Origin of the sequence: Prauserella cavernicola (assembly GCF_016595675.1) — a bacterium.
Lineage (GTDB): Bacteria > Actinomycetota > Actinomycetes > Mycobacteriales > Pseudonocardiaceae > Prauserella_A > Prauserella_A cavernicola.
Genome location: NZ_JAENJH010000003.1, coordinates 566102 through 677541 on the forward strand (window position 1 = coordinate 566102; position 111440 = coordinate 677541).

Annotated in this window: 115 protein-coding genes and 1 tRNA gene (2 of these 116 running past the window's edge); 72 read left to right on the forward strand and 44 right to left on the reverse strand. The window is 70.1% G+C overall.

The genetic code is table 11. The annotated features are described in order from the left end of the window. The 4 genes from JHE00_RS16015 to JHE00_RS16030 all read left to right on the forward strand — a co-directional run. A protein-coding gene (locus tag JHE00_RS16015) for a F0F1 ATP synthase subunit gamma (RefSeq protein WP_200318849.1) crosses the window boundary here: on the forward strand, window positions 1-101 show its 3' portion. Its footprint begins 835 nt before the window's first position; 101 of the gene's 936 nt are visible here — the last part of the coding sequence; its start codon lies beyond the left edge, outside the window; it ends in the stop codon at window positions 99-101. A 3-nt stretch (window positions 102-104) separates the two neighbouring features. Beyond that, on the forward strand, window positions 105-1529 hold the full coding sequence (atpD, locus tag JHE00_RS16020) for a F0F1 ATP synthase subunit beta (protein WP_200318850.1): 1425 nt from the start codon (window positions 105-107) through the stop codon (window positions 1527-1529). A gap of 120 nt (window positions 1530-1649) precedes the next feature. Continuing rightward, complete coding sequence (locus JHE00_RS16025) at window positions 1650-2015, forward strand: F0F1 ATP synthase subunit epsilon (RefSeq protein ID WP_200318851.1); 366 nt, start codon at window positions 1650-1652, stop codon at window positions 2013-2015. A 25-nt stretch (window positions 2016-2040) separates the two neighbouring features. Then, entirely contained in the window at window positions 2041-2475 is a 435-nt protein-coding gene (locus JHE00_RS16030) for a DUF2550 domain-containing protein (protein ID WP_200318852.1), read from the forward strand. A gap of 22 nt (window positions 2476-2497) precedes the next feature. Here JHE00_RS16030 and JHE00_RS16035 read toward each other — a convergent pair whose 3' ends face one another. Continuing rightward, entirely contained in the window at window positions 2498-3073 is a 576-nt protein-coding gene (locus JHE00_RS16035; RefSeq protein WP_200318853.1) for a cob(I)yrinic acid a,c-diamide adenosyltransferase, read from the reverse strand. A gap of 161 nt (window positions 3074-3234) precedes the next feature. On the opposite strand from JHE00_RS16035, the gene murA reads away from it, so the two are divergent. Beyond that, window positions 3235-4509, forward strand: coding sequence for a UDP-N-acetylglucosamine 1-carboxyvinyltransferase (gene murA, locus JHE00_RS16040; protein ID WP_200318854.1), 1275 nt, complete (start codon window positions 3235-3237; stop codon window positions 4507-4509). A 3-nt stretch (window positions 4510-4512) separates the two neighbouring features. On the opposite strand, the gene JHE00_RS16045 is transcribed toward murA, so the two are convergent. Beyond that, complete coding sequence (locus JHE00_RS16045) at window positions 4513-5136, reverse strand: LysE family translocator (RefSeq protein ID WP_200318855.1); 624 nt, start codon at window positions 5134-5136, stop codon at window positions 4513-4515. Between the two features lie 60 nt (window positions 5137-5196). On the opposite strand from JHE00_RS16045, the gene JHE00_RS16050 reads away from it, so the two are divergent. From JHE00_RS16050 to JHE00_RS16095, 10 genes are all read left to right on the forward strand, one after another. Then, a complete protein-coding gene (locus JHE00_RS16050) occupies window positions 5197-7314 on the forward strand; it encodes an ethylmalonyl-CoA mutase (RefSeq protein WP_268958309.1) in 2118 nt (705 codons plus the stop codon). 186 nt (window positions 7315-7500) lie between these two features. Beyond that, window positions 7501-8394, forward strand: a complete 894-nt coding sequence (ehuB, locus tag JHE00_RS16055) for an ectoine/hydroxyectoine ABC transporter substrate-binding protein EhuB (RefSeq protein ID WP_200318857.1) — start codon at window positions 7501-7503, stop codon at window positions 8392-8394. Between the two features lie 13 nt (window positions 8395-8407). Beyond that, window positions 8408-9121, forward strand: a complete 714-nt coding sequence (gene ehuC / locus JHE00_RS16060) for an ectoine/hydroxyectoine ABC transporter permease subunit EhuC (RefSeq protein ID WP_200318858.1) — start codon at window positions 8408-8410, stop codon at window positions 9119-9121. Beyond that, window positions 9121-9777, forward strand: coding sequence for an ectoine/hydroxyectoine ABC transporter permease subunit EhuD (gene ehuD / locus JHE00_RS16065; RefSeq protein WP_200318859.1), 657 nt, complete (start codon window positions 9121-9123; stop codon window positions 9775-9777). The genes ehuC (JHE00_RS16060) and ehuD (JHE00_RS16065) overlap by 1 nt, the downstream gene beginning before the upstream one ends. Window positions 9778-9796: 19 nt before the next feature. Beyond that, window positions 9797-10564 carry an ectoine/hydroxyectoine ABC transporter ATP-binding protein EhuA gene (ehuA, locus tag JHE00_RS16070; RefSeq protein ID WP_200319334.1) on the forward strand — a complete coding sequence of 256 codons (768 nt, stop codon included), beginning with the start codon at window positions 9797-9799 and terminating at the stop codon, window positions 10562-10564. 208 nt (window positions 10565-10772) lie between these two features. Then, complete coding sequence (gene ehuB, locus JHE00_RS16075) at window positions 10773-11690, forward strand: ectoine/hydroxyectoine ABC transporter substrate-binding protein EhuB (protein ID WP_307831961.1); 918 nt, start codon at window positions 10773-10775, stop codon at window positions 11688-11690. 25 nt (window positions 11691-11715) lie between these two features. Then, entirely contained in the window at window positions 11716-12387 is a 672-nt protein-coding gene (gene ehuC / locus JHE00_RS16080; RefSeq protein ID WP_230424183.1) for an ectoine/hydroxyectoine ABC transporter permease subunit EhuC, read from the forward strand. Then, window positions 12384-13043: an ectoine/hydroxyectoine ABC transporter permease subunit EhuD gene (gene ehuD / locus JHE00_RS16085; protein WP_200318861.1), complete on the forward strand. Its 660-nt coding sequence runs from the start codon at window positions 12384-12386 to the stop codon at window positions 13041-13043. The genes ehuC (JHE00_RS16080) and ehuD (JHE00_RS16085) overlap by 4 nt, the downstream gene beginning before the upstream one ends. Window positions 13044-13062: 19 nt before the next feature. Next, the gene (ehuA, locus tag JHE00_RS16090; protein ID WP_230424187.1) at window positions 13063-13848 is read left to right on the forward strand and encodes an ectoine/hydroxyectoine ABC transporter ATP-binding protein EhuA; all 786 of its coding nucleotides are present in this window, start codon (window positions 13063-13065) and stop codon (window positions 13846-13848) included. Window positions 13849-13870: 22 nt separating this feature from the next. After that, a complete protein-coding gene (locus JHE00_RS16095) occupies window positions 13871-14644 on the forward strand; it encodes an enoyl-CoA hydratase-related protein (protein ID WP_200318862.1) in 774 nt (257 codons plus the stop codon). 72 nt (window positions 14645-14716) lie between these two features. Here JHE00_RS16095 and JHE00_RS16100 read toward each other — a convergent pair whose 3' ends face one another. Next, complete coding sequence (locus JHE00_RS16100; RefSeq protein ID WP_200318863.1) at window positions 14717-15259, reverse strand: NUDIX domain-containing protein; 543 nt, start codon at window positions 15257-15259, stop codon at window positions 14717-14719. A 35-nt stretch (window positions 15260-15294) separates the two neighbouring features. Between JHE00_RS16100 and nucS the strand changes: the two genes are divergently transcribed. From nucS to dhaM, 7 genes are all read left to right on the forward strand, one after another. After that, entirely contained in the window at window positions 15295-15954 is a 660-nt protein-coding gene (gene nucS, locus JHE00_RS16105) for an endonuclease NucS (RefSeq protein WP_200318864.1), read from the forward strand. A 155-nt stretch (window positions 15955-16109) separates the two neighbouring features. Then, window positions 16110-17810: a sodium:solute symporter family protein gene (locus JHE00_RS16110; protein WP_200318865.1), complete on the forward strand. Its 1701-nt coding sequence runs from the start codon at window positions 16110-16112 to the stop codon at window positions 17808-17810. A 12-nt stretch (window positions 17811-17822) separates the two neighbouring features. Next, entirely contained in the window at window positions 17823-18110 is a 288-nt protein-coding gene (locus JHE00_RS16115) for a hypothetical protein (RefSeq protein ID WP_200318866.1), read from the forward strand. 50 nt (window positions 18111-18160) lie between these two features. Further along, window positions 18161-19144, forward strand: coding sequence for a hypothetical protein (locus tag JHE00_RS16120; protein WP_200318867.1), 984 nt, complete (start codon window positions 18161-18163; stop codon window positions 19142-19144). A gap of 82 nt (window positions 19145-19226) precedes the next feature. After that, window positions 19227-20228: a dihydroxyacetone kinase subunit DhaK gene (dhaK, locus tag JHE00_RS16125; protein WP_200318868.1), complete on the forward strand. Its 1002-nt coding sequence runs from the start codon at window positions 19227-19229 to the stop codon at window positions 20226-20228. Next, window positions 20228-20851 (forward strand): dihydroxyacetone kinase subunit DhaL, encoded by a 624-nt coding sequence (gene dhaL / locus JHE00_RS16130; protein WP_200318869.1) that lies wholly within the window; start codon window positions 20228-20230, stop codon window positions 20849-20851. Before dhaK ends, dhaL begins: the two co-directional genes overlap by 1 nt. Then, a complete protein-coding gene (gene dhaM / locus JHE00_RS16135; protein WP_200318870.1) occupies window positions 20848-21522 on the forward strand; it encodes a dihydroxyacetone kinase phosphoryl donor subunit DhaM in 675 nt (224 codons plus the stop codon). Before dhaL ends, dhaM begins: the two co-directional genes overlap by 4 nt. 18 nt (window positions 21523-21540) lie before the next feature. On the opposite strand, the gene JHE00_RS16140 is transcribed toward dhaM, so the two are convergent. Continuing rightward, window positions 21541-21756, reverse strand: a complete 216-nt coding sequence (locus JHE00_RS16140) for an FmdB family zinc ribbon protein (protein WP_200318871.1) — start codon at window positions 21754-21756, stop codon at window positions 21541-21543. A gap of 45 nt (window positions 21757-21801) precedes the next feature. On the opposite strand from JHE00_RS16140, the gene JHE00_RS16145 reads away from it, so the two are divergent. Together JHE00_RS16145 and JHE00_RS16150 are read left to right on the forward strand one after the other, a co-directional pair. Then, on the forward strand, window positions 21802-22935 hold the full coding sequence (locus JHE00_RS16145; protein ID WP_200318872.1) for an alkaline phosphatase family protein: 1134 nt from the start codon (window positions 21802-21804) through the stop codon (window positions 22933-22935). Between the two features lie 475 nt (window positions 22936-23410). After that, window positions 23411-23698, forward strand: a complete 288-nt coding sequence (locus JHE00_RS16150) for an Rv1322 family protein (RefSeq protein WP_200318873.1) — start codon at window positions 23411-23413, stop codon at window positions 23696-23698. An 81-nt stretch (window positions 23699-23779) separates the two neighbouring features. Here JHE00_RS16150 and JHE00_RS16155 read toward each other — a convergent pair whose 3' ends face one another. Further along, window positions 23780-24292, reverse strand: a complete 513-nt coding sequence (locus JHE00_RS16155) for a GNAT family N-acetyltransferase (protein ID WP_200318874.1) — start codon at window positions 24290-24292, stop codon at window positions 23780-23782. Between the two features lie 38 nt (window positions 24293-24330). Between JHE00_RS16155 and JHE00_RS16160 the strand changes: the two genes are divergently transcribed. After that, window positions 24331-25089: an alpha/beta fold hydrolase gene (locus tag JHE00_RS16160; RefSeq protein WP_200318875.1), complete on the forward strand. Its 759-nt coding sequence runs from the start codon at window positions 24331-24333 to the stop codon at window positions 25087-25089. Here JHE00_RS16160 and JHE00_RS16165 read toward each other — a convergent pair. Then, window positions 25077-25922, reverse strand: a complete 846-nt coding sequence (locus tag JHE00_RS16165) for a phosphotransferase family protein (RefSeq protein WP_307831962.1) — start codon at window positions 25920-25922, stop codon at window positions 25077-25079. The genes JHE00_RS16160 and JHE00_RS16165 overlap by 13 nt on opposite strands. Before the next feature lie 124 nt (window positions 25923-26046). On the opposite strand from JHE00_RS16165, the gene ctaD reads away from it, so the two are divergent. From ctaD to JHE00_RS16180, 3 genes are read left to right on the forward strand one after another with little or no spacing between them, the layout of a single operon-like run. Further along, window positions 26047-27831, forward strand: a complete 1785-nt coding sequence (gene ctaD, locus JHE00_RS16170; protein WP_200318876.1) for an aa3-type cytochrome oxidase subunit I — start codon at window positions 26047-26049, stop codon at window positions 27829-27831. Next, entirely contained in the window at window positions 27828-29057 is a 1230-nt protein-coding gene (serB, locus tag JHE00_RS16175; protein WP_200318877.1) for a phosphoserine phosphatase SerB, read from the forward strand. The genes ctaD and serB overlap by 4 nt, the downstream gene beginning before the upstream one ends. Then, entirely contained in the window at window positions 29054-29812 is a 759-nt protein-coding gene (locus JHE00_RS16180) for a peptidyl-tRNA hydrolase (protein WP_200318878.1), read from the forward strand. Before serB ends, JHE00_RS16180 begins: the two co-directional genes overlap by 4 nt. A gap of 4 nt (window positions 29813-29816) precedes the next feature. Here the strand turns inward: JHE00_RS16180 and JHE00_RS16185 are convergent, their stop codons facing one another. Together JHE00_RS16185 and JHE00_RS16190 are read right to left on the reverse strand one after the other, a co-directional pair. Next, window positions 29817-30194, reverse strand: coding sequence for a hypothetical protein (locus tag JHE00_RS16185; RefSeq protein WP_372440455.1), 378 nt, complete (start codon window positions 30192-30194; stop codon window positions 29817-29819). Between the two features lie 23 nt (window positions 30195-30217). Continuing rightward, on the reverse strand, window positions 30218-32269 hold the full coding sequence (locus tag JHE00_RS16190) for an ATP-dependent DNA helicase (RefSeq protein WP_200318879.1): 2052 nt from the start codon (window positions 32267-32269) through the stop codon (window positions 30218-30220). A 199-nt stretch (window positions 32270-32468) separates the two neighbouring features. Here JHE00_RS16190 and JHE00_RS16195 point away from each other — a divergent pair, with 199 nt between their 5' ends. Continuing rightward, window positions 32469-33119: a choice-of-anchor P family protein gene (locus JHE00_RS16195; RefSeq protein ID WP_230424189.1), complete on the forward strand. Its 651-nt coding sequence runs from the start codon at window positions 32469-32471 to the stop codon at window positions 33117-33119. Window positions 33120-33126: 7 nt separating this feature from the next. Here the strand turns inward: JHE00_RS16195 and JHE00_RS16200 are convergent, their stop codons facing one another. The 3 genes from JHE00_RS16200 to JHE00_RS16210 are packed head-to-tail and all read right to left on the reverse strand — an operon-like array spanning window position 33127 to window position 35936. After that, entirely contained in the window at window positions 33127-34062 is a 936-nt protein-coding gene (locus JHE00_RS16200) for a sugar kinase (protein ID WP_200318880.1), read from the reverse strand. Continuing rightward, complete coding sequence (locus JHE00_RS16205) at window positions 34059-34631, reverse strand: nicotinamidase (RefSeq protein ID WP_200318881.1); 573 nt, start codon at window positions 34629-34631, stop codon at window positions 34059-34061. The genes JHE00_RS16200 and JHE00_RS16205 overlap by 4 nt, the downstream gene beginning before the upstream one ends. 12 nt (window positions 34632-34643) lie before the next feature. After that, window positions 34644-35936, reverse strand: coding sequence for a nicotinate phosphoribosyltransferase (locus JHE00_RS16210; RefSeq protein ID WP_200318882.1), 1293 nt, complete (start codon window positions 35934-35936; stop codon window positions 34644-34646). Window positions 35937-36008: 72 nt separating this feature from the next. On the opposite strand from JHE00_RS16210, the gene clpS reads away from it, so the two are divergent. From clpS to JHE00_RS16240, 6 genes are all read left to right on the forward strand, one after another. Then, complete coding sequence (clpS, locus tag JHE00_RS16215; RefSeq protein WP_200318883.1) at window positions 36009-36293, forward strand: ATP-dependent Clp protease adapter ClpS; 285 nt, start codon at window positions 36009-36011, stop codon at window positions 36291-36293. Beyond that, window positions 36290-36847 carry a DUF2017 domain-containing protein gene (locus JHE00_RS16220; RefSeq protein ID WP_200318884.1) on the forward strand — a complete coding sequence of 186 codons (558 nt, stop codon included), beginning with the start codon at window positions 36290-36292 and terminating at the stop codon, window positions 36845-36847. The genes clpS and JHE00_RS16220 overlap by 4 nt, the downstream gene beginning before the upstream one ends. Next, a complete protein-coding gene (locus JHE00_RS16225; protein ID WP_307831963.1) occupies window positions 36844-37857 on the forward strand; it encodes a P1 family peptidase in 1014 nt (337 codons plus the stop codon). The genes JHE00_RS16220 and JHE00_RS16225 overlap by 4 nt, the downstream gene beginning before the upstream one ends. A 544-nt stretch (window positions 37858-38401) precedes the next feature. Next, window positions 38402-38866: a M67 family metallopeptidase gene (locus JHE00_RS16230; protein ID WP_200318886.1), complete on the forward strand. Its 465-nt coding sequence runs from the start codon at window positions 38402-38404 to the stop codon at window positions 38864-38866. A 68-nt stretch (window positions 38867-38934) separates the two neighbouring features. Next, window positions 38935-39213 (forward strand): MoaD/ThiS family protein, encoded by a 279-nt coding sequence (locus JHE00_RS16235; protein WP_200318887.1) that lies wholly within the window; start codon window positions 38935-38937, stop codon window positions 39211-39213. Window positions 39214-39215: 2 nt separating this feature from the next. After that, window positions 39216-40166 (forward strand): PLP-dependent cysteine synthase family protein, encoded by a 951-nt coding sequence (locus JHE00_RS16240; protein WP_200318888.1) that lies wholly within the window; start codon window positions 39216-39218, stop codon window positions 40164-40166. Here JHE00_RS16240 and JHE00_RS16245 read toward each other — a convergent pair. Then, on the reverse strand, window positions 40151-41005 hold the full coding sequence (locus JHE00_RS16245) for an arylamine N-acetyltransferase family protein (protein ID WP_200318889.1): 855 nt from the start codon (window positions 41003-41005) through the stop codon (window positions 40151-40153). The genes JHE00_RS16240 and JHE00_RS16245 overlap by 16 nt on opposite strands. Before the next feature lie 295 nt (window positions 41006-41300). Here JHE00_RS16245 and JHE00_RS16250 point away from each other — a divergent pair, with 295 nt between their 5' ends. From JHE00_RS16250 to JHE00_RS16260, 3 genes are read left to right on the forward strand one after another with little or no spacing between them, the layout of a single operon-like run. Beyond that, on the forward strand, window positions 41301-41954 hold the full coding sequence (locus JHE00_RS16250) for a rhomboid family intramembrane serine protease (RefSeq protein WP_200319346.1): 654 nt from the start codon (window positions 41301-41303) through the stop codon (window positions 41952-41954). Further along, a complete protein-coding gene (murI, locus tag JHE00_RS16255) occupies window positions 41951-42742 on the forward strand; it encodes a glutamate racemase (RefSeq protein WP_200318890.1) in 792 nt (263 codons plus the stop codon). The genes JHE00_RS16250 and murI overlap by 4 nt, the downstream gene beginning before the upstream one ends. 40 nt (window positions 42743-42782) lie before the next feature. Beyond that, window positions 42783-43553, forward strand: coding sequence for an MBL fold metallo-hydrolase (locus JHE00_RS16260; RefSeq protein ID WP_200318891.1), 771 nt, complete (start codon window positions 42783-42785; stop codon window positions 43551-43553). On the opposite strand, the gene JHE00_RS16265 is transcribed toward JHE00_RS16260, so the two are convergent. Beyond that, window positions 43541-44377, reverse strand: coding sequence for a hypothetical protein (locus JHE00_RS16265; RefSeq protein ID WP_200318892.1), 837 nt, complete (start codon window positions 44375-44377; stop codon window positions 43541-43543). The two genes, JHE00_RS16260 and JHE00_RS16265, sit on opposite strands and share 13 nt — an antisense overlap. Before the next feature lie 32 nt (window positions 44378-44409). Here JHE00_RS16265 and rph point away from each other — a divergent pair, with 32 nt between their 5' ends. Continuing rightward, window positions 44410-45189, forward strand: coding sequence for a ribonuclease PH (gene rph / locus JHE00_RS16270; RefSeq protein ID WP_200318893.1), 780 nt, complete (start codon window positions 44410-44412; stop codon window positions 45187-45189). Further along, window positions 45186-45797 carry an RdgB/HAM1 family non-canonical purine NTP pyrophosphatase gene (rdgB, locus tag JHE00_RS16275; RefSeq protein WP_200318894.1) on the forward strand — a complete coding sequence of 204 codons (612 nt, stop codon included), beginning with the start codon at window positions 45186-45188 and terminating at the stop codon, window positions 45795-45797. Before rph ends, rdgB begins: the two co-directional genes overlap by 4 nt. 14 nt (window positions 45798-45811) lie before the next feature. Here rdgB and bcp read toward each other — a convergent pair whose 3' ends face one another. From bcp to JHE00_RS16290, 3 genes are all read right to left on the reverse strand, one after another. Next, window positions 45812-46291 (reverse strand): thioredoxin-dependent thiol peroxidase, encoded by a 480-nt coding sequence (gene bcp / locus JHE00_RS16280; protein WP_200318895.1) that lies wholly within the window; start codon window positions 46289-46291, stop codon window positions 45812-45814. A 30-nt stretch (window positions 46292-46321) separates the two neighbouring features. Next, window positions 46322-46858 carry a hypothetical protein gene (locus JHE00_RS16285; protein ID WP_200318896.1) on the reverse strand — a complete coding sequence of 179 codons (537 nt, stop codon included), beginning with the start codon at window positions 46856-46858 and terminating at the stop codon, window positions 46322-46324. A gap of 200 nt (window positions 46859-47058) precedes the next feature. Continuing rightward, window positions 47059-47241, reverse strand: a complete 183-nt coding sequence (locus JHE00_RS16290; protein ID WP_200318897.1) for a hypothetical protein — start codon at window positions 47239-47241, stop codon at window positions 47059-47061. Between the two features lie 260 nt (window positions 47242-47501). Between JHE00_RS16290 and JHE00_RS16295 the strand changes: the two genes are divergently transcribed. Beyond that, window positions 47502-48764, forward strand: a complete 1263-nt coding sequence (locus tag JHE00_RS16295; protein ID WP_200318898.1) for an ABC transporter substrate-binding protein — start codon at window positions 47502-47504, stop codon at window positions 48762-48764. Window positions 48765-48855: 91 nt separating this feature from the next. Here JHE00_RS16295 and JHE00_RS16300 read toward each other — a convergent pair whose 3' ends face one another. The 4 genes from JHE00_RS16300 to JHE00_RS16315 are packed head-to-tail and all read right to left on the reverse strand — an operon-like array spanning window position 48856 to window position 52383. Further along, window positions 48856-49596 (reverse strand): ABC transporter ATP-binding protein, encoded by a 741-nt coding sequence (locus JHE00_RS16300; RefSeq protein WP_200318899.1) that lies wholly within the window; start codon window positions 49594-49596, stop codon window positions 48856-48858. Continuing rightward, the gene (locus JHE00_RS16305) at window positions 49589-50428 is read right to left on the reverse strand and encodes an ABC transporter ATP-binding protein (protein WP_200318900.1); all 840 of its coding nucleotides are present in this window, start codon (window positions 50426-50428) and stop codon (window positions 49589-49591) included. Before JHE00_RS16305 ends, JHE00_RS16300 begins: the two co-directional genes overlap by 8 nt. After that, the gene (locus JHE00_RS16310; RefSeq protein ID WP_200318901.1) at window positions 50418-51410 is read right to left on the reverse strand and encodes a branched-chain amino acid ABC transporter permease; all 993 of its coding nucleotides are present in this window, start codon (window positions 51408-51410) and stop codon (window positions 50418-50420) included. The genes JHE00_RS16305 and JHE00_RS16310 overlap by 11 nt, the downstream gene beginning before the upstream one ends. Window positions 51411-51420: 10 nt before the next feature. Next, window positions 51421-52383 carry a branched-chain amino acid ABC transporter permease gene (locus tag JHE00_RS16315; RefSeq protein ID WP_200318902.1) on the reverse strand — a complete coding sequence of 321 codons (963 nt, stop codon included), beginning with the start codon at window positions 52381-52383 and terminating at the stop codon, window positions 51421-51423. Between the two features lie 169 nt (window positions 52384-52552). Between JHE00_RS16315 and JHE00_RS16320 the strand changes: the two genes are divergently transcribed. Together JHE00_RS16320 and JHE00_RS16325 are read left to right on the forward strand one after the other, a co-directional pair. Continuing rightward, entirely contained in the window at window positions 52553-52804 is a 252-nt protein-coding gene (locus tag JHE00_RS16320; RefSeq protein ID WP_200318903.1) for a hypothetical protein, read from the forward strand. Between the two features lie 35 nt (window positions 52805-52839). After that, entirely contained in the window at window positions 52840-53352 is a 513-nt protein-coding gene (locus tag JHE00_RS16325; protein ID WP_200318904.1) for a cupin domain-containing protein, read from the forward strand. A 1-nt stretch (window position 53353) separates the two neighbouring features. On the opposite strand, the gene JHE00_RS16330 is transcribed toward JHE00_RS16325, so the two are convergent. Further along, window positions 53354-54127, reverse strand: coding sequence for a TetR/AcrR family transcriptional regulator (locus JHE00_RS16330; RefSeq protein WP_200318905.1), 774 nt, complete (start codon window positions 54125-54127; stop codon window positions 53354-53356). A 69-nt stretch (window positions 54128-54196) separates the two neighbouring features. Here JHE00_RS16330 and JHE00_RS16335 point away from each other — a divergent pair, with 69 nt between their 5' ends. Together JHE00_RS16335 and JHE00_RS16340 are read left to right on the forward strand one after the other, a co-directional pair. Continuing rightward, window positions 54197-55156, forward strand: coding sequence for an ATP-binding cassette domain-containing protein (locus tag JHE00_RS16335; protein ID WP_200318906.1), 960 nt, complete (start codon window positions 54197-54199; stop codon window positions 55154-55156). Further along, window positions 55153-55980: an ABC transporter permease gene (locus JHE00_RS16340; protein WP_200318907.1), complete on the forward strand. Its 828-nt coding sequence runs from the start codon at window positions 55153-55155 to the stop codon at window positions 55978-55980. The genes JHE00_RS16335 and JHE00_RS16340 overlap by 4 nt, the downstream gene beginning before the upstream one ends. Here JHE00_RS16340 and JHE00_RS16345 read toward each other — a convergent pair. The 4 genes from JHE00_RS16345 to JHE00_RS16360 form a co-directional block, all read right to left on the reverse strand. Then, window positions 55959-56639, reverse strand: coding sequence for a GAF domain-containing protein (locus JHE00_RS16345; protein ID WP_200318908.1), 681 nt, complete (start codon window positions 56637-56639; stop codon window positions 55959-55961). The two genes, JHE00_RS16340 and JHE00_RS16345, sit on opposite strands and share 22 nt — an antisense overlap. Before the next feature lie 39 nt (window positions 56640-56678). Further along, window positions 56679-57041, reverse strand: a complete 363-nt coding sequence (locus JHE00_RS16350; protein ID WP_200318909.1) for a hypothetical protein — start codon at window positions 57039-57041, stop codon at window positions 56679-56681. Continuing rightward, window positions 57038-57208 (reverse strand): hypothetical protein, encoded by a 171-nt coding sequence (locus tag JHE00_RS16355; RefSeq protein WP_200318910.1) that lies wholly within the window; start codon window positions 57206-57208, stop codon window positions 57038-57040. Before JHE00_RS16355 ends, JHE00_RS16350 begins: the two co-directional genes overlap by 4 nt. A gap of 167 nt (window positions 57209-57375) precedes the next feature. Beyond that, window positions 57376-57449, reverse strand: a tRNA-Leu gene (locus JHE00_RS16360). 114 nt (window positions 57450-57563) lie between these two features. Between JHE00_RS16360 and JHE00_RS16365 the strand changes: the two genes are divergently transcribed. Continuing rightward, window positions 57564-57785, forward strand: coding sequence for a DUF3618 domain-containing protein (locus JHE00_RS16365; protein ID WP_200318911.1), 222 nt, complete (start codon window positions 57564-57566; stop codon window positions 57783-57785). A 1-nt stretch (window position 57786) separates the two neighbouring features. Here the strand turns inward: JHE00_RS16365 and JHE00_RS16370 are convergent, their stop codons facing one another. Both JHE00_RS16370 and JHE00_RS16375 read right to left on the reverse strand, forming a co-directional pair. Continuing rightward, on the reverse strand, window positions 57787-58344 hold the full coding sequence (locus tag JHE00_RS16370; RefSeq protein ID WP_230424467.1) for a hypothetical protein: 558 nt from the start codon (window positions 58342-58344) through the stop codon (window positions 57787-57789). A gap of 236 nt (window positions 58345-58580) precedes the next feature. Further along, window positions 58581-59159, reverse strand: a complete 579-nt coding sequence (locus tag JHE00_RS16375) for a TetR/AcrR family transcriptional regulator (protein WP_200319348.1) — start codon at window positions 59157-59159, stop codon at window positions 58581-58583. Between the two features lie 117 nt (window positions 59160-59276). On the opposite strand from JHE00_RS16375, the gene JHE00_RS16380 reads away from it, so the two are divergent. Continuing rightward, window positions 59277-60746 (forward strand): flavin-containing monooxygenase, encoded by a 1470-nt coding sequence (locus tag JHE00_RS16380; RefSeq protein ID WP_200318912.1) that lies wholly within the window; start codon window positions 59277-59279, stop codon window positions 60744-60746. A gap of 45 nt (window positions 60747-60791) precedes the next feature. Here JHE00_RS16380 and JHE00_RS16385 read toward each other — a convergent pair whose 3' ends face one another. The 5 genes from JHE00_RS16385 to JHE00_RS16405 form a co-directional block, all read right to left on the reverse strand. Next, complete coding sequence (locus JHE00_RS16385; RefSeq protein WP_200318913.1) at window positions 60792-61268, reverse strand: helix-turn-helix transcriptional regulator; 477 nt, start codon at window positions 61266-61268, stop codon at window positions 60792-60794. 187 nt (window positions 61269-61455) lie between these two features. Further along, window positions 61456-63153, reverse strand: coding sequence for an LCP family protein (locus tag JHE00_RS16390; RefSeq protein ID WP_443678456.1), 1698 nt, complete (start codon window positions 63151-63153; stop codon window positions 61456-61458). Window positions 63154-63279: 126 nt separating this feature from the next. Continuing rightward, on the reverse strand, window positions 63280-65457 hold the full coding sequence (locus JHE00_RS16395; protein WP_200318914.1) for a phospholipase A2: 2178 nt from the start codon (window positions 65455-65457) through the stop codon (window positions 63280-63282). 103 nt (window positions 65458-65560) lie between these two features. Then, window positions 65561-66751 carry a GGDEF domain-containing protein gene (locus JHE00_RS16400; RefSeq protein ID WP_200319352.1) on the reverse strand — a complete coding sequence of 397 codons (1191 nt, stop codon included), beginning with the start codon at window positions 66749-66751 and terminating at the stop codon, window positions 65561-65563. An 831-nt stretch (window positions 66752-67582) separates the two neighbouring features. Further along, on the reverse strand, window positions 67583-68758 hold the full coding sequence (locus tag JHE00_RS16405) for an MFS transporter (protein WP_200319354.1): 1176 nt from the start codon (window positions 68756-68758) through the stop codon (window positions 67583-67585). A 397-nt stretch (window positions 68759-69155) separates the two neighbouring features. Here JHE00_RS16405 and JHE00_RS16410 point away from each other — a divergent pair, with 397 nt between their 5' ends. Continuing rightward, the gene (locus tag JHE00_RS16410) at window positions 69156-70073 is read left to right on the forward strand and encodes an SDR family NAD(P)-dependent oxidoreductase (protein ID WP_200318915.1); all 918 of its coding nucleotides are present in this window, start codon (window positions 69156-69158) and stop codon (window positions 70071-70073) included. 42 nt (window positions 70074-70115) lie between these two features. On the opposite strand, the gene JHE00_RS16415 is transcribed toward JHE00_RS16410, so the two are convergent. Then, a complete protein-coding gene (locus JHE00_RS16415) occupies window positions 70116-71951 on the reverse strand; it encodes an AMP-dependent synthetase/ligase (protein ID WP_200318916.1) in 1836 nt (611 codons plus the stop codon). Between the two features lie 268 nt (window positions 71952-72219). Here JHE00_RS16415 and JHE00_RS35880 point away from each other — a divergent pair, with 268 nt between their 5' ends. The 7 genes from JHE00_RS35880 to JHE00_RS16450 all read left to right on the forward strand — a co-directional run bounded on the left by JHE00_RS35880 (window position 72220) and on the right by JHE00_RS16450 (window position 77637). Beyond that, complete coding sequence (locus tag JHE00_RS35880; protein ID WP_200318917.1) at window positions 72220-72477, forward strand: hypothetical protein; 258 nt, start codon at window positions 72220-72222, stop codon at window positions 72475-72477. Window positions 72478-72563: 86 nt separating this feature from the next. After that, window positions 72564-73331, forward strand: a complete 768-nt coding sequence (locus tag JHE00_RS16425; protein WP_200319356.1) for an SDR family oxidoreductase — start codon at window positions 72564-72566, stop codon at window positions 73329-73331. After that, entirely contained in the window at window positions 73328-74239 is a 912-nt protein-coding gene (locus JHE00_RS16430) for an SDR family oxidoreductase (RefSeq protein ID WP_307831964.1), read from the forward strand. Before JHE00_RS16425 ends, JHE00_RS16430 begins: the two co-directional genes overlap by 4 nt. Beyond that, window positions 74239-74988, forward strand: a complete 750-nt coding sequence (locus JHE00_RS16435) for an enoyl-CoA hydratase family protein (RefSeq protein WP_200318918.1) — start codon at window positions 74239-74241, stop codon at window positions 74986-74988. Before JHE00_RS16430 ends, JHE00_RS16435 begins: the two co-directional genes overlap by 1 nt. Beyond that, window positions 74988-75851, forward strand: coding sequence for a CoA transferase subunit A (locus tag JHE00_RS16440; RefSeq protein WP_200318919.1), 864 nt, complete (start codon window positions 74988-74990; stop codon window positions 75849-75851). Before JHE00_RS16435 ends, JHE00_RS16440 begins: the two co-directional genes overlap by 1 nt. Further along, window positions 75848-76582, forward strand: coding sequence for a CoA-transferase subunit beta (locus JHE00_RS16445; protein ID WP_200318920.1), 735 nt, complete (start codon window positions 75848-75850; stop codon window positions 76580-76582). The genes JHE00_RS16440 and JHE00_RS16445 overlap by 4 nt, the downstream gene beginning before the upstream one ends. Beyond that, window positions 76582-77637 carry an NAD(P)H-dependent flavin oxidoreductase gene (locus JHE00_RS16450; protein ID WP_200319361.1) on the forward strand — a complete coding sequence of 352 codons (1056 nt, stop codon included), beginning with the start codon at window positions 76582-76584 and terminating at the stop codon, window positions 77635-77637. The genes JHE00_RS16445 and JHE00_RS16450 overlap by 1 nt, the downstream gene beginning before the upstream one ends. Before the next feature lie 402 nt (window positions 77638-78039). Here JHE00_RS16450 and JHE00_RS16455 read toward each other — a convergent pair whose 3' ends face one another. The 3 genes from JHE00_RS16455 to JHE00_RS16465 are packed head-to-tail and all read right to left on the reverse strand — an operon-like array spanning window position 78040 to window position 81112. Continuing rightward, a complete protein-coding gene (locus JHE00_RS16455; protein WP_200318921.1) occupies window positions 78040-79191 on the reverse strand; it encodes an acetyl-CoA C-acetyltransferase in 1152 nt (383 codons plus the stop codon). A gap of 8 nt (window positions 79192-79199) precedes the next feature. Further along, window positions 79200-79970, reverse strand: a complete 771-nt coding sequence (locus tag JHE00_RS16460) for an SDR family oxidoreductase (RefSeq protein ID WP_200318922.1) — start codon at window positions 79968-79970, stop codon at window positions 79200-79202. Further along, window positions 79967-81112, reverse strand: coding sequence for an acyl-CoA dehydrogenase family protein (locus tag JHE00_RS16465; RefSeq protein ID WP_200318923.1), 1146 nt, complete (start codon window positions 81110-81112; stop codon window positions 79967-79969). The genes JHE00_RS16460 and JHE00_RS16465 overlap by 4 nt, the downstream gene beginning before the upstream one ends. 72 nt (window positions 81113-81184) lie before the next feature. On the opposite strand from JHE00_RS16465, the gene JHE00_RS16470 reads away from it, so the two are divergent. Genes JHE00_RS16470 through JHE00_RS16495 form a run of 6 tightly spaced genes read left to right on the forward strand, consistent with a single transcriptional unit; the run spans window position 81185 to window position 87472 of the window. Continuing rightward, window positions 81185-82735, forward strand: coding sequence for a FadD3 family acyl-CoA ligase (locus JHE00_RS16470; RefSeq protein WP_200318924.1), 1551 nt, complete (start codon window positions 81185-81187; stop codon window positions 82733-82735). Then, window positions 82732-83574 carry an enoyl-CoA hydratase gene (locus JHE00_RS16475; protein WP_200318925.1) on the forward strand — a complete coding sequence of 281 codons (843 nt, stop codon included), beginning with the start codon at window positions 82732-82734 and terminating at the stop codon, window positions 83572-83574. The genes JHE00_RS16470 and JHE00_RS16475 overlap by 4 nt, the downstream gene beginning before the upstream one ends. Next, window positions 83574-84707: an acyl-CoA dehydrogenase family protein gene (locus tag JHE00_RS16480; protein WP_200318926.1), complete on the forward strand. Its 1134-nt coding sequence runs from the start codon at window positions 83574-83576 to the stop codon at window positions 84705-84707. Before JHE00_RS16475 ends, JHE00_RS16480 begins: the two co-directional genes overlap by 1 nt. Then, complete coding sequence (locus JHE00_RS16485; protein WP_200318927.1) at window positions 84704-85663, forward strand: acyl-CoA dehydrogenase family protein; 960 nt, start codon at window positions 84704-84706, stop codon at window positions 85661-85663. Before JHE00_RS16480 ends, JHE00_RS16485 begins: the two co-directional genes overlap by 4 nt. Then, window positions 85660-86751: an acyl-CoA dehydrogenase family protein gene (locus tag JHE00_RS16490; protein WP_200318928.1), complete on the forward strand. Its 1092-nt coding sequence runs from the start codon at window positions 85660-85662 to the stop codon at window positions 86749-86751. Before JHE00_RS16485 ends, JHE00_RS16490 begins: the two co-directional genes overlap by 4 nt. A 10-nt stretch (window positions 86752-86761) precedes the next feature. After that, the gene (locus JHE00_RS16495; RefSeq protein ID WP_200318929.1) at window positions 86762-87472 is read left to right on the forward strand and encodes a GAF and ANTAR domain-containing protein; all 711 of its coding nucleotides are present in this window, start codon (window positions 86762-86764) and stop codon (window positions 87470-87472) included. Here the strand turns inward: JHE00_RS16495 and JHE00_RS16500 are convergent. The 3 genes from JHE00_RS16500 to JHE00_RS16510 are packed head-to-tail and all read right to left on the reverse strand — an operon-like array spanning window position 87469 to window position 90397. Further along, complete coding sequence (locus JHE00_RS16500; protein ID WP_200318930.1) at window positions 87469-88272, reverse strand: ABC transporter ATP-binding protein; 804 nt, start codon at window positions 88270-88272, stop codon at window positions 87469-87471. The two genes, JHE00_RS16495 and JHE00_RS16500, sit on opposite strands and share 4 nt — an antisense overlap. Continuing rightward, entirely contained in the window at window positions 88269-89348 is a 1080-nt protein-coding gene (locus JHE00_RS16505; protein WP_200318931.1) for a FecCD family ABC transporter permease, read from the reverse strand. The genes JHE00_RS16500 and JHE00_RS16505 overlap by 4 nt, the downstream gene beginning before the upstream one ends. Then, window positions 89345-90397: a FecCD family ABC transporter permease gene (locus tag JHE00_RS16510; RefSeq protein ID WP_200318932.1), complete on the reverse strand. Its 1053-nt coding sequence runs from the start codon at window positions 90395-90397 to the stop codon at window positions 89345-89347. Before JHE00_RS16510 ends, JHE00_RS16505 begins: the two co-directional genes overlap by 4 nt. Window positions 90398-90494: 97 nt before the next feature. Here JHE00_RS16510 and JHE00_RS16515 point away from each other — a divergent pair, with 97 nt between their 5' ends. Then, window positions 90495-91496: an ABC transporter substrate-binding protein gene (locus JHE00_RS16515; protein WP_200318933.1), complete on the forward strand. Its 1002-nt coding sequence runs from the start codon at window positions 90495-90497 to the stop codon at window positions 91494-91496. 123 nt (window positions 91497-91619) lie between these two features. On the opposite strand, the gene JHE00_RS16520 is transcribed toward JHE00_RS16515, so the two are convergent. Continuing rightward, complete coding sequence (locus JHE00_RS16520) at window positions 91620-92453, reverse strand: aldo/keto reductase (RefSeq protein ID WP_200318934.1); 834 nt, start codon at window positions 92451-92453, stop codon at window positions 91620-91622. A 32-nt stretch (window positions 92454-92485) separates the two neighbouring features. Further along, the gene (locus JHE00_RS16525; protein ID WP_200318935.1) at window positions 92486-94240 is read right to left on the reverse strand and encodes a hypothetical protein; all 1755 of its coding nucleotides are present in this window, start codon (window positions 94238-94240) and stop codon (window positions 92486-92488) included. Window positions 94241-94582: 342 nt separating this feature from the next. Here JHE00_RS16525 and JHE00_RS16530 point away from each other — a divergent pair, with 342 nt between their 5' ends. From JHE00_RS16530 to JHE00_RS16545, 4 genes are all read left to right on the forward strand, one after another. Beyond that, on the forward strand, window positions 94583-96151 hold the full coding sequence (locus JHE00_RS16530) for a CHAD domain-containing protein (RefSeq protein ID WP_200318936.1): 1569 nt from the start codon (window positions 94583-94585) through the stop codon (window positions 96149-96151). Beyond that, on the forward strand, window positions 96148-96906 hold the full coding sequence (locus JHE00_RS16535) for a ParA family protein (RefSeq protein ID WP_200318937.1): 759 nt from the start codon (window positions 96148-96150) through the stop codon (window positions 96904-96906). Before JHE00_RS16530 ends, JHE00_RS16535 begins: the two co-directional genes overlap by 4 nt. Before the next feature lie 9 nt (window positions 96907-96915). After that, the gene (locus JHE00_RS16540) at window positions 96916-98268 is read left to right on the forward strand and encodes a protein kinase domain-containing protein (protein WP_200318938.1); all 1353 of its coding nucleotides are present in this window, start codon (window positions 96916-96918) and stop codon (window positions 98266-98268) included. Between the two features lie 122 nt (window positions 98269-98390). Further along, on the forward strand, window positions 98391-99239 hold the full coding sequence (locus JHE00_RS16545; RefSeq protein ID WP_200318939.1) for an SAM-dependent methyltransferase: 849 nt from the start codon (window positions 98391-98393) through the stop codon (window positions 99237-99239). A gap of 49 nt (window positions 99240-99288) precedes the next feature. On the opposite strand, the gene JHE00_RS16550 is transcribed toward JHE00_RS16545, so the two are convergent. Continuing rightward, window positions 99289-100044 carry an SDR family NAD(P)-dependent oxidoreductase gene (locus JHE00_RS16550; protein ID WP_200318940.1) on the reverse strand — a complete coding sequence of 252 codons (756 nt, stop codon included), beginning with the start codon at window positions 100042-100044 and terminating at the stop codon, window positions 99289-99291. Window positions 100045-100182: 138 nt separating this feature from the next. On the opposite strand from JHE00_RS16550, the gene JHE00_RS16555 reads away from it, so the two are divergent. From JHE00_RS16555 to JHE00_RS16565, 3 genes are all read left to right on the forward strand, one after another. After that, on the forward strand, window positions 100183-100656 hold the full coding sequence (locus JHE00_RS16555; RefSeq protein ID WP_200318941.1) for a GNAT family N-acetyltransferase: 474 nt from the start codon (window positions 100183-100185) through the stop codon (window positions 100654-100656). Between the two features lie 208 nt (window positions 100657-100864). Beyond that, window positions 100865-101302: a response regulator gene (locus tag JHE00_RS16560; RefSeq protein ID WP_200318942.1), complete on the forward strand. Its 438-nt coding sequence runs from the start codon at window positions 100865-100867 to the stop codon at window positions 101300-101302. A 30-nt stretch (window positions 101303-101332) separates the two neighbouring features. Beyond that, entirely contained in the window at window positions 101333-105778 is a 4446-nt protein-coding gene (locus JHE00_RS16565; protein ID WP_200318943.1) for a HAMP domain-containing protein, read from the forward strand. 69 nt (window positions 105779-105847) lie between these two features. Here the strand turns inward: JHE00_RS16565 and JHE00_RS16570 are convergent, their stop codons facing one another. Next, entirely contained in the window at window positions 105848-106948 is a 1101-nt protein-coding gene (locus JHE00_RS16570) for a nucleotide disphospho-sugar-binding domain-containing protein (RefSeq protein ID WP_200318944.1), read from the reverse strand. Window positions 106949-106994: 46 nt separating this feature from the next. After that, entirely contained in the window at window positions 106995-108812 is a 1818-nt protein-coding gene (locus JHE00_RS16575; protein WP_372440464.1) for a sigma-54-dependent Fis family transcriptional regulator, read from the reverse strand. A 151-nt stretch (window positions 108813-108963) separates the two neighbouring features. Between JHE00_RS16575 and JHE00_RS16580 the strand changes: the two genes are divergently transcribed. From JHE00_RS16580 to JHE00_RS16590, 3 genes are all read left to right on the forward strand, one after another. After that, a complete protein-coding gene (locus JHE00_RS16580; protein ID WP_200318945.1) occupies window positions 108964-109221 on the forward strand; it encodes a hypothetical protein in 258 nt (85 codons plus the stop codon). Window positions 109222-109317: 96 nt separating this feature from the next. Continuing rightward, window positions 109318-110970, forward strand: coding sequence for a ferritin family protein (locus tag JHE00_RS16585; protein ID WP_200318946.1), 1653 nt, complete (start codon window positions 109318-109320; stop codon window positions 110968-110970). A gap of 25 nt (window positions 110971-110995) precedes the next feature. Beyond that, window positions 110996-111440, forward strand: partial view of an NADH:ubiquinone reductase (Na(+)-transporting) subunit F gene (locus JHE00_RS16590; RefSeq protein ID WP_200318947.1) — the beginning only. 605 nt of this gene lie beyond the right edge of the window; 445 of the gene's 1050 nt are visible here — the first part of the coding sequence; the start codon lies at window positions 110996-110998; its stop codon lies off the right edge, out of view.

Here is a 111440-nt window from a genome sequence, read left to right on the forward strand (position 1 = left end):
CCCGGCTGGCGAACCAGGCCCGCCAGGCCCAGATCACCCAGGAGATCAGCGAAATCGTCGGTGGCGTTGATGCGCTCGCCGCTGTAGGAAGTGATGACTGAGCTATGACTAGCACTGAAACAGCCGTCAAGGGGCGCATCGTCTCCGTGACCGGGCCGGTCGTCGACGTGGAGTTCCCGCGCGGCCACATCCCGGAGCTCAACAACGCCCTCAAGGTCGACATCGGTTTCGAGGAGCTGCGCAAGACGGTGACCCTCGAGGTCGCCCAGCACCTCGGTGACAACCTGGTGCGGACGATCTCGCTGGCACCGCAGGACGGTCTCGTCCGTGGCGCCGAGGTCACCGACACCGGCTCCGCGATCTCCGTCCCGGTCGGCGACGGCGTCAAGGGCCACGTCTACAACGCGCTCGGCACCTGCCTCGACAAGCCGGGCCACGGCGACGACCTCGAGCGCTGGAGCATCCACCGCAACCCGCCGCCCTTCGACCAGCTCGAAGGTCGCACGCAGGTCCTGGAGACCGGCCTGAAGGTCATCGACCTGCTCACGCCGTACGTCCAGGGTGGAAAGATCGGCCTGTTCGGTGGTGCCGGTGTGGGCAAGACGGTGCTCATCAAGGAGATGATCACCCGCGTCGCCCAGAACTTCGGTGGTACCTCGGTGTTCGCCGGTGTCGGCGAGCGCACCCGTGAGGGCACCGACCTGTTCCTGGAGATGTCCGAGGACGGCGTCATCGACAACACCGCCCTGGTCTTCGGCCAGATGGACGAGCCGCCGGGCACTCGTATGCGCGTCGCCCTGTCCGCGCTGACCATGGCGGAGTACTTCCGCGATGTGCAGAACCAGGACGTGCTGCTGTTCATCGACAACATCTTCCGGTTCACCCAGGCCGGATCCGAGGTGTCGACCCTACTGGGCCGCATGCCTTCGGCCGTGGGTTACCAGCCGACGCTGGCCGACGAGATGGGCGTGCTGCAGGAGCGGATCACCTCGACCAAGGGCCGTTCGATCACCTCGATGCAGGCGATCTACGTGCCGGCGGACGACTACACCGACCCGGCTCCCGCGACCACGTTCGCGCACCTGGACGCCACCACCGAGCTTTCGCGGTCGGTGTTCCAGAAGGGCATCTTCCCCGCGGTGGACCCGCTGGCCTCCACCTCGACGATCCTCGACCCCGCGATCGTCGGCGACGAGCACTACCGCGTCGCCCAGGAGGTCATCCGGATCCTGCAGAAGTACAAGGAGCTGCAGGACATCATCGCGATTCTCGGTATGGACGAGCTCTCGGAAGAGGACAAGCTCACGGTGCAGCGTGCTCGCCGCATCGAGCGTTTCCTCTCCCAGAACATGCTGGTCGCCGAGGTCTTCACCGGTCAGCCCGGTTCGACCGTGCCGGTCGCCGAGACCGTCGAGGCGTTCGACAAGATCGCCAAGGGCGACTTCGACCACTACCCGGAGCAGGCGTTCCTGGGTATCGGCGGCCTCGACGACCTCGAGAAGAAGTACAAGGAAATCACCGGTAAGTGAGCCAAGCCGCGCGACGGGGCCGGTCCACTGTGGATGCGGCCCCGTCGTTCGCTTACTCACACCGTGGACTGACGGCGCGCCCACTACACTGGTGGGAAGCGCGATTCGAAGGAGACCTACGTGGCTGAGATGACCGTCGAGCTGGTGGCCGTCGAGCGTCGTCTGTGGTCCGGTACCGGCTCGTTCGTCGTCGCGCAGACGACCGAGGGTGAGATCGGTATTCTCCCCGGGCACGAGCCCGTGCTCGGCCAGCTGGTCGAGGGCGGCATCGTCAAGGTGACGACCACCGACGGCGACACCGTCACGGCCGCGGTGCACGGCGGCTTCCTGTCGGTCACGCACGACTCCGTGAGCGTTCTCGCGGAGTCCGCGGAACTCGGCGAGGAGATCGACGTCGAAGCGGCCAAGCAGGCGCTGACCGCCGAGGACGAGGCCGAGCGCACGAGAGCGGCTGGGCGGCTCCGAGCGGCCGGCCAGTCGGTCTAACGGCGACGACGAGCGGGAGCCGGCCATGGACATCGCGATTGTGGTCCTCGCCCTCCTGCTCGTGCTGCTCGTCGTGGCCGTGCTGTACGCATGGCGCTGGGTCCGGATGCGCAGGCAGGGTGGCGTCAGCGTCGCGTTGCGCTGGCAGCCCGACAAGCAACGCTCCGGCTGGCACCTCGGCATCGGCCGGTACCAGGGCGAGGAGTTCGTCTGGTACCGCGTGTGGAGCCTGCGCATCGCTCCCGACCGCGCCTTCCGCCGCGACGATCTCCAGATCGCCGACCGGCGAGAACCGATCGGTACCGAGTCCTACGCTGTTCCCTCCGGCTCGACCGTGCTGCGCTGTGAGTCGGGGCAGCAGGAGGCCATCGAGATCGCGATGGGCCCCGGCGCGCTGACCGGTTTCCTGTCCTGGCTCGAGTCGGCGCCTCCCGGCCACCGGGTTCCCCGGGCCAGCTGAGCCGGCCCGGGGCACGGCGAGCTCAGGAGCGGTCGCCGCCCGGCTTCCACAGCACGTCGCCGTCAGGGTTGGCGAGCCTGGCGAGGATGAACAGCAGGTCCGAGAGCCGGTTCAGGTACTTCACGGCCAGTGTGTTGGTCCGTTCCGCGTCGGCTTCCACGAGTGCCCAGCCCGCGCGCTCCGCGCGGCGCGCCACCGTGCGCGCCTGGTGCAGCAGCGCGGCCCCGGCCGTGCCACCGGGCAGGATGAACGACGTCAGCTTGCCGAGGCGCTCGTTGAACTCGTCGCACCAGCCCTCGAGCCGCTCCACGTAGGCCTCGGTGATGCGCAGCGGGGGATACGGCGGGTCGGGCACGATCGGCGCGCACAGGTCCGCTCCGACGTCGAAGAGGTCGTTCTGCACGGCGCGGAGCACGTCGGCGACCTCGTCGGCGAGACCGCCGAGCGCGATGGCGACTCCGAGTACCGAGTTCGTCTCGTCCACATCGGCGTAGGCGCCGAGCCGAGGGTCCGTTTTGGGCACCCGGGAGCCGTCGCCGAGCGCGGTGCTCCCCGAGTCGCCGACCTTGGTGTACACGCGATTGATCCGAACGGGCATGTCCGGAGTCTACGGCCGTGCGCGCCGGATTCCCTTGTCCGGAAGGGGCTTATCGCGTCCGGGCGCCCGGACGTTTCACCCGCGATCCGATTGTGATCGCTCTCAACGGTGGGTGTGCCCCACCGCGAGTGCGCCGGAAGCGGCAGGCATTATTGGCGTCCATGAGCGAGCACTTCGACGTGCATGGCGGCGCGCGGTTGGTCGGCGAGGTCGAGGTCGTCGGGGCCAAGAACAGCGTGCTCAAACTGATGGCGGCAGCACTGCTGGCGGAGGGCACCACCACTGTCACGAACTGCCCGCAGATCCTGGACGTCCCGCTGATGGCCGACGTCCTGCGCAGTGTCGGCTGTGACGTGGTCATCGACGGCGACACGGCGCACATCACGACGCCGTCCGAGCTGTCGCACCGGGCTGACTCCGCCGCGATGGGCAAGCTGCGGGCCTCGGTGTGTGTGCTGGGCCCACTGGTCGGCAGGCTGAAGAAGGCCGTCGTGGCGCTTCCCGGTGGTGACGCGATCGGTTCGCGGCCGCTGGACATGCACCAGAACGGTCTGCGCAAGCTCGGCGCCACCAGCACCATCGAGCACGGGTGTGTGGTCGCCGAGGCCGACGGGTTGCACGGCGCGCAGATCTGGCTGGACTTCCCGAGCGTCGGCGCGACCGAGAACATCCTGATGGCGGCCGTGCTGGCCGAGGGCACCACGGTGATCGACAACGCCGCCCGCGAGCCCGAGATCGTGGACATCTGCACGATGCTCGTCGAGATGGGCGCGAAGATCGAGGGCGCGGGCACCTCCACGCTGACCGTCGAGGGCGTCGAGTCGCTGCACCCGACCGAGCACCGCGTGATCGGTGACCGGATCGTGGGCGCGACGTGGGCGTTCGCCGCGGCCATGACCCGAGGCGACCTGACGGTGACCGGCGTGAACCCGCACCACCTCGAGTTGGTGCTGGAGAAGCTGCGCCTGGCCGGGGCGGACGTGACGACGTTCGATGGCAAGGGCTTCCGGATCGTGCAGCCGGAGCGGCCGCGCTCGGTGGACTTCGTGACGTTGCCGTACCCGGGCTTCGCGACGGACCTGCAGCCGTTCGCGGTGGCGTTGTCGACGGTGTCCGAGGGCACGTCGATGATCACCGAGAACGTCTACGAGGCGCGGTTCCGGTTCATCGAGGAGATGGTCCGCCTCGGAGCGGACGCGCGCACCGATGGGCACCACGCCGTGGTCAGGGGTGTCGAGAAGCTCTCCAGCGCTCCGGTGTGGGCCTCCGACATCCGGGCGGGGGCCGGGCTCGTACTGGCCGGCCTGTGCGCGGACGGGGTCACCGAGATCTGGGACGTCTTCCACATCGACCGCGGCTACCCGCACTTCGTCGAGAACCTGAACCGGCTCGGGGCCAGGATCGATCGCGTGGCCACCGAGCCTGAGCGGTCCTGAGCCTCAGCCGTCCGCGGCGAGGGCCGCGCCGAAGCCGACCAGCGTCGTTCCGGTGACGGCGTCGAGTGTGCGGCGCACCCTGCGGCGCGAGAGCCAGCCGCGGATCCGGTTGACGAAGAGCAGCAGGAGCAGCAGCCACAGACCGCCGAGCACGGCGACGGTGTAGGCGAGCAGCAGCGCGTCGAACGGCGTGCTGCTGACCGGGTCGAGGAACTGCGGCAGCACCGACAGGTACAGCGCGAGGACCTTGGGGTTGGTGACGTTGGACAGGAACCCCTCACGGAATCGGCGGAAGCCGCTGGAGCGTGCGCCGAGTTCGTCGAGCGTGCCGTAGTCGCCGCGCCAGGCGGCGCGGAAGGCCTGGAAACCGAGCCAGCAGAGGTAGGCGACCCCGAGCCAGCGCACGGTGTGGAACAGCGGTTGCGAGCGCACGATGACCGCTCCGAGGCCGAACGCGACGGCGGTGCCCTGCAGCAGGTTTCCCACGGCGATGCCGGTGGCCGCCAGCAGACCGCCCCGGAAGCCGCCCGCGAACGAGTTCTTGAGCGTCACGACCGTGTCCGGGCCCGGCGCGAGCACCACGATGATCACGAAAACCAGGTAGCTGCCGTACGCACTCCATGTCACGTGTCACCACGCTAACCGGGCCGCGACCTGGACGCTCGCGGATTTCCGTCACAGCGTCCGCTGGCACGGCGACGTGGCGCGTTACACGTCGCGGGGAGAGTTACCCCTGAGTACGCTGAGTCGTCAGCTGGCACGAGGAGGTGCGTCGCGGTGCCCTATCCGACCGACCGTGAGCGGGACAGGCCCTGGGTGATGCGCACCTACGCGGGACATTCCTCGGCCGCCGCGTCCAACGAGCTGTACCGGCGCAATCTCGCGAAGGGCCAGACCGGCCTCTCCGTGGCGTTCGACCTGCCGACCCAGACGGGCTACGACGCCGACCACGAGCTCGCCAGGGGCGAGGTCGGCAAGGTGGGCGTGCCGGTGGCGCACCTCGGCGACATGCGCAGGCTCTTCGACGGGATCCCGCTGGCCGGGGCCAACACCTCGATGACGATCAACGCGCCGGCGATGTGGCTGCTCGCGCTCTACGTCACGGTGGCGCAGGAGCAGGCGGAAGCCGAGGGAGTCGACCCGGTCGAGGCGCTGACCCGGCTCGCGGGCACGACCCAGAACGACGTCATCAAGGAGTACCTGTCGCGCGGGACCTACATCTTCCCGCCGGGGCCGAGCCTGCGGCTGACCACCGACGTGATCGCGTGGACCGTCAACAACGTCCCGAAGTGGAACCCGATCAACATCTGCAGCTACCACCTGCAGGAGGCGGGCGCGACGCCGACGCAGGAGGTCGCCTACGCGATCAGCACCGCGATCGCCGTCCTCGACGCCGTGCGCGACTCGGGCCAGGTCGCCGCCGAGGACATGGCCAGGGTCGTCGGCCGCATCTCGTTCTTCGTCAACGCGGGTGTGCGGTTCGTCGAGGAGCTGTGCAAGATGCGCGCGTTCGCCGCGCTGTGGGACGAGCTGACGCTGGAGCGCTACGGCGTCACCGACGACAAGGCCCGGCGGCTGCGTTACGGCGTGCAGGTGAACTCGCTCGGGCTCACCGAGGCCCAGCCCGAGAACAACGTCCAGCGCATCGTGCTGGAGATGCTCGCGGTGACGCTCTCGCGTGGTGCGCGGGCCAGGGCCGTCCAGCTGCCCGCCTGGAACGAGGCGCTGGGCCTGCCGAGGCCGTGGGACCAGCAGTGGGCGCTGCGGATGCAGCAGGTGCTCGCGTTCGAGACCGACCTGCTGGAGTACGACGACATCTTCGCGGGCTCGCACGTGATCGAATCCAAAGTGGAGGACATCGTCGCCGGGGCGCGCGAGGAGATCGCGCGGGTGCAGGACCTGGGCGGCGCGGTGGCGGCCGTCGAGAGCGGCTACCTCAAGTCCCAGCTCGTGACCTCGCTGGTGGAGTACCGGCGCAGGATCGAGTCCGGCGAGCGCGTGCTGGTGGGGGTCAACGCCTTCGACACGACGGAGCCGAGTCCGTTGCAGGCCGAGGGGGCCAAGGCGATCGAGACCGCCGACCCGGTGGCCGAGAAACAGGCCGTCGCCGCGCTCGAGAACTGGCGCGAGGCCCGCGACGACGACGCCGTCGCGGCGGCGCTGGCCACCCTGCGGGAGCGGGCGGGCACCACCGACAACCTGTTCGAGGCGACGCTCGCGTGCGCTCGCACTGGCGTGACCACCGGCGAGTGGGCGGGCGCGCTGCGCGAGGTGTTCGGCGAGTACCGGGCGCCCACCGGGGTGTCGGGGGCCGGCTCGCCGGGCGAGGGAGCCGACGAGATCGCGGCCGTGGCCGGGCGCGTGCGGGAGACGGGACGGGAACTCGGCGAGCGCCTGCGCATCCTGGTCGGCAAGCCCGGCCTCGACGGGCACTCCAACGGCGCCGAGCAGGTTGCGGTGCGGGCCCGCGACACCGGGTTCGAGGTGGTGTACCAGGGCATCCGGCTCACGCCCGCGCAGATCGTCGCCGCCGCGGTGCAGGAGGGCGTGCACGTGGTGGGCCTGTCCGTGCTGTCCGGCTCCCACCTCGAGGTGGTGCCCGAGGTCGTCGACGGGTTGCGCGCCGCTGGTGCGTCGGACGTCCCCGTGATCGTCGGCGGAATCATCCCCGACGAGGACGCGGTGTTGCTGCGTGAGCGCGGGATCGCCAGGGTCTTCACGCCCAAGGACTACGCGCTGACCGAGATCATGGGCGAAATCGTGACCGTCATCCGACAGGCGAGGGGACTGCCGGAGCAGCCTTGATCCTTTGCGAGGCGGCGAAACAGAGCTGTCGTCTCGTTCTGGTAACAGCCTGTTTCCAGAGGCTGGCGATGCTTTGACCCGGCTGGGTGACAAGCCTACTTTCGGTGACTATGCCCCTGTGCGCGAGCACGAGAACGGGCTCTGCGCGGGGATTGGCGACGAGGTCAATCGAAAAGAGGTGCCACCATGGCGCACAGCGAATGGACCCGTAGGCAGTTTCTGAGACGTTCGACGGTATTGGGCGCGGTCGCGATCGGCGGACCGACTCTGCTGTCCGCCTGTTCGAGCACGAGCAGTGGCGACACGCTGCAGACCGCCCAGGACTCCGGCACCATCCGCATCGGCATCGCCAACGAGCAGCCCTACGGCTTCGCCGACTCCTCAGGCGAGGTCACGGGTGAGGCCCCCCAGGTGGCCAAGGCCGCGTTCCGCGGCATGGGCATCGGCAACGTGCAGAACAGCGTGGTCACGTTCGACCAGCTGATCCCCGCGCTCAACGCGGGCCAGTACGACGTGGTGTCGGCGGGCATGTTCATCACGCCGGAACGGTGTCAGGCGGCGAGCTTCTCGACGCCCGACTACACCGCGCTCGCCGCACTGCTCGTCCCGAGGGGAAATCCCCAGCAGGTCAACGATTTCGCCGACATCGCGCAGAAGAACGTCAAGGTCGCCGTGCTCTCGGGCGCGGTCGAGAAGGGCTACGCGACCTCGGCCGGGGTGCCCGAGGGCAACATCACGACGCTGGACACACAGGACAGCATGCTCCGGTCGGTGATCGACGACCGCGTGTACTGCGCGGCGCTGACCGACATCTCGTTGAAGTGGCTCGTGAAGCAGAACCCCGACGCCCCGGTCGAGGTGACCGAGAGCTTCCAGCCGGAGCAGGACGGCCAACCCGTGATCTCAGCGGGCGGGTTCGTGTTCCGCTCGGACGACAACTCCCTGCGCGACGCCTTCGACCAGCAGCTGAAGCAGTTGCACGACAACGGTCAATGGCTCCGGCTCGCGGAGCCGTTCGGTTTCACCCAGGCCAACGTCCCGAAACCCAACGTCACCACACAGAGTCTCTGCGGCGCGTGACCCGGGAGGCGCCGTGTCCGACAACCTCGGCCGGATCATCTCCACCCTCCTCGAAGGAGTGCCGGTCACCATACAGGCGACGCTCGGCGGAATCGCCCTGACGATCGTGCTCGCGTTCGTCGCGGGACTCGCGCTGCTGTCGAAGTCGCGCACGGTCCGGTTCATCAGCCGGGTCTACGTCGAGGGCTTCCGCGGCACGTCCGAGGTCGTGCAGTTGTTCTGGCTCTACTTCGTGCTGCCGGCACTCGTGGGACTGCAGATAGTCCCGCTCTTCGCGGGCGTGCTCGTGCTCGGGCTCAACCACGGCGCCTACGGTGCCGAGATCGTGCGCGGTGCCGTGCAGTCGGTGCCCCGAGCGCAGTTCGAGGGGGCCGTGGCGCTCAGTCTCGGTCCCATGCAACGGATGACGAGGGTCATCCTGCCCCAGGCGGTGGTGGAAATGCTGCCACCGTTCAACAACCTCTTCATCCAGCTGTTGAAGAGCACCGCGTTGCTGTTCTTCATCTCGGCGCAGGAGATCACGCAGAAGGGTGAGGAGCTCCGGCCCGCGCTGCCGATGAACGACCTCACGGTGATCTACACCGTCGAACTCGTGCTGTACCTGTTGCTGGCGATCGCCATCACCGTGGGGATGCGTGCGCTCGAGCGGATGGGCGCACGCAGGCTCGGTCGCAGGCCCCCGCCCCGGCGCAAGACCTTCGCCGCGGCGGACGCGGGAGGTATCTGATGGACTGGGACTGGGGATATGCAGTCGATTCCTTGCCGCTGCTGGCCGAAGGCATGCTCGTCACCCTGGAACTGACCCTGGCGGGCTCCCTGCTGGCGTACCTCCTCGGCCTGGTGTTCGCCGTGATCCGCCAGCTGCGGATTCCCGGTCTGAGCCAGATCGTGTTCCTCATCGTGGAGTTCATCCGCAGCACCCCACTGCTGATCCAGGTCTTCGCGTTCTTCTACCTGCTGCAGCCCGCGATCGGCGTCAAGCTCTCGCCGTTCCTGACCGGCGTCATCGCGCTCGGGGTGCACTACGCGACCTACACGTCGGAGGTGTACCGGGCCGGAATCGACGCTGTTCCGAAAGGACAGTGGGAAGCGGCGACCGCGCTGAGCCTGCCGCGCGGTCGGGTGTGGACCGGAATCATCCTGCCGCAGGCCGTGCCACGCGTGTTGCCCGCGCTCGGCAACTACACGATCTCGATGTTCAAGGAGACCCCGCTGCTGCTGGCGATCGGTGTGGTGGACGTGCTGAACAGGGCCAAGGAGGCTGGCGCGGAAACATTTCGCGTTATCGAGCCCTACACGTTGGCCGGCGTGTTCTTCCTACTCGTGAGTTATCCGGCCTCGATTCTCGTCAGAAAGTTGGAGCGCCGTGTCGGAACCGTATAGCAGTCCCTCGGCGGACGTGATGATCCAGTTCGATCGGGTGGTCAAGAAATTCGGTGACCACGTGGTGCTTCGTGAACTCAATTTTTCTGTCAAACCCGGCGAGTTCGTGACCTTGATCGGTCCCAGTGGATCGGGCAAGACGACGATCCTTCGCTTGCTCATGACTCTGGAGCAAGTGGACGGTGGAACGATCCAGGTGTGCGGTGACTACCTCAGCCACATGCAACGCGGTGGCAGGTTCGTGCCAGCGGACGAGCGATACCTGCGCGCCAGGCGCAAACGGATCGGAATGGTCTTCCAGCAGTTCAACCTCTTCCCGAACATGAACGTTTTGCAGAACGTCACGGAGGCGCCCGTCCGCTCGCTCGGGCTGTCCAAAGCCGACGCGGCAGAACGCGCTCGTGACCTACTGGACATGGTAGGACTCTCTGACAAGGTCCAGGCCCATCCGATGCGGCTTTCCGGTGGTCAGCAGCAGCGTGTGGCCATCGCGAGGGCCCTGGCGATGCGGCCACAGGTGCTGCTGCTCGACGAGGTCACCTCCGCACTGGACCCCGAGCTGGTGGCCGGTGTGCTCTCGGTGCTCAAGGAGATCGCCCGCACGACCGACATCACGTTCCTGTGTGTGACGCACGAGATGCAGTTCGCCCGCGACGTCTCCGACCGCGTGATGATGTTCGACAAGGGCCAGGTGATCGAGGACGCCCCGCCCGAGCAGCTTTTCACCCAGCCCGCGCACGAGCGCACGCGGTCCTTTCTGCACGCCGTGATCGACCGCTCCGGCTGAGCGACGCAAGTTAACCTGACTGTTGCGAACCGCCGTCCTCGCACGTCGTCGCGTTGCGTTGTGGCCCGTGACCCCTTGTGTCGACTGGGAAATTCACTGTTCCGATTGCGCCCGATCAAGTGAATTGCCTAGGGTAGTCGGAATCAAAGTCCGCGTTGCTGTTCCTCGCCGCGGACATGGGGTATGGCGGAGGAGGAGCTGCAAGTACGTGAACAACTCCAGCCTGAGCAGGCGCGGTTTTATCCGCGGTGCTACCGGAGTGGGACTCGGTCTCGCGGTCGGTGGCGGCGCGTTGGCCAGCGGGTGCACCTCGATCAGTGTCGCGGCGGGAGGTGACGGAGGAGACCTGCTCGATCGGCTGCGAGCTTCCGGCACCGTCCGAATGGGTTTCGCGAACGAGCGTCCGTTCGGCTTCATCAACGCCGAGGGCAACCTGACCGGGGAAGCACCGGAGATCGGAAAGGCCGTGTTCCAGCGGCTCGGCGTCGATTCCTTCGAGCCGAAACTCGCCGACTTCAGCTCCCTCATTCCGGGGTTGAAGGCCGGCCTGTTCGACGTGATCGCCGCCGGTATGTACATCACTCCGGACCGTTGCGCCGAGATCGAGTTCACCAATCCCGACTACAACGCTCCCGCGGCACTGTTGCTGCGGCAGGGCAATCCACTTGGTCTGTCCGATCTGGACACCATCGTCAAGCAGCAGGCACGCATCGGCGTGCTCACCGGCTCGGTCGAACAGGGCTACGCGGCGGACCTCGGCATCCCGGCCGGGCGTACGGTCGTGTTCCCCGACCAGTCGTCCGGTATCGACGGCGTGCGCGCAGGCCGAGCCGACTGCCTGATGCTGACGCGGCTCTCGCTCGTGTCCGCGCTCGGTGAGCGGCCCGGTGCCGGGCTGGAGATCGGCGAGACATTCATCCCGACCGTCAACGGCGAGGAGCAGTACGGCGCCGGTGGCTTCGGATTCCGGAAGGGCGAGACCGGTATCGTCGACGCGTTCAACAACGAGCTCGCCGCCATGAAGGACAGCGGCGAGGTCCTGAAGCTCGTCAAGCCGTTCGGGTTCTCCCAGGACGAGATGACCGACCTGACCGCGCAGCAGCTCTGTACGGGCACCGCGGGCTGAGGGGGCGAGAATGTCATCGGGCTTGATGTCCTTCATCTGGGAGGGACTGGCCAACACCCTCCTGCTCACCGTCTTCGGTGCTCTGCTGGGGCTCGTCTTCGCGTTCATCGCGGGGCTAGGGCGCTCGAGCGAGCGCAAGTGGGTCCGCGGGATCGCGATGGTCTACACGGAGGTGTTCCGTGGATTCCCCTCGCTGGTCCTGCTGTTCGTACTGATCTTCATCATCCCGACGTTCGGCTTCCAGCTGAACCCGTTGATCGCCGGCATCCTGGCGCTCGCACTCAACATCGGTGCCTATGCGGCCGAGGTGGTGCGAGGTGCGGTCAAGGCCGTGCCTCCCGGCCAGCTCGAGGCCGCGATCGCGCTGAACTTCACGCCCGTGCAGCGACTGCGCAAGGTGATCCTGCCCCAGGCGGTCGTCGCGATGATCCCGCCGTTCACCAACAACCTGATCGAGCTGCTCAAAGCGACCTCACTCGTGTCGCTGGTCTACATCTCCGACTTCACGTTCGCCGCGCAGCTCATTCGCGCGTCGACGGGCGAGACCGCGCTGGTGTTCTTCGGACTGCTGGTCGGTTACGGCATCATCGCGCTGGTCTTCACGACGGCGATGAAGCTGCTCGAGCGCATGGCCGCCCGCTCGCTGGGCCGGACCGTGCCGTCGGGGCTGTTCGGGCGTAAGGAGGTCGCGGCGTGAATTTCGAGTGGAGCGGCGTGTGGGACGCGATGCCCACCATGCTCGACGGCTTGCTCGTCGCGCTCACCGCCACCGGCATCGGCTACGTGATCGCACTGGTGCTCGGCCTGGTCTTCGCGTTCATGCGGCGCAGCGAAAGCCGCTGGATCAGCATGCCCGTGGGCTTCCTGGTCGAGTTCATCCGTTCGACCCCGTTGCTCGTGCAGCTCTTTTTCTTCTTCTACGTGCTGCCGTTGATCGGGATCAGCGTCTCGCCGCTGGCGACCGGCGCGTTCGCGCTCGGCCTGCACTATGCGACCTACACCTCCGAGGTGTATCGCGCGGGCATCGACGGGGTTCCGCAGGGACAGTGGGAGGCGTCCACCGCGCTCAACCTGTCGACGCGGCGCACGTGGACCAACGTGATCCTGCCGCAGGCCATCCCGCGCGTGGTCCCCGCGCTCGGCAACTACGTCATCGCGATGTTCAAGGACACCCCGCAGCTACTGGCGATCACGGTGGTGGAGATGCTCGGCGGAGCCATCGCGATCGGCTCCGAGACCTTCCGGTACTCCGAACCGATCGCCGCTGCCGGACTGGTGTACCTCGTCGTCGCACTGCTGATGGCCTGGGTCGCTCGCATGGTCGAGCGCCGCTATGGCCAGGTCCGCGTCTGATTGCTAGAGAGGAACGACCTTGACCACCACCAATGGTGAGTTCATCACGTTCGACGGGGTGCACAAGAGCTTCGGCAAGAACGTGGTGCTCGACGACCTGCACTTCTCGGTCGGCGCGGGGGAGCGGGTCACGCTGATCGGGCCCAGTGGCTCCGGCAAGACCACGATCCTGCGGATGCTGATGACGCTGACCCGGCCCGACCGGGGCACGATCAGCGTCGACGGCGACTACCTGTACCACGAGAAGAGCGGCGACCAGCTCGTTCCTGCGAGCGAGGCGCACATCCGCAAGGTGCGCAGCCGGATCACGATGGTGTTCCAGCACTTCAACCTGTTCCCCAACATGAAGGTGCTGCGCAACGTCACCGAGGCGCCGATCCACGTGCTCGGCACGCCGAAGGACGAGGCGGAGGCCAAGGGCAAGGAACTGCTCGAGCTGGTCGGGCTCGGCGACAAGCTCAACGCCCACCCCTCGCAGCTCTCCGGTGGGCAGCAGCAGCGAGTGGCGATCGCGCGGGCGCTGGCCGTCGACCCCGACGTGCTGCTGCTCGACGAGGTCACCTCGGCGCTCGACCCCGAGATCGCGGCCGAGGTGCTGGACGTCCTGCGTGACATCGCGAAGTCCACGGACGTGACGATGCTGCTCGTCACCCACGCGATGAAGTTCGCTCGCGACGTCTCGCACCGGGTGCTGATGTTCAACGAGGGCAAGATCATCGAGGACGCCTCGCCGGAACAGCTGTTCAACGAACCCGAACACGATCGCACAAAGAGCTTCCTGCGCTCGGTCATCGACGAGTCCTGACGGGCGGCGTTACGGTCAGGAGATGGGCGAGTACGAACATCTCCTGACCAAGCGCGAGGGCGACACGGTCACGATCACGATGAACCGGGCGTCCCGGCGTAACTCTCTGTCCGAGGACCATCTCGTCGAACTCGTGACCGCGTTCGAAGAGGCGGGCTCGTCCGACGCGACCGGCATCGTGCTCGCGGGCGCGGGGCCGGTCTTCTCGGCGGGCCACGACTTCGGCGACGTGGCCGCCCGTGACCTCATGGGCGTGCGCGACCTGCTGCGCGTGTGCACCGATCTCATGCAGACGATGCACGCGGTGCCGCAGGTCGTGCTCGCGCGCGTGCACGGTCTCGCCACGGCGGCGGGATGCCAGCTCGTGGCGTCGTGCGACCTCGCGGTGGCCGCCGAGTCGGCCGGCTTCGCGCTGCCCGGCGGCAAGGGCGGCTGGTTCTGCCACACCCCCGCGGTGCCGGTGGCGCGCTCGGTGGGCCGCAAGCGGCTGATGGAGATGGCACTGACCGGCGACGTGGTGGATGCGGCCACGGCACTGGACTGGGGTCTGGTCAACCGGGTCGTGCCCGATGCCGAGCTCGATGACGCCGTCGCGGAGCTGCTCGGCCGCGCGACGCGGGGGAGCAGGGCGTCGAAGGCGATGGGCAAGCAGACGCTCTACGCCCAGCTCGACCGTCCGGAGGACGACGCGTACGCGATCGCGATCGAGGTGATGGCGAGCGCCTCGCAGCTGCCGGGAGCCCGTGAGGGCATGGCGGCGTTCCTGGAGAAGCGCAAGCCGGACTGGCGCGACTGAGCCCGGGCCAGCCGGATGCGGTGAAGGGCACCTTTACCGCATCCAACGCGGTAAAGGTGCCCTTCACCGCGGTCAGGCCCGGCGTTCGTGGAGGAGCAGGAGCGCGTAGGCGGCCAGCGACTGGGCGTCGGTGATCTCCCCGCTGCCGATTAGCTTCTCGAACTCGGCCCTGGAGAAGGACGCCATGCGCATGTCCTGTTCCTCGTGCTCACGCTCGTGCCTGCCCTCGCGCAGCTCGGTCGCGAGGTAGGCGGTGCCGCGCTGGCTCGACATACCCGCCGCGACGTCGAGCACGCCGAGCTCGATCATCGACCCGGCCTCGAGCCCGGTCTCCTCGCGCAGCTCGCGCGCGGCCAGCTCCAAGGGGTCGGTCTCGACCTGGCCCGGAGCGGTGCCCTGCGGGAACTCCCACCGGCGCAGGCCGAGCGGGTAGCGGAACTGTTCCACCAGGTGGAGACGGTCGCCGTCCAGGGGAATGATCAGGGCGTAGTGCGGTTTGTCGACCACGCCGTAGATGCCGTCGGAGCCGTCCGGCCTGCGGATGGCGTCCTCGCGAACGGTCATCCAGTCGTTGCGGTACACCTCGCGGCTCGACACGCGCTGTATGGGGTCCACGATCCCAGTCTGCCAAGTCCCTTAATCTCTCCCGGGTGCGCTTGGTAATCGCCCGGTGCCAGGTCGACTACGCCGGCCGGCTCACCGCCCACCTGCCCATGGCCACGCGGCTGCTGCTCGTCAAGTCCGACGGGTCCGTGTCGGTCCACTCCGACGACCGCGCCTACAAGCCGCTGAACTGGATGAGCCCGCCGTGCTGGCTCATCGAGGACGGCAACCTCTGGATCGTGGAGAACAAGGCGGGCGAGAAGCTCGTCATCACGATCGAGTCCGTGCTCGACGAGATGAAGCACGACCTCGGCGCAGAGCCGGGCCTGGTCAAGGACGGCGTCGAGTCGCACCTGCAGGAGCTGCTCGCCGAGCACATCACGACGCTGGGCGAGGGCTACTCGCTCGTGCGCCGCGAGTACCCGACCGCGATCGGGCCCGTCGACATCCTCGCGCGCGACGCGGGGGGAGCCGCCGTGGCCGTGGAGATCAAGCGGCGCGGCGAGATCGACGGGGTCGAGCAGCTGACGCGCTACCTCGAGCTGCTCAACCGCGACCCGCTGCTCGCTCCGGTGCAGGGCGTGTTCGCCGCGCAGCAGATCAAACCGCAGGCCCGTACGCTCGCCGAGGACCGGGGCATCCGCTGTCTCACGCTGGACTACGACGCACTGCGGGGCATCGAGTCCGACGAGTTCCGCCTGTTCTAGGTCTGCCCCGGCGCCAGCTCGGGGAGTCAAACAGTCACTAACCCATGCCGATTTGAGGTGTGGCATTCACTTGGGTGAAATCGTGCGGTAATGTGCGCGCGCAGGTTGATCCCTGATGAATCTTGTTGACTGATGTTGATTCCGGAGGTGGGCTGGTGACCGTCCTCGCCCAGGCGGATCTGCGGCTCGACGCGAACGCGATCGATTACTTACTCCTGGCGTTCTACTTCTTCGTAGTCCTCGGGATCGGCTACCTGGCTCGAAAGCAGGTGTCGACGAGCCTCGACTTCTTCCTCTCCGGCAGGTCACTGCCGGCGTGGGTCACCGGGCTCGCGTTCATCGCGGCCAACCTCGGTGCCATCGAGGTCATGGGTATGTCGGCCAACGGCGCCGAGTACGGCCTGCCGACCGCGCACTACTTCTGGATCGGCGCCGTACCCGCGATGCTGTTCCTCGGCATCGTGATGATGCCGTTCTACTACGGCTCGAAGGTGCGCAGCGTCCCCGAGTTCATGCTCCGACGCTTCGGCAAACCCGCGCACCTGGTGAACGGGATCAGCTTCGCGGCGGCCCAGATCCTCATCGCGGGCGCCAACCTCTTCCTGCTCGCGAGCGTCGTGAACCTGCTGCTCGGCTGGCCCATCTGGGTCTCGGTGATCCTCGCGGCCGTGATCGTGCTGTCGTACACGGCGCTCGGCGGCCTCTCCGCCGCGATCTACAACGAGGTGCTCCAGTTCTTCGTCATCGTGGCGGCGCTGCTGCCGCTGACGATCGTCGGCCTCTACAAGGTCGGCGGCTGGGACGGCCTCGTCGACAAGGTCGCCGGCGGCCCCGGCGGAGCCGAGCAGCTCAGCTCCTGGCCCGGTAACCAGCTGACCGGCTTCGGCGACAACTTCCTGTCGGTGCTCGGCCTCGTGTTCGGTCTCGGCTTCGTGCTGTCCTTCGGCTACTGGACGACGAACTTCGTCGAGGTGCAGCGCGCCATGGCGTCGAAGAGCATGTCCGCCGCGCGGCGCACCCCGATCATCGGTGCCTTCCCGAAGATCCTCATGCCCTTCATCGTGATCATCCCCGGCATGATCGCCGGCGTCACGGTCACCGAACTCCAGGGTGAGAACAAGGCCGCGCTGATGGCGGGCGACGGCGCGGAGAGCGGGGCGACGTTCAACGACGCACTGCTGTTGCTCATGCGAGATCTGTTGCCCAACGGCATGCTCGGCATCGCCATCGCCGGTCTGCTCGCCTCGTTCATGGCCGGTATGGCCGCGAACCTCAGCTCGTTCAACACGGTGTTCACGTACGACATCTGGCAGGCCTACATCAAGAAGGGCGAGTCGGACGAGTACTACCTGCGCACCGGCCGGACGGTGACGGCGATCGCGACCGTGCTCGCGATCGGCACCGCGTTCATCGCGTCCACCTACAGCAACCTGATGGACTACCTGCAGCAGCTGTTCTCGTTCTTCAACGCGCCGCTGTTCGCCACGTTCATCCTCGGTATGTTCTGGAAGCGGATGACGCCGACGGCCGGTTGGACCGGTCTCGTCAGCGGTACCCTCGCCGCGCTGGGCGTGTTCGCACTCGCCGAGACCGGGGTGTGGGACCTGCCCGGCCAGGGTGCCTCGTTCGTCGGCGCCGGTGCGGCGTTCGCGGTCGACATCGTCGTGAGTGTCGTGGTCACCTACATGACCCAGCCCAAGCCCGCGCCGCAGCTCGTGGGCCTGGTCTACTCGATGACGCCCAAGGAGCGGCTCAAGCATGCGACCACTGGCGACGACGCGGGCTGGTACCGCAGCCCCGGTCTGCTCGCCGGAATAGCCCTGGTCATCACCATCGTGCTGAACTTCATCTTCTAGGAGGCGTGGACCATGGCAGACGAGTCGCGCTCGCGCAGCGCTGGCGTATTCGACATCCGGCTGATCATCGCGCTGCTCATGGGTGTGTACGGCGCGGTGCTCACGGTGCTCGGCATCGGGTTCACCACCGACGAGGACATGGCCAAGTCCGCGGACATCAACATCAACCTGTGGGCGGGGCTGGCCATGCTCGTGTTCGCGGGTGTGTTCGTGCTGTGGGCGCAGCTGCGCCCGCTCACGGTCCCGGACAACGTCGAGTCGGACGCCACCGAGGAGGAGGCCGTGGAACCGGGGCACTAGAAACCCAGGTTCCGTGCACGCGGCATGTGCGCTCCGGCTAACGTGCACCCGTGGTGAATAGTGGCTCCCGCCGTGCGGCGTTCGTGGTCGGCATCGTCCTTCTCGGACTCGTCGGTGGTTGCGCGGGAGAGGACCTGTCCCGCTCCAACTACCAGCGGACGACCGTGACCGCCGAGGCGGGCAGCGGGCAGGTCCCGACCGGGCCGATCACCGATCCCACCGTGTCGCTCTCGGCCCTGCGGGCGGTGGACCCGTGCGCGCTGCTCTCCGACGACATCGTCGGCGCGCTCGGCACGGTGGCCGACGATCCGTACGAGTCGGAGTGGGGCTCGTGCAGCGTGGACGTCGAGGACGCGGGCGGCAAGACCATCGAGCTCGGGGTGGACCTCGGGGACTCGCCGATGAGTCCCGAGGCCACCGGCGTGATCGAGGACCTGCCACTGACCGAGACCAAGATCGACGACGTCACCTGCTACGTCACCGCGATCACCTCGACCGAGCCCGCGCTCGGCGTGACCGTGCAGGTCGGCTACCAGGGCGGCAACCCCTGCGACGTCGGGTTCACGACGCTGCAGAAGGTGGTCCAGTCGCTGCGCGCCGACCCGGTGACCTACGACGTGCCGGCGGGATCGCTGCTGGAGGCCGATCCGTGCGAGAGCGCCGACGAGGGCGCGCTGTCCTCCGCGCTCGGCGGTGAGGCCAGCCGCAGGCCGATGGGTCTGCACGAGTGCGACCTCCAGACTGACTCCGACCCGACGATCAGCGTGCGCTTCCGGGAGGGCTACGCGCCGGACACGAGCGACGGCGGGACCGAGGTCGACCTCGGCGGCGGGGTCAAGGGCATCCAGGAGAAGGGCACCACCGACATCGGCGAGTGCAGCGTCCGGTGGGTGCACCTCGCAGGCGAGGAGGACGCCAACGAGCTCGCCACGGTGAACTACTACGACTACACCGACGGGGCCGACAAGGACGTCGCCTGCGCGGGCGCGCTCGAGGTCGCCAAGAGCGTCGCGCCGAACCTGCCCGGCGCGTAGGTCTTTCGCCACTTGGCGGAAACGGACCCCGGACGGCTAGGTTGAACCTGCTACCCGCACATCGTTGTGGCTGGAGGTCCGCATGAAAAAGATCATCAACGATCCGGCGACCGTGGTCACCGAGTCACTCAGGGGACTCGAAGCGGCCCACTCCGACCTGCTCCGGGTCGGCTACGACCCCGACCACGTGGTGAGGGCCGACGCGCCGGTCGGCGGCAAGGTCGCGGTGATCTCCGGTGGTGGCTCGGGACACGAACCGCTGCACGGCGGGTTCGTCGGCACCGGCATGCTCCACGCCGCCGTTCCCGGCGCGGTGTTCACCTCCCCGACGCCCGACGGCGTACAGGCCGCGATCTCCGCGACCACCGGTGCCGCGGGCGCGCTGCTGATCGTCAAGAACTACACGGGCGACGTGCTCAACTTCGAGACCGCAGCCGAACTGGCCGCCGCGGAGGACCTCGACGTGCGCAGCGTCGTGATCGACGACGACGTCGCGGTGGCCGACTCCACGTTCACGGCCGGCAGGCGCGGTGTCGGGGGCACGGTGCTGCTCGAGAAGCTCACCGGCGCGGCCTCCGAGCGCGGCGACGGGCTCGACGCCGTGGAAGCGTTGGCGCGCAAGGTGATCGGTCAGGTCCGGTCCATCGGCGTCGCGCTGACGGCTCCCACCGTGCCGCACGTCGGGGAGCCCAGTTTTGAGCTGGCCGCCGACGAGATCGAGTTCGGCATCGGCATTCACGGTGAGCCGGGCCGCGAACGCGTCAAGGCCGAACCCGCGGACCAGCTCGTCGAGCGCCTGGTGGCCGCGGTGGTCGACGACCTGCCCTTCGCCGACGGTGACGAGGTGCTGCTGTTCACCAACTCGATGGGCGGGACCCCGCTGCTGGAGCTGTACCTCGCGCACGGCATCGCGGAGCGGGCGCTCGCCCAGCGGGGCATCCGCGTGACGCGCAGACTGGTGGGGCCGTACATCACGAGCCTCGAGATGCAGGGGATCAGCGTGACACTGTTGCGAATGGACGACGAGCTCACCGAACTCTGGGACGCTCCGGTGTGCACGCCCGCGTTGCGATGGGGGATGTGATGGGCTGCGGTGCAGCCGACGTCGCGAACCTGCTGCGGGCGGGTGCGGCCACCATCGCCGAGCACCGGGTCGAGCTGATCGACCTCGACCGGCCGATCGGCGACGCCGACCACGGCGAGAACCTCAACCGCGGCTTCGGCTTCGTGGTGTCCACGTTGGACACCGCGGTGCCGGAGACGCCGGGTGGGGTGCTCAAGCTCGCGGCGACGACACTGATCTCCAAGGTCGGCGGTGCGGCGGGTCCGTTGTACGGCACCGCGTTCCTGCGGGTGGCGACCACGCTCGGCGATCGGCCCGACCTGGATGCCTCGGCCGTGGTCGAGGCGCTGCGGGCGGCGCTCGCCGGAGTGGTGGCGCGCGGCAAGGCCGAGGTCGGCGACGCCACCATGGTCGACGCGCTGACTCCGGCCGTCGCCGCGGCCGAGGCCGCCGAGAACGACGGCATCGCCGCGCTCCTCTCGGCGGCCGCCGACGCCGCCGACCAGGGCGCCGAGTCCACCGAGCCGCTCATCGCGCGCAAGGGCAGGGCGTCCTATCTCGGCGAACGCAGCGTCGGGCACGTCGATCCCGGTGCGCGCTCCACGGCCCTGTTGTTGCGCGCCTTCGCCGAGGCGGCCCGATGAGGGTCGGTCTGGTGGTCGTGTCGCACAGTGCGCGCCTCGCGGAGGGCGTGGTCGAGCTGGCGGCACAGATGGCCCCCGACGTCACCGTGCTCGCGGCGGGTGGCCTGCCGGAGGGCGGGATCGGCACCGACTACGACTCGGTGGTCGCCGCCGTGCAGCGCGCGGACGCGGGCGCGGGAGTGGTGCTGCTCTACGACCTCGGCAGTGCACAGATGACCGCGGAGCTCGCCGTGGAGTCGCTGGCCGATCCCGGCGCCGCTGTGGTGGTGGACGCCCCGCTCGTGGAGGGTGCCGTGGCGGCCACGGTCGCCGCGCAGGGCGGCGCCGACCGCGCGGCGGTGGCCGAGGCGGCTGCCTCGGCCGGGGCGCCGCCGGGGACCGAGACCGCGGCGCAGGATGCCGGGGCGGCGCAGAGCACGACGCTGACGCTGCGCAACGACGTCGGCCTGCACGCCAGGCCCGCCGCACTGCTGGTGCGCAGCATCGCGGGACTCGACGCCGACGTGCGCATCCGGCTCGGCGAGGACGAGGCCGACGGGCACAGCGTGCTGGCGCTCATGTCGCTGGCCGCGCGCAAGGACGACACCATCGAGATCAGTGCGACGGGATCCCAGGCGGGGGAGGCCATCCGGCGCATCGAGGCGCTGGCCGAACGCGACTTCGACGAGTAGGGCGGGGCGGCCGCGTCGCTAGCCGCAGCACCCGCCGCCGCAGCAGCCACCGCCACCTCCGCCGCCCGCGGGCACGGGCGTGCTCGCCGATCCGGTGAGGGCCACCGTGGTGAGCAGCTTGACCGTGTTCGCGTGGCCGTCGGGGCAGCTCGCGGGCGCGCTCGACTCGCTCATCGGCCGGTTGAGCTCGAACGTCGAGGTGCATTCCCGGCAGCGGTAGGCGTAGGTCGGCATGTCGTCGATTATCGCCCTCCGCCTCGCGGGTGGGAAGCTGGACCGGTGGATCTTCCCGTCATCGACCACGACGTCGCGCACCTGAGCCAGGTCACCCCGTCGCTGCTCGCCGCGCTCGGCGTCCCGGAGTTCGCGGGCTCGCTGGGGCTGCCGGAGGTCTCGCGCGCGTGCGTGCTGCTCATCGACGGACTGGGCTGGGACCTGCTCGACGCCCACGCCTCCGACGCGCCCGTGCTCAGCGAGCTGCGCAGCAGGCCGCTGCGGGTCGGTTACCCGGCCACGACGGTCGCCGGGCTCGCCGCGATCGGCACGGGCGTGGCCTCCGGAGAACACGGCATGGCTGGCTACACCTTCGAACTGCCCGGCGTCGGCGTGCTCAACGCGCTGCGCTGGTGTCTGCACCCGGGCGGGGCCGACCTGCGCGAGGAGCTGCCGGCCGAGCGCGTGCAGCCGCTGCCGACGACGTTCGCCCGCGCCGAGGCCGACGGCGTCGACACGAGCGTGGTGTCGTCGGCGATGTACGCCGACACGGCGCTGACGCGAGCGGTGCTGCGCGGCGGTCGCTACGTCGGCGTGCACGCGCTCGGGGATCTCGCGGCGGCCACGCTCGACGCGCTGCGCCCGGCTCGGGCGTTCTGCTACGCCTACCACAGCGAACTCGACATGCTGGGTCATCTCCACGGCCCCGGCTCGCAGGCCTGGCGCATGCAGCTCGGCCAGGTCGACCGGCTCGTCGAGTCCATCGTGGACCGGTTGCCCCCGGACTCCGTGCTCGCCGTGGTCGCCGACCACGGCATGGTGCGGCTCGACGAGACCACCGTCGACCTCGACGCGGTGCCCGAGCTCGCCGACGGTGTCCGCGCGCTGGCGGGAGAGGCGAGAGCCCGGCACGTCCACACCGAGGACGGCGCGACACCGCACGTACTCGCAGCCTGGCGCGAGACGCTCGGAGACCGGGCGTGGGTCGTGGCGCGTGACGAGGCGATCGAGCACGGCTGGTTCGGCCCGCGCGTCGCCGACCACGTCCGCCCGCGCATCGGCGACGTCGTGGCCGCGGCCAGGGGCAACACGGGCTTGCTGCGGCGCACGGCCGAGCCCATGGAGTCGGGGCTGGTCGGGCACCACGGCTCGTTCACGAGCGCGGAGCAGCTCGTGCCGCTGGCACTGGCCTTCGGCTGACGCCGCTTTGCCCCGCTGCGGGCGCGGGTCGTGGCCGATGCCGCTTGACCGATGGCTGGCGTGGCTGTCGGGCGGCGTCCGGTTCGTGCCTTGGGTCGGATGGCGGCCGCTGTCTCCTGGCCTGCGCACGGTTGCGCGGGTGGTGGCCGATGCCGCATGACCGATGCCTGGCTTGGCTGCCGGGCGGTTCCGATCCGTTCCTTCTGCCGGATGGCGGACCCGCGCAAGGGGCGCGCGAATCGTGGCCGATGCCGAATGACGGGCGCCCTGCTCGGCTGTCGGGCGGCGTCCGGTTCGTGCCTTGCGTCGGATGGCGGCCGCTGTCGCCCGACCCACGCAAGGGGCGCGCCTGCTCGTCTGGCCCGGCCGACGCCGCCGGGCCCGCGAGTCACGCGCTCCCACGACCCGGGATCCGGGGCGACCGTGCCTTCGGCCGCTCCGCCGGAAATCGCGCGGCACCGTTACCGTGGCGCACATGCCCCGACGCAACCGCCAGCGGCGCGACCTGCCCGCGCTCGGCGCCTCCACCGGCTGGGCACAGGCGGAATCGGCGGACGACGGGGACTGGCTGGTGCGCACAGTCCCGGGATCGCAGGCCACCAAGACCTACCGGTGCCCCGGCTGCGACCACGAGATCCAGCCCGGTGTCGCGCACGTCGTGGCCTGGCCGGCCGACGAGACCGGATCGGTCGCCGACCGGCGGCACTGGCACCGCTCGTGCTGGCAGGCCAGGGCGAGGCGCAGACCGACCCGGCGCCACTGACGCACCCCGAACCGGGCGTCACCAGCACGCCACAGGCCGAGTGACCGGCCTGAGTTGTCCGGCTCCGGGCGATCCCCGCGCTCACAGCCGGTTGCGGTAGTACTTCGCGGGCACCCCCTCGTAGTCGTCCTCCTTGTACTGGGTGAAGCCGAGCTTGCGGGCGACCCGCTGCGCGGGCACGTTGCCGACGTTGGTGACGATCACGACCGGTAGCCGCGGCAGCGCGCGCTCGGCCCAGCCGACGACCGCCCCCGCCATCTCCGGCGCGTAGCCCTTCCCCCAGGAGTCCGGGTGGAACCGGTAGTACAGGTTCAGGACCTCCTCCCCTTCGAGGTCCTTCGTCTGCACTCCCCCGACGCCGACGATCCCGCCGGAGCGGGCCTCCACCACCGCCACGTAGCCGAAACCGTGTTCGAGCCAGTGCCGATCCCACAGCGTGATCAGGGCACGAGCGTGCTCCGGCGTGGCTGGCCATTGGTCGTGCGGGTGGGTGGCCGGGTCCGACTGGATGCGCACGATCGAGGGCAGGTCGGCATCGCCGAAGCGGCGCAGGATCAGCCGCTCCGTCCGGATCTCGCCCAGCTCGACAGCCATGCGCTGAAGGTAGCGGCACCCTCCGACAGAATTCGGTCATGGCTGATCTCCCACTCGTGCTGCTGCACGCCTTCCCCGTCGACGCCCGGATGTGGAACGCCGTCCGCGAGCCGTTGGCCGCGCGGACGCGCCTCATCACGCCCGACCAGCGAGGACTCGGCCGCACTCCCTTGCCGGACTCGGACCGCGAGCCCAGCCTCGACGACGCCGCCCGCGACGTGCTCGCGCTGCTGGACAGGCTCGGGCTGGAGCGGGTGATCCTCGGCGGCTGCTCGATGGGCGGCTACGTGAGCCTCGCCGTGCTGCGGGCCGCGCCGGAGCGGGTCGGCGGCCTCGTGCTCGTCGACACCAAGGCCACGGCCGACACCGACGAGGCGAGGGCCAACCGCCTGGCCGTCGCCGAGCGGGCCGAGACCGAGGGCACCTCGGGCTGGCTCGCCGACGCGATGCTGCCCAACCTCCTCGCCGAGCAGACGCGCTCGGACAAGCCCGAGGTGGGCGCCACGGTGCGGGAGCTGATCCAGGCGCAGCCGCCAGAGGGCGTGGCGTGGGCGCAACGGGCGATGGCGACGCGGCCGGACTCCACGGACGCGCTGCGTGAGGCCGACGTGCCGACCCTCGTGGTGGTGGGCGAGCACGACGCCCTCACTCCGCCCGCCGCGGCCCGTGAGCTGGCCGAGGACGCGCGGCAGAGCACGCTCGCCGTCCTGCCCGGCGTCGGGCACCTGACGCCGCTGGAGGCTCCTGAGGGCCTCGCCACGGCGATCCTCGACTGGCTGCCGGGTCAGTCCAGGTAATCCGCGAGCGCCTGCCTGGCCTCAGGAGCGACGCCGGGAAAGCGTCGGGCGAGCACGAACCGCCAGCACACGCCGAACAGCGTCCGCAGTTCGCCGCAGGGCGCCAGTTCGGCCGCGGGCGGTGCACCGGGGTACGCGGCGAGTGCCTCGGCCCCGTCGAGCCGGGACGTTCCGGCGAGCACGGCGAGGTCCCACGCGAGCGGTCCGCGCCAGGTGTCCTCGAAGTCGGTCCAGCGAGGCCCGTCTGCCGTGAGCAGCAGGTTGCCGGGGTGGGCGTCGCCGTGCAGCGGCTGCACCGGCCCCGGCGCCCTGCCCAGCGCCCCGTCGAGTGCGTCGAGGCGAACGCGCAGCTCCGGCAGCGCGGCTCCGAGCTCGTCGGTGAGCAGGCCGAACATGCGACGCAGTTCCCCGACGGGACCGTCGCCGGGCAGCTCGCCCGGGTAGCCGCGCAGGGCCTCGTGCAGCTCCGCCAGCGAGCCCGCGACCTCGGCCGGAGCGGCCGTGGACCCTGGATCGTGACGGACGTAACGCCAGAAAGTCACCGGCAGGCCGCTGACCAGGTGCGGGCCGGGTGGAGGGTCGTCACTCGGCGGAATCACCGGGGCTCCGAGGTCGTCGAGGAACCCGGCCAGACGCACGTCGCGCGCCAGCCAGTTCGCCGCGTCAGGGCGGGTCAGCAGGGTCGTCGCGGGCACCCTCGCGACCACGTGCCCCAGCCTCACCAGCACGTTCGATCGATCGGCGAGCACGACGGGCTCGGCCGAGGTCAGCCCGAACGCGCGGCCCGCACCGACCGCCGCCGCCACCCCTCGGGTGACATCCGGATCCCGCACGGGCCGATCTTTGCAGGCGGCTGGCAAGGCCGGAATGGCTCCGGGCTACGATCCACCTAGCCAATGTGGGTCCCCCGCCCATGGCGACAGCAAGGATCACGGGGTTCAAGTGCAGGAGGCAGGAGTGACGGCCGTAGCCCCCAAGCCGATCGCGACGCGTCCATACCCGGCGCAAGAGTCGGCGAAGGGTTCGTACCTGCTGCGGTTGTTCCGCACGACGGACCACAAGCAAATCGGCATCATGTACCTGGTCACGTCGTTCGCCTTCTTCATGGTCGGCGGCGCGATGGCGATGCTCATCCGTACCGAGCTCGCCAGGCCGGGACAGCAGTTCCTGTCCCAGGAGCAGTACAACCAGCTCTTCACCATGCACGGCACGGTGATGCTGCTGCTGTACGCGACCCCGATCCTGTTCGGATTCGCGAACTACATCCTCCCGCTGCAGATCGGCTCGCCCGACGTGGCGTTCCCGAGGCTGAACGCGTTCTCGTACTGGCTGTACCTGTTCGGCGGGCTCATCGTGATCTCCGGCTTCCTGACGCCGGGTGGCGCCGCCGACTTCGGCTGGTTCGCCTACACCCCGCTGTCGGACGCGATCCACTCACCGGGAGCCGGCGCCGACCTCTGGATCGCCGGACTGCTCGTCTCTGGTCTCGGCACCATTCTCGGTGCCGTCAACATGATCACGACGATCGTCTGCCTGCGTGCTCCCGGCATGACGATGTACCGCATGCCGATCTTCACCTGGAACATCCTGGTGACGAGCCTGCTGATCCTGCTGGCGTTCCCGATCCTGACCGCCGCGCTCTTCGGGCTGATGGCCGACCGGCATATCGGTGCGCACGTGTTCGACCCCGCGAACGGCGGGGTGATCCTGTGGCAGCACCTGTTCTGGTTCTTCGGCCATCCGGAGGTCTATATCGTCGCGCTGCCGTTCTTCGGCATCGTGTCGGAGATCTTCCCGGTGTTCAGCCGCAAGCCGATCTTCGGCTACAAGGGCCTGGTGTGGGCCACGCTCGGTATCGCCGCCCTGTCCGTCGCCGTGTGGGCGCACCACATGTACGCGACCGGCGCCGTGCTGCTGCCGTTCTTCGCCTTCATGACCTTCCTGATCGCGGTGCCGACCGGCGTCAAGTTCTTCAACTGGATCGGCACGATGTGGAAGGGGCAGCTGAGCTTCGAGACGCCGATGCTCTTCTCGCTCGGCTTCATCGTCACGTTCCTCTTCGGTGGTCTGACGGGTGTGCTCCTGGCGGCGCCCGCCATCGACTTCCACGTGTCGGACAGCTACTTCGTGGTGGCGCACTTCCACTACGTGCTCTACGGAACGATCGTGTTCGCGACGTTCGCCGGCATCTACTTCTGGTTCCCGAAGATGACCGGCCGGATGATGGACGAGCCGCTCGGCAAGCTCCACTTCTGGACCACGTTCATCGGGTTCCACGCCACGTTCCTCGTGCAGCACTGGCTCGGTGCGGAGGGCATGCCGCGGCGCTACGCGGACTACCTCGTCACCGACGGCTTCACGACGCTGAACATGATCTCCACGATCGGTGCCTACGTGCTCGGTGCCTCGACGCTGCCGTTCATCTGGAACGTCTTCAAGAGCTACCGCTACGGCGAGGTCGTGACGGTCGACGACCCGTGGGGCTACGGCAACTCGCTCGAGTGGGCAACGACCTGCCCGCCGCCGAGGCACAACTTCACCGAGCTGCCCCGGATCCGGTCCGAGCGGCCCGCGTTCGAGATGCACTATCCGCACATGGTCGAGCGGATGCACAACGAGGGCCACATCTCGTTCACGGGTAAGGCGATCGCGCACTCGGAAGCCAAGTCCGCACCGTCCCAGGTGCTGACCGAGGCGGCGATGCCGGGTAAGCACGACAAGGACAACGCGAGCGAACAGTGAGTGCGACCCCTGTCCTGATCACCGCGACGGGGCCGGACAAGCCTGGCGTCTCGTCGGTCCTGTTCGCCGCACTCACCAGACACGGCGTCGAGGTCCTCGACGTCGAGCAGGTGGTGATCAGAGGGCAGCTCGTACTGGGTGTGCTCGTGGGCGTCGAAAGCGACCCCGAGGCGCTGCAGGAGGCCGTCGAGCAGGCGATGGCGTCGGTCTCCATGCACGTCGAGGTCCGCATCGGCTCGGCGATCGGCACTGATCCGTTCGCGCAGGGACGGCGGGGCTCCACCCACGTCCTGGTGCTGCTGGGCCGTCCCGTCACGGCGCGGGCCTTCACCGAGTTCGCGGGCAGGCTCGCCGCCGTGAACGCGAACATCGACAGCATCCGCAGCATCGCCGACTACCCGGTGACCGGACTCGAGGTCCACGCGTCCGTCGGCAAGGACACCCTCGAGGCCGACGCGCAGCTGCGCGCGATCCTCGCCGACGTCGGCTCGCGCGGCGGGCTGGACGTCTCGATCGAGCGGGCCGGACTGTCGCGCAAGGCCAAGCGGCTCGTCGTGTTCGACGTGGACTCCACCCTGATCCAGGGTGAGGTGATCGAGATGCTCGCCGCCTACGTGGGCGTCGAGCCGCAGGTTCGCGAGATCACCGAGGCCGCCATGCGTGGCGAGCTGAACTTCACGGAGTCGCTCGAACGCAGGGTCGCGCTGCTCGAAGGGCTGCCGGAGGCCGTCCTCGACGAGGTCGCCGACTCCATCGAGCTCACTCCCGGCGCGCGGACCACGGTGCGCACGCTCAAGCGGCTCGGCTTCCGCTGCGGCGTCGTCTCCGGCGGGTTCCTCCGGATCATCGATCGCATCGTTGAGGACCTCGGCCTGGACTTCGCCGCCGCCAACGAACTCGAGATCGTGGACGGCAAGCTCACGGGCCGCGTCACCGGCGACATCATCGACCGGGAGGGCAAGGCCGTCGCCCTGCGCCGGTTCGCCTCGGGCTACGGGATCCCGATCGGGCAGTGCGTCGCCGTCGGCGACGGTGCCAACGACATCGACATGCTCTCGGCCGCGGGCATGGGCATCGCCTTCAACGCGAAGCCCGCGCTGCGCGAGGTCGCCGACGCCGCGCTGTCGTACCCCTACCTCGACGCCGTGCTGTTCATGCTCGGCGTGACGCGGGCGGAGGTGGAGGCGGCCGACGCCGCCGACGGTCTTCCGCTCGTCCGGCCGTGACCTCGATACTCGAGCCCCTCTCCGCGCGCTACGCGTCGTGGCTGGGGTTGCCGGCCGAACAGACCGCGGAGCCGGAAGCCGCTCCTGGTGAGGTTCGCGCGATGCCCGTGGTGCTCCGCATGGAGCGCGCCGAACCGCCCTCCCGCACCCCGCTGCTGGAAGCCGCCGCGAGTACCGCGCTGGCCGTGTGCCTCGACGAGCGCGCCGCCGAGGGCGGGCCGTGGCACGAGGCCGTGAGCGCGTGGGTCGGCGGCCACATCCGCAAGGTCGCCAGGAGGGCGAGGGGCGCGCACTGGCAGGCCGTGCAGGAGCTGCCGGGCGTCACGGTGACCGTGGACGGCGCACAGGTGCGGGCGCTGCTGCCCGGCCGCGTGGCCGACCTGCCCAAGGAAGTCTCGCGCCTGCAGATCTCGGGTAGCGACCTGCCCGCCGACGAACCGGGTGAACCCGCCGCCGGTGAGCCGGTGCTGGTGCTGAACCCCGGCATCACGATGACGGTCGGCAAGGCGGCCGCACAGGTCGGGCACGGCACGATGCTGCTGGCTTCCCTGCTGGGCAAGGAAGAACTCGACCGCTGGCAGGAGCTCGGCTACCGGTGCGCGGTGCGCACGGCGACCGAGGCGCAGTGGGCCGAGCTGTACCCGCACGACCCGAAGGCGGCCTGGCGTGACCGCGAGGTGATCGCGGTACGCGACGCGGGGTTCACGGAGATCGCACCCGGCACCGTGACGTTGCTCGCGCAGTGGCGAGCCTGACCCGTCACGCGACCTGGTTGTCGGCCTTCCAGACCACGTAGGCCTCGTCGGCATCGGTGGTCATCGCCTCGACGAACTTGTCGTGGTCGAAGCCGGGCAGGGTCTGCAGCCGCTCGATGAGCGCGTTGGCGGCCGGGTCACCGCTGGGCACGGCGGTGCCGGTGCCGTCGGCCGCGGCCAGCATCAGGAAGACGTCTTCCTTCCACGGGCCCTCCGGGATGACTCTGACCACCACGGCCGTCAACTCGGACCAGGTGACGGATTCCTCGGTGCCATCGGCCAGCTGCCTGCGCACGCCGGTGTCGTCCACGCTGACCGACCGGGAATGTGCGCTGGATGAGTCGGGGAACAAGACCTCTCCCTTGCCTCGGGTTCCGTTCACCGTAGCGCCTTCACTCCGGACGGTCAGGACTGGGCGGCGGCGTCGAGCCTGCGCAAGGCATCCCTGGCGACCTTCGGGTCCTGGGTCGGCCACAGCGGTGGCAGTGAGGCGCGCAGGAAGCCGCCGTAGCGCGCGGTGGCGAGCCGCGAGTCCAGCACGGCGACCACGCCCTTGTCCGACACGGACCGGTGCAGCCGTCCCGTGCCCTGCGCCAGCAGCAGCGCCGCGTGCGTGGCCGCCACCGTGAGGAATCCGTTGCCGCCACGGGCCTCGATGGCGCGCTGACGCGCCGACGACACCGGATCGTCGGGCCGGGGGAACGGCAGCCGGTCGATGATCACCAGCTGCAGCGCCGGCCCCGGAACGTCCACGCCCTGCCACAGCGAGAGCGTGCCGAACAGGCACGTGCGCTCGTCGTCGGCGAACTTGCCGACCAGCAGCGACGTCGAGTCGTCGCCCTGGCACAGGATCGGGTGCCGCACGCGGTCGCGCAGTTCCTCGGTGGCCTGCTTGGCCGCGCGCATCGACGAGAACAACCCGAGCGTCCGGCCTCCTGCCGCGTCGATCAGCTCGGCGATCTCGTCGAGCGTGCGCTCGGCGAGCCCGTCGCGCCCGGGCGGCGGCAGCTGCTTGGCGACGTAGAGGATGCCGTGCTTGCGGTAGTCGAACGGCGAGCCGACGTCCAGTCCGCTCCACCGTGGACCGTCGTTGTCGGCCGGCGCGGGCTTGTCCGTGGCGGTGCCCTCGCTCTTGACCGTCGGTTTGGGTGAGGGAGGCAGGCCCCACTGCCGCGCGAGCGTGTCGAACGCTCCGCCGAGCGCCAGCGTGGCCGAGGTCAGCACCGTGGTGCTGCGCTTGAACACCCGCTCCCGCAACAACCCGCCCACCGACAGCGGAGCGACGTGCAGCGCGGGAGGGCGGGGCGAGGACGAGTACTGGTTGTTGGAGAGCCAGACGACGTCGGGCCGGTGCGCCTGGTCCTCGTCGAACGCGTCGAGCAGGCGCACCGACGTGTCGTGCACCTCGTCGAGCAGGGACCGGGCGAGCTTGCGCGCGGTCGCCTCCTCCACGTCCTCCTTGCGTTCGGAGCCCAGCGCGGTGAGACACGCGTGCGCGGCGTCGCGGACCACGGTCACCGCGCCGCCCAGCGGCGTCGGCAACGTGTCCATCCGGCCCGAGGGCAGGTCGTCGAGCACCAGTGCGAGGCCGTCGCCCGCCTCCAGCAGCCGGTCGGCGATGTCGGCGTCGATGAGCCTGCCGCAGCGGCGCGTGGCCGCGGAGATCATCGACGTGGTGAGTTCCGAGGTGGCCACGGACGTGACGCGGTCGACCAGCTCGTGCGCCTCGTCGATGATCACGAGTTCGTGCTCGGGCAGGACCTGGTACTCCTGCAGCGCGTCGATGGCCAGCAGTGCGTGGTTGGTGACCACGACGTCCGCCCTGCCCGCCTCACCCCGCGCGCGCTCGGCGAAGCAGTCGGTGCCGACGGGACAGCGCGCGACGCCGAGGCACTCGCGCGCGGTGACCGACACCTGCCGCCACGCCTGTTCCATGACGCCGGGTACGAGTTCGTCGCGGTCGCCGGTCTCGGTGTCGGACGACCATTCGTGCAGGCGCTTGACCTCCCTGCCGATGCGGGAGACGGCGAACGGGTCGAACAGGCCCGCGTCCTCGGGCTCCTCCGGCGCGCCGGTGTGCACGCGGTGCAGGCACAGGTAGTTGCGCCTGCCCTTGAGGATCGCGAACGTGGGTTCCCTGCCGAGCGGCTTCTTCAGCGCCCTGGCGAGCCGGGGCAGGTCGCGGTCGACGAGCTGGCGCTGCAGCGCGATGGTGGCCGTGGAGACCACGACCGTCGCCTCGGTCTCCACCGCGTGCCGGATCGCGGGCACGAGGTAGGCCAATGACTTTCCGGTGCCGGTGCCCGCCTGCACGGCCAGGTGCTCACCCGTGCGGATGGACTTGTCGACGGCCTCCGCCATCTGAACCTGGCCCTCGCGCTCTGCTCCGCCCACGGCCTCGACGGCGTGGGCGAGGAGGTCGCGGACGCTGGGGAGGGTGGAAACGTCGCCGGGCACGAGAACAGACGTTACCGGTCCCCACCGTCAGGATCGGGCACGGTCGGCCCGGCGGGCCCGCGTCGTGCCGCGAACGGAGCCGTCGCGCCGGCCACCGTGGTCACACGTGCGGGTGGTGTCCCCGGACGAGGGTCACGAGAGCGGGTGAGGGCGCCGATGTCGAGGGCGGATCAGTCCGCGATCTCGGGAGGAACGGCGCATGGTGAAGATCAACAAGGCGGCGGTGGTGGCCGTGCTGGCGACCGGCGTGCTCGCGGTGCCCGCGCAGGCGAACGCACAGACCCTGTCCACCGCGTCGGCCTCGCTCGGAGCGGCCGACCTCGTGGTCGGAGGCGTTCCCGCGCAGGCGGAGCCCATCGCCGAGTGCGACGTGGCGGGCCCCACCGAGGCCAACACCCGCGGCGTCGACATCGGCAGCAAGACCGAGTTCGGCAGGGGCGCCAGCACCTGCGAACGCGGCGACGACGGCGTCTCCACGGCCAGGGCCGACGGCCAGCGGTTCGAGACCGACCTGCTCAAGCAGTTCGGCGGCCCCACGATCCGCGTCCGCTCGTTCTCTGCCGAGTGCAGCACCACCGAGAACGGCAGCAGCGGCTACGTCGAGCTCGGCGGTGTCTCCGGCTTCACGCTGCCCGAGAGCATCCCGCCGAACCACAGCATCCTGGTCCCCGGCAACGACGCGGGTGACCCGCCGCTGGCCGAGATCGTGCTCAACGAGCTCACCGCGCCCACCCCGCCCGACGGCAGCCTCACGACGAACGCCCTGCACCTCAAGCTGTTCCCGGAAGGCGGCCCTGCCAGCGGCGACCTCTACGTCGGCACGGCCAGCTGCGACCCCTACGGCGGCTGAACCGCGGTCAGCGCGGCCGGGGGAGCTGGGTCAGCTCCTCCCGGTCGGGCAGGCCCTCCCAGTCGCCCTCCACCGACAGCGCCAGCGCCCGGCATGCCGCCGCCGTGCGCACGCGCCGCTCCGGCGGCGCCTCGGTGAGGAAGTCCGCGAGGTAGCCGGCCACGAACGCGTCGTCCGCGCCGTCGGAGTCGATGGCGCGGATAGGGTAGGACGGGACGTCGTAGCGTGATCCGTGCAGCTCGGCGACCGCGCCTCGCGGCCCGAGCCGCACGACCACCTCCTCGGGACCCAGCGACGACAGGCTCGACGCCAATTCCTCCGGAGTTCCGTCGAACCCGAGCAGCCGGGCCTCGTCGTCGCGCGCGAACACGATGTCGGCCCTCGTCACCAGATCCAGCAGGGTCTCGCGCGCGTCCTGCGGCGACCACAGCGCCTGCCGGTAGCCGAGATCGAACGACACCGGAACGTCCTCGTCGTTGGCCACCTCGACCGCGGCCAGCACCGCCTTCGCCGCCGTGCCGGAGAGCGCGGGCGTGATGCCGGTCAGGTGCAGCACACCCGCCGCGGCGATCCGGTCCTCGCACACGTCCTCGGGGCACAACCGCGAACCCGCGCTGCCGTGCCGGTAGTAGGCCACGCGCGGAGAGTCCCGCGAGCGGAAGTCCTTGAGCGCCAGGCCTGTCGGCGCCTCGTGGTCGGTGACGGCCGCCGACGTGTCGACGCCCTCCTCGCGCAGACGAGCCAGCACGAGCGCACCCGGCTCGTCGGCGCCGACCCTGCCCGCCCAGGCGGCCTCGACGCCGAGCCTGGCCACCCCGATGGCGACCGTGGACTCCGAACCAGCGAGCCCGACGTCGACGGTGCTCGCGTGCCGCAGCTTGCCCTCGGCGGTGCCGAACGCGGCGAGCGTCTCGCCGAAGGTCAGCAGACCGGGCACCGTCACGAAGCGACCCGCGGGCTTCCGGCGATCTCGACGCCGGCGGCCTTCAGCTCGACGACAGCGTTATCCACTGTGGACTGTGAGACGCCCGCGGTGAGGTCGGCGAGCACCCTCACCGCGAAGCCCTCCTTCGCCGCGTCGAGCGCCGTCGCCCGCACACAGTGATCGGCCGCGATGCCCACGACCTCCACCGTGGCCACGGCCCGCTGCCGCAACCAGTCGGTCAGCAGCTCGCCGTGCTCGCTGCTGCCTTCGAAGCCGGAGTAGCCGTCGCTGTAGTGCCCCTTGGAGAACACCGCGGTGATCGGGCCGACGTCGAGGTGCGGGTGGAAGCCCGCGCCCGCCGTGCCCGCCACGCAGTGCCGGGGCCACGAACGCACGAAGTCGGGCTCGTCGCTGAAGTGCCCTCCGGGATCGATGTGGTAGTCCCTCGTGGCCACCACGTGCGCGTAGCCGTGCTCGCGCACGTGCCGCGAGATCGCCTCCGCCACGGCGGCGCCGCCGCTCACCGCGAGCGCGCCGCCCTCGCAGAAGTCGTTCTGCACGTCCACCACGATCAGCGCGGTCGTCATGCCGGTCTCCTCCTAGGTGAAGGTCGTCGGGATGGCCGGGTCGCCGCCGGAGAGCTTGAGTCCCTCCCACGGCAGGCTGACCAGCGCGCGCCGCAGCCGTTGCCTTCCGTCCTCAAGGGTGGGCAGATCGTCCACCGGTTGTCCAGCACGCATCAGTGGGACGATCAGCTCGCGGTCGTACTGGCCGGGCTCCGGCGCCCGCGTGGCCGGGTAGACGACCTCCTCCAGCGCCGTCCCCGTGGGCTTGTACCTGCGCAGCGCGGACTTGCGGCCCCCGCGGGAAGCCTTGTGCTCACTGCGTTTCGCCACCGGCTTGCCGTCGACCTCGACCAGCTTGTAGACCATTCCCGCCGTCGGGGCGCCCGAACCGGTCACCACCGACGTTCCCACCCCGTACGCGTCGACGGGCTCGGCGCGCAGCGCGGCGATGGCGTGCTCGTCGAGGTCGCCGGACACCACGATCCGGGTGTCCTTGGCTCCGAGTGAGTCCAGCTGTTCCCTCGCCTTGCGGGCGAGTACGCCCACGTCACCGGAGTCGATGCGGATGGCGCCGAGCTCCGAACCCGCCACCCGTACGGCGGTCTCGATGCCCGCGGTGATGTCGTAGGTGTCCACGAGCAACGTCGTGTCCACGCCCATCTTCTCGATCTGCGCGCGAAACGCCGCCTCTTCGGTGTCGTGCAGCAGCATGAACGCGTGCGCGACGGTGCCGCGCGTCGGAATCCCGTAGCGGCGCCCGGCCTCCAGGTTCGACGTCGTGGCGAAGCCGGCGAGGTACGCGGCGCGCGCGGCCGCGACGGCGGCCAGTTCGTGGGTGCGCCGCCCGCCCATCTCGATGATCGGCCTGCCGTGCGCCGCGCCCGACATCCGCGCCGCCGCCGAGGCCACGGCGCTGTCGTGGTTCAGGATCGACAGCGCGAGCGTCTCCAGCACCACGCACTCGGCGAACGAGCCGCGCACGGTGAGGATCGGCGAACCGGGGAAGTACAGCTCGCCCTCCGGGTAGCCGTCGACCTCGCCCGAGAACTCGTAGTCCGCGAGCCACGCGAGCGTGTCGTCATCCACCACCGCGGTGGCCTCCAACTGGGCGATCTCCGCGTCGGTGAACCGGAAGTCCGCGATCGCGTCGATGACCCTGGCCGTACCGGCGATGACGCCGTACCTGCGGCCGGAGGGGAGCCTGCGGGCGAAGACCTCGAACACGCAGTCCCGTTTGCCCGTGCCGTCGGCGAGGGCACTGCCCAGCATGGTCAGTTCGTAGTGGTCGGTCAGCAGCGCAGTGCTGGTGCCGGTCTGTTCGGCCATACGGGAAGACTATTCACCCGAACGGCCAGACCGGTGCCGCACCGCCCCTTCGAGGCGTGACAACATGGAGCCATGACCACGCCTGTCGAGGCCGAAGAGACACTCGGAGCTGACTCCGGTGCCGCGGGCAGACCGTGGCAGACCGTCGTCTGGAACGACCCCGTCAACCTGATGTCGTACGTGACGTACGTTTTCCAGAAGCTATTCGGGTACAGCAGGGATCACGCCACCAAGCTCATGCTCGACGTGCACCACAAGGGAAAAGCCACGGTGACCTCCGGCGCCAAGGAAAAGGTCGAGGGCGACGTCGCGAAGCTCCACGCGGCAGGCCTCTGGGCCACGATGGAGCAGCCGTGAGGGGCTGGCGCCGCAAGGGCGGCAAGGTGCTCGCCGGCTTCGAACAGCAGGAAGCCGCAGTGCTGCGCGGACTGGTCAGCCAGGTGGACGACATGCTGCGCGCCCGTGCGGAGGAGGCGCCGCAGGACGAGCTGGCCGAGCTCACCGGCATCAAGACGGGCCCGTCGGAGAGCCCGAACGACCCGGTGCTGTCGCGGCTGCTGCCCGACTTCCACAAGCTCGACCCCGACAACCCTTCGACGGAGGACCTCGACTCGGTCGCCGCGCTGCGCTCGCTGCACGAGCCCGAGGTGCTCGACGCCAAGGTCGGCGTCGCCGCGGTCGTCATGGACACCCTGCCGCCCGACGGCGGCGACATCCGGCTGACCTACGAACAGGCCGACGCCTGGCTCTCGGCGCTCAACGACGTCCGGCTCGCGCTGGGCACCGCGCTCGACATCAACGACGAGATGCCGGACGAGCTGCCCGAAGAGGACCCCAGGGCACCGCACCTCGGCGTCTACCACTGGCTGACGTGGGTGCAGGAGAGCCTCGTCCAGGCGCTCACCGAGTGAACCCCGGCGGCGCCATCACGGACGTGCCCGGCGTGCTCGTCGGGCACCACCAGCGCGTCGGCGACGGCTGGGCCACCGGCACCACGGTGGTACTGGCGCCCGACGAGGCCGTGGCCGCCGTCGACCAGCGGGGCGGCGCGCCCGGAACGCGCGAGACCAACCTGCTCGAACCCGAGAACCTCGTCCAGCGCGTCAACGCCGTGTGCCTGTCCGGCGGCAGCGCCTATGGCCTCGCGGCCGCCGACGGTGTCACTCGCTGGCTCGGTGAGCGTGGACGTGGCTTCCCGGTGGGTACCGAGCCGCACCAGGTCGTGCCGATCGTGCCCGGAGCGGTGATCTTCGACCTGCCGCGCGGCGACTGGGGCAACCGGCCCGACGCCTCGTTCGGCTACGCCGCGTGCGAGGCCGCCGCAGGTGGAGCCGTCGCGCAGGGCACCGTCGGAGCGGGGGCCGGCGCGCAGGTCGGCTCGCTCAAGGGCGGTGTCGGCACGGCGAGCGAGGTCGTCGACGGGTTCGTCGTCGGCGCGCTCGCGGTGGTGAACGCCTCCGGCGAGGCCGTGCGGCTGGACACGGGGGAGCCGTTCGCGGCGGACCACGAGACCGGCGGCGAGTTCGGCATCGCGCGCTGGCCGGGGCGGCCCGGTGACGTCGCTTCGGCGGCGAAGGACCTCAACACGACCATCGGTGTGGTCGCGGTGGACGCCGCGCTGTCGAAGGCGGAGTGCCGCAGGCTCGCGGTCGCGGGCCAGGACGGCCTGGCGCGGGCGGTGCGGCCTGCGCACACGATGTTCGACGGCGACACCGTGTTCGCGCTGGCCACGGGCAAGCGGGAGGTGCCGAGCGCGCCGGGGCGGATCGGCGAGGCAAGCCGCATGGTGGCGCTCGACGCGCTGTGCGCCGCGGCGGCGAGGGTCTTCGCCAGGGCGATGGTGCACGGCCTGCTCGCGGCGACCGCGGTCCCTGGCCTCCCGGCGTACCGGGACGTCTGGCCGGAAACCCACCCGGCCTGACGCGGCCGGGCCCCGCAAGCCCCGCGCCCCGGCCCGCGAGTCCCCCGCTCGGGCGTGCGAGTTGCCCGCTCGGGCGTGCGAGTTGCCCGCTCGGGCGTGCGAGTCCCCCGCTCAAGCTCGCGAGTCCCCCGCTCAAGCTCGCGAGTCCCCCGTTCAGTCGGGTGAGCCCCGCAGACCGGTGAGGCCGGTGACGCCGAAAGCCCCGCTCCGGCTCGCGTGTCGTGCACTGCCGACCGTGAGTCGTGCGCTCCGGCGCGTGGGTTGTGCGCTCCAGACCGCGAGTGGTGCAGTCAGCGGCACGGCAGGCGCCGGGCGCCGGGTGGCTGCGATCCGTCGACTCGGGTTGGAGCTGGCGCACGCGGTGCGCGACCTCCCGTCGCTTCAGCGCTTACCCAGCGGGCCATTCGACACCCGGAGCGGGGAACTCGTGGTCCCGGACGGGGGACTCGCGCGCAGGAGCGGGGGACTCGCGGGCTCTGGCGCCGGCTCTCGGGGTTGGCGTGGGGCGTCTCACGGTGTGAACGGCCGGGGCTCAGCCCGTAAGATGACGACCGTGCTTCGGATCCGCCGTGACCTCGTGGACGCGATCGTCGCGCACGCCCGCCGGGACCACCCCGACGAGGCGTGTGGCGTGATCGCCGGTCCCGACGACGGCAGCGACCGCCCCGAACGGTTCATCCCGATGGTGAACGCGGCTCGCTCGCCGACGTTCTACGAGTTCGACTCGGGCGACCTGCTCAAGCTGTACCGCGAGATGGACGCCAACGACGAGACACCCGTCGTGATCTATCACTCGCACACAGCGACCGAGGCGTACCCCTCGCGCACGGACATCAAGCTGGCCCAGGAGCCATTCGCGCACTACGTGCTCGTGTCCACCAGGGACGCCGACGAGCACGAGTTCCGTTCCTACCGCATCGTCGACGGGGTCGTCACGGAGGAGCCGGTCGAGGTCGTCGAGTCGTACATGTTCGCCAACACCGGTAGCGACGACTTACCCGACGCCTAGCTCACAGGCGGGAATTTCCCCGTCACCGTGAACGTCAGTCCTGTCATAACCACTTGCGGAGGTAACCCATGGCCGTGACCGTGTCCATCCCGACCATCCTGCGTACGCACACCGGCGGCGAGAAGTCCGTCGAGGCGTCCGGCAAGACGGTGCTCGAGCTGATCGACGACATCGAGGCCAAGCACGGCGGCCTGAAGGCTCGCCTGGTCAAGGACGAGAAGCTGCACCGTTTCGTCAACGTCTACGTCAACGACGAGGACGTGCGCTTCTCGGGCGGGCTCGAGGCCGAGGTCAAGGACGGCGACACCGTGACGATCCTTCCCGCGGTCGCCGGCGGCGCGCGCTGACCATGGCTCGTTACGAGTCACTGCTCGACGCGCTCGGCGGCACCCCGCTGGTGGGGTTGCCGAGGCTGTCCCCGTCGGACGACGTCCGGCTGTGGGCCAAGCTCGAGGACCGCAATCCCACCGGCTCGATCAAGGACCGGCCCGCGCTGGCCATGATCGAGGCCGCCGAGCGGGACGGGTTGCTGCGCCGGGGCTCCACCATCCTGGAGCCGACCTCGGGCAACACGGGAATCTCGCTGGCCATGGCCGCCAAGCTCAAGGGCTACGGTCTGGTCTGCGTGATGCCGGAGAACACGTCGGCGGAGCGCAAGCAGCTGCTGCAGGCCTACGGCGCGCGCATCGTGTACTCGCCCGCCGCGGGTGGCTCCAACGAGGCCGTTCGCCGCGCGAAGGAGCTGGCCAAGACCAACCCGGACTGGGTCATGCTCTACCAGTACGGCAACCCGGCCAACGCCGACGCGCACTACTCGGGCACCGGTCCTGAGCTGCTCAAGGACCTGCCGACCCTGACGCACTTCGTCGGCGGGCTTGGCACCACCGGCACGCTGGTGGGCGTCGGCCGGTACATGCGCGAGCACAAGCCGGACGTGCAGATCGTCGCGGCGGAGCCGCGCTACGGCGAGCTGGTCTACGGCCTGCGCAACCTCGACGAGGGGTTCGTGCCCGAGCTCTACGACCCCGACGTGCTGTCCGGCCGCTACTCGGTGGGCGCCTACGACGCGTTGCGACGCACGCGTGAGCTGCTGGAGAACGAGGGCATCTTCGCCGGGATCTCCACCGGCGCCGTGCTGCACGCGGCGATGGGCATCGCCGAGAAGGCGCTGGCCAAGGGCGAGAAGGCCGATGTCGCGTTCGTGGTCGCCGACGCCGGGTGGAAGTACCTCTCCACCGGCGCCTACAGCGGGTCGCTCGACGAGGCCGCCGAGCGACTCGACGGTCAGCTCTGGGCCTGAGCCGCCAGGTGTGCCTCGTGCTGGGCGACAACCGTTCGCCACAGCCGGGCGCGCTCCTCGGCGCTGAACCCCGCTGGCGAGATCCCGAAGAGGTCGGACACCGCCGACCACCACTCCCGTTCGGTCTCCAGCAGGGTCTTGCCCGGTTCGGGCACCCTGCTGAGCGTGAGCGCGCGCAGAATGTCGACGCCGCGCTTGTCCCGCCGCTGCATGGTGCAGGTCCGCACGAACCCTGATTCGGGTGAGGTGGACAGCTTCTCGTGGTTGTTCGCGAAGTCGCTCATCGCGGCGGGCTCCGGCGCGAAGTCCATGGTGACGAAGCTGCCCGTCGGGTCGTGGGCCATGCTCCAGCCGCCGGGCGCGATCTCGGAGGGCCGGAGTCCGTACTCGAAGGGCCCCTGCCGGTAGGTGCCCGCGCGCAGCGGCAGCGGCGCGTGCAGCCCGTCGCCGAGGCCGACGTCGACGAACCACGCCGTCTCGGGGTCGCCAGGCAGGCCCTCGACGGTCAGCGCGAGGTGGTTCAGCGAGATCTCCGGCGTGTCCTCGGCCGTCATCTGCGTGCCGCCGCGATGGAGGGTGACCTGGTAGCCGAGTGCCTGCAGCAGCGCGGAGAAGGCGCCGTTGAGGTGGAAGCAGTAGCCGCCCCTGCCGGAGATGATGCGGCGCGCCGACTCGGCGGGGTCGAGCGAGGTGACCCGGCCCAGCTGGATCTCCAGCGTCTCGTACGGCACGCACTCGACGTGTGCGATGTGCAGCCGGCGTAGCGCGCCCGCGCTGGGCGGCTCGGGGTCGAGGAAGCCAAGTCGGGAGAGGTAGGCGGACACGTCGAACTCGGTCACGAGCAGAACCTATCGGCTCCCGCGCCAGCCTCGCCGCAGCTTTTCACGCTGTGGGAGCGACGACGGCCTGTCGCCGGTGGCGCGGGAACACCGAGCAGGTGTCGCCGACATCGTCCGCTGCCGCTGTTCAGGGGCGTCCTACCCGCCAATCCGGCCGTGGACCGCGGTGGTGGCCGTCCGGACGAACCGGACATGCGCGCGGCTCGTCCGGGTGAGGCGGATCTCAGGGTTTTCCACCGAGGTCGCCCACGCGAATCGGACGTAGCCTGACAAGGTGAGCACGCAGCCGCAGCCCATGACTTCCGGACAGGGCACGCAGAAGAAGCCGGGCGCCCGCATCCTGCCGCCCAAGCCACTGGCGGCAGGCATCGTCGCGCTGTCGTTCACGGCGTTGCTGTATCTGGTCGAGCTGCTCGACGTGATACTGCCCGCCGACCTCGACGGTGGAGGGATCAGGGCGCGCTCGCTGTCCGGTCTCGACGGCGTCGCGTGGGCGCCGTTGCTGCACGACGGCTGGAGCCATCTGTTCGCCAACACGGTTCCGGTGCTCGTGTTCGCGTTCCTGGCGATGGCGGGCGGCATCGGGCAGTGGATCGCCGTGACGGCCACGATCTGGATCGTCGGCGGGCTCGGGGTGTGGCTCACGGCTCCGCCGAACGTCGTCACGGTGGGCGCGTCGGGTCTCGCGTTCGGCTGGCTCGCGTTCCTGCTGGTGCGAGGTCTGTTCAACCGCAGTTTCGGGCAGTTGGCCGTCGCCGCGGTGCTGTTGTTCGTCTGGGGCGGGATGTTGTGGGGCGTGCTGCCCGGCAACCCGGGAATCTCCTGGCAGGGACACCTCTTCGGTGCACTCGGCGGTGTGCTGGCCGCGTGGGTCGTCGCCAAGTCCGACCGCTCCCGCGCGGGCAAGTCGAAGGGGACGCAGGGACCCACAGGTACTCTCGGCGTGTGAGTCACGCCGAGGCCCCGATCGGGATCTTCGATTCCGGCGTCGGCGGGTTGACCGTCGCTCGCGCCATCGCCGACCAGCTGCCCGGCGAGAGCCTGCGCTACCTCGGAGACACCCGCCACGCCCCGTACGGCCCACTGCCCATCGCCCGAGCGCGTGAACTCGCGCTGGCCGCGCTGGACGGGCTCGTCGCCGACGGCGTCAAGGCGCTGGTGATCGCGTGCAACACGGCGTCGGCCGCGTGCCTGCGTGACGCGCGCGAGCGCTACGACATCCCGGTGATCGAGGTCGTGCTGCCCGCGGTGCGCAGGGCGGCCGCGGCCACGCACACCGGGCACATCGGACTGATCGGCACCGAGGGCACGGTGCGTTCGCGTGCCTACGACGACGCTTTCGCCGCGGCGAAGGGGATCCGGCTCTCGAGCGTGGCGTGCCCGCGTTTCGTCGACTTCGTCGAGCGCGGCGTCACCTCGGGCAGGCAGGTGCTCGGCCTCGCTCAGGGCTACCTCGCGCCGCTGGCCAGGGCCGATGTGGACACGCTGATCCTCGGCTGCACGCACTACCCGCTGCTCACCGGCGTCCTGCAGATCGTGATGGGTCCCGACGTGACACTGGTGTCGAGTGCGGAGGAGACGGCGAAGGACGTCGTGCGCGTGCTCACCGAGCTGGATCTGCTCGCGGAGCACGAACAGCCTCGCCACGAGTTCATCGCGACGGGCCCCGCTGAGCCGTTCGCGAAGCTGGCCGCCCGGTTCATGGGGTTTCGGCCGGGAGTGCTCGCCGCCACGTGACCCTGGGCGTGCCGCGTCCCCGCGTGGCAGGGTGGCGGTCGTGCGACTGACCATCCTGGGCTGTTCCGGCAGCATCCCCGGCCCGGACGCGGCCGCCTCGGGCTACCTGGTGGAGGCCGAGGGCTTCGTGCTCGGGCTGGAGCTCGGCAACGGCACGCTCGCGCGGATGCAGACGGTGCGCGACCCGTTCGAGCTCGGCGCTCTGGTCCTGTCACACCTGCACCCCGATCACTGCGCGGACTTCAGCGCGCTCACCGTGCTGCGCCGCTACCACCCGGCGCCGCCCCACGACGTCACCGCGCAGCGGCTCGCGGTCTACGCCCCGGTGGAGGCGCCCGCGAGGCTGGCCAACGCCTACGCCCCGCACGAACAGGAGCGCAGGAACACCGACCTCACCGACGTCTTCGACTTCCACCCCCTGTCCACCGCGCCGGTGCGCATCGGCCCGTTCGAGGTGACGGCGTTGCCGGTGGAGCACCCGACCACGGCGTTCGGCCTGCGGATCTCCCACGGTGGCACCACCCTCGCCTACACGGGCGACACCGGGCCGTGCGAGGCGCTCGGCGCGCTGGCCGCCGACGCCGACGTGCTGCTGTCGGAGGCGTCGTGGACCGACTCGCCCGACCGGCCGGTGGGCCTGCACCTGTCCGGCAGGCAGGCGGGTCGGCTGGCCGCCGGTGCCGGGGCGACGCGGCTGTTGCTCACCCACGTCGCGCCGTGGAGCGATGCCGCCGCGATCCTCGCCGAGGCCCGCGAGGAGTTCGCGGGGCCGGCCGAGCTCGTCGAGCAGGGCGCGACCTACGACGTGTGAGCCCTGGCCGCCGCCAGGTAGTCCGGCGCCAGGTGGATCGCGTAGGCGTGCAGCAGCAGGAGGCCGCTGACCGGCCCGCCCGCGAGGTCGAACTCGGCGAGATCGAGCGCCAGGTCGGCTCCCTTGCGGGCTGGCACCGGGTTGGTCACGTCGGTGAACCAGTCGACGAACGTGAGCTGCACCGTCTCGCCGGGCCGCACGCCGGGGGAGACCACGTCGAGCAGGGCGGGGCGCGTGCGCAACGCCCACCGGTAGAACTCGGAGTAGGCGAAGAAGCGCTGCTCCACGGCCGACGGCGCGATGCCGTTCACCTGCTCGGCCACGAACACGCCGTGATCGGTCGCCGCCTGTTCGGCCTCGCTCCACGCGCGGTCGTGGGCCGACCTGCTCTCGAGCTCGCCGTCGCGCAGCCGCTGCAGGTAGCTCGCCCACGACAGCGAGCCGGGGTTGCCGAAGGTGTCGGTGCCGCGGCCGGAGGCGATCGCGATCCCGCGCTCGATGCCCTCGAGGATGCCGGCGTCGACGTAGGACACCCACGTGCCGGAGGCGCCCATCTCGTGCGCGGCGAAGAAGGCGATGATCCCCTCGATGTTGCCCCACCTGGGCGCGTGGCCTCCGACGATGTCCGCCGCGGGCCCCTCCGACATCGCGCGCAGGAACTCCAGCCGATCGGGCATGGTCATGGCGTCGATCTCGGCGAGCGAACAGTCCAGTGTGGTCGCGCAGCCGAGCGGGTCACGGGACTGGGCGGAGGCCGAGGGAGCGGCCACGGACGTCAGCAGGGTCAGCACGAGGGCGACGGTGCCCACGACGGCGGCGCGCATGCGACGGCACGTTAGCACTAGGCTCTGCCCTCGTGGTGCGAAAAGACGGCAGGAACGACGACCAGCTCCGCGAGGTTCGGATCACCCGCGGTTTCCAGCAGTGGCCGGCAGGCTCGGTGCTCATCGAGTTCGGCGGCACCAGGGTGCTGTGCGCGGCCAGCGTCACCGAGGGTGTGCCGCGATGGCGGGCGGGCTCGGGTCTCGGCTGGGTCACCGCCGAGTACTCGATGCTGCCCTCAGCGACGCACACGCGCAGTGACCGCGAGTCCGTCAAGGGGCGGGTCGGCGGCCGCACCCACGAGATCAGCAGGCTCGTCGGCCGCTCGCTGCGTTCGTGCATCGACCTCTCGGCGCTGGGTGAGAACACGATCCAGCTCGACTGCGACGTGATCCAGGCCGACGGGGGCACCCGCACGGCCGCCATCACAGGCGCCTACGTGGCGCTGGCCGACGCCATCACCTGGCTCGGCGCGGCCGGCAGGCTCGCCGACCCCAAGCCGCTGTCGGCCGCCGTGTCGGCCGTGAGCGTCGGCGTGGTCGACGGCAGGGTGCGCCTCGACCTGCCCTACGAGGAGGACTCGCGCGCCGAGGTGGACATGAACGTCGTGGCCACCGACGTGGGCACGCTCATCGAGGTGCAGGGCACCGGTGAGGGGGCTACGTTCACACGGTCCACTCTGGACAAGATGATGGACCTCGCCCTCGGCGGTTGCGCCGAGCTGGCGCGCAAGCAGGCCGAGGCCCTCGCGGCGCCGTACCCGGGTGAACTGCCCGAGCCCACGCCCGGCAAGAAATCGAAGGGCTCCAAGTGAGCACGAGGCTCCTGCTCGCGACGCGCAACGGCAAGAAACTGGAGGAGCTCCGCCGGATTCTGCTCAAACGCGGACTCGGGGAGATCGAGGTGCTCGGCCTGTCCGATGTGGACGAGTTCCCCGAGGCGCCGGAGACGGCGGCGACGTTCGAGGAGAACGCGCTGGCCAAGGCTCACGACGCGGCCATGGCCACCGGCCTGCCCGCGGTGGCCGACGACTCCGGCCTCTCGGTCGACGCGCTGAACGGGATGCCCGGCGTGCTGTCGGCCCGCTGGGCGGGCGAGCACGGCGCCGACGAGGCGAACCTGCGGCTGGTGCTCGCGCAGCTGCGCGACACCCCCGACGAGCGCAGGGGCGCCGCGTTCGTGTGCGCCGCCGCGCTCGTGGTACCCGACCGCGAGGAGGCGGTGGTGCGCGGCGAGTGGCGCGGCACGATCATCCGCGAACCCCGTGGCGCCAACGGTTTCGGCTACGACCCGATCTTCGTGCCCGAGGGCGAGCAGCGGACGTCGGCGGAGCTGGCCCCGGCGGAGAAGGACTCCACCTCCCACCGGGGCCGCGCACTGCGCGCGCTACTGCCGCACGTGCGGAACCTGACTCAGGTCTGAGCCCGCGCGCCGGGTCACGAAGCCAGGTTCAGGTCCCTCATGAGCTTGGCGACGTGGCCCGTCGCGCGCACGTTGTAGAGCGCCTTGACGATCGTGCCCTCGGGGTCGATGACGAACGTCGAGCGGATGACTCCCTGCACGACGCGGCCGTAGTTCTTCTTCTCCCCGAACGCGCCCCACTCGGTGAGCACCGTCTTCTCGGGGTCCGACAGCAGCGGGAAGGTCAGCTCCTCATTGCCCACGAACGTGGCGAGCTTCTCCTGCTTGTCGGGGGAGACGCCGAGCACCTGGTAACCGGCGTCGTTCAGCTCGGCGAGGTTGTCCCTGAAGTCGCACGCCTGCTTGGTGCACCCCGGGGTGCTCGCGGCGGGGTAGAAGTACACGACGACCGACCTGCCCCGGAAGTCCGACAGCGAGACCTTGTTGCCCTCGCTGTCGGGGAGGGTGAAGTCAGGTGCCTGGTCGCCGGTGGCAAGCCGCTTCTGCTCGGTCATGGCGAAAGCGTATCCGGCGAGGCGGCTCACCTACACGGAGCCGCCGTACACGGCCCTGGTCGGTGTGGAGGTGTCGGGCCGCACGTTCAGGTGCACCGTCGAGGGCTGGTCGGGCACGACGAACGCGATCTGCAGCCGCACGATCTCGCCGGGCGGGATGTCGCGGTCGGCGTCGGCGATTCCGGTGTAACCCTGCGTCGGGTCCACCACCTGCTTGGTGGGCCGCTCGCTCGCGAGTGCGCTGACCGACAGGCTGGAGAGCCGGTAGGGCTGGCCGGTCTCGTTGTAGACCACGACCCCGAACGCGGCGGCGCGCCCGGCCCTGGGATAGGCCGAGTCGCTCGGCCGGAAGATTTTCGGCCCGGACACCGTCACCACGAGACCGGACTCGAAGCGGAAGTCGGTGCCGAAGCCGACGACGGACCGGTCGGCGTCCGACGCGTCCCTGCGCTCGATCACGGGCGCTGCGGAGGTGACCGGGTCCGAGTCGTGCCCCGCCGCGGGCGCGGCGCAGGAGGTTGCCACGAACAGTGCGCACAGGGCCAGCACGGGCCTCGGCTTTCGCACGACTGCCGCTCCTCCTGCTCCGATCGCGGTGGGCAATTACTCCGTTCGGCGGCGGTAGAACGCCGCCCAGATCCACTCTGACGATGAGCCGGGCCTGCTGCCACTGGGATCGCGGGGTTGAGGCGGAGCTGGTGTAAGGCCGTGTCCTGGCCGTGACCGATGCTGCACCGCCAGTGAGCGCGATCACGCTCAGCGCGGCCTCAGGCGGCCAGGGCGAAGAAGAGGATGAACATCGCGAGCCCGGCGAGCCAGGCCACCATCAGCCAGCCCCAGTCCCGCCACGGGTCGACGACGCGGTTGTCCTCGCCGGGGACGTAGACGCCGCGCATTTCGAACCAGTCGGCCCAGCGGCCGGGCCAGCGCAACGGGTTGCGCTCCGACATCCAGCCACCTCCGCCCGCGCTCGCGTCCCGTGTCCCGGGCGCTACTCCACGTATATCGTGCCTGACGAGACTGTCAAGGCGACATATCAATCGGACATTCATCGTTCACCGGACGATGCGCGGGGTTCTAGGCTTTTCTCGCTTCGCACTACGAGTCCGTATGACAACCAGGGCGGGACTGGCCCCGTCCTCCGGGCAGCCCTGCCCGGTTGGTGTCGCCGGTCTGCCGCCCATCATTCTCGGATGACGGGAGCTCCAGTATGCGAACGTCGATCTTGTGGCGGGCCGCCGTCTGTCTCAGCGTGACGGCCTTGGTGGCGACCGCCTGCAGCAGCGGCGACGGCGACGGCGGGGAGGGCGGCGGAGACGGAGGCGGGGGCACTCTCAAACTCGGCTACGTCCTCCCGGAGACGGGGCAGCTCGCCTACCTCGGGCCGCCGCAGATCCAGGCGGCCAAATTCGCGGTCAGCAACATCAACAAGGCCGGTGGGGTGCTCGGGCAGGACATCCCCGAGCTCACCGGCTCCGACGAGGGCGGCCAGGAGGCCGTGGCGGTGCAGTCGGCCGACCGGGTGCTCTCGGCGGACGTGGACGCGGTCATCGGGGCGGCGGCGTCGGGTATGTCGCTGGCCATCGTCGACAACATCACCGGTTCCGGTGTGGTCCAGTGCTCGGGCTCCAACACGGCGCCCACGTTCACCGACTACGAGGACGGTGGTTTCTACTTCCGCACGGCGCCGAGCGACTCACTCCAGGGGCCGGTGCTGTCCAAGGTGATCAGGGAGGACGGACACAACCGTGTCGCCATGATCGCCCGCGCCGACGACTACGGGCGAGGGCTGATGCAGTCCACGAAGCAGGAGCTGGAGTCCGCGGGAGCGCGGGTGGTGCTCGACGAGACCTACGATCCCGAGGCCACCAACTTCCAGCAGCTCGTGCAGCAGGTCCGCAACTCCAACCCCGACGCGGTCGCCGTGATCGCGTTCGAGGAGGGCACGCAGATCCTGCAGTCCATGATCGAGTCGGGCGTCGGCCCGAGGCAGGTCGGGGTCTACGGTGCGGACGGTCTGCGCAGCGAAGAGCTGGCCACCCTGGTGTCGCCGGACGACCCCGCGGTGATCAACGGGATGAAGGGCACGGCGCCCGCGTCGGCGGAGAACCAGCAGTTCGTGTCGCAGCTCAAGCAGTTCGCGCCCGATCTGACGGAGCTGCAGTTCGCGCCTCAGGTGTACGACTGCGTGAACACCATCGCGCTGGCCGCCGAGCAGGCGAACTCCACCGATCCCGCCGACTTCGCGCCCGAGATGAACGGCGTGACCAAGGACGGCGAGAAGTGCACGTCGTTCCAGCAGTGCAAGAACCTGATCGACCAGGGTTCGAACATCGACTACGACGGCGTGAGCGGGCCCCTCGACTTCATCGAACAGGGTGAACCGGGGCAGGCGACGATCGAGGTCTACACCTACGACCAGACCGGAACGCTGAAAACCGTGCGCACCGAGGTGAGCAAGGGCTCGGGCTGACGCGCACTCCCCACATGCGGTGAAGGGCACCTTTACTGCGTTCAACGCGGTAAAGGTGCCCTTCACCGCAGTCGGCTCAGCGGGCGCGGGCTCAGCGGGCGCGGGCCAGGGTGCCCAGGTAAAGCTCGATCACCTTGTCGTCGTGCAGGAGTTCTGTGCCCGTGCCCGTGTAGGCGTTGCCGCCCTGGTCGAGCACGTAGCCGCGGTGGCAGATCTGCAGGCACCGGCGCGCGTTCTGTTCCACCATCAGGATCGCCACGCCCGAGGCGTTGATCTCCTTGACGCGCTCGAACACCTGGTCCTGGAAGCGCGGGGACAGCCCGGCCGAGGGCTCGTCGAGCAACAGCACCTCGGGCTCCATCATCAGCGCCCGCCCCATGCCGAGCATCTGCCGTTCCCCGCCCGACATCGAGTTGGCCTTCTGGGCCCTGCGCTGTGCCAGCACCGGGAACAGTTCCTCCACCGTCGCCACCCGGCGCGAGAACTCCTTGGGCCGCAGGTACGTGCCCATCCGCAGGTTCTCCTCGACGGTCAGCGTCGGGAACACGTTCTGCCGCTGCGGCACGTAGCCGATGCCGCGCGAGACCAGCGTGTGCGCGGGCAGGTTGGTGACGTCCTTGCCCTTGAACGTCACCATTCCCGACCGGATGCGCAGCAGCCCGAAGATGGCCTTCACCAGCGTCGACTTGCCGGCCCCATTGGGTCCGATCACGCCGACCAGCTCGCGGGGCCCGAGCAGCAGCCCGCAGCCGCACAGCACGTCGACCCCGGGCACGTATCCCGCGAACACCCGCTCGGCCACCAGCAACGCCTGTTCGTCCTGCTCACTCATGGTCGGGCTCCGTTCCCGGTTCGTCGTGCTGCTTTCCCAGGTAGGCGTCGATCACGGCCGGGTTTTTCGCGACGGCGTGCGGCGGCCCCTCCGCCACCACCTCGCCCTCGGCCATGCACACCACCCAGTCGCTGATGCCCATCACCACGTCCATGTCGTGCTCGACGAAGCACACGGTCATGCCCTCGTCGCGCAGATCGGTGATGTGCGAGAGCAGCGACTGCGTCAGCGCTGGGTTCACGCCCGCCATCGGCTCGTCGAGCATCACCATCGTCGGCCGCACCATCAGTGCCCTCGCCATCTCGAGCAGCTTGCGCTGGCCGCCGGAGAGCGTTCCCGCGTACTCGTCGCGCATGCGCGAAAGGCGGAACCGGTCGAGCAGCTCGTCGGCGCGCCGCTTGATCTCGCGTTCCTGCCGCAGCCACACCGGCGGCAGCAGCGCGAGGCCGAGCCGCTCACCGCGTTGTCCGTTGGCGGCGAGCAGCATGTTCTCCAGCACCGAGAGCCTGCTGAGCGTCTTGGTGAGCTGGAACGTGCGCACGAGTCCCCTGCGGGCGACGCGGTGGGCGGAGCGGCCCGTCACCGGCGCGCCGTCGAAGGTCCAGCTGCCGGAGTCGGCGCGGTCGAAGCCGCTCACGACGTTGAACAGCGTGCTCTTGCCGGCACCGTTGGGGCCGATCAGCGCGGTGATCGCGCCGCGCTCGATCTCCAGGTGCTCGACGTGCACGGCGACGAGCCCGCCGAAAGCCCTGGTGACGCCGTCGACGACGAGGAGCGGGTCGGGCTTGGCCACCCCTGGTTCGAAGCTGAGTTTCGCGAGTTCAGCGCGCATCGAGCAGCATCTCCTTCCTGCTGCCGAGCAGGCCCTGTGGCCGGAAGATCATGAGCAGCATCAGGCCGAGCCCCACGAGCGCGAAGCGCACGGCCCCCACCTCGGGCGCGCTGATGACGTCCGGCGAGATGTAGCCCGCTGCGATCGCCTCGCGCAGCGCGCTGTCGAAGAACGTGAGCAGCGCCCAGAACAGGATCGAACCCACGATCGGACCGAACACTCGTCCCGCGCCGCCCAGCACGAGGATCGTGTACAGGAAGAACGTCACCACCGGGTCGTAGCTGTCGGGGTTCACCGACTGGTTCTGGATGGCGAGCATCATCCCCGCCATCGAGCCGAGCACACCGCCCAGCACCAGGCTCTGCATCTTGTACGCGTAGACGCTCTTGCCGAGGCTGCGCACGGCGTCCTCGTCCTCCCGGATCGACCGGATCACCCGGCCCCACGGGCTGTGCACGAGCAACGCGATCAGCGCGGTGGCCAGCAGCACCACGGCCCACGCGACACTGAGCGCCCACAGGTCGCGCGAGGTGAAGCGGACCAGCCAGAACCCGTAGGTGTCGCGGGGGATCGGGCTGATGTCGTAGAACTCGGTGGCGAAGCGCTGGAGGCCGAACACGCCGCCGGTCACCGGCTCCGCCCAGCTCGAGCGGTAGAACAGGCGCAGGATCTCGCCCGCCGCGATGGTGGCGATGGCGAGATACTCCGCGCGCAGTCTCAAGGTGGGCAGGCCGAGCAGCAGCGCCAGCAACACCGACGAACCGAGTCCGATGAGGACACCTACCCACAGCGGAAGCCCGTACGTCGAAACGGAGGCTGCGACGCCGTAGGCGCCGACGAGCATGAACGCGACCTGGCCGAAGTTGAGCAGCCCGGTGTAGCCGAAATGCAGGTTGAGGCCGATGGCGGCCAGCGCGTACACGGCCGCGACCGGGCCGATGCCCGAGCGGATCGCGTCCGAGAGGATGACTGACCAGTCCATTGTGCACCGCCTAGCCCACGCGTTCCCGCTGGCCGAGGATGCCCTGCGGGCGGATCAACAGAACGACGATCAGCGCGAGCAGCGCCCACGCGTTCTGCAGGTCGACCGGGAACCACAGGCTCGACATCTGCGCGACGATGCCGATCACGAAGCTGCCCACCATCGCGCCGTATGCCGAGCCGAGGCCGCCCAGGATGATGCCGGCGAACATCAGCAACAGCAGCCGGAATCCCATGTCCCACGTGATGATCTCGGTGAGCCCGAAGAACACCCCGCCCAGCGCGGCCAGCCCGCCGCCGAGCATCCACACCACGAGCACGACGCGGTCGACGTCGATGCCGGAGGCCTCCGCGAGGTCGGGGTTGCTCGACAGCGCGCGGATCGCGGTGCCGATGCGGGTGCGCTGCAGCATGAACGCGACGCCGAGCAACACCAGCACCGACAGCACCACGATGATCAGGTCGCGGGGCGTGATGCCGACGGGGCCGAGGTCGAGCGCCTGCTGGATGTCGTACTCGCGGTAGGACTGCGGCCGGGTCCCGAAGAACACGAGCACGACGTGGCGCAACAGCAGGGAGAGCCCGATGGTGATGATGAACAGGTTGATGAGGCCGGTGCCGCGGTTGCGCAACGGTCGCCAGAGTCCTCGCTCGATCAGGCCCCCGAGCAGCGCGCCGATGACGATCGCCACGATGGCGGAGGGGATCAGGTGCCAGCCGGGTCCCCCGGCCCCCACGTTGAGAAAGAAGGCCATGACCGCGCCGATGGTCACCAGTTCACCATGCGCGAAATTGATGAGATGAGTGGTGCCGAAAATCAGCGAAAGACCCACCGCGGTGATGGCGATAATGGCGCCGAACTGAATTCCGTCGACCAGCGCCTGCAGGGCACGATCTAGAAAGCCCGGACCCTGAGGAACCGCGTCGCCCTGGGTCAAAGCTGTTGCGAGCACGAACGGAACACGCACAGTCACCTCACGTGCGGGCTCGAACTTGGGACGCTCAGTGTATTCGCGCGGCCCGCGAAAAGAACATCGCCGTGCGCGATTGTTACGAGTCCCATGATCGGGAGCGTCCCAGGGTTCTGGTCCGTTTGTCTGGGTAGGTGAGCCGTTCGGCCGAATTTCGAGAAGGTGATCTGCGATGGACGAGCAGACCCGGGTGATGGTGGCGGCGCTGGCGGAGCTGAGCGAGGACCTTCCCGGTGCGATCGATGCGCTGCGCCGTGGCGCGCTCCCGGTGCCGGGGCAGCACCGGTTCGCCGCATTGCTGATCGAGCTGGGTGACAAGCTCGACGATCACGCGGATGGCCAGGCCAGAGCGGGAAACGGCAGTCCAGGCGGCCCAGGGCCGAGTTTCGGCGAGGCCGCCCCGCGCGACCGCGGCGACCGCTGAGCGGGACCGGGGCCGCGTGGCGGAGGATGGCGGCCATGACCGACCTCGACGCCGACGCCGTGATCGCGAAACTGGGGCTGGCCCCGTTGCCCGTCGAGGGCGGGCTCTTCGTCCAGACGTGGCGCAGTGACGACGATCCCGTGCCCGCGGGCACGGCGACCTACGCCGCGTTCACCGCCGACCCCGACTCGTTCTCGGCCATGCACCGCCTCGCCGTGGATGAGCTCTGGCACTTCTACGCCGGCGATCCCGTGGATCTGCTGATCCTGCACCCCGACGGCACGCACTCGACGCCGAGGCTTGGCTCCGATGTGCTCGGTGCCGAACGGCCTCAGCTCACGGTTCCCGCGAACCACTGGTTCGGGGCCGCGTTGGCCCCCGGTGGCACGTTCGCGCTCTTCGGCAACACACTGGCCCCCGGGTTCCACAGTGGACTGTACGAGGGCGGGGGGCGGGACACGCTAATGGCGGGCTGGCCCTCGGCCGCGCGGCGCATCACCGAACTCACCCGGCCCGGCGCCGCGCTGGAGCTGCCGCCGGGGCTGTGACTCAGTCCCGCTTGCTCTCGATCAACACGGCGAGGCCGTCGAGCACGCGGGCCAGACCGAACTCGAAGGCGCGCTCCGGGTCCGACGCGGCGCCGTACTCGGCCCCCGCCTCGGCTCCCACGACGGCGGCGGTCGGGTACCTCTCCGCGTCGAAGACCGTGTCCAGCAGCGGGGCGAACTCCTCCCACCACTGGTCGTCGGTCGTCCCGGTCTGTTCCCTGGCCTGCGCCGCCTCGACCGCGTTGCGCGCGGCGCCGTTGACGTAGTCGGCGACGAGCGTGACCACGAGGTCCATCTCGAGGTGGCTCAGCCCGATGCCGTCGACGGCGCGCAGGTCGTAGTCGTACTTGGCGACGATGTTGGGGCCGAGCACCGGCCTGCTGGCCGACACCTGGAGCAGCCACGGGTGCCGGAGGCTGAGTTCCCAGTTGGCGCGCGCGATGCGTTCGAGGCGGGCCCGCCAGTCGCCGTCGTGCTCGGGCAGCTCGACGGTGCCGACCACGCGGTCGACGAGTACGTCGATCAGCTCCGCCTTGCTCGGCACGTACCCGTAGAGCGACATCGCCGTGACGCCGAGCTCCGAGGCCACCCTGCGCATCGACAGGGCGGCGAGCCCGTCGGCGTCGGCGATGGCGATCGCGGTCCGCGCGACGTCGTCGATCGTGAACCGGGGCTTGGGTCCGCGCCGGGGTTTGTCCTGGATGCCCCAGAGCAGCTCGAGGCTGCGTTTCGGGTCCCCACTGCCGCCGTAGACGGTCACGGTTGAAAACTCCATACGCCGTAGAGTATTGTCCCCGTTCCATTCATCGCTATACGCTGTATAGAGTTTCTGGAAGGGGCTTGCATGTCCTCCGTGGAACCGGCCGTCGTGGCCGAGAACCTGCGCAAACGATACGGCGAGACCGTAGCGCTCGACGGCTTCGACCTGACCGTGGCGCCCGGCGCCGTGCACGGTCTGCTCGGACCCAACGGCGCGGGTAAGACCACCGCCGTCCGTGTGCTCGCGACGCTGCTGAGGCCCGACTCCGGGCGGGCGAGCGTGGCGGGGTTCGACGTGGTCGCCCACGCCGAACAGGCCAGGTACCGGCTCGGACTCGTCGGCCAGCACGCCGCCGTCGACGAGATGCTGAGCGGCCGTCAGAACCTGGAGCTGTTCGGCAGGCTCTACCACCTCCGGCCCTCGGCGGCCCGTGCGCGGGCGGGCGAACTGCTCGAGCGGTTCCGGCTCGCCGACACCGGGAGCAAGCCGGTGAAGCAGTACTCCGGCGGGATGCGCCGACGCCTCGACCTCGCGGCCGGGCTCATACTCTCGCCGTATGTGCTGTTTCTCGACGAGCCGACCACGGGCCTCGATCCCCGGGCGCGCAACGAAGTGTGGGCCGCGGTGCGCGAGCTGACGGCGGCGGGCACCACTGTCGTGCTCACCACGCAGTATCTCGAGGAAGCCGATCAGCTCGCGGGCCGCATCTCGGTGATCGACCACGGCAGGGTGATCGCCGAGGGCGCACCGGAGGAGCTGAAACGCCGGATCGGCGCCGACCGCATCGACGTGGTCCTGCACCGCGATGCCGACCTGCCGACCGCGGCGGCCCTGCTCGCGGACATCGCGGGCGCGCAACCGGAGTCCGACCCCGATCGCAGGCTCGTCAGCGCGCCCGTGCGCGACCGGATGGCCGCGTTGAGCCGGCTGGTGCCCGCGCTGAGTTCGGCCGGGATCACGGCGGAGGACGTCGCACTGCGCAGACCCACCCTCGACGAGGTGTTCCTGCACCTCACCGGCGACCAGCAGGAGGTGGTGGCATGACCGCGCTGATCACCGCACCGCCGCGGACCCCGCTCGCCCGGCTGCGCTGGGCGCTCGCCGACGGCTGGACCGTCACGCGGCGCGACCTGACGCACTGGCGGAACCAGCCGCTGCAGCTGGTGGCGGGTCTGCTGTTCTCCGTGATGGTGCTGCTGATGTTCGGCTTTCTGTTCGGTGGAGCCATGTTCGTGCCGGGCGGAGGTGACTACCGCGAGTTCCTGGTGCCGGGCGTGCTCGCGCTGACGATGGTGTTCGGCGTGGAGACCACGTTCACGGCGATCAGCACCGACGCCGCCCGCGGCGTGACCGACCGGTTCCGTTCGCTGCCCATGGCGCCGTCGGCGGTAGTGCTCGGCCGGTGCACGGCAGACCTGCTCAGTGCCGTGCTGACGCTCGCCGCGCTCGTACTCGCGGGCCTGGCGATGGGCTGGCAGTGGCACAACGGCGTCGCGGGCGCGTTCGCCGCGTTCGCGCTGTTGTTGTTTCTGCGGCTGGCGATGTTGTGGCTCGGCATCTACCTCGGGCTCGTGCTGCGCAGCCCCGAGGCCGTGATGGCGTTGCAGATCCTCGTGTGGCCGCTGGGTTTCCTGTCGAGCGCGTTCGTCGCCCCCGCGACGATGCCGGGCTGGCTCGCCGCGGTGGCCGAGTGGAATCCGCTCTCGGCCACGGCCACCGCCATCAGGGAGCTGTTCGGCAACCCCGGCTGGGGAGGGCAGAGCTGGCCCTCGGAGCACCCGGTGCTGCTGGCCGTGCTGTGGCCACTGGCGCTGACCGCGGTGTTCTGCCCGCTCGCGATCCGCGGCTACCGCGAGCTGAGCCGCTGATCGTCGGGCAGCGTGTGCGCGATGGCCAGGGCAGCCGACTTCACCAGGGTGTCCCGGCCATCGCGTTGCCCGACGTCGGGGTAGTGCAGCGACAGCACCCCGAGAACGGTTCCGTCGCCGTCGCACAGCGGGTAGGACTGCACGGCCTGCGTGCCCGCGGCGAGTACGACCGCGCGGGTCATGTCGTCGGCGAAGACCGGGCTGGTGCTGACGTCGTCGACGAACACCGGTTCTCCGGTGGCCAGCGCCAGCCCGCAGGCTGACGGGGTCTTGGGCCCGACGACCGCGAAGTGGCCGAGGAACCCGGGCGGGAAACCGCGGTGCCGCACGAGATGCAGCTCCCCGGTCTGACGGTCGACGGTCTGCAGGTCGCAGGTTCCGGTCTCACCGATGCCCTGCGCCGCGAAGAGGATGGCGGTGTGCACGACGGCGGGGTCGGCCACGGCGAGAAAGTCCTCGGCAGCCAGCGTGCCGGGATCGGTGAACAGGCGATGGCGGAAGCGCCGGAGGATCATCCTGCGGCTGGCCCGCATCTCCGCGTCCACGAGTCCCTGGTGTGCGCGCCCGATCTGGTTCACCGGATCCGCTCGGCTCGCGGCCAGCGGTGCGGGCAGTCGGCTACCGGTGTCGTGTCGCTCCAGCGGCTCTGCCGCGCCCATGCGGCGAAGCTACCACCGCAACGCCGGTTCTGGCCCCCGTCATATTGTGGCGAGCTGCTGGGAGTACAGCAGGTTCGCGAGCGTGACGGCGCAGCTCAGAATGCAGAGCACGACGCCGATGCCGGCGACCGCCCTTCGGGTGCCGCACAGGGCGATCGCACCCAGCACGAGGCCCACGCCCGCGACGATCGCGGGCAGGGCGAGCAGGACCTGGATGGGCAGGCCGACGAGCTGCATGCTCACGAGGGCGACCACGCCCAGCAGATCGATGACGTACAACAACGGCCCGACACCGAGCGCCACGACGCCCAGCGCGAGTGAAGTCCAGGCCTGCCCGACGAACCGAGGCCCCAGCGGCGGGTCGGAAGACACCGCGGGCGAGGGCGACGCCTGCCCGTTCACGGTTGGTCCTTCGGGCGGTGGGAGCGCACCCACTGCCAGTACGCGAGGTCGCCGTCGTCGAAGAAGGAGACCAGTGGTGCGTCGTTCGAGGCGGCCGGGTCGATCGGCTCCTCGGGCTCGACGTCGGGTCGCTGGTCGCCGGGTCTGTCGGCCTCGGTGAGATCCACGGTGAAGTCCTTCTCGGGGAACTGGCAGAACTCCGAGAAGATCGATTACGCAGGCCGGACCGTCACACCTCGTGGGTGATCGAGACGCCGCTGTTACGAAGATCGACGTCCTGGCCCCCAGGGCGCGCGGCAAGGGGGCCGCGCGCGACGAAGCCGAGTGACAATAGTGGGCCCGGTGGGACTCGAACCCACACTGGCACGGACCTAAACCGTGTGCCTCTGCCAATTGGGCTACGGGCCCGACAGGATGAAGCCTAGCGGCATGCCCCGGCCGACCCCTCGGCGTGGCCTGTGGGGTGAGCGGCCTGCCGGTGATCTAGCCTGCTGACACAGCATGCTCGGCGAGGGAGGACACGTGGCTCGCGATCCGGAGACCATCGAACGCGACATCGAGAAGGCCAGGGAGGCCCTGGGCTCGACGCTCGACCAGCTCGGGACCAAGGCCAGCCCCAAGCGGCTCGCCGACTCCGCGCGCACGAGCGTGCGGGCGAAGCTCGACGAGCCGAAGGTGAAGTTCCCGCTGATCGGCGCCGGAGTGCTGATCGCGGTGCTGCTGGTGCGGAAGCTGGTCCGCTAGCTCAGCCGGTGGCGCTCGCGGAGCCTGCCGCGTTCGGCAGGCCGCTCGCGGGCGCACCGGCGGAGCGCCGCTTGTAGCGGCCGTCGGCCCCCCGCACCCGCGCCCCCTGCTCGACCGCGGGTTCCGGGCTCTTGCTGAGTTCCTTGCGCGGCACGGAGCGCTTCCCCTTGGACTCCTTGGCCTTGGTCGGCTTGGAGGCCGCGGCGGGCGCGTCCTCGGCGGCCGGCCTCTCGTCGGCCTTGGGCTGCTCTGCCTCGGCTGCCGGGGCTTCCGGCGTCGCCGGGGCCTCTGTGGCCGGAGTCTCCTCGACCGGAGCGGGCTCGGTCCTCGCCAGCCTCGCCGTCATGTAGGCCGAGGTGAATTCCAGTGCGCTGCCGTTGATCAGGTGGACCACTGTCGGGGTCGCACCTTCGGGTGCCAGTTTCTCGACCAGCTGGTCGGCCCTGTCACGGGCGGCGATGATGCCCGGGGCCCGGTCGTTGAGCTCCTTGCCGAGCCCGGCGACCGTGATCGCCCAGTTCTCGTTCTCCTGCACGTACCGTGCGGTGATCGCTTGCATCACCAGTCTCACCCCTCCTCGGCGGGTACGGCTTCACTAGTACAAGACCGTTTCGCCGTCGCCTCGTGACGCCAGTTCGTGAACAACCCGATCGGTTGAGTCCCATCAGGCGCGTGTTCAGATTCTGTTACGAATTGTGTTCCCCAGCAATACGGCGATCCGTTGGGTACTACTGAGCGTGAGAACACTCTCAGTGGCCCACTACTTCGTGTGAAAGCCCGATTTCACTGGGTCGCTTAACGGTTTGCGAGACGCTGCAATCCACCCCAGAGCAGGTCCATCGCGTACTCGGTTGCGACATCCGGGGTCACATCGTCATATCGCTCACACCAGATCGCGAGCCGTTCACACCCGCCGACCACGAATTCCGCAGCGGCTTGAATACGCACAGTGTCCGCGTCGTTGAAAAAGCCGCTCATCAACGTGGCGATGAGGTCGGTCTGTTGTTGCCGGGTCGCCTCGATCTCCTCGGCCGCCGACGTGCCGACCAGGGTGGTCTCGTGCCGGACCAGTGACCAGGCCTGCCTGCGCTCGCGGATGAACACGAAGAACGCGTGCAGGCCCGCGCGCATTGCCTCCTCGGCATTGACAGAACCCAGCACGGCCTGCTCGGTCACCTGTCGCAGCTCGGTCCTCGCCTCCCGGATGCACGCCAGGAGCAGGCCTTCCTTGGAGTTGAAGTACTCGTAGAGCATCGGCTTCGAGACGCCAACGCGCTCCGCGATCTCGTCCATCGACGCCGCCGCGTACCCGCGCTCGGCGAACACGACCTCGGCGACCTCGATCATCTGCCGCTCGCGTTGTGCCCTCGGCATCCGCTTGCGGCGGGCAGGGGCCTTTTCAGTCGTGCTCACGACATTTACTCTACCGGAAGTAACCTACTCCCAGTAAGATGGACTCCGAGTAACAGGAACTGCGGCATGGAGGCGCGCATGGGCAACCGCACCGAGGCGGGAGTCGTCATCGTCGGCACCGGATTCTCCGGGCTGGGCATGGCGATCCAGCTCCGCAAGGAGGGCCGCGAGGACTTCGTGATCCTGGAGAAGGCCGACGACGTGGGCGGCACTTGGCGCGACAACACCTACCCCGGCTGCGCCTGCGACATCCAGTCGCACATGTACTCGTTCTCCTTCGAGCAGAACCCCGGGTGGTCGCGGTCGTTCTCCCCACAGCCCGAGATCCACGACTACATGCGCCGCGTGGCAAGGAAGTACGACCTCTACCGCTTCGTCCGCTTCGGACAGGAGCTCACCGGCGCGCGGTGGGACACTGACGAGAACCGTTGGTACGTCTCGACCGCGGGTGGCGACGAGTTCGTCGCCCGCCACCTCGTCGCCGGGCTCGGAGCCCTGCACCTGCCGCAGATTCCCGAGTTGCCGGGTATCGAACGGTTCGAGGGCCCGCGCTTCCACTCGGCGGAGTGGGACCACGACGTCGACCTGAGCGGCAAGAAGGTCGCTGTGGTCGGAACGGGAGCCAGCGCGGTGCAGTTCGTGCCGCAGATCGCCAAGGACGTGGCCGAGCTGACGCTGTTCCAGCGCACTCCACCGTGGATCATGCCGAAGCCCGACCACTCGATGCCGGGCTGGGCCAAGCAGCTCTTCGCCAAGGTCCCTGGAGCGCAACGGCTCTACCGCAACCTCCTGTACTGGATGCTGGAGGTGCGCGCCGTCGGCTTCAACGGCAACCCGCGCATCATGAAGCTCGCGCAGCGGCTCGCCAAGCACAACATCGACAAGCACGTCGACGACCCCGCGCTGCGCGCCAAGCTCACGCCCGACTACGTGATGGGCTGCAAGCGCGTGCTGATCTCCAACGACTACTATCCGGCGCTGGCCCGGGACAATGTGGACGTGGTGACCGACGGCGTCGCCGAGGTCAGGCCGCACAGCGTGGTCGACGCGGCCGGGGTCGAGCACGAGGCCGACGTGCTCATCTACGGAACCGGGTTCCACGTCACCGACGCGTTCGACGACCTCGGCATCATCGGCGTCGGCGGGCGCAATCTCGGCAAGCTGTGGGCGACCGAGGGAATGCAGACCCACAAGGGCATCACGGTGGCCGGGTTCCCGAACCTGTTCTTCCTGCTTGGTCCCAACACCGGACTCGGCCACAACTCCGTGGTGTTCATGATCGAGCAGCAGATCCGCTACATCTCCGAAGCGATCCGGTTCGCCGAGTCGCGCGGCGCGGAAGCGATCGAGGTGCGCGCCGACGCCCAGGCGCAGTTCAACCGCGACGTCCAGCGCAAGCTCGAGAACGGCATCTGGACGCGAGGCGGCTGCACCAGCTGGTACCTCGACGCGCAGGGCGTCAACCGCACGATCTGGCCCGGCTTCACGTGGAAGTACTGGCTGGAGACCCGCAAACTGCGCCCCAGCGACTTCGAACTGAGCCGCTAGGCCGCGCCGGGGGGCGTACTGACCCCTGGGACGGGGGTCCAGGGGTCAGTAGCCGGGCGGGAGGCCCGAGAGCTTGCGCAGCCGGGCGATCAGGTCCTGGGTCTCCAGTCCGCACAGTTCCGCCATTCGTTCCAGCGCCGTGAACTCCAGCTGGATCTCGGGACTGCCGCCTGCGGTGTCGAGTCTTCCTCTGGCCCAGCGGCGCAGCGGCAGCAGTTCGGGCTGCTCGTCGGCGATCACCTTGGCCAGGTTCAGTCTGACCCGGCCTGGTTCGTCGCCGAAGACCCGCCGGTGGACGCGCGCCAGCAGGTTCTGCGGCAGCTCGTCCATCGCGAGACACAGCTCCACCAGTCGCACGACCGAGCACTGGCGCGTGCCGAGCTCGTAGGTGGCGAGCGTCTGCAGCGAGATCTCGCTCTGCAGTCTCTGGTTCAGTTCCTTGCGCGTCCATCCTCGCTGTTTGCGGAGCTTGCGTAGTTCCTCGCCAAGTACCCGCTGGTAGACGTCCGCGTCGATCAGCACTCCAGATCCCCTGCCCGCACCGCGTGCGATGCCGTGCGCCGACTGCGCCGGCACAGTGCATGCGTTCTTCACGCGAGTGAAAGCCCTCCGGCTCACTCCGCTTACGCAAGTTCGGTGGAAAACTTGACAAAGTTGGGCCAAGTACTCCGAATGGCGTAACAAAAGGGGCCGATCGGGCTCACCCGGATCAGTTGACGCAGGGAACGCCTTGTGCGGTGATCGGAGGCTCCTCTTCCTCCGGCGGCTGCTGGGGTGCGGCCTGCTCCTGCACCTCGGACCCGGCGACGCCCTCCGCGCCGCTCGACTCCTCTGGCGGGGTGTAGTCGGGAGCGAGCAGGACCCTGACGTGACCGGCAGGCACCGACGGGTCGGTCTCCACCTCGACGCCGCCGATCGAACCGGCCACCTTCTCGCCCGCGGCCTCCTGGCCCTCGGGCACCTGGACGATCGTGCTCGACCGCGAGGTGGCGTTGCCGACCTCGCCGGGGAGGTAGCCCTCGGCGGTCAGCGACTCGGAGACACTGCCCGCGAGGCCCTCGATGCCGGACGCGTTGAGCACGTCCACCGTGGTCTCCTCTGGCGGAGGCGCGGGTGCCTTGTCCTTCTCCTCGGGCGGCGGGCCCGCGAGCCCCTGGACGAAGTCGCGCACCTCGTCGGGGTCGACCTGGACGGCCTCGCCGTCCTCAGGCGTGTCGTACGCGGGGTCGACCACGGGGATGGTGCGGAACTCGATCTGCCCGCCGGTGAGGCCCTGCATCTGCTGGGCGAAGCCGATCAGGTCCCAGCCCTGGTTGACCACCACGGACTTCTGGATGGCGCCGATCAGGTCGTTGAGCTTGGCGGGGTCGGCGAGTGTGCCGGCGGAGAGCACCTTGCGGGCCAGTCCCGCCATGAAGACCTGCTGGCGGACGACGCGGTCGAGGTCGCTGCGCGGCAGTTCGTGCCGCTGCCGGACGAACGCCAGCGCGTCGACCCCGGAGATCGACTGCGGGCCCGCGTCGAACTTCGCGCCGGACTTCACCTCGTCGACCGGCTCGTTGAGGCACACGTCCACGCCACCGATGGCGTTGGTGATGTCGTAGAAGCCGAGCAGGTTCACCGACGCGAAGTTGTCGATGGTGGAACCGGTCAGGTTCTCGACGGTCTTGATGAGGGTCTTCGCGCCCTCCTGGTTGCTGTCGACCTCGAGCTGTTTGGGGTCGGTGACGCCCTGCTCCTGGAGTTCGGTGCGGGCCGCGGCCTTACCGCGCGCGTACGCCGAGTTGATCTTGTGCTCGCCGAAACCGGGGATGTCCACGTAGGAGTCCCTCGGCAGCGAGATGGCGACGGCCTTGCTGCCGTCGTTGGGAACGTGGACGAAGATCAGCGTGTCGGTGTTCAGCTCACCGTCGGAGGCGCCGGCCCGCAGCTTCGCGAGCATCTCCTCGGACAGCGGGTTGCCCTGCGCGTCGGTGCGGCTGTCCATTCCGACCAGGAGGATGTCGCGCGCGCCGTCGGCGGGCATTTCACCGGGGTCGTTCTCGATCACGTCGGCGACGGTCAGCCCGTTGACCAGACCCTGCATGGCGGCCCACGCGTAGCCGGTCAGCCCCATCACGAGGGCGGAGACCACAGCCAGAATGATCTTCGGGCCGCGCATCCTGCTGCGCTTGCGCGGGGGCGGCGGAGGCGGAGCCGGTCTGCGCGGCGGCTGCTGCGACGGAGGAACAGGAGGACGCCCCTGGTGGCCCGCCGGTGGACGGCGGCCCGGCTGCTGCGGGCCCGCGGCTCTGCGCGGCGGAGCGGGCCTGCCACCTGGCGGTGGCACTGGGCGGCCGCCCGCGCGGTCCTGTGACGGCCTCGCGGGACCACGGCCTCGCGGGGAGTCCCGCGGCGGGTAGTCCACGCCGGCGGCTCCTTTCGTCGACAGTTCGATCCGATGGTGGGACGTGCGAGCAAAGGCAGAGGTTGTCGAAGCGTTGCACACCGTTTCACCTTTGTGGTCGATACCACTCGGGTGTGGGCGCTGCTATTACGTTGCGTAACCCCTCGTCGCTCGGGCGGCCAACACGGTAACCAACGCCACCGCGACGGCCAGCAGCCCGGTGACCGCGTACACGACCGCACCGAGCGCGGCAGGGCTCGGACCCGATGTCACCGCCAGCAGCGGAGGCACGCACGCCAGCGCGGTCAGCAGCCACGTCCTCGGCGCGTTGCTCACTCCGGTCCGCACCGTGTGCAGCAGGGACATGCCCAGCAACAGGTGCACCAGGCTCTGGATCGGGTCGAGCGGCAGCCCGGCGAGCAACACAGGGCTCTGACCGTCCGCACCGCTGAAACCGCTCAGCGCGAGCCCGAAGACCCCCAGCGTGGAGAACCCGATGCCCGCCATCGCCGCCGCGTGCCCGAGCCCCCGGTCGAGTCGCCCGGGGGCCGGCCGCCAGGACGGCAACGGCGGCGGCCGGTAACCGAGATGACGTTCGAACCACCAGAACACCAGCGCTGCGGGTCCGGTGAGCATGGCGACGGCGACGATGACCCGCAGACTCCCCGCGGCCAGTCGCTCCGGCAGGTACACCGCCGACACGACGACCAGCATGGCCGCGAGGAAGAGCAGGTACAGGGTCATCGGTGCGCGCGAGGCGAACCCGGCCGCCCGCAGCACGGCGGTCCTGCCCGCCAGCCGGGACAGCGGAGCGCGAAGCAGACCGAGCAGGCCCAGCTGGACCAGTCCGAGCGCGAGGACCGGCGGCACCGGCCCGGCGAGCGCGGGCGGATCGGAGGGCGAGCCGAGCAGCGTGGCCGGCACCAGCCCCGTCGCCGCGCCCGCGACGAGCGCGGCCGCTCCGGCGAGGCACAGCACGGCCAGTGGCCAGGACCGCTCGCGAGTCCGGCCCGCGTGGAGGAACGCCAGCTGCTGGGCGAGCAGCGCGAGGAACACCACGGCGATGTTGCCGAGCACGGGGGCACCCTGGTCCGGCGTGAGGAACTCGGCGAGCGCGAACGCCGCGACGAGCGCGATCCCCACCGGAACCGGTGCCCGTCGGTGCAGGGCGAGCAGAGCCGGCGCGGCCACCATCGTCAGCACGTAGACGCCGAGTAGCCACAGCGGATGGAGCGCGATGCGGACCACCACCGCGCTGGTGGAGTCCGGGATGGTGAGCAGCTCGAGCGCGATGGGCACGGCGAAGGCCACCACGGCGAACACGAGCGTCAGCCGCAGCAGCCAGCTCGCGCGGTGGGCGAGGTACTCGCGATAGCCCCCGCCGGAGCGGCGCACCGCGAGCCAGCCCGTGAGGTTCGAGTGCCCCGCGGCGAAGAAGAAGACGAACGCCAGCTGCGTCAGCCAGGTGAACGGCGAGAGCCACGCGTCCTCGGCGCCCGCCCAGCGAGCGAGCGCGACCGAGGCCTCGCCGAGTACCAGCAACCCGATACTCGCCACTCCGAGCAGTGTCCAGCGTCCACCGGGAACCGGGGCCGGCCTGGCTGGCTGCTCGGGGACCAGCGGCCTGCTGCGCCGAGCGACAAGCCAGCCGCGCAGCCGGAACGAGACGAGGAAGCCGATCACGGCGACGCCCGCGAGGACCGGCACCAACGGTTCGCCCACCGGTGGACCCCAGCGTTGATGCCACGAGTTGACGACGATTCCGGCCGAATAGAGCGAGGCCGTGGCCTGGCACAGCTGCGGCGTGCCCTTCGGGTTTGTCTCGCAGGTGGCGTGCATGTCGGCGGAGAGCCGGTCGTCGAGCGCCCCGCGCACCTCGGGCCCGAGCGGATGCCCCTTCTTCTCCGCATAGCGCAACAGGTCGTAGCCGAGGTCGTGTGCTTGGCAGGGAGTGCCGAAGTCCCAGCGGGTGTCGTCGTCTCCCCACGGAGTCGAGCAGCCACCGTCGACGTGCACGGCGCGCATCGTGCCGTCGAACGCACGCGCCTCGCCGGGCTGCACACCCGTCACGTCGGCGAAGTCGGCGGGAATCAGCCCGAGCGCGTCGGGGGAGTCACCGGGAGCGAGCAGGGAGTCGATGGCGCCCTGTGCGGCCGCGACGTCGCCGCGTGGCGGGCCCTGTTCCGGCGGTGCCTCCGATCGTGAGGCGACGAAACCGAAGCCCGTCACCACGAGCACGAGGAGCACGATCCAGGCCGAGGTCCCGAGGACACCGCGCCCGCGTCTCGACACGGGCGCCGCGATCTCCTCGGTTGGAGCGGCCATGTTCTCCAGGGTGTCAGCGGTGGCCGGGAGGCGACATCCGGGTAACCCCCCGAAAGTGTCAGAGCTGGTCGGGCCTGGTCAGAGCGAGTCGGTGCCGCTCAGCCTACCGTGCGGCGGACTCGGCGAAGCGGACCTGATTGCGGCCGTTCTCCTTCGCCTCGTACACGGCCGCGTCGGCCGCCTGCATGAGCCCGGTCAGGGTGCTCGCGTGCACCGGGTAGACGGCGACGCCGATGGACGTGGTGCGCTCCGTGATCGTGGTCTGCGCGCCGCGTTTGTCGGTGGTGTCGATCCGCAGGTCGGCGATCGTGTGCCGGACGCGTTCCGCGGCGACCTCGGCCGCGGGGGCGTCGGCGTCGGGCAGCAGCACGAGGAATTCCTCGCCGCCGAAGCGGCCGACGATGTCGGCGGGGCGGGTGACCTCGCCGAGCGCCTTGGCGACCGCGCCGAGCACGTCGTCTCCCGCCGGGTGCCCGAAGTTGTCGTTGATCCACTTGAAATGGTCGAGGTCGATCATGAGCATCGACAGGTTGCCGTCGGCGCGGCGGATCCGCGTGAGCGCGCGCTCGGCCGACTCCGACCAGCCGCGCATGTTGAGCAGCCCGGTCTTCGGGTCGGTCACCACGTCGTCCTGCAACTGGTCGAGCTCGGCGAGGCGATTGAAGAACACCGTGACCACGGCCATGATCACGACCGACGGCGGCATCGTCACCACCAGCACCGCCGTGACCGCGCCGAGACCTGTGGTGATGGCCTCGAGGAGGTTGTCCGCCTTGCTGCCCAGCACGTTGCGCAGCGTGGGATTCGGCTCACTGAGCGCGAGAATGCCGCCGACGTAGATCAGCTGGACGCCCTCGTAGACCGCGGCGGCCACGAGCACGAGGGCGAACTCGCGCAGCGACCCGGTAGCCGTGAGCGTGTGCCAGTCGCTCGGTCCGAGTGCGGTATAGACCACTCCCGCGAGCGCGGCGGCCACACTGTGCGAAATGGACGAGAAGACGAAGTTGTGAGCGGGGCGGCGTGCCGTGAACCAGCGCTGGACGCGGATCAGGACCACGAGCAGCACCGCGAGCGTCGCGGGCAGCACGAGTACCGCGGGAAAGACCCAGACCGCGATCAGGTCGATGAGCACCGTCTTGGTGCGGTTGCGCCTGCGTTCCTCCTGCCGCTGGGTGAGCTGGATGTGCACCGTGGCGCCCGCGGCGAGGATCCCGAAGCGCAGCCAGTCCGTGCCCGTCGGGGTCGCGGCGGTGGCGAAGGCGACGACGAAGCCCGCGATCGCCACGAGCTCCATCACGATGAGGAACGCGATGAACCGTGTGGGGCGTTGCCACAGCGTCCACTTGCGCGGGCCCACCGGGCGACGCCGTGGCGCGGGATCCGGTGCGTTCGGTGGAGGCGCGGGGCCTGTCACGGCCTCGCCCGTCTGGTCTCGTCCACCGGGGGCGGAAGGCGCCGTCGGCGGCCGATCATGCGGCGTGAGCGGCACGCGCCAAACCTCCCCGAGTTGCTTGTTCCGGCGGTTAAGTACCCTCTACCACGTCCGCGAGCGAACGGGGCGCTCTCCACAGCAGGTATCATCTCACCGCGCCAGAACTGTCGTGTAGGTGAGCACTGAGGCATGTAGTGTCGGGACGCTCACCACTCGGCTCAAAGGGCGATCGGAGGTGTTCTCCCTTGCCTGGCCGTGACTTCTGATCTAGAACAAACACATGTTGGTTGATTGCGCGCTCAATGGGAGGTGCCCCGTGTCCGGTCGCGATTTCTGAGCCCTGTCGTAGGTGAACTCTGATGGTTGTCGAAGTAAAGGAGGCGGTTCCGGTGACCGGTCGTGATTTCTGAAACACGTTCTGTTCCGCAATATCGTTAACGAGTGTTAAGGAGGTGTGTCGTGGCCGGTCGTGACTTCTGAGGAAGCGTAGTCGGAAGTGGAGTGACGAGACGGGAAGGCCGAGGAGGTGTCCGCAAGTGCGTGGCCGTGATTTCTGAACACTCGCAGTCATTATGAGTACTCACAGTGACAATTCTTATTAATCGTGACCGAGGAGGTGCCCCTGATGTCTGGTCGTGACTTCTGAATGTCCCGCATTTGTTTTTCCCCGTTCGTGCCCGCTCAGCGGCGGAACTATCCGGCGATGGTCCGGACGCGTGCCCACGAAAGCGCGACCGGCACGGTGAAAACGACACCGGCGATGCCGGCGAGCGCGATAGCGGTGGTCGCGGAGCCGACCCATTCCGCGAGGACGCCGCCCAGCGCCACCCCCAGCCCCTGCGCTACCCGCAGTCCGGTGCGGTACACCCCGCCCGCGCCGCCGCGTAACTCGTTGGGAACCCAGGTGATGAACGTGGCGCCGACGGTGATGATGTAGGCCCCCGCAGCGCCCGCGAGCGCCAGTAGCAGCAGTGCCATTGGCAGTCCGGGTTCGAGCAGGAAGCCGACGAGCACCGCGGCCGCGGCCGTCGCGAGCACCCCGAGGTACCGCCTCCGGTTCTCGGCGGAGACGAAGCGCGAGAGCACGAAGGCGCCGAGGATGAAGCCGACGGGGTCGGCGGCGAGCAGCCAGCCGACCGCCTGTTCTCCCGCCCCGATCTGGTGTGCGAGCGGCGCGGCGAGTCCCTCCGGGATCACGGCGAGGCCGACGAGCCACGAGAACGCGAGCAGAACTCTGAGCCTGCGCTGGCCGAATACCCACTGGACGGCGCCGAACCACGGCTCGTCCGGATCGCCTGCCGCGGGCCGCCAGCGCACCTGCCAGCGCACGACCAAGGCCGCCACCACGAAGGTCAGCGCGTCGATGCCGAGCGCCAGTGACGGGCCGAGGGTGGTCACGAGCACGCCACCGCTGGCGAGGCCGACGAGCATCGCGACGTTGGTGGTGATCCCGCGCAGGTCCTGACTGCGCAGGTAGACCTCGTCGTCGGTGAAGACCTCTCTGGTGAGCGCGTTCTGTGCCGCGTTCACCGGTGCGCCCGCCAGCCGCACACCCACGATCAGCACGCACAACAGCACCAGCGGGGTGCCGGGGATGGCCATGGCGCCCACCAGCACCGCCTGGATCAGGGCGCAGACGACGAGCACCGTCCTGCGCGGGAACCGGTCGGCGAGCTGGGACAGCCCGAGCCCGCCCGCGAGCGCTGGCAGGAAGGACAGGGCGTAGACCACCGCGGCCCACAGAGGGGACCCGGTGCGGGAGTAGACGACGATGGCGAGCGCGACCGTGGTGAGGTGGTCGCCCGCCACCGACTGTGCTTCGGCCAGCCACAGTGCGCGGAACTCCGGGTTGCGGAACGCGACATTCATCCGTGGTGCCGTGCTGGTACCCACCCTGTCACCCTGTACTGATTCGATTACCCCGTGCAACACTCGAGCCAACGTTAATTTTTACCCCGGTTACGGGGAGACATACAGCGAACGTCGCCCGGATGGGACCAACGGCGTCCGCCCTTCCTCCATCCGCCCGCAGCCCAAAGTACGGGGGCCGCGCTGCGGACCGGCGTCCGCCCGGCGGAGCGTGCCCGCCGCGCGCTTCCGCCCGGCAGTTTCCCGGAGCCGATCAGCGCTCACTCGTTCGGCGCAGTGTGACAGCCGTTCGGCGAGCTCAGTGGGCCACGGGCTCTCCCGTGACGAACACTGGGAGAGTCGCCGGCCGCACGCGTTGACCGGGCGTGGGCCTGCGCTGGAGGGGTGGGAGATGACGATGAACGAGCAGCAGCTCAAAGGTCTCGAGGGCAAAGCCGTCGTGGTGACCGGCGCCGGGCGGGGCCTGGGGGAGGCGTTCGCCGTGCATGCCGCGCAGGCGGGTGCGTCGGTGGTCGTGAACGACATCGACGGCGAGCTCGCCGAGGCCGCCGCGGCGAACATCAGGGCGCACGGCGGACGTGCCGTGGCCAGCGGGCACAGCGTGGCCGACCCGGAGCAGGCCCGCGCGATCATCGAACTGTGCGAGTCGGAGTTCGGCTCCGTCGACGGCCTGGTGAACAACGCGGGCCTCAACTACGAGGCGTTGCCGTGGCAGGACGAGCCCGCGCAGGTCAAGGAACTGATCGAGACCAACGTCCTCGGCGTCATCTACACCGGGACGGCCGCGGCCGACGCGATGGTGCGGCTCGGCGGAGGCGGTTCGATCGTCAACATCTCGTCGGGCGCCTCGCTGGGCCAGCGCAAGCTCGCGACGTACGCGGCGAGTAAGGGCGCGGTCGCGTCGCTGACGTACTCGTGGGCGCTCGACATGGAGGACGTCGGCATCCGGGTGAACGCGGTCTGCCCGCTCGCGCACACCCGCATGGTGTGGAAGTCGGAGCGCTCGCTGCGCAACTGTCCGCCCGAGCGGACGCCCTCGCGGATCGCGCCGGTGGTGCTGTTCCTGCTCGGCGACGGTGCGCACGGCATCACCGGCCAGCTGATCCGGTGCAACGGCCCGCAGCTGCACATCATGGGCCAGCCGTACCTGAAGGCGCCGATCCTCGAGCGGCAGGTGTGGGACTCCGACAGCGTGCAGCGCGCTTTCGACGAGGTGTTCGGCGCCCACCTGGAGCCCTACGGCCTCGAGAAGCGCGTGCCACCGCGGCTGCGCAAGTGGACCGAGGGTCCCTCGACGCCGCTGCGCAGCGCCTGAGCGGGCTGCCCACGGTCCCGCCGGGGCCGTGGGCAGCGACCCTCAGACCTCGTACAGCGCGACGATGTCGGGCTCGTAGCGCTGCGAGATGATCCGGCGCTTCAGCTTGAGTGTGGGCGTCAGCTCGCCGCTCTCCGGCGTCCACGCCTTGGTCAGCAGCCGGTAGCGCTTGATCTGCTCGACCCTGGCCAGTCGCTCGTTGGCGGCCTCGACGGCGCGGTCGATCTCGGCCACCACCTCGGGGTGGCTCGCGAGGTCGGCGACCTCGGCCGCGTCGATGCCCTTCGACGCGGCCCAGCCCGGCGCGATCTCGTCGTCGAGCACCACCAGTGCCGTGACGTAGGGCTTGCCGTCGCCGATCGCCACCGCCTGGCCGATGAGCGGGTGTTCCTTGAGCAGGCCCTCGATCCTGGTCGGCGCGATGTTCTTGCCGCCGGCCGTGATGATGAGTTCCTTCTTGCGGTCGGTGATGGTGACGAAGCCGTCGTCGTCGATCGTGCCGATGTCGCCGGTGGGGAACCACCCCTCGGCGTCGGTCGCTCGCTCGATCGACCCGTCCTCCTGCAGGTAGCCGGGGAACACGATCGGGCCCCTGACGAACAGTTCGCCGTCCTCGCCGATGCGCACCTCGATGTCGGCGAGCGGTCGGCCGACGGAGCCCGCCTTGAAACCCTCCGCGGTGTTGGAGGTGGCCGCGCCCGTGGTCTCCGACAGGCCCCACACCTCCTGGATCTCCACCCCGAGCCCGGCGATGAAGTACAGGACCTCGATCGGGAGCGCGGCGGCTCCGCTGGAGGCGAGTGCGAGGTTGTCGAGCCCGAGCATCTGGCGGACGGGCGCGAGCACGGTCCGGTCGGCCTCGTCGATCCGCGCGGCCAGCTCGGCGGGCACCTCCTCGCCCGCGCTGCGCAGCTTGTAGCCCTGCTGCAGCAGCTCGTTGGCCTCCAGCAGCGCCGTGCGCCGTTCCTCCGGCACCCCGGCGAGCAGGTTCTTCAGGCCCGCCACCATCTTCTCCCACACGCGAGGCACGCCGAAGAGGACGTCGGGGTGCACCCGGCCGAGCGCGCCGACGAGCCCCGCGGGGTCGCCGAGGGTGTGCACGTGACCCGCGTACACGATCGGCAGATAGATCGAGAGCTCCCGCTCGGCGATGTGCGCCAGCGGCAGGTAGGCGATGTTCTTCATGTGCATCCGGCTGCTGTGCAGCGAGTGCACGGCCAGCGCTTCGTGGATCGCGTTGCGGTGGGAGAGCACCACGCCCTTGGGCACGCCCGTGGTCCCTGAGGTGTAGATCATCGACAGCGGGTCGTCCGGCGCGATCGCCGCGGTCGCCCGCTCGAGGACTTCCGGGTCGGCCTCGTGCCTGGCCAGCCCGCGCTCGCGGAGCTCGGCGAAGCGCAGGAAACGGGTGTCGCCAGCCGGCAGCTCCACCGGGTCGAGGACCACGACGTGCTCCAGACGGGGCAGCTGGTCGAGCACCGGCAGCCACCGGTCGAGTTCGGACTGGCCTGCCAGCACCGCGATCCGCGCCGAGCTGTGGTTGACGACGTAGGCGATCTGTTCACCGCTGAGCGTCGAGTAGGCGGTGCACGGGATGGCACCGAGGTTGGTCGCCGCGAGGTCGGCGATCAGGTGCTCGGGCCTGCTCGGAGCCATGATGATCATGCGCTGTCCCGAGGACAGGCCGAGGCCGGCGAGCCCGGCGGCGACGGCGGCGACCTCGTCGCGCAGCTGGCTCCACGTCAGCGTCGGCGCGTCCTCCACGTCGAGTGACGTGAGCGCCGGCTTGTCGGCGAACTCGGTGGCGTTGCGGCGCAGCAGCTGGGGGATCGTGAGTTTGTCGGTTTCACTCGCGACCGATTTCTGGTTGAACGGCAACGGAATCTCCTCGCATCGTTGTCGAGGCCGCACAGCCTATGTGCTCGACATCACTTTTGGGAACGATGACCGGATCGCTTCGGTGTGGACGGCCGTGCGCCCGGGTGGGCCGATGACATGAGCACGGCGCGCGAGCGCCTCGCGGCGCGACCGCTGCACGTCGCCGGGCGGACCCACGCGAGCGAGTCGGGCATTCGGCTGGCCGACACCGAGGGCGATGCTCGACGCGTCGTGGCAGGACCGTGTCGACGCACTCCGGGGTCACTAGGTGCGCTACGACGAGAGCACGGCGACGGCACTCGGCGCTCGGCTGTTGCTGGACACCTGCCGCGGTGACCTGCGCCGGATGCGCGTTCGAGCCGACGGTGATCCCGGTGCGCTGCGCTCGCGGCTCCGCGAGCTGCCCAGGATCGGCGCGGTCGGCGCGAGCATCTTCGTGCGGGAGGTCCAGGAGGTCTGTCCGGAGCTGCGTCCTCCGCTCGACCGCAAGGCGAACCGGCGGCGCTGGTTCGCCGACGCGCCCTGAGTCGACGGCACCGACTCGCACGCTTGTCCATTTCGAGAACGTGTTCTAGTTTTGAGGCACGTGGACGAGCGGAGGTGGCCGTGGCAGTGCCGGACCTGAGGCAGGACGGCGCCGTCGTGCTGGTCACCGGCGGTGTGCGAGGTGTCGGCGCCGGAATCGCCCGTGCTTTCCGGGAACGCGGCGCCACGGTTCTCACCTGCGCCCGCACCGTGCCCGAGCGGCCTGAGCCGGGTTTCCTCCAGTGCGACGTGCGTGAGCCCGCACAGGTCGAGCAACTCGTGCAACAGGTTCTCGGCGAACATGGCAGGCTCGACGTGCTCGTCAACAACGCGGGCGGCTCGCCCTACGCGCTGGCCAAGGACGCGTCGTCCCGGTTCCACGACAAGATCGTCGGACTCAACCTCCTGGCCCCGCTGCTCGTCGCGCAGCACGCCAACGCCGTGATGCAGAGCCAGGAATCCGGCGGCTCGATCGTGATGGTCAGCAGCGTCAGCGGACGCAGACCCTCGCCGGGCACCGCGGCCTACGGCGCTGCCAAAGCCGGGATCGACAACCTCACCGCGAGCCTCGCCGTCGAATGGGCGCCCAAGGTGCGCGTCAACGCACTCGACGTCGGCATGGTGCGCACCGAGCGCGCCGAACTCCACTACGGCAGCGAGACCGCCGTCGACGCAGTCGGCAGGACCGTGCCACTCGGCAGGCTCGCCGAACCGGAGGAGATCGGGCACTGCGCGGTGTTCCTCGCTTCTCCACTGGCGTCCTACGTCAGCGGAGCCACGCTGCTCGTCCACGGCGGTGGCGAGCTTCCCGCCTTTCTCGCCGCCGCCGACGTCAACCACAGGGAGGACACGTGAGCAGCGGGCTGTGCCAGGGCAGGGTCGTGATCGTCACCGGCGCGGGGCGCGGCATCGGCCGCGCGCACGCGCTCGGGTTCGCGGCCGAGGGCGCCCACGTGGTGGTCAACGACGTCGGGGCGGCGCTGGACGGCTCCGCCACCGGCGAGGGACCCGCCGCCGACGTCGTCGCCGAGATCGAGGCGCTCGGCGGCAAGGCCGTCGCCAACACCGACGACGTCGCCGACTTCGCCGGAGCGCAGCGGCTGGTCGCCTCCGCGCTCGAGCACTTCGGCCGGCTCGACGTGCTCGTCAACAACGCCGGGGTGGTGCGCGATCGCATGCTCGTCAACCTCGCCGAACCCGAGTGGGACGCCGTGATCCGCGTGCACCTCAAAGGACACTTCGCGCCGATTCGGCACGCGGCGGCGTACTGGCGCGCCGAAGCCAAGGCGGGGCGCACTCCGAGCGCGCGCGTGATCAACACGAGTTCCGGCGCGGGCCTGCTCGGCAGCGTCGGCCAGAGCAACTACGTGGCGGCCAAGGCCGGGATCGCCGGGCTCACCGTGGTGGCGGCCGAGGAACTCGCGCGCTACGGCGTCACGGTGAACGCCATCGCCCCGTCGGCGCGCACCCGCATGACCGAGGACGTGTTCGCCGACATGATGGCCGCGCCCGACGACGGCTTCGACGCCATGGCACCGGAGAACGTCTCGCCACTCGTGGTGTGGCTCGGCAGCGAGGAGTCCGCGGATGTGACGGGCCGGGTGTTCGAGGTCGAGGGCGGGAAGGTCTCGCTCGCCCAGGCCTGGCGGCACGGCCCCGCCGAGGACAAGGGCGCCCGCTGGGAACCCGCCGAACTCGGCCCCGTCGTCGCCGGACTCGTCGAGCGAGCCCCGGCGCCCGAACCCGTCTACGGAGCGTCCTGATGGGAATCGTCAGCAGCAGGACCGAAAGCCACATCGAGGTCGTCACCGTCGACGTCCCGCCCGTCAACGCGCTGACGGTGCAGGGGTGGTTCGACCTGGCCCGCGCCATCGAACGCGCGGGTGCCGACGAGGACGTGCACGCCGTCGTGCTGCGCGCCGAGGGCCGTGGGTTCAACGCGGGCGTCGACATCAAGGAGATCCAGCGCAGCGACGGCTACGCGGCGCTCGTGGGCGCGAACCGGGGCTGCCACGCGGCGTTCGGCGCTGTGTACGACTGCGCGGTGCCCGTGATCGCCGCCGTGCACGGCTTCTGTCTCGGCGGCGGCATCGGCCTGGTGGGCAACGCGGACGTGGTGGTGGCCTCCGACGACGCGACGTTCGGGGTGCCGGAGGTCGAACGCGGAGCGCTCGGCGCCGCGACCCACCTGGCGCGGCTCGTGCCGCCGCACCTGATGCGCACGCTGTACTTCACCGCGCGCACGGTGACCGCCGCCGAGCTGCACGGCTACGGATCGGTGTACCGCGTGGTGCCGCGCGCCGAACTGGACGAGGCCGCCCTCGAGCTCGCCCGCGACATCGCGAAGAAGGACACGCGGGTGATCAGGGCGGCCAAGGAGGCGCTCAACGGCATCGACCCGCAGGACGTGCACCGCAGCTACCGGTTCGAGCAGGGCTTCACGTTCGAGCTGAACCTGCTGGGCGCCTCCGACGAGGCACGCCAGAAGTTCCTGGACGACAAGGACGGATGATGGCCGACAAGACCGCGACCGCCGACGAGGTCGTCGCCGAACTGGAAGACGGCATGACGATCGGCATCGGCGGCTGGGGCTCCCGCCGCAAGCCGATGTCACTGGTGCGCGCGATCCTGCGCTCGCCGGTGAAGGACCTCACCGTGGTGTCCTACGGCGGACCCGACATCGGCCTGCTGGCCTCGGCGGGCAAACTGCGCCGCGTCGTGTTCGGGTTCGTCACACTCGACTCGATCCCGTTCGACCCGTGGTTCGGGCGCGCTCGCGAGTCGGGCTCGGTGGAGGTGACCGAGTACGACGAGGGCATGTTCGCCGCCGCGCTTTCCGCCGCGGCACAACGGTTGCCGTTCCTGCCGACCCGGGCCGGGCTCGGCTCCGACGTGCTGCGCGTGAACCCCGGGCTGCGCACCGTGCGCTCGCCGTACTCCGATGGCGAGGAGCTGGTGGCGGTGCCCGCGCAGCGGCTCGACGTCGCGTTCGTGCATCTCAACCGTGCCGACGCGCGGGGCAACGCGCAGTACCTCGGCCCCGACCCGTACTTCGACGACCTGTTCTGTCTCGCCGCGCGCAAGCGGTTCGTGTCCGTGGAGCGCGTGGTGGACACGGCGGAGCTGACGGCTGAGGCGCCCGTGCAGTCGCTGTTGCTCAACAGGTCCACTGTAGATGGTGTGGTCGAGTCGCCGGGCGGCGCGCACTTCACCACCGCGGTGCCCGACTACGGGCGGGACGAGCGGTTCCAGAGGCACTACGCCGACTGCGCCAAGGATCCCGAGCGATGGCCGGACTTCGCCGACCGGTTCCTGTCCGGCGACGAGAAGGCGTACCAGGCCGAGGTCGCCCGGTTCGCGAAGGAGGCGACGTGAACGAGGCGAGCAGGGCCGAGGTGGCGGTGGTCGCGGTGGCCGAGCTGTTCCGCGGGGACGGCGAGCTGCTCGTGAGCCCGATGGGACTGGTGCCGTCGCTGGGCGCGCGGCTCGCCCGGCTCACGTTCGAGCCAGACCTGCTGCTGTCGGACGGCGAGGCGCACCTGCTCGACGGCGACGGGGTGCTCGAGGGCTGGCAGCCGTTTCGCAAGATGCTCGAGGTGATCGTGCCCCACGGGCGGCGCCACGTCGTCATGGGCGCCAATCAGATCGACCGCTACGGAAACCAGAACATCTCCGCGATCGGCGAGCACGCGCGGCCCGTCAAGCAGCTGCTCGGCGTGCGCGGCGCGCCCGGAAACACCGTGAACCACCGCACGAGCTACTGGGTGCCGAAACACAGCAGCCGCGTGTTCGTCGAGAACGTGGACGTGGTGTCGGGTGTCGGCTACGACAGCGCGGCGAAGGCGGGTCCGTCGGCGCAGCGGTTCCACGACGTGCACCGGGTCGTGACCAACCTCGGAGTGTTCGACTTCGGCGGGAGCGACCACGCGATGCGGGCGGTGTCACTGCATCCCGGCGTCGAGGCGGGCGAGGTGGCCGAGGCGACGTCCTTCGAGGTCGAGCTCGACTCGGCGGGCGTGACCCGGCAGCCGAGTTCCGAGGAACTTCGGCTGATCAGGGACGTGCTCGACCCGTCCGGCACGCGGGACAGGGAAGTGCGGCCGTGATCGACACCGCGCTGACGCGGCTCACCGGCGTGCGGCATCCCGTGGTGCAGACGGGAATGGGCTGGGTGGCCGGGCCGCGGCTCGTGTCGGCGACGGCCGAAGCCGGCGGGCTGGGGATCCTCGCTTCGGCGACGATGACCTTCGACGAGCTGGCCGCCGCGATCACGGAGACCAAGAAGCGCACGGCGAACCCGTTCGGCGTCAACCTGCGCGCCGACGCCGCCGACGCGGGTGAGCGTGTGGACCTGCTGATCGCCGAGGGGGTGCGGGTCGCGTCGTTCGCGCTGGCTCCGCGCGAGGAACAGATCGCCAAGCTCAAGGACAACGGCGTGGTGGTGATCCCCTCGGTCGGGGCCGCGCGGCACGCCGAGAAGGTGGCGGGCTGGGGCGCCGACGCCGTGATCGTGCAGGGCGGCGAGGGCGGCGGGCACACGGGCGCGGTGGCGACGACGTTGCTGCTGCCGTCGGTGCTCGACGCGGTGGACATCCCGGTGGTCGCGGCTGGCGGGTTCTTCGACGGACGCGGGTTGGCGGCGGCGCTGGCGTACGGTGCGGCCGGGGTGGCGATGGGCACGCGGTTCCTGCTGACGAGCGACAGCACGGTGCCCGACGACGTGAAGCGGTCCTATTTGGAGCGCGGGCTCGCGGGGACGGTCGTGACGCGACGAGTGGACGGGCTGCCGCACCGGGTGCTGCGCACGGAACTCGTCGAGCGGCTCGAGTCGGCGGGCCGCGTGCGGTCGCTGGTGCAGGCGGCGCGCAACGCCGTGCGGTTCCGGTCGCTGACGGGGCTGTCGGTGGCGGGGATGGTGCGGGAGGGGCTGGCGATGAAGCGCGCCAACGAGCTGACGTGGAGCCAGGTGGTGATGGCGGCCAACACGCCGATGCTCCTGCGCTCGGGGCTCGTGGAGGGTCGCACGGACGCGGGCGTGCTGGCGTCGGGCCAGGTGGTGGGCCTGCTCGACGACCTACCCACGGTGGCGGCCCTGGTGGAGCAACTGGTGAGGGAAGCGGAAACAACCCTGAAGCGCCTCCCCACGCAGCTAACGGAGTAACCGCCCGCGAGTCCCCCACTCCAGCGCGCGAGTCCCCCGCTCCAGCGCGCGAGTTCCCCGCTCCAGCGCGCGAGTTCCCCGCTCCAGCCCGCGAGTTCCCCGCTCTCGGCGGCGAGTTCCTCCTTCTGGGCCACAGGCCCGGACCGTCGCTGGGCGATGTCGATCCGATCCGCTGGAGTGAGCGTCGCGAAGCGCCCGTTCGTGAAAACCGCGATGCGATGGCAAGAGGTCTACGCGGGCGCCATGAGCGAATCGCCGAGTCGAGGCTCGCGAACGGGCCAGTCGCGTGCCCCAACGTGGAACTCGCCCTCCGGAGCGGGGAACTCGCGCTCCCGAGCGGGGGACTCGCGGACCGGAGTGGGGGACTCGCGGGTCGGGGTGCACGGCTCGCGGCCGGGTGGGTTATAGGCGTTCTATTATTGTTACGTTTGCCGTGCCTCCGCCTTCGCACATGGTTTGCAGGCCGAAGCGGCCGCCCGTGCGCTCCAGTTCGTGCAGCAGGGTCGCGAGGAGTTTCGTGCCCGTCGCGCCGATGGGATGGCCCAGTGCGATCCCTCCGCCGTTGACGTTGACCCGGTCGGGGTCGGCACCCGTCTCGTCCAGCCACGCGAGCACCACGCTCGCGAACGCCTCGTTGACCTCGAACAGGTCGATGTCGTCGATGGTCAGGCCCGTTTTGCGCAGCGCGTGCGCCGTCGCGGGGATGGGGCCCGTGAGCATCCACACCGGATCGGCCGCGCGCACCGAGATGTGGTGCACGCGCGCCCTCGGGGTCAGGCTGTGTTCGCGGACGAACGACTCCGACGCGAGCAGCGTCGCGCTCGCCGCGTCGGAGATCTGGCTCGCCACGGCCGCGGTCAGCCGCGAGCCCTCGCTCAACGGCTTCAGCGCGGCCATCTTCTCCGGCGTGGTGTCGGCGCGTGGCCCCTCGTCGGCCGCGAACCCCTCGTACGGCACGATCTCCCGCTCGAAGCGTCCCTCGGCCGCGGCGGTCAGCGCGCGCTGGTGGCTGCGGTAGGCGTAGGCCTCCAGGTCCTCGCGCGTGAGGTCCCAGTGCCCGGCGATCATGTCGGCGCTGCGGAACTGCGAGACCTCCACGCTGCCGTAGCGCTCCTGCCAGCCCTTCGACCCCGAGAACGGGTCGTCGAAGCCGTACTCGCGCCCGGCCAGCATCGCCGCGCTGATGGGGATTCGGCTCATGTTCTGCACTCCGCCCGCCACCACGACGTCCTGCGTGCCCGACAGCACCGCCTGGGCCGCGAAGTGCACCGCCTGCTGCGACGACCCGCACTGCCGGTCGACGGTCACGCCCGCGACGTGGTCGGGCAGGCCCGCCGCGAGCCACGCGGTGCGCGCGATGTTGCCCGACTGCGGACCGAGGGTGTCGGTGCAGCCGAGGATCACGTCGTCCACGAGCGCGGGGTCGACGCCGCTGCGTTCGACCAGCGCCCTCAGCACGTGCGCGGCCAGATCCGCCGAGTGCACGCCTGCCAGCGCTCCGCCGCGCCTGCCGACGGGCGTGCGCACTGCGTCGATGAGATAGGCCTCGGCCACGATCGCTCCTAGGGGTGCTGGCTGGACACGGAGATGGTCTCGCCGGTGAGGTAGCCGGCGTAGTCGCTGGCGAGAAACGCCATGACCGTGGCGATCTCCCACGGTTCGGCGGCGCGGCCGAACGCCTCGCGCTGTTCCAGCGACTCGAGCAGTTCCTCGCTGGTGACCTTGGCGAGAAACGGGTGTTTGGCGAGGCTCGGCGCGACGGCGTTGATGCGCACGCCGTGCTCGGCGGCGTCGATGGCGGCGCAGCGGGTGAGCGCCATGACGCCTGCCTTGGCGGCCGCGTAATGCGCCTGCCCCGCCTGGGCGCGCCAGCCGATCACCGACGCGTTGTTGACGATCACGCCACCGCCACCCTGCGCGACGAACCGGCGCAGCACAGCCCGGGTGCAGCGGAACGTGCCGTTGAGCGTCACGTCGAGCACCCGCAGCCATTCCTCGTCGGTCATGTCCAGAATGGACCTGGTGCCACCGAGCCCGGCGTTGTTGATCAGTACGTCGATCCGTCCGAAGTGGCCGGTCGCACCGTCGACGAGCGCCTGCACATGGGTCTCGTCGGTGACGTCGCAGGGGATCGCGTGGACCTTGCCGAACTCCGCCAGCTCCTCGGCCTTCTCTCCCAGGCGGCGTTCGTGCTGGTCGCTGATCACCACCGACGCGCCCTCCTCGAGGCAGCGCCTGGCGACGGCGGAGCCGATGCCGGTGCCCGCCGCGGCGGTGACCACCACGACCTTGCCCGCCAGCAGCTCCCGCCCGCGCGGGTACTCCGGGATCACGCGCGTACCTCCTTGGGCAGCCCGAGCACGCGCTCGGCGATGATGTTGCGTTCGATCTCGTCCGAGCCGCCGTAGATCGTGTCGGCGCGGGAGAACAGGAACAGCCGCTGCCACTCGTCGGGCTCGCCGTCGTGGGTCAGCGACCGCGCACCCCGGGCCCGCATCGCCAGTTCGCCGAGCGTGCGGTGCCACTGCGCCCAGAGCAGCTTGCCCACGGCGACCTCGGGTCCGGCCTGGTCGCCGAGGGTGCGCAGCGCGTGCGCGCGCAGGACCCGCAGCCCGATCCACGCGCGCGTGAGGTCGGTGCGCAGCACGGGGTCGTCGATCGTGCCGGTGCGCTTCGCCTGCGCGAGCACGCCCTCCAGCTCGCGCCGGAAGCCGATCTGCTGGCCGAGGGTGGACACGCCACGCTCGAAGCCGAGTGTCGCCATCGCCACGCGCCAGCCGTCGCCGGGTTCGCCGACCACCATCGACGCCGGTGTGCGCGCGCCGTCGAAGAACACCTCGTTGAACTCGGAGGTGCCGGTGAGCTGCCGGATGGGCCGCACCTCGACACCGTCCTGGCGCAGCGGCACGAGCAGGTACGACAGCCCCGCGTGCCGCCGCGAGCCCGGTTCGGTCCTGGCGAGCACGAAACACCAGTCGGCGACGTGGGCCAGTGAGGTCCAGGTCTTCTGCCCGGTCACCACCCACGTGTCGCCCTCGATGCGGGCCGACGTGGACACCGCGGCCAGATCCGAGCCCGCGCCGGGTTCCGAGTAGCCCTGGCACCAGAGTTCGTCGACGGCCACGATCCTGGGCAGGAACCGCTGCCGCTGCTCGGGAGTGCCGAGCGCGATGAGGGTGGGGCCGAGCAGCTGCTCGCCGAGGTGGCCGACCCTCGCCGGGGCGCCGGAGGCGGCGTACTCCTCGTGGAAGATCACCTGCTCGGCGAGGCTCAGCCCGCGCCCGCCGAACTCACTCGGCCAGCCGACACACGTCCAGCCCGCCGCGGCCAGGTGCCGTTCCCACGCGAGCCGCAGGTCGAACGCCTCGTGTTCGCGGCCGGGGCCGCCCAGCCCGCGCAGCTCGGCGAACTGTCCGGTGAGGTTCGCGGCCAGCCAGTCCGCCACCTCACGGCGGAACTGCTCGTGGTCTCTCACCCGCACCTCCTGCTACCGTTCACTGGAATAATGAGAACACGTTCTACATTTGGCGTCCAGTGAGGGAGCGGGATGGTGGAGTCGTCCGGCGCGGAGACGATTCCCGGCGCACTCAGGAGTGCGGCGGAGCGGTTCGGCTCACGCGAGGCCGTGGTGGACGGCTCGGTGCGGCTCACCTACGCGGATCTTCTAGAACGTGTTCGAACAATGGCGCGCGCGTTCGCCGCCGAGGGTGTGCGGCCCGGCGACCGGGTGGCGATCAACTCACCCAACACCCACCACTGGGTCGTCGCCGCGCTCGGCGCCCACTACGCGGGCGCCACGCTGGTGCCCGTCAACACCCGCTTCACCGGAACCGAGTCCGTCGACCTGCTGCGCCGCAGCCGTGCCCGCGCGCTGGTGGTCGCCGGTGACTTCCTGGGCGCCGACCGGCTCGCCGGCATCCGCGAGGCGCAGGGCGAGGCGGGCCTGCCGGATCTGACCACCGTGATCCGCGTGCCGCTGGCCGGGTCTCTCCCGCCCGTCGACGGCGTGCTCGACTGGGACGTGGTGCGCGAGCGCGCCGAGCGGGTGCCGTCAGCCGAGGTGGAGGCCCGCGCGGACGAGGTGCGCCCCGACGACGTCAGCGACATCCTGTTCACCTCCGGCACCACCGGACGCAGCAAGGGAGTCTGCTCGGCACACCGGCAAGCGCTCGCGGTGGCGGCGGCGTGGGCCGAGTGCGGCGAGCTGACCGAGCACGACCGCTACCTCGTGGTGAACCCGTTCTTCCACAGTTTCGGTTACAAGGCGGGGATCCTCGTGTGCCTGCTGACCGGCGCCACGTTGGTTCCGCAGGCCGTGTTCGACGCGGGCGAGGCGCTGACGCTGATCGAACGTGAGCGGGTGTCGGTGGTCCCGGGCGCTCCCACGATCTTCCAGAGCCTGCTACCGGTCGCCCTGGACCGGGACCTCTCGTCGCTGCGGCTGGCCGTGACCGGTGCCGCGACGGTGCCGGTGACGCTGGTCGAACGGATGCGTGACGAGCTGGGCTTTCGGACCGTGCTCACCGCCTACGGGCTCACCGAAGCGGTGGTGGCGACGATGTGCCGTCCCGGCGACGACCCCCGCACCGTGTCGCGCACGTCGGGCCGTGCCACCGCTGGCTTCGAGGTCGCGCTGGCCGACACCGGCGAGGTGCTGCTGCGCGGCCCCAACGTCATGCTCGGCTACCTCGACGACCCTGCTGCCACGGCGAGGACGATCGACGCGCAGGGCTGGCTGCACACCGGTGACGTCGGCGCGCTCGACGCCGCGGGCAACCTCGCGATCACCGACCGGCTCAAGGACATGTACATCTGCGGCGGCTTCAACGTCTACCCGGCCGAGGTCGAACGGGTCCTCGGTCAGCTGGGCGGGGTGCGTGACGTCGCCGTCACCGGGGTGCCTGACGGGCGCCTCGGCGAGGTCGGCAAGGCGTTCGTGGTGACCGACGGCGAGCTGGGCGAGGACGCCGTGTTCGCGTTCTGCCGCGAGCGGCTGGCCAACTACAAGCGCCCGCGCTCGGTGGAGTTCGTGGCGGAGCTGCCGCGCAACGCCTCGGGCAAGGTGCTGAAACGCCTGCTGGGCAAGGAGGACGCATGACCGACGTCGTTACCTACGAGCGCCGCGACGGGGTGGCGATCGTGACGATGAACCGCCCCGACTACCGCAACGCGCAGAACTCGGCGATGACCTACGCGCTCGACGACGCGTTCACGCGCGCGGTGGACGACCCGGAGGTGACGGTGATCGTCCTCGCGGGCGCGGGCAAGCACTTCTCGGCCGGCCACGACATCGGCTCACCCGGCCGTGACGCCGACAAGAGCTTCGACCGCCGAGCCGTGATGTGGTGGGACCACACGAGCCGCGAGGGTGGCGACCGGCGCTTCGCCCGTGAGTCCGAGGTCTATCTGGGCATGTGCCGCCGCTGGCGCGAGATTCCCAAGCCGATGATCGCCTCGGTACAGGGAGCGTGCATCGCGGGCGGGCTGATGCTCGCGTGGGTGTGCGACCTGATCGTCGCGGCCGACGACGCGTTCTTCGCCGACCCCGTGGTGCGCATGGGAATTCCGGGCGTCGAGTACTTCGCGCACCCGTGGGTGCTCGGGCCGAGGGCGGCCAAGGAGGTGCTGTTCACCGGCGAGCGCTTCGACGTCCACCAGGCCAAGGAGTGGGGCATGGTGAGCAGGGTCGTGCCGCGCGAGGAGCTCGAAGCGCGCACGCTGGAGCTGGCGGGCACGGTGGCGGCGATGCCGTCGTTCGGACTGGCGCTGGCGAAGAAGGCTGTGAACCAGGCCGAGGACCTGATGGGTCTGCGGTCCGGAATGGACTCCGTGTTCGGCCTGCACCACTTCGCCCACGCGCACAACGCCGAGACCTCGGACGACTCGCTGGGCGGGCAGACCGCGCGCTCGATGCGCGAGGGAAACGGGGCGCGCTAGTGGATCTGGACGTCGACGAGGCCTCGGCGGCCCTGCGCGACGAGGCCCGCGCGTGGCTCGCCGAGCACGTGCCGAGGCCATCGCTGCCGTCGATGGACACCGCCGAGGGTTTCGCGGCGCACCGCGAGTGGGAGGCCACGCTCGCCGAGGCGCGCCTGTCGGTGGTGACCTGGCCGCGCGAGTACACCGGCAGGGACGCGTCCCTGCTGCAGTGGCTGCTGTTCGAGGAGGAGTACTACGCCGCCGGGGCGCCGGGCCGCGTCTCTCAGAACGGCATCTTCATGCTCGCGCCCACGCTCTTCGCCCACGGCACGGCCGAGCAGCGTGACCGGATCCTGCCCCCGATGGCGCGGGGCGAGCAGGTGTGGGCACAGGCGTGGTCGGAACCCGAGGCCGGCAGCGACATCGCCGCGTTGCGCAGCAGGGCCGAGCGCACCGACGGCGGCTGGCTGCTCTCCGGCTCCAAGACGTGGAGCTCGCGCGCGGCGTTCGCCGACCGCGCGTTCGGTCTGTTTCGCAGCGATCCCGGCGAGCAGCGGCACCGCGGCCTCACCTACCTGATGTTCGACCTGCGCGCCGAGGGCGTCATGGTGCGGCCCATCCCGCAGCTCGACGGCGAGCCGGGGTTCGCGGAGGTCTTTCTGGACAACGTCTTCGTGCCCGACGCCGACGTGCTCGGCGAGCCGGGCAACGGCTGGCGTGTGGCGATGACCACGGCCAACAACGAGCGCGGGCTGTCGCTGCGCAGTCCCGGCCGGTTCCTCGCAGCCGCCGACCGCCTGGTGGATCTGTGGCGCGAGCGCGGCCGGCCCGAGGACGTCGCGGCTCGCGTCGCCGACGCGTGGATCGGCGCCAGGGCCTACCAGCTCTACACCTACGGCACCGTGACCCGGCTCGCCGAGGGCGGCGGTCTCGGCCCGGAGTCCAGCGTCAACAAGCTGTTCTGGTCGCACCTCGACGTCGCGCTGCACGAGACCGCGCTCGACCTGCTGGGCCCCGAGGGCGAGCTGGCCGGGCCGTGGACCGATGGCTACCTGTTCTCGCTCGCGGGACCGATCTACGGCGGCACCGACCAGATCCAGCGCAACACGATCGCCGAGCGTCTGCTCGCGCTGCCCAGGGAGCCGCGATGAGGTTCGCCGTCTCCGCCGAACAGCGGCAGTTCGCCGAGAGCCTGCACGAGCTGCTGGCTCGTGCGGACACCCCGGCGGCCGGGCGCGCGTGGGCGCGTGGCGAGCACGAGCCCGGGCTCAAGGTGTGGCGCGAGCTGGCCGACCTGGGCGTGCCCGCTCTGCTCGTGCCCGAGCGGCGTGGCGGTCTGGGCGCGTCAGCGACCGATCTGGTGGTGGTCTTCGAGGTGCTCGGTCACCACGCGGTGCCCGGCCCGCTGGCCGAGTCGGTGGCCGTGGCGCCATCGCTGCTGGCACCGGAGTTGTTGCCCGCACTGGCCTCCGGTGAGTTGATCGCGAGTGTCGCACTGCCGCCGCTGGTGCCGTTCGCGCTCGACGCCGACGTCGCGGGCGTGGTGCTGCGGGTGCGCGACGGCCGGACCGAGCGGGTGGAGATCGCCGAGGGGCCGGTGCGTTCCGTCGACGCCGCGCGCAGGCTCTTCCGCGTCGAGCCCGAGGGCACGCCGCTCGGCGCCGCCCCGGCCGAGGCGTTCGAACTGGGCGTGCTGGCCGTGTCCGCGCAGCTGCTCGGCGCGGGGCAGTGGCTACTGGAGCGGGCGAGCGCGTATGCGAAGCAGCGCGAGCAGTACGGCAGGCCGATCGGCTCCTACCAGGCGGTGAAGCACCTGCTCGCCGACGTCGCGACGAGACTGGAGCTGGCCAGGCCGCTCGTGCACGGCGCGGCCGTGGCCGTCACCGGCGGGGAGGCCGTGGCGCGCGACGTCTCCGCGGCCAAGGTCGCCGCGGGCGAGGCCGCCTACCTCGCCGCGCGCACGGCGTTACAGGTGCATGGCGCCATCGGTTACACCGCCGAGCACGACCTGGGGCTGTGGCTGACGAAGGTCCGCGCGCTGACCGGTGCGTGGGGCGGCGCGGGCCACCACCGCGCGCGTGTGCTCGCGGCACTGGAGGACATGTGAGCGACACCGACGAGACCAGGGCGCTGCGCGAGGCGGTACGAGCGTTGCTGGTCAAGCGTTCCGAGCCCAGAACCGCCGTCGAGGCCCCGTGCGGTTACGACGACGCGCTGTGGTCGGTGCTGTGCGACCAGATCGGCGTCGCCGCGCTCGCCGTGCCCGAACGCTACGGCGGAGTGGGCGCCGGGATGGCCGAGGTCTGTGTGGTGCTCCACGAGCTGGGCCGCACCTTGACACCGTCCCCGCTGCTCGGCTCGGCGGTGCTGAGCGCGCAGGCACTGCTGGCTGCCGGCGACGCCGACGCGTGCGCGCGGCTGCTGCCCGGCATCGCCGACGGCAGCCGTATCGCGGCGCTGGCCTGGACCGGCGAGGCCGGCGACTGGGCGCCCGAGGCTCCCGCCGTGACCGCTGAGGGAGACGTCCTCACCGGCACGGCGCACTACGTGCTCGACGGCGATCTCGCCGACGTCCTGCTCGTGGCCGCCCGCACCGAGGAGGGCACCGGACTGTTCGAAGTGGACATCGCGGCCACCGGACTGCGGCGCGCCCACACGCCCTCGCTCGACCCGGCGCGCAGACTCGCCACCGTGGAGCTGGCAGGGGTCGAGGCCCGCCGGCTGTGGCACGGCGACCACACCTCGTCCCTGCGCCACGTCAGGGACCTCGCGCTCGTCGCGCTTGCGGCCGAGCAGGTGGGCGCGGCCGAACGCGCGCTGGAACTGACGGTCGACTACAGCGGGCAGCGCCACCAGTTCGGCAGGCCCATCGGCGGATTCCAGGCGCTCAAGCACCGCATGGCCGACGCGTTCGTGCGGCTGGAGCAGGCCCGCTCGGCCGTGCACGCCGCGCTGCGCAGCGCCGTCGCGGGCGCCGCGGAGCTGCCGCTGGACGCCGCCGTCGCCACGATCGTCTGCTCGGAGGCCCTCGAGTACATCGCCGCCGAGATGATCCAGCTGCACGGTGGAATCGCCATCACCTGGGAACACGACGCGCACCTCTACTTCAGGCGAGCGCACGGCAGCGCACTGCTGTTCGGCTCCCCCGGAGCTCACGTCGCCGCGCTCCACGGCGAGGCGAGCGGGGCTGTGTGATCCTGGCAGGGTGACCGAGGAGCTGACGCCCGCCGCGGAACCTGGCCAGCAGGGCGCGGCCCTGGCGAGCGCACTGAGCAAGGTCGCGCGGTCACTCGAGCCCGAACCGGACGTGGACCGCACCGTGGAGCAGATCGTGGCGGCCGCGGCCATCACCGTTCCCGGCGCCGAGCAGGCGGGAGTCTCGTTCCTCGACAGCGGGCGGATGCGCTCGGTCGCCCCGTCCAACGACCTGGTGGCCAACCTCGACCAGTGGCAACACGAGTTGCGCGAGGGACCGTGCGTGGACGCGGTGTTCGACGCCCCGGTGTATCTCACGCGCGACCTGGCTCTCGACGAACGCTGGCCGCGGTTCTCCGAGCTCGCCGTCGGCGCCGGGATCCGGTCGATGCTCAGCTTCCGGCTCTTCACCAGCACACGCGTGATCGGCGCGTTGAACCACTACTCCTCGCTGCCGGACGCGTTCGACTCCGAAGCCGAGCGCATCGGCGAACTGTTCGCCGCGCACGCCGCCATCGCGCTGGCCGGGTCGCGCGGGCTCGAACAGCTGCAGAACGCCCTGCGCACGCGCGATGTCATCGGCATGGCGAAGGGCATCCTCATGCAGCGCAACGGCGTCGGCCCGGACCGGGCGTTCGAGATCCTCGTCGAGGCCTCGCAGCACGCCAACATCAAGCTCCGCGACGCCGCGCAGTGGCTGGTGGACGAAGCCTCTCGCTAACGCTCGGGGCGCAGGTGCGCGCTCACGGGCACCACGAGCGGCGTGCCCGCGACCGGATCGGGCAGCACCTTGGCGTCGAGTTCGAACACGTCGGACAGCAACTGCTCGGTCAGCACCTCCGGCGGCGGGCCCTGGGCCACGATCCGCCCGTCGCGCATCGCCACGAGCGTGTCGGCGTAGCGGGCGGCCAGGTTGAGGTCGTGCAGCACCATCACCACCGTGGTGCCGCGCTCGGTGTGCAGGCGGTGCACCAGGTCGAGCACGTCCACCTGGTGTGCGAGGTCGAGGTAGGTGATCGGCTCGTCGAGCAGCAACAGCGACGTGTCCTGGGCCAGCGTCATCGAGATCCACGCGCGCTGCCGCTGGCCGCCGGAGAGCTCGTCGACCACGCGTTCGGCGTGCGCGTCCATGCCGGTGAGTTCGAGCGCCCGAGTCACGGCGTCCTCGTCGCCGGCCGACCACTGCCGGTACCAGTGCTGGTGCGGCTGACGGCCCCTCGAGACCAGGTCGGCGACGGTGAGCCCCTCCGGCGCGCTCGGAGTCTGCGGCAGCAGGCCGACGACCTTCGCGACCTCCTTGGTCGCGACCTTGTCGATGCGCTTGCCGTCGAGCAGCACGGCGCCGGAGCGGGGGTTCAGCAACCGGCCCAGCGCGCGCAGCAGCGTCGACTTGCCGCAGCCGTTGGGGCCGATGATCACCGTGACGGAGCCGTCGACCACGTCCAGGTCGAGGTCGTCGACCACCACCCGGTCGCCGTACCCGAGCCGGACTCCGTCGGCCTGCAGCCGGACGTTGTTCACGCGCGAACCCCCTTGCGAGAGCGGACGAACAGGTAGATCAGGTACGGAGCGCCGAGCACGGAGGTGAGCACGCCGACGGGCAGGTTCGGCGCGAACGTGCGCACCGCGAGGTCGGCGCCGACCACCAGCAGCGCGCCGAGCACCATCGACCCGGCCAGCGGCGGCTGCGGTGTGCGGGCCAGCCGCAGCGCGATCTGCGGGGTCGCCAGCGCGACGAACGTGATGGGTCCCGCCGCGGCCGTCGCCACGGCCACCAGCGCGGCGGCGAGCAGCAGCAGCGTGGCCCTGGCCGCGTCCACGCGGATACCGAGCCCGCGCGCGGTGTCGTCGCCGAACTGCAGGCCGCCCATCGTGTGCGCGCACATCAGCGTCGCGGGCACCAGCAGGGCGAGGGCGAGCGCGACGGGGCCGATCGACTCCCAGCCGACGCCGTTGAGGTTGCCGACGAGCCACGTCGTCGCCCTCGTCGCGTCGTCCACGTCGCCGACGGTGAGCAGCCAGTAGACGACGTTGTACGACACCGCGGACAGCCCGATGCCCACCAGCACCAAGCGGTAACCGTCGATGCCGCGGCGCCACGACAGTGCGTACAGCAGCAGCCCGGCCACGATCCCGCCCGCCAGCGCGGCCAGCGGCACGCCCAGCTCGGCCACGACGCCGCTGACCTGGCCGCGGGTGCCGCCGAGGACGATCAGCGCGACCGCGCCCACCCCGGCTCCCCACGTGATGCCGAGGATGTCGGGGCTGGCCAGCGGGTTGCGCGTGACCGTCTGGAAGATCGCGCCCGCGAGCCCGAAGGCCGCGCCGACGAGCACACCGGCGAGCGTGCGGGGCAGCCGCAGGTCGAAGATGATGCCGTTCTCGCGCCGGTCGCCGCCGCCGAACAACGTGCGCAGCACGTCGAGAACCTCGATGTGCGAGCTGCCCTTGCCGATGTTGACCGCCGCGACGAGCACGAGCAGCACCGCGCCCACGACGGGCACCAGCACGATCCTCGGGCGGAACGTCCAGGCGAGCGGCCCCAGTTTCAGGACCCTGCGGCCGGGCACGGGCCCGGAGTCGCGAACGGTTCTCACAGTCGGGCCAGGCCCTTCCGGCGCACCAGGACGATGAACACCGGTGCGCCCACGATGGCGAGCATGATCCCGACCTCGAGCCGGTCGGCGGAGACGAGCCTGGCGAGCACGTCGGCAGCCAGCAACAGGATCGCGCCGATGAGGCCGGCGAAGGGCACCAGCCAGCGGTAGTCGGGCCCGGTGACGGCGCGGGCGAGGTGCGGCACGATCAGTCCGACGAACGCGATCGGTCCGCACGCCGACACGGCCGCGCCCACCAGCAGCGTGATGGCGAGGATGCCGAGGATCCGCGTGCGGCGGACGTCGCGGCCCAGTGCGGTGGCGACGTCCTCGCCGAGCGCGAGTGCGTTGAGCCCCGGCGTGTTCGCCAGCGCGAGCAGCAGCCCGACCACCAGGAACGGTGCGATCTGGCCCGCCACCGCGAAGTCGCGGCCCGCGATCGAGCCGACGTGCCAGAACCGGTAGGTCTCCATGCCCTGCTGGTTGCCGAGCACGATCGCCGAGATGAGGCCGTAGAGCAGCGCGCTCACGGCGGCGCCCGCGAGCGCGAGCGTCACCGGCGTCGAGCCGCGACCGCCGACCGCGCCGAGCAGGAACACCACCACCGCGGCGACCAGCGCGCCCGCGAAGCCGAACCAGATGAAGCCGTGGATGCCCTGCACGCCGAACACCACCACCGCGAGCACGATCGCGAACGCGGCGCCCTGGTTGACGCCCAGCAGCCCGGGGTCGGCGATCGGGTTGCGGGTGTGGCCTTGCATCAGCGCGCCGCCCACACCGAGCGCGATACCGGCGAGGATGCCGACCACCGTGCGGGGTCCGCGCAGCGACCGGACGATGATGTCGTGCTCGCCGCCGGCCGGGTCGGTCAGCGCCCGCCACACGGCGTCGAGGGGAACGGCGTGCGCGCCGTAGGCCAGGCTCAGCGCGGAGACCACCACGAGCAGCCCGAGCAGACCGGCCAGTCCCGTGATCCGCCGTGCGCGGAGGCGACCGCCCCGGGAGCGGCCGTGTCCGGCGCTCGGCCGCGCGGCAAGGGGCGTCGCCATCACCCGCTCCTCGTCATCCGCGTTGTCACAGCCTTGTGTGATTGTTCTAAAGTCCAGTTGCCGTTAGGAGAGCCTAACCGAATGTGAAAGGTGACCGATGATTCGCCTGTCCCCACCGTGGCGCGCGGCTGTGGCCGTGGGTGCCGCCGCCTGTCTCGCACTGACCGCGTGCTCGCCCTCCGGCGAGCAGCCCTCCGAGCAGGACGGGCAGTCCGCCGGGCAGGGCGAGTTCCCGCGCACCGTCCAGCACGCGATGGGGGAGGCGACGATCGAGGAGCAGCCGCAGACCGTCGCGGCCCTCGACTCCAGCTACGTCGACGCCGCGCTCGCGCTCGAGACGCGGGTGGTCGCCTACACCAAGTACCCGTCGTTCGACGCGCTGCCCGACTACCTCGGCGACGACGCGCAGTACGGCAAGGACGCCACGATCGTCGGCGAGCTGACGAGCCCCGACGTCGAGCAGCTCTATGACATCGCGCCCGACCTGATCGTCTCGGCCAAGATCCGGCACGAGGAGATCTACGACCAGCTGTCCAATGTGGCCCCGACGGTGTTCAGCGAGAGCACGGGAGCCACGTGGAAGGACAACATCCGGCTGCTCGCCGAGGCGCTCGGCAAGGAGGCGCTCGCCGAGCAGAAGATCGGCGAGTACGAACAGCGCGCCCAGCGCATCGGTGACGCCATCGAGGCCAAGGCGGGCAAGATGCCCACCTACTCGCTCGTGCGCTTCATCGAGGGCGAGCCGACGGTGCGCCTCTACTCCAGCGGGTCGTTCCCGGCCATCGTGCTCGCCGACGTCGGTCTCGGACGCCCGGAGGGGCAGCCCGACCCGCAGGACGAGATCGCGACCGACCTGAGCCAGGAGAACATCGGCCAGCTCGACGCCGACCAGGTCTACGTGTCCTCCTACGCCGACGCGACGCAGGAGGCGGACGACCCGAAGGAGCGCTTCCAGTCCAACCCGCTGTGGGCGACGCTCGAGGGCGAGCTCACCGACGTCAACGACGACACCTGGTACACCTCGGTGAGCCTGCAGGGCGCCCACGCGATGCTCGACGACCTGGCCGAACAATTCGGAGTGGACCCAGCCAGGCCCTGACCCCTGACCCGCCCCGTGCGGTGAACCCGCCCCGTGCGGTGAAGGGCACCTCGTGCGGTGAAGGGCACCTTTACTGCATTGAACGCAGTAAAGGTGCCCTTCACCGCGGTTGACCGCGGTCGGCTAGCGGGCGTTGAAGGTGTCCGGGTCCGGGCCCGTGCGTTCGCCTCGGTCCAGTTCGCCCAGCGCGGCGAGGTCGTTCTCGTCGAGCGCGAAACCGAAGATGTCGAGGTTCTCGCGCATCCGCGAGGGCGTCACCGACTTCGGGATGATGATGTCGCCGAGCTCCAGGTGCCAGCGCAGCACCACCTGGGCGGGCGTGCGGCCGTGCTTGGTGGCCACCGCGGTCACCGCCGGGTCGGCGAGCAGGTCGCCGCCCTTGGCCAGCGGGCTCCACGCCTCGGTGAGGATGCCGTGCTCCGCGTGGTAGGCGCGGGCCTCGACCTGTTGCAGGTACGGGTGCAACTCGATCTGGTTCACCGCGGGCACCACCTGCGACTCGCGGGCGAGGCGTTCGAGGTGGTGGGGCTGAAAGTTCGAGACGCCGATGGCCCTGGCCCTGCCGTCGGCGTGGATCTGCTCGAAGGCCCGCCACGTGTCGACATAGCGATCAAGCTCCGGCACCGGCCAGTGGATGAGGTACAGGTCGACGTGGTCGAGGCCGAGTTCGTGCAGGCTCGAGTCGAAGGCGCGCAGCGTCTCGTCGTAGCCGTGGTCGCTGTTCCACAGCTTTGTGGTGATGAACAGCTCGTCCCGCGACACCCCCGACCGGGCGATCGCCTTTCCGACGCCCGCCTCGTTGCGGTAGGCAGCGGCCGTGTCGATGCTGCGGTAGCCGGCTTCCAGTGCCGAGGTCACGGCGGCCGCCGTCTCGTCGACGGGAACCTGGAAGACCCCGAAGCCGACCTGCGGCAGTCGCACGCCGTTGTTGAGCGTGACAGCGGGGACGTCGGTCATCGCTTTTCACTTCCTTTCCCAGCGAATCGCTACTACTCGAGTCTCCCCGAGTCGCCGGGCTCCGGCAGCACGGCCCTGGGCCGTTCGGGTTTCCCTCCGCGACGATCCGCGAGGCGATGCGCGGCACCGGCGGCCACCGCCGCGACCAGCACGCCCGCGACGCAGGCGAGCGTGAGCGGACCCCACGCGGCGAACGACGAGTCCGGTGCTCTCGCCGTGCCCACCGCGACCACGGCGAGGGCCGCGAGCAGCAGCACCAGTGCGGCGAACGCGCGGCCCGGCCGGTAGCCGTAGCCGGAGAACCAGCGCTGCAGCCCACTCCACAGCCGCACCGCGAAGCCGAACACCAGTTCGTCGTCGGCGATGGCCGCGTAGTGGTACTGGTGCTTGCGCGAGAGCACTGTGCGGGCACGGTCGTCCTCACCGCTGGCTCGCAGTGCGCAGGCGAGCTGGTCGTACGGGCCGGGCTGGTGGAAGGCCATCGCGCGGTGCAGCAGCGCCGCGCCCTCGCCACCCCTCAGCGTGTCCGGCACGCGCAGCAGGTCGTAGCGGAAGTCGGTCAGCCCGATACCCGCCGTGGCCTGCCACAGACTCGGCGCGGCGCTGAGCACGCGGCAGCGCGCGCCGCGCAGGTCCACCGTGCCCGTGCGGATCTCGGCCGGCCACAGCACGAACTCGGCGGCCTCGGCGCGGGTGGCGTCCAGCGCGACCCACGGCGGGCCGCCCGCGTCGAGCACGGCGCCGGTGAGGTCGAGGGCCCCGCCCGCGATCGCGCCGTGCACGCTCACCCCGCCGTCGGCGTGCAGTGGCCTGCCGCTCGTGGCCAGCCGCAGGTCGCCGCCGATACGAGCCGAGCGCAGGTCCACCGACCTGTCGCAGTGCGGGGTGTCCGAGAACCACGTGCCGCTCAGATCCACGTCCCCGCCCGTGCCGAGTCCCGGCAGCTGCACCGCACCCGCGACCCGCCCGCCCGTGATCAGCAGGTCTCCCTCGATGTTCGCGTTGGCCGCCGTCAGCACCTCGTGGCCCGGCGCGGCGAGCGTCGCGCCCGACAGCACCACGGTGCCGCCCACCCTCGCGCCGGAGGCGAGCACCTGACCGTGCACCGCGAGTCCCGCCGCGTCGAGATCGCCGTCGACGTGGACCCTGCTCGCCTCGACGATCGGCTGGTCGGGCCTGCCCTTGCCGAGCCGGGCACTGCGCAGCACCAGATCGCCGCCGGCGTGTGCGCCCGAGAGCGACAGCGTGCCCGCGAGCCGCGCCTGCGTGAGGTCGAGGTCGCCACCCGCGCGCAGGCCCCGCAGTTCGAGCTCGCCGATGGCGTCCAGCCCGCGCGCGACGAGGGAGCCGCCGACCGAGAGCCGCTCGGCGTGCAGTGCGGCCCCGCCGGGGTGGTGCAGGCGGCTGCCGGTCAGCACCACCGACCCACCCACGTCGGTGTCCACCAGTTCGAGCTCGCCCTGTTCTCGCACCTCGCAGTCGCGCAGCCGGACATCGCCCCGCACGCGCAGGTTGCGGGCGCGCAGCCCCGGCAGCGTGCACTGTGCGAGATGCAGACCGGTCAGGTCCGCGTCGCGTACGTCGGGTGCTCCGGAGAAGTCGCAGCGGACGAACCGCAACAACAGGAGCAGCCCGCACGCCCGCAGGTCGAGCGCGCCGCGGACGGTGACGTCGCGGAACTCGACGAGGGTCTGCTCGCCCGCGGCGTGGATCCGGTGGCGCACCTCGGCGGCGGTCAGTTCTCTCTTGATCGTGGGAACGGCGTCGAGTTCGGCGTCGAACGGCATGCGCACCCCCCGCTCGCAACTGGAGTACCTCCAGGGGAACCCACCGTGCGCCCCACCGCAAGAGCACCGGGCTGTCCGGGGGACCCGCGCCCGTGTCAGCCGCGGAACTCCACCCAAATGCCGGACCGGCCGGTGAAATTGGTTCGCACCGCCGATCACTCGATGTCCTTCGCGGGTTTTCGCACCTTTCGCGGTGGTTCACTGCGCCTGGGCGGAACGCGTTCGGCCGCCGCGAATCCGGGCTCCACAGTGGCCGGGTGCGCTCGCGCGAGCCACCGCCGGGTCGCCCAGGTGGCCTATACTCAGCGGAATTCTGTCCGGACGAGCGTGGGGTTTGTTGCCTTGCCGAAAGTTTCGCAACCGCTGACGCTGCGCTGGCACGGCGAGCCCGCGCGCGGGGAGGAACAGGCCGTGCTCGCCGCGCTCGCCCCGGCGAAGGCGGATCGCTACGAGCTCGCCGTGGGCCCCCGGCGCACGCGGACGGTCACCTACCTCGACACGGTCGACTGGCGGTTGCACGCCAAGGGAATCGTGCTGAGCCACGAGCGTGCATCCGGGCCCGGCACGCTGACGGTGGACGGCCGGGGCGAGGAGAACAGCACGCGGCTGACGGAGTCGCCGCAGTGGCCCGCCAGGGTCGAGCAGCTGCCCGAGGGCGAGGTGCGCGACGGCGTCGCCGCCGCGATGTGGGTGCGCGCGGTCGCGCCGGTGGTGCGCGCCCGCGTCGTCTCCCGCGAGGTCGCCGTGCTCGACGACGAGCGCAAGACCGTCGTCCGCCTGGACTGGGTCGAGCTCACCGGCACCGAACCGTCGGCGACGCGGCCGCTCGTGCGAGTGACGCTGCGGCCCGTGCTCGGCTATGGCGGTGCGGCCAAGCGGGTGCGCAAGGCGCTGGAGGCCTGCGGGGACTTCGCCGAGATCGAGGACGGCGGCGCGTACGCCACGCTGCTGGAGGCCGAGGGCATCGCGCCGGAGGAGTCGGCGCCGCCCGCGATCTCCGCGGACATGCCTGCCGACGTCGCGGTGGCCACGGCACTGCACGGCTTCGCCGGGGTGATCGCGGTGAACGTCGACGGCGTGCTCGACGACATCGACACGGAGTTCCTGCACGACCTGCGGGTCGCGGTGCGCCGGACGCGCTCGCTGCTCAAACTCGCGGGCGACGTGCTGCCTCCCGAGCTCGTGCGGCGCTACGGATCCGGCTTCAAGTGGCTCGGCGACGCCACCACGCCCACCCGGGACCTGGACGTCTACCTGCTGGAGTTCGACACCCTGGCCGCCGGGCTCGTGGCGGGCGAGCCCGGCGACCTGGCGCCCTTCGGCGAGCTGCTGGCCTCCGAGCGGGAGAAGGCGCGCCGGGCGCTCGCGCGGACGCTGCGCTCCCAGCGCTTCACCCGGTTGATCGAGGGCTGGCAGGCCGGGCTCGCCGACGTGCTGGAGCGGGACTGGTCCGAACAGGACGGTCGGCTCACCGCCGAGGCGCTCGCCGCCGAGCGGGTGCGGGGCATGGTCGCCAAGGTGATCAAGCGGGCGAAGGCCATCACGCCGGACTCGCCTGCGGAGGACGTGCACCGGCTGCGCAAGCGGTGCAAGGAGCTGCGGTACCTGCTCGAGGTCGTCAAGCCGGTGTGCGACGCGACGGCTCACCGCGCGGTGATCAAGGACCTCAAGAAGGTGCAGGACGTGCTCGGCGCGTTCCAGGACGGCGAGGTGCAGAGCCACTCGCTGCGCGACTACGCCGAGCGGCTCCAGTCCTCGGGCCGTCCTCCCGCGGCGACGTTGCTCGCGATGGGCGAGCTGTCCGCGAGTTTCGTGACCATGCAGCGGCAGGCTCGTCACGACCTCACCGGAGCGCTGCGGAAGTTCCTCGGTCCGGCCACCCACGAGCGCATCGAGGACCTGCTGCCGTGAAGGTGGTCGCGTCGTACAACGTCAAGGGCGGTGTCGGCAAGACGACCGCGGCGGTGAACCTCGCCTACCTCGCGGCCGCGCGGGGCCACCGCACCGTGCTCTGGGACCTCGATCCCCAGGGTGCGGCGACGTTCCTCTTCCGCGTCAAGCCTCGCGTCAAGGGCGGCAGCACCAAGCTCGTCGGCGGGGCACGACCGGTGGAGGCGGCGCTCAAGGGCACCGACTTCGAGGGCCTCGACCTGCTGCCGGCCGACTTCACCTACCGCAACATGGACCTCGACCTCGCGCGGTCGCACTCGAGCGGCAAGCGGGCCGGCCGGGCGCTCTCCGGGCTGCTGGACGAGCTGGCAGGCGACTACGACCTCGCGTTCCTCGACACCCCGCCGAGTCTGTCGCTGGTGTCGGAGAACGTGCTGCACGCCGCGGATCTGGTGCTGGTGCCGATCATCCCGACCGTGCTGGCGGCGCGCACGTTCGACCAGCTCGCCGACTTCGTCGGCACGTTCGAGGGCGACCGGCCCGACGTGCACGGCTTCTTCTCGATGACAGACCGGCGCAAGGCGCTGCACCGTGAGCTGATCGCGACCCTGCCGGGCGAGCGGGAGGGCGTGAGTTCCACGTCGATCCCCGCGCTGGCGGTGATCGAGCAGATGGCGGTGCGGCGCGCGCCGCTGCCGGCGTACGCGCCGAGCGGCCCGGCCACCCGCGCCTACGAGCAACTCTGGACCGATGTCGAGCAGATCCTCGACCTCTAAGCTGGCCCGGTGACCGAACAGGGCGATCTCGTCGCCGAGCGCTACCGGTTGCTGGCCCCGATCGGCAGGGGCGGCATGGGCGTGGTCTGGCGGGCGCGCGACGAGCGGCTGGACCGGCCGGTCGCGGTGAAGGTGCTGCTGGTCGACTCCGGAGCCGACGAGCAGGCCATGCGCCGCGCGATGCGCGAGGGCCGCGTCGCCGCGAAGCTGAGGCACCCGCACGCGATCATGGTGCACGACGTGGTGGAGCACGACGGGAAACCGTGCCTGGTCATGGAGTTCCTGCCCGCGAAGAGCCTCGCGGCCGTGCTCGCCGAGCGGGGGCCGTTGCCCGCCGACGAGATCGCGCGACTCGGGGCGCAGGTGGCCTCGGCGCTGGCGGCCGCGCACGCCGAGGGCATCGTGCACCGCGACGTCAAGCCCGCCAACGTGTTGCTCGCCGACGACGGCACCGCCAAGATCGCCGACTTCGGCATCTCCCGTGCCGTCGGCGAGGCCACCGTGACCGGCGCCGGGCTCATCGCGGGTACCCCGGCCTACCTGGCGCCCGAGGTGGCCGCGGGCGGCGAGGCGAGCTTCGCCTCCGACGTGTTCTCCCTCGGCGCCACGCTCTACGCGGCGCTGGAGGGCAGGCCCCCGTTCGGCGACGACGAGAACCCGATCGCGCTGCTGCGGCGGATCGCCGACGGCGCGAGCGTCCCGCCGTCTCGGCCAGGTCCGCTCGCCGACGTGCTGTCGTGGCTGTTGCGCACCGAACCCGGGCAGCGGCCGGAGATGGCGACGGCCCACGACGCGCTCGCCGCCGTGGCCGAGGGAAGGTCCGTCTCGCCGCCGCCTGCGCGCGGCGCGACTCTGGTGCTGCCTGCGCGCGGACCGCGCCGGCGGACCGTCGTGGCAGGCGCGGCGGGCGCCGCGCTCGTGGCGGCCGGGGTGGTGATCGGGGTGCTCATCGGCTCGCCGGGGGAGCCGTCCGGAGAGGCCGCGCCGAGTGAGCGGCCTCCGGTCGAGCCCACGGCGCCGGAGTCGACAGCGCAGTCCCCGACGTCGGAGTCGTCGCTCGGCTGCGAGGCGCGCTACACGGTCACCGGCTCCTGGCCGGGCGGGTTCCAGGCCGAGGTGACCGTGCGCAACACCGGCGCCGGCAGCCTGACCGGGTGGACGGTGAGCTGGGAGCTGTCCGAGGGCCAGACCGTGACCGACGCGTGGAACGGCGAGCTCGCGCGCGAGGGCTCGGCCGTCACGGTGCGCAACGCCGACTGGAACGCCGTGGTGTCCGAAGGCGGTTCCGTGGCGTTCGGCTTCAACGGCGGGACCGAGTCGGCCGAGGTCGTGCGGCCCTCGGTCAGCTGCTCCGGGGACTGACCCGGGGTCGGCAGTCCACTTGGGACGGTCACTGTCCGCTCGGGTGATCACCGTGCGCACGCCGCGACCACGCCCCCGATAAGGTGATCAGCAAGGGGGCTCCGGACTCAGGAGGACAGCGCATGGCGCAGAACGATCCCGACATCGTGCCCGAGGGTGTGGACCTGGACCACCCGAACCCGGCGCGGATCTACGACTGGTACCTCGGCGGCACCACCAACTGGGCCATCGACCGCGAGTTCGGCGCCAAGGCCGTCGAGACCTTCCCGATGGTGCGCACCCTCGCCAGGGTCGGCAGGGAGTTCCTCGGCAGGGGCGTGCAGCACATCGCCAACCAGGGCGTCACGCAGTTCCTCGATCTCGGCTCCGGCGTGCCCACCGTGGGCAACGTGCACGAGATCGCCGACTCGGTGAACCCCGACAGCCGGTGCGTCTACGTCGACAACGAGCCCGTCGCGATCGCGCACTCGCAGGTGCTGCTGGAGCGGCAGGGCGACCCGACGCGGCACGCGGCACTGCACGGTGACCTGCGCAAGGTCGACGAGATCTGGGAGAACGCGCTGGACACCGGCGTGCTCAACCCGACGCAGCCGATGGGCCTGATCCTGTCCGGCGTCCTGTACTTCTTCGGCCCCGACGACGACCCGCACGGCATCGTCGCGCGCTACCGGGACCTGCTGCCGTCGGGCTCCTACATCCTCATCTCGCACATGACCGTCGACGGCGTGCCGGAAGAGGGCGAGATCAAGCGCGAGGAGGTGCGCAAACAGTACGAGCGCTCCAGCTCGCGGCTGTTCGTGCGCAGCAGGGAAGAGTTCACGCGGTTCTTCGACGGCTTCGAACTCGTCGACCCCGGTGTGGTCTGGGTGCCGGAGTGGCGGCCCGAGGAGCGGCCCTCGCCCGCCACGGAGGAGTACCGGGAGAACCCGCCCGCCAGCAGCGCCTTCGCCGCGCTGGGCCGCAAGCCCTGAGGTCCGTGCCCGCGCCGGCCCGGGGGAGCCGGCGCGAGGGCGCGCGGGATCACTGCGCGGCGTAGCCGCCGTCGACCAGGTGGTAGCTGCCGGTGATGAACGTGGCCGCGTCGCTGGCGAGGAACGCGACCAGCCCGGCCACCTCCTCCGGGGTGCCGAGGCGGCCGACCGCGTGCTTGCTCGCGAGCAGCGTCTTGGTCTCCTCGTCGAGGTTGGCCTCCAGCAGCGGTGTCGTGATGAAACCGGGCCCGACGGCCGTGACGCGCACGCCCTGGTCCGCGTACTCCAGCGCGGCGTTCTTGGTGAGGCCGAGCAGCGCGTGCTTGGTGGTGACGTAGGCCGTCGAGGTCGGGAAGCCGACGCTGCCCAGCACCGAGGCCATGTTGACGATGGAGCCGCCCCCGTTCGCCGCGATCGCGGGGACCTGCTCGCGCAGCGCGTAGAAGACGGCGTCGAGGTTCACCGAGAGCACGCGGCGCCAGTCCTCGGGCGAGACCTCGGCGGTGGGCTTGGCCTCGCCGCCGATGCCGGCGTTGTTGACCGCGATGCGCAGCGGCGCCAGCGCCTGTGCGGCCTCGACGCTGCGCCGCACGGTGTCGAGGTCGCTCACATCGCCGACGAAGGGCGCGGCCTTGCCACCCTTGGCGGTGATCTCGTCGGCCACCTGCTTCGCGACGGCCTCGTTGAGGTCGAACACGAGCACCGCGGCCCCACTGGCGGCGAGCTCGAGCGCCACGGCCCTGCCGATGCCGGACCCGCCGCCGGAGACGATCGCCGAGCGGCCCGCCACGTCGTAGACAGCCATTGCACTGCTCCGTTCCTTGCTGGTTCTGATACTCGAATTTTAGTTCAACTTTGTATCTCTTGCCTGGAAACGACTGCGAGATCACACCGGTGCTCAGCTAACCTGGCGCCGTACTCGTTCGCAGGTCAGGAGGGTTCGTTGTCAGGCTTTCGATTGACGTCGGCGTCGCTCACCGGTCCGGTGGCGCGCGGCCTCATCCACGAGCTCAACGCCGAGCTGGCCGCCACTTACCCCGAGGAGGGCGCCAACCACTTCCGGCTCGACCCTGAGGAGGTCGGCCCCGGCAGAGGCGCGTTCCTCGTGGCGAGCGACGTCCGCACGGGCGTTCCACTCGGCTGCGGTGCCGTGCGGTTGCTCGAACCCGGCCTGGCGGAGGTCAAGCGCATGTACGTGAGGCAGGCCGCCCGCGGCCGCGGAGTCAGCAAGGCGCTGCTCGCGGAGCTCGAGGCACGCGCACTCGCCCTCGGCGTCACCCGCCTCGTGCTCGAGACCGGCACCCGGCAGGCGCAGGCCATCGGGCTCTACCTCGGCTCGGGCTTCTCCGACATCGAGCGCTACGGCGAGTACGTCGGTTCCGAGCTGAGCCGGTGCATGGCGAAGTCGATCGCCTGAACACGCCCGTTACAAGCCCGTTGAAAAACGTCCGGAACCACTGAGACCGGGCTTTCGACACGCGGAAATTCACCAGGGAAAAGGGTTCTGGCCTCGTCGCGAAGGGCTCGCCACGCGGTCGGCCCGAGCTTAGACTTCGTGCTTGCGCGTACCCCGGACAGTGTGACGGGCCGCGTCACCGCATCCGTGGAACCGGGAGGTGATGCGTGTGTCCACTTCACCCACCGATTCCCGCCGGGACAGCACCAGGCTCAGGCTGCTGCTCGTCGAGGACCACTCCATGGTCGCCATGGCTCTGGGTTCGGCGTTCGACACGGTCGACGACATCGTGCTCGTCGGCCATGTCGCGTCCGTCAAGCAGGCCGTCGCGGCCACGGAACGCCAGCGTCCCGACGTCGTGCTGCTCGACCGCAGGCTGCCCGACGGTGACGGCATCGACGCGATCGCCAGGCTGCGCGCCGGGTCTCCGCAGACCAGAGTGCTGATCTTCACCGGCGCCGCTGATCCCGGCCTCGCCGAGCGCATCGCCGAGGCAGGCGGAGCCGGGCTGTTGCTGAAGGCAGGTCTGCTGGAGGACCTGCTGGACACCATCCGGCGGGTGGCCGCCGGACAGGACGTCTTCGACGTCGACTCACCAGGCCGGTAGCTGCCGTGGTGTGGTGAAGGAGGTACGCCGATGGCACAGCGAGCGTCGGAACACCGACAACCGGGCAAGGACGGCGCCGCACACGACGAGGAGCGGCTCCAGGAGTTGCTGGACGGGCTCAAGGCGGTGCGCGACGGTGACTTCAGCACGCGACTGCCCCGGGTCGGCGACGTGCTGCTCGACGAGATCTCCACCGTGTTCAACGGGATGGTCGACCAGCTCTCGTTGTTCACCTCCGAGGTCACCAGGGTGGCCCGCGAGGTCGGCACCGACGGCAAGCTCGGCGGCCAGGCCGAGATTCCCGCCCTCTCCGGGACGTGGAAGGACCTGACCGAGTCGGTCAACGCGATGGCCAGCAACCTCACCGCACAGGTGCGCGACATCGCGGGTGTCGCCACCGCCGTGGCGAACGGCGATCTGTCGCAGAAGATCACCGTGCACGTCAAAGGCGAGCTGCTGGAGCTGAAGAACACGATCAACACGATGGTGGATCAGCTCTCCTCGTTCGCGGACGAGGTGACGCGCGTGGCGCGCGAGGTCGGCAGCGAGGGCAGGCTCGGCGGGCAGGCCGAGGTGCACGGCGTTGCGGGCACGTGGCGGGATCTGACGACGTCGGTGAACTTCATGGCGGGCAACCTGACCGCGCAGGTGCGCTCGATCGCGGAGGTCACCACGTCGGTGGCGCGCGGTGACCTGTCGCAGAAGATCACCGTGGATGCCCGGGGCGAGATCCTGGAGCTGAAGAACACGATCAACACGATGGTGGACCAGCTCTCCTCGTTCGCCGACGAGGTCACCCGCGTCTCCCGCGAGGTCGGCACCGAAGGCGCACTGGGTGGGCAGGCCGAGGTGCACGGCGTGGCCGGGACCTGGCGGGATCTCACGACGTCGGTGAACCTCATGGCCGACAACCTGACCGACCAGGTGCGCTCCATCGCCCAGGTGGCCACCGCCGTGGCGCGCGGTGATCTGTCGCAGAAGATCACCGTGGATGCCCGGGGCGAGATCCTGGAGTTGAAGAACACGATCAACACGATGGTCGATCAGTTGTCCTCGTTCGCCGATGAGGTCACCCGCGTCGCTCGTGAGGTGGGTACCGAGGGCCGGTTGGGTGGTCAGGCCGATGTGAAGGGTGTGTCGGGCACGTGGAAGGGCCTGACGGAGTCGGTGAACGTGATGGCCGACAACCTGACCGACCAGGTGCGCTCGATCGCGGAGGTCACCACCTCGGTCGCCAGGGGTGATCTGTCGCAGAAGATCACCGTGGACGCCCGGGGCGAGATCCTGGAGCTGAAGAACACGATCAACACGATGGTCGATCAGTTGTCCTCGTTCGCCGATGAGGTCACCCGCGTCGCTCGTGAGGTGGGTACCGAGGGCCGGTTGGGTGGTCAGGCCGATGTGAAGGGTGTGTCGGGTACCTGGAAGGGCCTGACGGAGTCGGTGAACGTGATGGCCGACAACCTGACCGACCAGGTGCGCTCCATCGCCCAGGTGGCCACCGCCGTGGCGCGCGGTGACCTGTCTCAGAAGATCACCGTCGAGGCCAAGGGTGAGGTCGCCGCGCTCGCGCAGGTGATCAACACGATGGTGGACACGCTCTCCGCGTTCGCCGACGAGGTGACGCGCGTGGCGCGCGAGGTCGGCACCGAGGGCATCCTCGGCGGCCAGGCCCGGGTCTCCAACGTGGCGGGGACCTGGAAGGACCTCACCGACAACGTCAACTCGATGGCCAACAACCTCACCGGGCAGGTGCGCTCGATCGCGCAGGTGACCACCGCCGTGGCGCGCGGTGACCTGTCGCAGAAGATCGACGTCGACGCCCGCGGCGAGATCCTGGAGCTCAAGACCACCATCAACACGATGGTCGACACGCTCTCCGCGTTCGCCGCCGAGGTGACCCGCGTGGCCCGCGAGGTCGGCAAGGAGGGGCAGCTCGGAGGCCAGGCCGAGGTCGAGGGCGTGTCCGGAACGTGGAAGCGGCTGACCGAGAACGTCAACGAACTGGCCGAGAACCTCACGCGGCAGGTCCGGGCGATCGCCGGGGTGACCAGCGCTGTCACCACGGGCGACCTCACCCGCTCCATCTCGGTGGAAGCCAAGGGCGAGGTCGCCGAGCTCAAGGACAACATCAACTCGATGGTGCAGTCGCTGCGCGAGACCACGCGGGCGAATCAGGAACAGGACTGGCTCAACACCAACCTCGCGCGCATCTCCGGGCTGTTGCAGGGACATCGCGACATGCGCGCGGTGACCCAGCTCATCATGAACGAGCTGGCCCCGCTCGTCGGCGCCCAGTACGGCACGTTCCTGGTGATGGATGCCGGCGAGGACGGTGCGCGCCTGCGGAGGATCGCGAGCTACGGTCGCGTGGGCAACGGCGCGCAGCCGCTGGAGTTCGACCTCGGCCAGTCGCTCGTCGGCCAGGTCGCGCACACGCGCCGTCCGCTCGTGGTGGAGCAGACGCCGCCGGGTTACGTGCGCATCTCCTCAAGTCTCGGCGAGGCGCCGCCGGTGAACCTCATCGTGCTGCCCATCGTGTTCGAGGACCAGGTGCTCGGCGTGATCGAGCTGGCGTCGTTCACCCGGTTCACCGTGGTGCAGCGCGACTTCCTCGAACAGCTCATGGAGTCGATCGGCGTCAACGTCAACACGATCATCGCCAACGGGCGCACCGACGCGCTGCTGGAGGAGTCGCAGCGGCTCGCGGGCGAGCTGCAGGCCCGCTCGGAGGAATTGCAGGCGCAGCAGGTGAAGTTGCGCCAGTCCAACGCCGAGCTGGAGGACAAGGCGGAGCTGCTGGCGCAGCAGAACCGCGACATCGAGGTGAAGAACTTCGAGATCGAGCAGGCGCGCCAGGAGATCGAGGAACGCGCGCAGCAGCTGGCGCTGGCGTCGAAGTACAAGTCCGAGTTCCTGGCCAACATGTCGCACGAGCTGCGCACGCCGCTGACGAGTCTGCTGATCCTCGCGGGGGTGCTCTCGCAGAACTCGACGCAGAACCTCACACCGAAGCAGGTCGAGTTCGCCAAGGTGATCGAGTCGGCGGGCACCGACCTGCTGCAGCTGATCAACGACATCCTCGACCTGTCGAAGGTCGAGGCGGGCAAGATGGACATCCACCCCGAGCTGGTGCCGCTGCCGCAGCTGCTCGGGTACGTGCAGACGACGTTCCGTCCGCTGACCGCGGACAAGGGCCTCGAGTTCGACGTCGTCATGGATCCCGATGTGCCGGACGAGCTCTACACCGACGAGCAGCGGCTGCGGCAGGTGCTGCGCAACCTGCTCTCCAACGCCGTCAAGTTCACCGACCGGGGCCACGTGGAACTGCGGGTGCGACTCGACAACGCCGAGGCGTCCGGGCGCGATCCCAGCGTGGCGTTCTCGGTCGTGGACACGGGAATCGGGATCGCGCAGGAGAACCTGGGCACGATCTTCAGCGCGTTCCAGCAGGCCGACGGCACCACGAGCAGGCGCTACGGCGGCACCGGGCTCGGGCTGTCGATCAGCAGGCAGGTGGCGAACCTGCTCGGCGGCGAACTCAGGGCACAGAGCCAGTACGGCAAGGGCAGCACCTTCACGCTGTACCTGCCGGTGTCTCCGAGGTTCGAGCTCGCGGCGGAGCCGAGGACCCGGCCGGAGACCGAGCCCGGTGCCGGGGTTCTCGTGGTCGAGGCCGACGAGGACCGGCTGCTAACTCTGCTGGTGCGGGGTTTCGCGGCGGACACGCCCGCCCTGGCCGACTCGCTGCGCATCGACTCGGTGACCACCCCCGACGAAGCCGTGGACGCGCTCAAGCGCGGGAACTACGAGTTCGTGGTTCTCGACGCGAGCCTGCCCGGCGCGGCGGCGATGACGTTCCTGCAGCGGCTCGCCGACACTGCGGAACCGGTGACCGTGCCGGTGCTGGCGCACCCGACGCGCAAGCTGAGTCCGGCGCAGACGCGGTTGCTCGACGCCAGGGCCCGCACGCGGTCGGTCGAACTGCTGTCCTCTTTGGACGAGCTACGTGAGCGCTTCACGGCACTGTTGAGCGCCTCGACGGATGCGGCGGACACGGAGGAGCCCGAGTCGGCGGTGGCCCCGGGAGGGATCACGGGCCTGCACGGACGCAAGGTGCTGCTGATCGACGACGATGCGCGCAACGTGCTGGCGATCGCGGAGATGCTGAAGATGCACGGGATCTCGGTGAGCCACGCGCCGAACGGCCGCAGGGGAATCGAGGCACTGCAACGGAGTCCGGATGTGGACCTGATCCTGATGGACGTGATGATGCCGGAGATGGACGGCCACGCGACCACGGCGGCGATCCGCAAGATGTCGAGGTTCGCGACGCTGCCGATCATCATGGTCACGGCCAAGGCGATGGCGGGTGACCGGGAGAAGAGCCTGGCCGCGGGCGCCAGCGACTACGTCACCAAGCCGGTGAACCCGGACGAACTCCTGAGCTGCATCGGCCGCTGGCTCCCGGACTGATCCCGGTATGCGGTGAAGGGCACCTTTACTGCGTTGAACGCAGTAAAGGTGCCCTTCACCGCAGTCGGGTCAGGTCAGGTGCGGGAGTTGCTGCGCGACCTCTGTCGGGGTCGGCAGGGTCGCGATCTCCGCTCGGACCTGCGTGGCCGCTCTGGTCACGGTCTCGTCGGTGACCAGGCGCGTCAGCAGTTCCGGCGTCACGTCTCGCGCTGACGCCGACAGACCCGCTCCCCTCGCCGACACCAGGCGTGCGTGGTGGGCCCGGTCGCCCGCCCCCGGCTCGATCAGCTGCGGCACTCCCGCCGCGAGCGCGGCCAGCAGCGTTCCCGCGCCGCCGTGGTGGACGATCGCGGCGCACGTCGGCAGCACCTCGGGGATCGGCACCCAGCCGAGCGCCGAGACGTTGGGCGGCAACGGTTTTCTCGTCAGTCGTGCCGACGGCCGGACGAGGACCACCTCGGCCTCGACTCCCTCGGCCGCGCGCGCGAGCGCGGCCATCATCCTGCCGCCTCCCGGGCCCGCGACCGTGCTGCGGCTGACCAGGATCCTCGGCACAGCGGGCTGCTCGGCGAGCCACGCGGGCACCTCGCCCTTGCCGCTGTAGGGCACCGGGCGCAGCGGGATCGTCCGGACGTCCGGTGTCTCGAACGTGCCCAGGCTCGGCGGGGTCGTGCGCAGCACGGCAGCGGGCTTCGGCAGCGGGAGGCGGAGCCGGGCCGCGATCGCCGCGGTGAGCGCGACGCTGTCGAACAGCGACGTGTCGTGCACGGCGGCGGGCACGCCCTGGTGGCGTGCGGCGATCGCGCCCGCCACGGCGAGCGGCTCGTGCACCACGAGATCCGGTTTCCACTGCCCCGCCAGCGACACCACCTCGCCCGACATCTGCTCGCCCGCCGTCGCGAAGAGCCGCGAGACGAAGTCGAGCCCGCCCGCACCCGCCGCCTCGGCCTTCGCCAGCCGAGGGTGGGTGAGTGCGATCCGCAGCCCGGCGCGGTTGAGCCGCACGCCGGAGGCGACGTCGGCCACCTCGACGCCTGCCTCGCGCACCGCGAGCGCGGGTCCACCCGCGGCCACGAGCACGTCGTGCCCGGCCTCGCGCAGCGCGAGCGTGAGCGGCACCAGTGGAAAGGCGTGCCCCAGCAGCGGCGCCGACACGAGGAGAACTCTCATGCCGTGAGCGTACTACGCCTGTAGTGAAAATACTACATCCGTAGTGTCAGCGGTCCGGGACGACGATGCCGTACTCGTGGATCTTCCGGTAGATCGTCGCCCTCGAGATGCCGAGCAGTTTGGCCGCCCTGACCTTGTTGCCGCCCGCGTCCTCGAGCCCGCGCACGATCGCGTCGCGTTCCACGGTCTCGAACCGGTTCAGTGACCTGCGCGCGATCGTGTGGTACTCGGCGGGCAGGTCGCTCGGCTGGATGACGCCCGTGCGCCGCCGCTTCGCGATCTGCTTGAGCACGCGGTAGAGCTGCGCGGTGTTGCCCGGCCAGTCCGAGCGCAGCAACAGGTGCATCGCCGCGGGCGAGCACGTCAGGTGCCCGCCGCGCGAGAGCTTGCTCAGCAGCAGCGGCACCAGCTCGTTGAGGTCCTCCACGTGCCTGCGCAGCGGTGGCACAGACACGGTGCGAGGAAAGAACGTCAGCAGTTCGGTGAGCTCGGGCCTGCTCTCGGCGTCGGGGCCGAGCGTGATCGTCACCCACGGAACCCGCCCGCCCTCGGCGCGGGAGCGCGCCTCGCGCAGCGTGGCGACGAGCATGGTCAGCTCGGTCTGCGAGAGCCGGTCCGCGTGCCGGAGCACGAGGGTGTCCACCGGGTCGTCGAGCAGATCCGCTCGGAGGTCGCCTGCCCAGTCCGTCCCCGCCTGCGCGTCGATGGTGTGCAGCCGGCCGGTCGGGTTGCGGCGGTGGTGCACGCCGCGCGCGAGCGTGGCCCTGCCGGTGCCTGGCTCGCCCAGCAACACGAGCCAGTCGCCGCTGCCGTAGCCGGCGTCCACCTCGTGGGCGCTGCGCAACCACGGCGGTGCCGAACCCACCACACCGGGCAGGAACATCGGCAGCATCGGCAGGCTCACGTTCCCGCGTTCCTCGTCGGCGTCGAGCAGTTTCACCGACAGCACACCACCGGCGATCTCGTCGTCACGGTGACCGGGAACCCGGCGGCACGACAGTCGCACCTTGCCGCCGCTGGCCAGCGACACCGTGACCGTGGCGCGGCGTGCCTCGGCCAGCTCGTGGCCCGCCCTGCCGAGCAGCACGGACTGGTCGGCGGGATCGAGCAGCTGCCGCGCGCCGTCGTTCATCATCACCACGTCGTCGTTGAACGCCATGACGATTCCGGTGGTCCGGCGGCAGGTCTGCAGATATGCCTGGAACAGCACGAGCTCCCGCAGGTTGCTGTGGGTCAGCAGAGCCTGCCTCAGCTGTTCCGCCGTCGTGCGCGCCAGCGCCACCAGCAAACCGCCCGCGTCCTTGCGCCAGCACGTCAGGTCGATCGCGCCGATCGTCTTGCCGGAGATCGGGTGCTGGATCGGAACGCCCGCGCACGCCAGGTTCTCGAGGTTCTCGGCGTAGTGCTCGTGGCCGAAGACGTGGGTGGGCCTGCTGTCCTCCAGCGCGGTGCCGATGCCGTTGGTGCCCACGAACCGTTCGCCGTAGCTGAAGCCCGGCACCAGTTCCACGCGCTCGAGGTGGCGGTGCAGGTCGGTGTCGCCGGTGCGCTGGGTCAGCACCACCCCGGTGGGGTCGGTGAGAATGAGACTGATCGGCTGGCCCTGCAACTGGTCGCCGAGCCGCTCCAGCACGGGGGCCGCGCTGTGGATCAGCGGTGTGTCCAGGTCCTGGTCGGCGGTGTAGGGCAGATCGATGTGGTCGGCGGGCACGCCGAACTCGTGGGAGCGCCACCAGGACGCGAGTATCGCTTCCCGCACCTGGTCGGCCTCGACGGTCTCCGAAGTGAGGAACCGGACCCTGATACGGGCCAGTCCCTCGTCGTCGGGCAGTACCGGGGCACGGGGCGCAGGCGCGATGTCCACCACGGTGACCTCCTCCGCCGCCACACCGTTGTGCCGTATCTCCAGCTTAGGTGAGGGGCCGCGTTGAAGGATGTCTCAAATTGAGACACGCCATCGCGTCAGAATGGGGTTCTCATTGATGTTCAGGCACCTGCGGTGGAGGTGTTGCCTCATGACGGATCCCGCACGGTCGATCGAGACCTACAACCCGTGGACCGTGGTGAACGTCGTGTTCCATCATCTCGTCGGAGAAGGCCTGCATCCGACACTCGGGGAAAGTGGCCACCCGGGTGATCCGGCCGCGGAACTGTTGCGTGCATTTGGCATCCGTCCCGCGGCAGAGGGGGACAACCGAATCAACGACGACATTCGCCAGCAGTTGGCCGACCTACGCGAGACGATATTGGATCAGCCCGGCGACCAGGGGTGATATCTCTTCGGTGTTGTCTCATATTGAGACTCGCGCCCACGCCGGGTCGGCATGTAATCGGCTGCGTAGGACGTGTGCCCACGCAAGGAGTGATCAATGAGCCGCCAGAGCGTGGCGAAAGCCCACCAGAAGATCCAGGAGCTTTCCTGGGAGCCGGCTTATCACGAGCCGGTATCGCAGTACGGAACTGACTACACGTTCCGCAAGGCAAAGAAAAAGGACCCGCTCAAGCAGGTTCTGCGTTCCTACTTCCCCATGCAGGAAGAAAAGGATCACCGCGTCTACGGGGCCGAGGACGGCGCGATCAGGGGCAACATGTTCCGCCAGGTCCAGGAACGATGGCTGGAATGGCAGAAATTATTCCTCAGCATCATTCCGTTGCCAGAGATTTCCGCTGCCCGAGCCATGCCGCTGCTGTTCCGCACGGTTCCCAACCCGGAACTGCACAACGGCCAGGCCATCCAGATGATCGATGAGGTCAGGCACTCGACGATTCAGCAGAACCTCAAGCGCCTGTACATGCAGAACTACATCGACCCCGCGGGCTTCAACTCGAGCCTGCGCAACTTCCAGAACGACTACTGCGGCACGATCGGCCGCCAGTTCGCCGAGGGCTTCATCACCGGTGACGCCATCACCGCGGCGAGCATCTACCTGACGATCGTGGCCGAGACGGCGTTCACGAACACACTGTTCGTGGCGATGCCCGCGGAGGCCGCCGCCAACGGGGACTACCTGCTGCCGACGGTGTTCCACTCGGTGCAGTCCGACGAGTCCCGCCACATCAGCAACGGCTACGCGACCCTGCTGATGGCGTTGTCCGACGAGAACAACCACCAGTTGCTCGAACGCGACCTGCGGTACGCGTGGTGGAACAACCACGCCGTCGTGGACGCGGCGATCGGCACGTTCATCGAGTACGGCACGAAGGACCGCCGCAAGGACCGCGAGAGCTACGCGGAGATGTGGCGCAGGTGGATCTACGACGACTACTACCGCAGCTACCTGGTTCCGTTGGAGAAGTACGGACTGGTGATTCCGCACGACCTCATCGAAGAGGCGTGGAACCGGATCTGGAACAAGGGATACGTGCACGAAGTCGCCCAGTTCTTCGCCACGGGCTGGCTCGCCAACTACTGGCGGATCGACCCGATGACCGACGAGGACTTCGAGTGGTTCGAGAGCAAGTACCCCGGCTGGTACGACAAGTACGGCAAGTGGTGGGAGAACTACAACCGGCTGTCGGTGCCGAACGGACATCACCCGATCGTCGCCGAGGACGTCGACTACGTGTACCCGCACCGCTGCTGGACGTGCATGGTGCCGTGCCTCGTTCGCGAGGACATGGTGACGGACAAGGTCGAAGGGCAGTGGCGGACCTACTGCTCGGAGCCGTGCCGGTGGACCGATGTCGAGGCGTTCCGGCCGACCTACCAGGGCCGGCAGACGCCGAACATGGGCCAGCTGGTCGGTTCCCGGGAGTGGGAGACGCTGTACCACGGCTGGAACTGGGCAGACATCGTGTCGGACATGGGCTTCGTCCGTGACGACGGCAAGACCATGGTCGCCCAGCCGCACCTGGACCTCGACCCGAAGAAGATGTGGACACTGGACCACCTGCGCCGTATGCCCGAGGTGCAGAGCCCGAACGTGGTGCTCAACCAGATGAGCGACGACGAGCGGGCCGCGTTCCAGGCCGACTACAACCGTCAGGGACCGGCCGGGCGTCCGGCGCCGGCCCAGACCTGACCTCGCCGGTCGTGGTGAGGCAGCCATGGGAGACAAGCATGTGGTCCGGTTCGAGCCGGTGGGCATCGAGATCGAGGCGGACGAGGAGCAGACGATCCTCCGAGCGGCGGCCGAGCAGGGCGTCATGCTCATGCACGGTTGCAAGGAGGGTCAGTGCGCCTCATGCAAGTCCTTCATCCTCGACGGTGAGGACGTCGAGCACGATCGCTATTCCACGTTCGCTCTGCCCGATTTCGAGAAGGAGGAGGGTTTCACACTCCTGTGCAGGGCACACGCCTACGAGGATCTGACGATCGAGCTGCTGAACTACGACGAGGAGATGATCCACTCCGGACTGCCGATCCAGCAGGCGGTGGCCGAAGTGGTGTCGAACGAGCGGGTCACGCACGACATGCGCCATCTGGTGGTGCGGTTGGTGGAGCCGACAGACCTGAAGTTCTTTCCCGGCCAGTACGTGGACTTCAGCGTCC

What these genes read in the sequence shown, in the direction of transcription:
- JHE00_RS16195 (WP_230424189.1), top strand. Translation starts at nt 32,469, where the DNA reads ATGGTGAAGATCAACAAGGCGGCGGTGGTGGCCGTGCTGGCGACCGGC.
- dhaL (WP_200318869.1), top strand. Translation starts at nt 20,228, where the DNA reads ATGGGCTGCGGTGCAGCCGACGTCGCGAACCTGCTGCGGGCGGGTGCG.
- JHE00_RS16250 (WP_200319346.1), top strand. Translation starts at nt 41,301, where the DNA reads ATGACTTCCGGACAGGGCACGCAGAAGAAGCCGGGCGCCCGCATCCTG.
- JHE00_RS16320 (WP_200318903.1), top strand. Translation starts at nt 52,553, where the DNA reads ATGGACGAGCAGACCCGGGTGATGGTGGCGGCGCTGGCGGAGCTGAGC.
- JHE00_RS16525 (WP_200318935.1), bottom strand. Translation starts at nt 94,240, where the DNA reads ATGCCGTTCGACGCCGAACTCGACGCCGTTCCCACGATCAAGAGAGAA.
- JHE00_RS16435 (WP_200318918.1), top strand. Translation starts at nt 74,239, where the DNA reads ATGGGAATCGTCAGCAGCAGGACCGAAAGCCACATCGAGGTCGTCACC.
- JHE00_RS16345 (WP_200318908.1), bottom strand. Translation starts at nt 56,639, where the DNA reads ATGGGCGCGGCAGAGCCGCTGGAGCGACACGACACCGGTAGCCGACTG.
- JHE00_RS16485 (WP_200318927.1), top strand. Translation starts at nt 84,704, where the DNA reads ATGAGGTTCGCCGTCTCCGCCGAACAGCGGCAGTTCGCCGAGAGCCTG.
- JHE00_RS16230 (WP_200318886.1), top strand. Translation starts at nt 38,402, where the DNA reads ATGACGACCGTGCTTCGGATCCGCCGTGACCTCGTGGACGCGATCGTC.
- dhaK (WP_200318868.1), top strand. Translation starts at nt 19,227, where the DNA reads ATGAAAAAGATCATCAACGATCCGGCGACCGTGGTCACCGAGTCACTC.
- JHE00_RS16330 (WP_200318905.1), bottom strand. Translation starts at nt 54,127, where the DNA reads ATGGAGTTTTCAACCGTGACCGTCTACGGCGGCAGTGGGGACCCGAAA.
- JHE00_RS16240 (WP_200318888.1), top strand. Translation starts at nt 39,216, where the DNA reads ATGGCTCGTTACGAGTCACTGCTCGACGCGCTCGGCGGCACCCCGCTG.
- JHE00_RS16305 (WP_200318900.1), bottom strand. Translation starts at nt 50,428, where the DNA reads ATGCGCGCTGAACTCGCGAAACTCAGCTTCGAACCAGGGGTGGCCAAG.
- ehuC (WP_230424183.1), top strand. Translation starts at nt 11,716, where the DNA reads ATGTCCTTCATCTGGGAGGGACTGGCCAACACCCTCCTGCTCACCGTC.
- atpD (WP_200318850.1), top strand. Translation starts at nt 105, where the DNA reads ATGACTAGCACTGAAACAGCCGTCAAGGGGCGCATCGTCTCCGTGACC.
- JHE00_RS16265 (WP_200318892.1), bottom strand. Translation starts at nt 44,377, where the DNA reads ATGCGCGCCGCCGTCGTGGGCACCGTCGCCCTCGTGCTGACCCTGCTG.
- JHE00_RS16550 (WP_200318940.1), bottom strand. Translation starts at nt 100,044, where the DNA reads ATGGCTGTCTACGACGTGGCGGGCCGCTCGGCGATCGTCTCCGGCGGC.
- JHE00_RS16340 (WP_200318907.1), top strand. Translation starts at nt 55,153, where the DNA reads ATGACCGCGCTGATCACCGCACCGCCGCGGACCCCGCTCGCCCGGCTG.
- JHE00_RS16565 (WP_200318943.1), top strand. Translation starts at nt 101,333, where the DNA reads ATGGCACAGCGAGCGTCGGAACACCGACAACCGGGCAAGGACGGCGCC.
- ehuA (WP_200319334.1), top strand. Translation starts at nt 9,797, where the DNA reads ATGATCCAGTTCGATCGGGTGGTCAAGAAATTCGGTGACCACGTGGTG.
- JHE00_RS16150 (WP_200318873.1), top strand. Translation starts at nt 23,411, where the DNA reads ATGCCCCGACGCAACCGCCAGCGGCGCGACCTGCCCGCGCTCGGCGCC.
- JHE00_RS16235 (WP_200318887.1), top strand. Translation starts at nt 38,935, where the DNA reads ATGGCCGTGACCGTGTCCATCCCGACCATCCTGCGTACGCACACCGGC.
- JHE00_RS16035 (WP_200318853.1), bottom strand. Translation starts at nt 3,073, where the DNA reads ATGCCCGTTCGGATCAATCGCGTGTACACCAAGGTCGGCGACTCGGGG.
- JHE00_RS16510 (WP_200318932.1), bottom strand. Translation starts at nt 90,397, where the DNA reads ATGGCGACGCCCCTTGCCGCGCGGCCGAGCGCCGGACACGGCCGCTCC.
- JHE00_RS16375 (WP_200319348.1), bottom strand. Translation starts at nt 59,159, where the DNA reads ATGCCGAGGGCACAACGCGAGCGGCAGATGATCGAGGTCGCCGAGGTC.
- JHE00_RS16115 (WP_200318866.1), top strand. Translation starts at nt 17,823, where the DNA reads ATGGCAGACGAGTCGCGCTCGCGCAGCGCTGGCGTATTCGACATCCGG.
- JHE00_RS16380 (WP_200318912.1), top strand. Translation starts at nt 59,277, where the DNA reads ATGGGCAACCGCACCGAGGCGGGAGTCGTCATCGTCGGCACCGGATTC.
- JHE00_RS16155 (WP_200318874.1), bottom strand. Translation starts at nt 24,292, where the DNA reads ATGGCTGTCGAGCTGGGCGAGATCCGGACGGAGCGGCTGATCCTGCGC.
- JHE00_RS16310 (WP_200318901.1), bottom strand. Translation starts at nt 51,410, where the DNA reads ATGGACTGGTCAGTCATCCTCTCGGACGCGATCCGCTCGGGCATCGGC.
- JHE00_RS16585 (WP_200318946.1), top strand. Translation starts at nt 109,318, where the DNA reads ATGAGCCGCCAGAGCGTGGCGAAAGCCCACCAGAAGATCCAGGAGCTT.
- JHE00_RS16400 (WP_200319352.1), bottom strand. Translation starts at nt 66,751, where the DNA reads ATGGAGCTCGTGGCGATCGCGGGCTTCGTCGTCGCCTTCGCCACCGCC.
- JHE00_RS16475 (WP_200318925.1), top strand. Translation starts at nt 82,732, where the DNA reads ATGACCGACGTCGTTACCTACGAGCGCCGCGACGGGGTGGCGATCGTG.
- JHE00_RS16440 (WP_200318919.1), top strand. Translation starts at nt 74,988, where the DNA reads ATGGCCGACAAGACCGCGACCGCCGACGAGGTCGTCGCCGAACTGGAA.
- dhaM (WP_200318870.1), top strand. Translation starts at nt 20,848, where the DNA reads ATGAGGGTCGGTCTGGTGGTCGTGTCGCACAGTGCGCGCCTCGCGGAG.
- JHE00_RS16295 (WP_200318898.1), top strand. Translation starts at nt 47,502, where the DNA reads ATGCGAACGTCGATCTTGTGGCGGGCCGCCGTCTGTCTCAGCGTGACG.
- JHE00_RS16095 (WP_200318862.1), top strand. Translation starts at nt 13,871, where the DNA reads ATGGGCGAGTACGAACATCTCCTGACCAAGCGCGAGGGCGACACGGTC.
- JHE00_RS16140 (WP_200318871.1), bottom strand. Translation starts at nt 21,756, where the DNA reads ATGCCGACCTACGCCTACCGCTGCCGGGAATGCACCTCGACGTTCGAG.
- JHE00_RS16290 (WP_200318897.1), bottom strand. Translation starts at nt 47,241, where the DNA reads ATGTCGGAGCGCAACCCGTTGCGCTGGCCCGGCCGCTGGGCCGACTGG.
- JHE00_RS16520 (WP_200318934.1), bottom strand. Translation starts at nt 92,453, where the DNA reads ATGACCGACGTCCCCGCTGTCACGCTCAACAACGGCGTGCGACTGCCG.
- ehuD (WP_200318859.1), top strand. Translation starts at nt 9,121, where the DNA reads ATGGACTGGGACTGGGGATATGCAGTCGATTCCTTGCCGCTGCTGGCC.
- ehuB (WP_200318857.1), top strand. Translation starts at nt 7,501, where the DNA reads ATGGCGCACAGCGAATGGACCCGTAGGCAGTTTCTGAGACGTTCGACG.
- JHE00_RS16515 (WP_200318933.1), top strand. Translation starts at nt 90,495, where the DNA reads ATGATTCGCCTGTCCCCACCGTGGCGCGCGGCTGTGGCCGTGGGTGCC.
- JHE00_RS16210 (WP_200318882.1), bottom strand. Translation starts at nt 35,936, where the DNA reads ATGGCCGAACAGACCGGCACCAGCACTGCGCTGCTGACCGACCACTAC.
- JHE00_RS16335 (WP_200318906.1), top strand. Translation starts at nt 54,197, where the DNA reads ATGTCCTCCGTGGAACCGGCCGTCGTGGCCGAGAACCTGCGCAAACGA.
- clpS (WP_200318883.1), top strand. Translation starts at nt 36,009, where the DNA reads ATGACCACGCCTGTCGAGGCCGAAGAGACACTCGGAGCTGACTCCGGT.
- JHE00_RS16300 (WP_200318899.1), bottom strand. Translation starts at nt 49,596, where the DNA reads ATGAGTGAGCAGGACGAACAGGCGTTGCTGGTGGCCGAGCGGGTGTTC.
- murA (WP_200318854.1), top strand. Translation starts at nt 3,235, where the DNA reads ATGAGCGAGCACTTCGACGTGCATGGCGGCGCGCGGTTGGTCGGCGAG.
- JHE00_RS16205 (WP_200318881.1), bottom strand. Translation starts at nt 34,631, where the DNA reads ATGACGACCGCGCTGATCGTGGTGGACGTGCAGAACGACTTCTGCGAG.
- JHE00_RS16580 (WP_200318945.1), top strand. Translation starts at nt 108,964, where the DNA reads ATGACGGATCCCGCACGGTCGATCGAGACCTACAACCCGTGGACCGTG.
- JHE00_RS16470 (WP_200318924.1), top strand. Translation starts at nt 81,185, where the DNA reads ATGGTGGAGTCGTCCGGCGCGGAGACGATTCCCGGCGCACTCAGGAGT.
- JHE00_RS16160 (WP_200318875.1), top strand. Translation starts at nt 24,331, where the DNA reads ATGGCTGATCTCCCACTCGTGCTGCTGCACGCCTTCCCCGTCGACGCC.
- JHE00_RS16030 (WP_200318852.1), top strand. Translation starts at nt 2,041, where the DNA reads ATGGACATCGCGATTGTGGTCCTCGCCCTCCTGCTCGTGCTGCTCGTC.
- JHE00_RS16545 (WP_200318939.1), top strand. Translation starts at nt 98,391, where the DNA reads ATGGCGCAGAACGATCCCGACATCGTGCCCGAGGGTGTGGACCTGGAC.
- JHE00_RS16410 (WP_200318915.1), top strand. Translation starts at nt 69,156, where the DNA reads ATGAACGAGCAGCAGCTCAAAGGTCTCGAGGGCAAAGCCGTCGTGGTG.
- JHE00_RS16395 (WP_200318914.1), bottom strand. Translation starts at nt 65,457, where the DNA reads ATGGCCGCTCCAACCGAGGAGATCGCGGCGCCCGTGTCGAGACGCGGG.
- JHE00_RS16325 (WP_200318904.1), top strand. Translation starts at nt 52,840, where the DNA reads ATGACCGACCTCGACGCCGACGCCGTGATCGCGAAACTGGGGCTGGCC.
- bcp (WP_200318895.1), bottom strand. Translation starts at nt 46,291, where the DNA reads ATGACCGAGCAGAAGCGGCTTGCCACCGGCGACCAGGCACCTGACTTC.
- JHE00_RS16370 (WP_230424467.1), bottom strand. Translation starts at nt 58,344, where the DNA reads ATGCAAGCGATCACCGCACGGTACGTGCAGGAGAACGAGAACTGGGCG.
- JHE00_RS16405 (WP_200319354.1), bottom strand. Translation starts at nt 68,758, where the DNA reads ATGAATGTCGCGTTCCGCAACCCGGAGTTCCGCGCACTGTGGCTGGCC.
- JHE00_RS16570 (WP_200318944.1), bottom strand. Translation starts at nt 106,948, where the DNA reads ATGAGAGTTCTCCTCGTGTCGGCGCCGCTGCTGGGGCACGCCTTTCCA.